The organism is Pseudomonas sp. NFR16 (assembly GCF_900108875.1).
In the GTDB taxonomy this organism is placed as follows: Bacteria; Pseudomonadota; Gammaproteobacteria; order Pseudomonadales; family Pseudomonadaceae; genus Aquipseudomonas.
The window spans coordinates 614,753-727,887 of the sequence record NZ_FNYJ01000002.1 but is presented as its reverse complement, the minus strand read 5'-3'; the positions used below and the strand labels follow the sequence as shown (position 1 = coordinate 727,887).

Below are 113,135 nucleotides of genomic sequence, written 5' to 3'. Positions count from 1 at the left end.
TTTTCGTCGGTGCGGTTGATGCGCACCTGATCGATCAGCTCGACATGGTCGCCACCGGGGGAGACCTCGGCGCGCACGCTCTGTACGTGCCAGGGGAATTCGGTGCCACGGTACATTTGCAGGACCGGCGTAGTCATCAGCGTGACATCGGTGGCCTTCAGGTGCTCGACCTTATCGGAGGTCATGTCGTATTGCATGCTGCCGTCGGGCAGGTACTGAATGCTGTGGGCGTTGATCGCGTAATAGTCGATCGCGCTTTCGTCCACGGCCGCCTTGGGTTGATCCATGAAGCTTTCGGGGCTGACATTCCAGTATCCGACCGCTGCAAGCAGCACTGCCAGAACACCGAAGATCAGAAACGTACGAAACTTTTTGCTGAGCATAAATGCACTTCTATAAGTAGGCGGCGTGGGCCGCTTCGAGGTTGCCCTGAGCGCTCAGGATCAACTCGCAGAATTCTCGGGCGGCGCCTTCGCCGCCGCGTGCCTGGGTAGTTCCGTGGGCATGCTGGCGTACGAAACCGGCAGCGTTGGCCACGGCCATGCCCAGACCGACCCGGCGGATGACCGGCAGATCGGGAAGGTCGTCACCCAGGTACGCGACCTGCTCGTAGCTTAGATTCAGTTGCTGCAAAAGCTCGTCGAGCACGACGAGTTTGTCCTCGCGTCCCTGGTAAAGATGCGCGATGCCGAGGTTTTTGGCACGACGTTCGACGACCGGCGTCTTGCGTCCGCTGATGATCGCCGTGGTCACGCCAGAGTTGATGAGCATTTTGATGCCCTGGCCGTCGAGCGTGTTGAACGTCTTGAATTCGCTGCCGTCCTCAAGAAAGTACAAGCGTCCGTCAGTCAGCACGCCGTCGACGTCGAACACGGCCAGTTTGATGTTTTTGCCACGCTGCATCAGATCGTTCATATCGGCGCTCATTTACATGACTCCCGCACGGAGCAGGTCTTGAAGGTTGAACGCGCCGACAGGGCGATCGTTCTCGTCGACCACGATGAGTGCGCCGATCTTGTTGTCTTCCATGATTTTCAGGGCTTCGGCGGCGAGCATTTCCGGGCGCACGGTCTTGCCGTGCACGGTCATCACTTCGTCGATGATTGCCTGACGGATGTCGATCGGCCGGTCCAGCGTACGGCGCAGATCGCCGTCGGTGAAGATTCCGGCGAGGCGGCCATCGGCTTCCAGAATGGCGGTCATGCCCAGGCCCTTGCGGGTCATTTCCATCAGGGAATCGCGCAGTGGCGTACCACGTGCAACCTGCGGCAGTTCGGCACCGGAATGCATGACGTGCTCGACCTTCAGCAACAGACGGCGTCCCAGTGCGCCGCCCGGGTGCGAGAAGGCGAAGTCCTCGGCGGTGAAGCCGCGCGCGTCCAGCAAGGCGACGGCCAGGGCGTCGCCCATGACCAGAGCGGCGGTGGTCGAGGAGGTCGGTGCCAGATTCAAGGGGCAGGCTTCTTTCTCGACGCGGGCATTGAGGTTGATGTCAGCGGCCTTGGCCAGCGTCGATTCCGGATTGCCCGTCAGGCTGATCATCTTGATGCCCAGGCGTTTGATCAGCGGCAGCAGTGTCACGATCTCGGCGGTGGTGCCCGAGTTGGACAGCGCCAGGATGACATCTGAGCTGGTGATCATGCCCATGTCGCCGTGGCTGGCCTCGGCCGGATGGACGAAAAACGAAGGGGTGCCGGTGCTCGCCAGGGTTGCGGCAATTTTCTTGCCGATATGACCGGACTTGCCCATGCCGACCACGACCACCCGACCCTTGCTGCCGAGAATCATCTCGCAGGCGCTGACGAAACCCGCATCGATGTGCGCAAGCAGCCCTTCCACGGCTTCTATTTCCAGGTGGATGGTGCTTTGTGCCGATTGGATCAGGTCGCGGGCGGTGGCCATGTCTGTAAAGGGTCGCTTGGTGAAAAGGCGGGGATTATAGCGACAATGTTCAAAAGCCTCACGCTTCATCGTCGCTCTTTGTTTATAGAAGCGTTCAGTCCTTCAGTTGATGCCGATTAATCCAAGTGGCGGAAGCGGGAAATTTCCTCTGTGTCTGAAATCTGCTTCTTTGTTTGCGACTCGACACGTTGGTGCTTTGGCGGCTTGGCACAGCGGTGTTATAGTTCGCCGCTTGTTCGGCCCCTCCTGATAGTGTGTCGTTCGTCAAGGACGCGGCATCTCAGAGACAGGTTGCATCGCAAGGAGTTTAGATGAGTGCCGATAACGCCTACGCGGTCGAATTGAAGGGCGTGTCCTTCAAACGCGGTACGCGCAGCATCTTCAACAATGTGGACATTCGCATCCCCCGGGGCAAAGTCACCGGCATCATGGGGCCGTCAGGCAGTGGTAAAACCACATTGCTGCGACTGATGGGAGCACAACTGCGTCCAAACGCGGGCGAGGTCTGGGTCAATGGCCAGAACCTGCCGAAGCTGTCGCGCAGCGACCTGTTCGACGCGCGCAAGCAGATGGGTGTCCTGTTTCAGAGCGGTGCGTTGTTCACCGATCTCGACGTATTCGAAAACGTGGCGTTTCCGCTGCGTGTCCATACCAAATTGCCCGAAGACATGATTTGCGACATCGTCCTGCTGAAGCTGCAGGCGGTGGGGCTGCGTGGTGCGGTCGAGCTCATGCCCGACGAACTTTCCGGCGGCATGAAGCGTCGCGTCGCACTGGCCAGGGCCATCGCGCTGGATCCGCAGATACTCATGTACGACGAGCCTTTCGTGGGTCAGGATCCGATCGCCATGGGCGTGCTGGTCCGGCTGATCCGCCTGCTCAATGATGCGCTCGGCATCACCAGTGTCGTGGTGTCCCACGACCTGGCAGAAACCGCGAGCATTGCCGACTATCTGTACGTCGTGGGCGACGGGCAGGTGTTGGGGCAGGGGACACCGCAGGAATTGATGCAGTCGGATAACCCTCGCATTCGTCAATTCATGACGGGCGATCCCGACGGGCCGGTGCCTTTCCATTATCCGGCGCCGGATTATCGCGAAGATCTTTTGGGGAAGCGCTGATGCGCAGAAAGTCATTGATGGATCGTGTACGCCTGATGGGGCGCTCAGCGATCGATGTTGTTGCAGTGTTGGGTCGTTCGGGGATTTTTCTGGTTCATGCCCTGCTTGGGCGCGGTGGAATCGGCGGTGGTTTCCAGCTCTTGGTGCGTCAGCTTTATTCGGTCGGCGTCATGTCCCTGGCGATCATTGTCGTGTCAGGCGTCTTCATCGGCATGGTTCTGGCGCTTCAGGGTTTCAGTATTCTGGCCAAGTACGGCTCGGAGCAGGCGGTGGGGCAGATGGTTGCCCTCACGCTGCTGCGCGAATTGGGCCCGGTTGTGACGGCGCTGCTGTTCGCCGGTCGCGCCGGCTCGGCGCTGACTGCCGAAATCGGCAACATGAAGTCCACCGAGCAATTGTCCAGCCTTGAGATGATCGGCGTCGACCCGTTGAAGTACATCGTCGCGCCGCGTCTGTGGGCCGGTTTCATCTCTCTGCCGGTGCTCGCGATCATTTTCAGCGTGGTCGGCATCTGGGGCGGATCCTGGGTGGCGGTGGACTGGCTGGGCGTCTACGAAGGCTCCTTCTGGGCGAACATGCAAAACAGCGTTTCCTTTTCCAATGATGTAATCAACGGTGTCATCAAAAGCGTCGTTTTCGCTTTCGTCGTCACCTGGATCGCCGTATTCCAAGGCTATGACTGCGAGCCCACGTCCGAGGGGATCAGTCGCGCCACGACCAAGACCGTGGTGTACGCCTCGCTGGCCGTACTGGGCCTGGACTTTATTCTGACCGCCTTGATGTTTGGAGACTTCTGATGCAAAACCGCACCCTCGAAACCGGTGTAGGCCTGTTTCTGCTCGCCGGGATCCTGGCTTTGCTCCTGCTCGCCCTGCGGGTCAGTGGTCTGAGCGCCAGCGCCACCAACGACAGCTACAAACTTTATGCAAATTTCGACAATATCGCCGGTTTGACTGTCAGAGCGAAGGTGACCATGGCCGGTGTGACCATCGGCAAGGTCACTGCAATCGATCTGGACCACGATACCTTCATGGGCCGTGTGACGATGGAAGTGGATAAGCGGGTGAACAACCTGCCGTCCGATTCCACTGCCTCGATTCTGACCGCTGGCCTTTTGGGCGAGAAATACGTCGGCATCAGCGTTGGCGGAGATGATCAGCTGTTGAAAGACGGCGGCACCATCCACGACACGCAGTCGTCGCTGGTACTCGAGGACCTGATCGGCAAATTCCTGCTGAATTCCGTGGGTAAAGACGCTAAATGAGGAGTTTTTTCATGATCTCGATTCTGCGCCGTGGCCTTCTGGTGCTGCTGGCTGCTCTGCCGCTGTTCGCCAACGCTGCACCTGCGTCCTCCGCTCATGATCTGGTGGACCGTACGACCAAGCAGCTGCTGGCCGACCTGGCTGCCAACAAGGAAAAGTACAAATCCGATCCGCAGGCGTTCTACGAGGCGCTCAACGGCATCGTCGGTCCTGTGATCGATGCTGACGGCATCTCCAAAAGCATCATGACAGTGAAGTACTCGCGCAACGCTACCCCGGCGCAGATGCAACGCTTCCAGGAAAACTTCAAGCGCAGCCTGATCCAGTTCTATGGCAATGCGCTGCTGGAGTACAACAACCAGGGCATCACCGTTTCGCCAGCCAAGGAAGAGGCGGCTGACCGCACGTCCGTCGACATGTCAGTCAAGGGCAACAACGGCGCGGTCTACCCGGTTTCGTACACCCTCGTGACCATCAACAACGAGTGGAAAGTGCGTAACGTGATCATCAACGGCATCAACATCGGCAAGCTGTTCCGCGATCAGTTCGCTGACGCGATGCAGCGCAACGGCAACAACCTGGACAAAACCATCGATGGGTGGGCGGGCGAAGTTGCCAAGGCCAAGGACGCCACCGAAAACTCGCCTGACAAGGTCGTCAAATGAGTGAAGCGGCTATCACGGCGGTGGGTGGCGGCGAGCTGAAGCTGTTCGGCGTGCTCGACTACCGCACCGGCCCTGCGTTACGCGAGCAGGGCGCTCAACTGATCAAGGCCAGCGATGCGCCGGCTTTGGTCCTTGATTGCTCTGGCGTCGAGAAGTCCAGTAGCGTCGGGCTGGCCCTGCTGCTGGCCTTCATGCGCGACGCCAGCGACGCAGGCAAAACGGTCAGCGTTCGCTCGCTCCCTGAAGACATGCAGGAAATCGCACAGGTATCGGGTCTGACCGAGCTGTTCGAACAACATTGATAGCTGATCATCGATCAAGCCCCTCGTCCGTCTCCTGCAAAGTAGGGTTCGCAACGAGAGGGCTTTTTTGTATGATGGCCGACCCGCGCGCGTAGGGCGCCGATTGAGGTTAAGCATGCAGGCCGTAGAAGTTAAAAGCTTCCTTGAAGGTAAGCTGCCAGAGATTCAGGTCGAAGTTGAAGGCGAAGGCTGTAACTTTCAGCTGAACGTGATCAGCGACGAGCTCGCTGCACTAAGTCCGGTCAAGCGCCAGCAGCAGATCTATACGCATTTGAACCCATGGATCGCTGATGGCAGCATCCACGCGGTCACCATGAAATTTTTCAGCCGCGCTGCATGGGCCGAGCGCACCTGAGCCAAAATGGCGTCGAGATTCTAATGGACAAACTGATTATTACTGGCGGCATTCGTCTTGATGGCGAAATCCGCATTTCCGGGGCAAAGAACTCTGCCCTGCCGATTCTCGCAGCCACGTTGCTGGCTGACGGTCCCGTGACCGTCGCCAACCTGCCGCACCTGCATGACATCACCACCATGATCGAGCTGTTCGGTCGCATGGGCATCGAGCCCATCATCGACGAAAAGCTCAGTGTCGAAATCGATCCTCGCACCATCAAGACCCTCGTCGCGCCGTACGAACTGGTGAAAACCATGCGTGCGTCGATTCTGGTGCTGGGCCCGATGGTTGCGCGTTTCGGTGAAGCCGAAGTCGCATTGCCTGGCGGTTGCGCCATCGGTTCGCGTCCGGTCGATCTGCACATCCGCGGCCTTGAAGCCATGGGCGCGATCATCGACGTCGAAGGCGGCTACATCAAGGCCCGGGCCCCTGAAGGCGGGCTGCGTGGCGCGCACTTCTTCTTCGATACCGTGAGCGTGACCGGTACCGAAAACATCATGATGGCCGCAGCGCTGGCCAACGGCCGAAGCGTGCTGCAAAACGCTGCTCGTGAGCCGGAAGTCGTCGATCTGGCGAACTTCCTCAATGCCATGGGCGCGAAGGTTTCCGGCGCTGGCACCGACACCATCACCATCGATGGCGTCAAGCGACTGGGTTCGGCGACCTACCGTGTCATGCCTGACCGCATCGAGACCGGCACCTACCTGGTTGCCGCTGCTGCAACAGGCGGCCGCGTCAAGGTCAAGGACACCGATCCGACCATTCTTGAAGCCGTACTCGAGAAGCTTCGTGAAGCCGGTGCCGAGATCACCACCGGTGAAGACTGGATCGAGCTGAACATGCATGGCAAGCGTCCGAAAGCCGTCAACGTGCGCACTGCGCCGTACCCGGCGTTCCCGACCGACATGCAGGCCCAGTTCATCTCGCTCAACGCCATTGCCGAAGGCACGGGCGCGGTCATCGAGACGATTTTCGAAAACCGTTTCATGCACGTTTACGAAATGCACCGCATGGGCGCTCAGATTCAGGTCGAGGGCAACACTGCCATCGTCACCGGCTGCGCGAAGCTCAAAGGCGCGCCCGTGATGGCGACCGACTTGCGTGCTTCGGCCAGTCTGGTGATTTCCGCGCTGATCGCGGAAGGCGACACGCTGATCGACCGCATCTACCACATCGACCGTGGTTACGAGTGCATCGAAGAGAAACTGCAGATGCTGGGCGCGAAAATCCGTCGCGTGCCGGGCTAGTCGTTGCGACCCGCTGCCTGAGCCGAGTCGATCGGCCAGGCAGCGTTCGTGACCGAGTGCAGCCAGAATTTTCTGATTCGTTTTACTCCGGGTCTGCGTTGTTCGATCCGGAAGTCGTCGGGCGCCGATTGTGACCCGACGCGCGCTTGCTGATAAGGACTGACGTTTCCAATGTTGACCATCGCACTGTCCAAGGGCCGCATCCTTGACGACACCCTGCCGCTTCTCGCTGCAGCGGGTATCGTGCCGACCGAGAATCCGGACAAGAGCCGCAAGCTGATCATTCCGACGACCCAGGACGATGTTCGCCTGCTGATCGTCCGTGCGACCGACGTGCCGACGTATGTCGAGCACGGCGCCGCCGATCTGGGCGTGGCCGGCAAGGACGTGTTGATGGAGTACGGCGGCCAGGGCCTTTACGAGCCACTGGATCTGCAGATCGCCAAGTGCAAGCTGATGACCGCAGGCGCGGTCGGGGCTGCCGAGCCCAAGGGCCGACTGCGTGTGGCCACCAAGTTCGTCAACGTTGCCAAGCGGTATTACGCCGAGCAGGGCCGTCAGGTCGACATCATCAAGCTGTACGGCTCGATGGAGCTGGCTCCGCTGGTAGGGCTGGCGGATAAGATCATCGACGTCGTCGACACCGGCAATACGCTGCGTGCCAATGGCCTGGAGCCCCAGGAAATGATCGCGCACATCAGCTCGCGTCTGGTTGTGAACAAGGCATCGATGAAGATGCAGCACGCGCGTATCCAGTCGCTGATCGATACTCTGCGCACCGCAGTGGAATCGCGACACCGCGGCTGACTGTTTCGCGCGACCTTGATCCAGGTTGCGCCCAGCTATCCGTGTCATAGCCAAATTTCTCAGGTGCCTGCGCGGATGGCTTGGTAGCTTAGGCTCCTGCCTATGCACAAGGCTCCTGAGAACATGCCATTCATTGAGGCTCACGCTATGACCACTTCCAACACCATTCGCCGACTCAACGCTGCCGACCCTGATTTCGCTCGACATCTGGATCATCTGTTGAGCTGGGAAAGCGTGTCCGACGATTCGGTCAATCAGCGTGTGCTGGACATCATCAAGAACGTTCGCGAGCGCGGCGACGCGGCGCTGGTGGAATACACCCAGCGTTTCGACGGCCTCGATGTCGCGTCGATGGCTGACCTTATTCTGCCGCGCGAGCGCCTCGAGCTGGCACTGACCCGCATCACCCCTGCACAGCGTCAGGCGCTTGAAAAGGCCGCTGACCGTGTGCGCAATTACCATGAACGTCAGAAACAGGACTCGTGGAGCTACACCGAAGCGGATGGCACTGTGCTCGGCCAGAAGGTCACGCCGCTGGATCGCGCCGGTCTGTATGTACCGGGCGGCAAGGCTTCCTATCCTTCGTCGGTGCTGATGAACGCCATTCCCGCCAAGGTCGCCGGTGTCGGTGAAGTGGTCATGGTCGTGCCGACGCCGCGCGGCGAAATCAACGAACTGGTGCTGGCGGCCGCGTGCATTGCGGGCGTCGATCGGGTGTTCACCATCGGTGGCGCTCAGGCGGTAGCGGCACTGGCGTACGGTACCGAGAGCGTTCCGCAGGTCGACAAGGTGGTAGGGCCGGGCAACATCTATGTCGCGACGGCCAAGCGTCACGTGTTTGGTCAAGTGGGTATCGACATGATTGCCGGCCCTTCGGAAATTCTTGTGGTGTGCGACGGTCAGACCGATCCGGACTGGATCGCCATGGACCTGTTCTCCCAGGCCGAGCACGACGAAGACGCCCAGGCGATTCTGGTCAGCCCGGACGCCGAATTTCTGGACCAGGTAGCGGCGAGCATTGCCAGGCTGATGCCGACCATGGAACGCGCCGAGATCATCAATACGTCCATCAATGGTCGTGGTGCGCTGATCAAAGTGGCGGACATGACCCAGGCCATTGAGGTCGCCAACCGCATCGCACCCGAGCACCTGGAGCTGTCGGTCGCGAACCCGGAGGCGTGGCTGCCGCAGATTCGTCATGCCGGCGCCATCTTCATGGGGCGTCACACCTCCGAGGCGCTGGGCGATTACTGCGCAGGCCCCAACCACGTGCTGCCGACCTCGGGCACTGCGCGGTTCTCCTCGCCGCTGGGTGTTTACGACTTCCAAAAACGCTCCTCCATCATTTTCTGCTCCGAGCAAGGCGCGTCCGAGCTGGGCAAGACCGCGTCGGTGCTGGCGCGTGGCGAATCCCTGACCGCTCATGCGCGCAGCGCTGAATACCGGATCGTCGACAACAATCAGGAAGGCAACTGACATGAGTAAATTCTGGAGTCCCTTCGTCAACGATCTGGTGCCGTACGTGCCCGGTGAGCAGCCGAAGCTGACCAAACTGGTGAAACTCAACACCAACGAGAACCCGTACGGGCCGTCGCCGAAAGCGATCGAAGCCATGCGCGCCGAGGTCAACGACAACCTGCGTCTTTACCCGGACCCCAACAGCGACCTGCTCAAGCAGGCGGTCGCCCGCTACTACGGTGTTGAAGCCAGCCACGTGTTTCTGGGCAACGGCTCCGACGAGGTGCTGGCACACGCTTACAACGCTTTCTTCAAGCACGACAAGCCGTTGCTGTTCCCGGACATCAGCTACAGCTTTTACCCGGTGTACTGCGGTTTGTATGGCGTCGAATACGAAGCCATCGCGTTGGATGAGCAGTTCCAGATCCGTGTCGAAGATTACGCCCGCCCGAATGGCGGCATCATTTTCCCGAACCCTAACGCACCGACCGGGTGCCTGCTGGCGCTGGATGCGGTGGAGCAAATCGTCAGATCCAGTCCGGATTCGGTGGTGATTGTCGATGAGGCCTACATCGATTTCGGCGGTGAGACGGCGATCAGTCTGATCAGCCGCTACCCCAACCTGCTGGTCACGCAGACGCTCTCGAAGTCACGCTCGCTGGCCGGACTGCGCGTCGGTCTCGCAGTCGGTCATCCCGACCTGATCGAGGCGCTGGAAAGGGTCAAGAACAGCTTCAACTCCTACCCGCTCGACCGCATGGCGATCGTCGGTGCAGCGGCTGCGTTCGACGATCGCGAGTATTTCCAGAGCACTTGCAAGCGGGTGATCGACAGTCGCGAGCGTCTGGTCGAGCAACTGGAAGCCAAGGGCTTCGAAGTCCTGCCGTCAGCGGCGAATTTCATTTTCGCTCGCCACCCGCAGCACGACGCAGCGGGCCTTGCGGCCAAAGTGCGAGAGCAGGGCGTGATCGTTCGACACTTCAAGCAGGCACGCATTGCGCAATTCCTGCGCATCACCATCGGCACGCCCGAGCAGAATCAGGCGCTGGTGGATGCGTTGGGAGCGTTGTAGCGATTTATTGCAGGAGCGCGCTTGCCCGCGGCTGCGGTGGGTCAATAGCTCGTATGTTGCCTGACCGAACGCGATCGCGGACAAGCGCTCCTACCGTTGGCCGCGGCGGTCCGGCAGCAATCGGCTTGCCGGCACACCGCCTGTGAAGCTTAATCCTCAGCGGCAGGCGCAGGGGCCGGCGTCTGTGGCGGACGCAGTCCCACTTCCGCCATCAGCTTCAATTCCTTGCCGTTACGCATGACTTGAATCGCAATTTTGTCAGTCGGTTTGGTCCGAGCAACCTGATTCATCGACTTGCGGCCGTCACCGGCCGGTTCGCCGTTGATGCTCAGAATCACGTCACCCAGTTGCAAACCTGCCTTCTGCGCTGGCCCGTCGCGGAAAATGCCTGCCACCACGATGCCAGGGCGGTCTTTCAAGCCGAAGGACTCAGCCAGTTCCTGGGTTAGCGGTTGAACCTCGATGCCCAGCCATCCGCGAATCACCTGGCCGTGCTCGATGATCGACTTCATGACTTCAAGCGCAAGCTTGGTGGGTATAGCGAAACCGATACCTTGTGAGCCGCCAGACTTGGAAAAAATCGCCGTGTTGATGCCGGTCAGGTTGCCGTTGGCGTCCACCAGCGCGCCGCCCGAGTTACCGGGGTTGATCGCGGCGTCGGTCTGAATGAAGTCTTCGTAGGTATTGAGGCCCAGTTGATTGCGGCCCGTGGCGCTGATGATGCCCATGGTCACCGTCTGGCCGACCCCGAACGGGTTGCCGATCGCCAGCGCAACGTCGCCGATGCGAATGCTGTCGGAGCTGCCGAGGGTGATGGATGGCAGGTTTTTCAGATCGATCTTGAGAACGGCGAGGTCGGTTTCAGGGTCACTGCCGATGACCCGGGCGATGGTTTCGCGACCGTCCTTGAGCGCCACCACGATCTGGTCGGCGCCCGAGGTCACGTGGTTGTTGGTCAGCAGATAGCCTTCAGGGCTCATGATCACTGCCGAACCCAGGCTCGACTCCATGCGTCGCTGCTTGGGCAAATTGTCGCCGAAGAAACGCCGGAATTGCGGGTCCTCGAACAGCGGATGGTTGGGCTTGTTGTTGACCATTTTGGTCGTGTACAGATTGGCCACCGCCGGCGCGGCGCTGCTGACGGCGTCGGCGTAAGACACCGGCCCTTGCTGGATGAAAGCCGTCTGAGGTGCCTGCTGCAGATTGACGTCCTGGCTGGGAAGCCCGACCCACTGCGGGAAGCGCTGGATAATCAGTAAAGCGATAAGCACACCAGCGAGCAATGGCCAGCCGAGAAAACGCAGCGCTTTGAACATTGAGCAGAGTCCTGAGAGTAGATGCGCATCACCTGCGCCATAATGGCGGGCATTATACGAGGACCGGACCGGTCTGAACTGCATATTTAGGAGACTTTTATGGCCGTCGCGCTGAGCACTCTGGTCGAAGAAGCGGACCGCTATCTGAGTAGCGCCCGGGTACAGGATTATTGCCCTAACGGATTGCAGGTCGAAGGTCGCCCGCAGGTCACCCGCATCGTCTCCGGTGTCACTGCCAGCCAGGCGTTGCTGGACGCAGCCGTGGAGGCCAGCGCCGACTTGATTCTGGTCCACCACGGCTATTTCTGGAAAGGCGAAAATCCCTGCATCACCGGCATGAAGCAGCGCCGCCTGAAGACGCTGCTCAAACACGACATCAGCTTGCTGGCGTATCACCTGCCGCTGGATCTGCACCCTGAAGTGGGCAATAACGTGCAGCTTGCCCGGCAACTGGACATTACGGTCGAAGGGCCACTCGATCCGGACAATCCGCGCATCGTCGGTCTGGTCGGGTCGTTGTCCGAGCCGATGACCCCGCGCGACTTCGCCCATCGCGTACAGTCGGCGCTGGGCCGCGAGCCCTTGCTGATCGAGGGCAGTGAGATGATCCGCCGCGTCGGCTGGTGCACCGGAGGCGGGCAGGGCTACATTGATCAGGCCGTGCTGGCCGGGGTGGACCTCTACCTGAGCGGCGAGGCATCGGAGCAGACTTTTCACAGCGCCCGTGAAAACGACATCAGCTTCATTGCGGCCGGCCATCACGCCACCGAGCGCTATGGCGTGCAGGCACTGGGAGACTATCTGGCGCGGCGCTTCGCGCTTGAACATCTGTTCATCGACTGTCCCAATCCGATCTGAACCGGCGAGGCAGGGCAGGCGGTCCAAAGAGTGAGCTATATCGTTAGATCGTTTCGATCTAACCCGCCAACTGAATAGAATCAGGCCCCATGATAAAGTGCCTCGCTCGATAGAGCCCGCAGGCTCTCCATAATGTACGTTATCCCGTGAGTAACCATGGTCGACAAACTGACGCATCTGAAACAGCTGGAGGCGGAAAGCATCCACATCATCCGCGAGGTCGCCGCCGAGTTCGATAACCCGGTGATGCTGTACTCCGTCGGTAAAGATTCCGCCGTGATGCTGCACCTGGCGCGCAAGGCGTTCTTCCCGGGCAAGCTGCCGTTCCCGGTCATGCACGTCGATACCCGCTGGAAATTCCAGGAAATGTATCGTTTCCGCGACCAGATGGTCGAGGACATGGGCCTGGATCTGATCGTCCACATCAACCCGGACGGCGTCGCGCAGGGCATCAACCCGCTGACCCACGGCAGTGCCAAGCACACGGACATCATGAAAACCGAAGGCCTGAAGCAGGCCCTGGACAAGCACGGTTTCGATGCCGCCTTCGGTGGCGCACGTCGTGACGAAGAGAAGTCTCGCGCCAAAGAGCGCGTGTATTCCTTCCGCGACAGTAAGCATCGCTGGGACCCGAAAAACCAGCGCCCAGAGCTGTGGAACGTGTACAACGGCAACGTCAACAAAGGCGAGTCGATCCGCGTGTTCCCGCTTTCCAACTGGACCGAGCTGGACATCTGGCAGTACATCTATCTGGAAGGCATCCCGATCGTGCCGCTCTACTTCGCCGCCGAGCGTGAAGTCATCGAGATGAATGGCACATGGATCATGATCGACGACGATCGCTTGCGTAATCATCTGTCTGACGAAGACAAGAAACGCATCGTCAAGAAGAAAGTCCGTTTCCGCACACTGGGTGACTACCCGTTGACGGGCGCTGTCGAGTCCGAGGCCACCAGCCTTACCGACATCATTCAGGAAATGCTCCTGACGCGAACTTCCGAGCGCCAGGGCCGGGTCATCGATCACGACGGCGCCGGCTCCATGGAAGAAAAGAAACGTCAGGGTTATTTCTGAGGGACAGCGCCAAGTTTCAAGCGGCAAGCTGCAAGCGAATCAACAGCGGGCGATCGAAATGGACTTCGAGAAACTTCTGGTTTGGCAGAGAGCAAAGGCGTTGGCGGTAAGCCTCTACAAGGAGCTCGCCAACTGTGGTGATGTGGCTTTCAAGAGTCAGATCACGCGCTCCGGACTCTCTGTTCCCAGCAATATCGCCGAAGGTATGGAGCGTTTCACCAACACGGAAAAGCGTCGTTTTCTGTCGATTGCCAAAGCTTCCTGTGGGGAGTTGCGAACGCAGATCATGATAGGTGGTGAGATCGGTTACATACCGGCATTGCTGGCTGACCGCTGGATAAATGAAACCCGCGAGATTTCAAAGATGCTCAGTGGGTTGATTAATAGAATTTCTGACTAGCTGTACGCCGACGAGCTTACCGCTTGAAGCTTACAGCTTGGAGCCTGAATGCAATGAGCCATCAATCTGAATTGATCAGCGAGGACATCCTCGCCTATCTGGGCCAGCACGAACGCAAGGAGATGCTGCGTTTTCTGACCTGTGGCAACGTCGACGACGGCAAGAGCACGTTGATCGGTCGTCTGCTGCACGATTCCAAGATGATCTACGAAGACCATCTGGAAGCCATCACCCGAGATTCGAAGAAGTCCGGCACCACCGGCGATGACGTCGACCTGGCGCTGCTGGTCGACGGCCTGCAGGCCGAGCGCGAGCAGGGCATCACCATCGATGTCGCCTATCGCTACTTCTCGACCTCCAAACGCAAATTCATCATCGCCGACACCCCCGGCCATGAGCAGTACACCCGCAACATGGCCACCGGTGCGTCGACCTGCGACCTGGCGATCATCCTGGTCGATGCCCGTTATGGCGTGCAGACGCAGACCCGTCGCCACAGCTACATCGCCTCGTTGCTGGGCATCAAGCACATCGTGGTCGCCATCAACAAGATGGACCTCAATGGTTTCGATGAGAACATCTTCGAGCAGATCAAGGCCGATTACCTGAAGTTCGCCGAGCGTATCTCGCTCAAGCCGACCACCATGGAATTCGTGCCGATGTCGGCGCTCAAGGGCGATAACGTGGTAAACAAGAGCGAGCGTTCGCCTTGGTACACCGGCAAGTCGCTGATGGAGATTCTCGAGACCGTCGAGATCGCCAACGACCGCAATTTCTCCGATCTGCGCTTCCCGGTGCAGTACGTGAACCGCCCCAACCTGAACTTCCGTGGCTTTGCCGGTACGCTGGCCAGTGGCGTGGTTCACAAGGGCGACGAAGTGGTTGTGCTGCCGTCGGGCAAGAGCAGCCGCGTGAAATCCATCGTCACGTTCGAAGGCGAGCTGGAGCACGCAGGTCCGGGCCAGGCGGTCACGCTGACCATGGAAGACGAAATCGATATTTCCCGTGGCGACCTGTTGGTGCATGCCGACAACGTCCCGCAGGTGGCTGACGCCTTCGACGCGATGCTGGTGTGGATGGCCGAGGAGCCGATGCTTCCGGGCAAAAAGTACGACATCAAGCGCGCGACTTCCTACGTGCCAGGTTCGATCGCCAGCATCACCCACCGCGTTGACGTCAACACGTTGGAAGAAGGCCCGGCCAGCTCGTTGCAACTCAATGAAATCGGCCGGGTGAAGATCAGCCTCGACGCTCCGATCGCGCTGGATGGCTATGACAGCAACCGCACCACCGGCGCATTCATCGTCATTGACCGTTTGACCAATGGCACCGTGGCAGCGGGCATGATCATCGCCAAACCGACTGTGACAGGCGCAGGTCAGCACCACGGCGCACTGGCCCATGTCTCGGTCGAGGAGCGTGCGCAGCGTTTCGGTCAGAAACCGGCCACCGTCCTGTTCAGCGGCCTGTCGGGCGCAGGCAAGAGCACACTGGCGTATGCCGTCGAGCGCAAGCTGTTCGACATGGGCCGCGCGGTGTTCGTGCTGGATGGCCAGAATCTGCGCCATGACCTGAACAAGGGCTTGCCGCAGGATCGCGCCGGGCGCACCGAGAACTGGCGTCGTGCCGCTCACGTCGCACGTCAGTTCAACGAAGCGGGTCTGCTGACACTGGCGGCATTCGTCGCTCCGGATGCAGCGGGTCGTGAGAACGCGAAGAGCCTGATCGGCAGCGATCGCCTGATCACCGTTTACGTCCAGGCCTCGCCACAGGTCTGCCGTGAACGCGATCCTCAAGGCCTCTACGCTGCGGACAAGGACAATATTCCGGGCGAGTCCTTCCCGTACGACGTGCCGCTGGATGCTGATCTTGTGATCGACACTCAGTCGCTGAACGTTGAAGAAAGCGTCAAGCAAGTGCTCGATCTACTGCGCACACGCGGCGCGATCTGAGTCACAGGCTGCACATGAAACCCGCCAGCGATGGCGGGTTTTCTGTTTTTACCGGATTTGTCACGGCCTACGAGTATTGCACTGTAGGCGTGAGCTTGCTCGCGAAGACTGAATTCCGGACGCTGCCTCTCCAGCGCATGCACCGGCCTCTTCCTGGCTAAAGCCAGTCCTACAGACGCCGCAAGCTTTTTGTAGGACCGGCTTTAGCCGGGAAGGCGTTGGGTGTTACGCCGCAGATCAAAGGGGCATTGGAGACACTCGGCTCACGCCTACAAGGTTCATCAGCTTCTGTCGTAGTTGGGTGAACCGCTTCCCTCACCTGGCTGGCCATAAAAAAGCCCGCCGCTGAGTGCTTCAGGGGCGGGCTGTTTCGGAAGTCTGCGATTACTTTTTCAAACCGTAATGCTCATCCAGCATGCCTGGCGTGTTTGGCGCCTTGGGCGCGTAATCACGTGGCGGCTCGGCGGCTGTGCGTGGCGGCGTCAGGCGGTCGCGCGGGGCCTGCAGCGCATCCGGGTGCAAAGCAGCCAGCAGGCGTTGGCGAGTCAGGTCGTCGGTCGCCAGACGGTCGGCGCCTTCGGCGAGGTGTTCCTGGACATCCTGGTAGCTCTGGGACAGCTTTTGCACCAGATTAGCCGTGCTGTTGAAGTGAGTGACCACCTCGTTCTGATATCTGTCGAAACGCTCCTGAACGTCATCCAGCTGGCGCTGAGTGCTGTTAGGCGCGGCATGGGGCAGCGCACGCGCCACGAAGAAACCGATGGCGACACCAACGATCAGGGCGATAGTCGGCAGCAACCAAACTAAGAGCGAGTAATCCACGAGTCCTTCCTCTATAAACGGCTTTGCTTTACGTTAACGGCTCGAACCTGCGCTGTATAGCGGCGACGCGTCGCCAACATGCCAGCCACAGACAATCAGCTAGACGAGTCGACCCATTTGAAGGTCACGGAGTTCATTCTTGCTCATGCGTGAAACCCCTGTATTCATCGACGGCCCGGTGGGCCAACTCGAAGCCTTGTACCTTGACCTGGAAGGGGCCAAGGGCCTGGCGCTGATCTGCCATCCTAACCCGGTTCAGGGCGGCACGATGCTCAATAAAGTGATCTCCACGTTGCAGCGTACGGCGCGCGATGCGGGTTTCATTACCCTGCGTTTCAACTACCGTGGCGTCGGCACCAGCGCCGGCAGCTCGGACATGGGCCAGGGCGAGGTCGACGATGCTGAAGCAGCAGCGACCTGGCTGCGAGAAAAACACCCCGATCTTCCGATCACCCTGTTCGGTTTTTCCTTCGGTGGATTCGTCGCCGCGACACTCGGCGGCCGGCTCGAGGCGAAGGGCGAAACACTGAATCATCTGTTCATGGTCGCGCCCGCGGTCATGCGCATCGCTGATCCTGCGGCACTGCCGCAGAAAGGCCCGTTGACCCTGATCCAGCCGGAAACCGACGAAGTCGTCGACCCACAACTGGTGTATGCATGGTCTGACGCGCTTCAGCGCCCCCATGAGCTGCTGAAAGTGGCAGAATGCGGACACTTTTTCCACGGCAAGCTGACCGACCTCAAGGATCTGGTCTTGCCGCGCCTTTCGAATTGATCGCAGCACACAGAATAAGCGACTAGCCATGACCACTCGTATCCTGACCGGTATCACCACCACCGGTACGCCGCACCTGGGCAATTATGCGGGCGCCATTCGCCCGGCCATCGTCGCCAGCCGCCAGAGCAATGCCGATTCGTTTTATTTCCTGGCCGATTACCATGCGTTGATCAAGTGCGATGACCCGCTGCGCATTCAGCGCTCGCGTCTGGAAATCGCCGCAACGTGGCTGGCAGCCGGTCTGGACGTCGAGCGCGTGACCTTTTACCGCCAGTCCGACATCCCTGAAATCCCTGAGCTGACCTGGCTGCTGACTTGCGTTGCCGCCAAGGGGCTGCTCAATCGGGCCCACGCCTACAAGGCGTCTGTGGACAAGAATGTCGAGGCCGGCGAAGACCCGGATGCCGGCGTCAGCATGGGCCTGTTCAGCTATCCGGTGCTGATGGCCGCTGACATTCTGATGTTCAACGCGCATCAGGTCCCAGTGGGTCGAGATCAGATTCAGCACGTGGAAATGGCCCGTGACATCGGCCAGCGCTTCAATCACCTGTTCGGCAATGGCAAAGAATTTTTCGTGATGCCCGAGGCGCTGATCGAAGAGAGCGTGGCGACCTTGCCCGGCCTGGACGGCCGCAAGATGTCGAAGAGTTACGACAACACCATTCCACTGTTCAGCAGCGCGAAGGAGATGAAGGACGCGATCTCGCGCATCGTCACCGATTCCCGCTTGCCGGGCGAAGCCAAGGATCCGGACAACTCGCATTTGTTCACCCTGTATCAGGCGTTCGCCACCGGCGAGCAGAGCGATCAATTCCGTGCCGATCTGCTGCAGGGGCTGGGCTGGGGCGAAGCCAAGCAGCGTCTGTTCCAGTTGCTCGACAGCGAGCTGAGTGAAGCGCGCGAGAACTACCATCGTCTGATTGAACGCCCGGCTGATCTGGAAGATATTCTCCAGGCAGGCGCGGCCAAGGCCCGCCGAATCGCAACGCCATTTCTGGGCGAGCTGCGTGAGGCGGTCGGCCTGCGTTCTTTCCGTGCAGCGCCGCAAGCCGTCGCGACCGGCAAGAAAAAAGCCAGTAAAGGCGCGCGGTTCGTCAGCTTCCGTGAGGACGACGGCAGCTTCCGCTTTCGCTTGCTGGCGGCCGATGGCGAGCAACTGCTGCTCTCGCGCAACTTCGCTGACGGCAAGGCCGCCGGTGCCGTGACCAGACTGCTGCAGCAAGGTGGCGATCTGGACATCCGCAGTGAGGGTGCTGCCTTCAGCGTATGGCTTGGGGGTGACTGCGTCGCCGACAGCCCGAGCTTCGCCGATGCCGCCGCGCGCGACGCCGCAATAGAGAGCCTGAAGCTGGCCTTGGCGCCACAACAGGATTAATTGCCATTCCAACGGGCCATCGCTACAGTGGCGGCCCGTTTTTGCTGCTCAGCTAACGAATATGACCCCCCTAGAAAGCTATCAGAACGACCTTAAACGCCCCGAGTTCTTTCACGACGCCGCGCAGGAAAATGCGGTGCGTCATCTGCAGCGCCTGTACGACGACCTGATCGCTGCCCATGAGAACAAGCCTGGCCTGTTCGGCAAGCTGTTCGGCAAAAAGGAAGCCGTGGCGGTCAAGGGCCTGTATTTCTGGGGCGGAGTGGGGCGCGGCAAGACCTATCTGGTCGACACCTTCTTCGAGGCGCTGCCGTTTCAAGACAAGATGCGCACGCACTTTCACCGCTTCATGAAGCGTGTGCACGAAGAAATGAAAAACCTGAAGGGCGAAAAGAACCCGCTGACCCTGATCGCCAAGCGCTTCTCCGAAGAAGCCCGCGTGATCTGTTTCGATGAGTTCTTCGTGTCTGACATCACCGACGCCATGATCCTCGGCACGCTGATGGAAGAACTGTTCAAAAACGGCGTGACCCTCGTGGCGACCTCCAACATCGTGCCTGACGGGCTCTACAAGGACGGCCTGCAACGTGCTCGGTTCCTGCCGGCCATTGCGCTGATCAAGCAGAACACCGACATCGTCAACGTCGACAGCGGCGTGGATTATCGCCTGCGTCACCTGGAGCAGGCCGAACTGTTTCACTTCCCGCTCAACGAGGCGGCGCAAGAGAGCATGCGCAAGAGCTTCCGTGCGTTGACGCCTGAATGCACGAAGGCGATCGAGAATGACGTATTGATCATCGAGAATCGCCAGATCAAGGCGCTGCGTACGTGTGACGATGTCGCCTGGTTCGATTTCCGCGAGCTGTGCGACGGTCCTCGCAGCCAGAACGACTACATTGAGCTCGGAAAAATCTTCCACGCCGTGCTGCTCAGCGGTGTAGAGCAGATGAGTGTGACCACCGACGACATTGCCCGGCGGTTCATCAACATGGTCGACGAGTTCTACGATCGCAACGTCAAGCTGATCATTTCTGCGGAAGTCGAGTTGAAAGACCTGTACACCGGCGGGCGCCTGAACTTCGAGTTTCAGCGCACGTTGAGTCGTCTGCTGGAAATGCAGTCCCACGAGTTCCTGTCCCGCGCGCACAAACCCTAGAAACAGCTGCAGCTGCAAATTGCAGGAGCGCGCTTGCCCGCGATGGCGATGGGTCGGTCAGAACTCGGTCGTCTGACGCAACGCTATCGCGGGCAAGCGCGTCTACAGTCTGGTTTTTTCAGGCCGCCTGCTGAAACTGCTGGCGGTACTGGTTCGGCGACAGGTCAGTGTGTTGCCGGAACAGTCGTGCGAAGAAGCTCGCATCGTCGTAGCCGACTTCGTAGCTGATAGTCTTGATGCTCTTGCGCGAACCTGACAGCAGACCCTTCGCGGTCTCGATGCGCAGGCGCTGCAAGTAGTGCAATGGCTTGTCGCCGGTTGCGGTCTGGAACCTGCGCATGAAGTTGCGAATGCTCATGCCGTGCTCCCGAGCGACGTCCTCGAAGCGGAATTTGTCGGCGAAATGCTCTTCGAGCCAATGCTGAATCTGCAGGATGATCACGTCCTGATGCAGCTTCTGTCCCCCGAACCCCATGCGACCCGGCGCATAGCTGCGCTGCACTTCATACAAGATGTCGCGTGCTACGGTCTGCGCCACGTTGGGGCCGCAGAAGCGTTCGATCAGATAGATATAAAGGTCGCAGGCTGAGATCGTGCCGCCTGCGCAGTACAGGTTGTCGGCATCGGTCAGGTGTTTTTCCTGATTGAGCAGCACCTTGGGGAATCGCTCGGCGAATTCATTGAAGAAGCGCCAGTATGTGGTGGCTTCCTTGCCGTCGAGCAGCCCCGCTTCGGCCAGCCAGAACACGCCGCTGGCTTCGCCGCAGAGAACGGCTCCCCGACCATGCTGCTCACGCAGCCAAGGCAGGATCTGCGGATAGCGCGCGCGCAATGTGTCGAAATTGTCGACGAATGCGGGAAGGATGATGATGTCGCTGTCATCGAGCACGCCGTCGACCGGCAGCACGACCTCACTGAAACTGCGCACTGCCTTGCCGTCAGGGCTGACCAGACGTGTCTCAAAAGCGGGGTTGAGGCCTTGGCCCAGTTGCTTGCCATAACGCAGGCTGGCCAGATGAAAGAAGTCTTTTGCCTGGGTGAGGGTAGAGGCAAAAATTCCGTCAATCGCGAGGATGCTGACGCGCCGCAACGGCACGGTGGGTTGAATAGACATAATCTGTTGTTCTTATATGGGAAAGTGGTCATGCAACGGCGTGATCGTCTTATTTTTTGTCGGATGTGTCCAGTGTCGTCGTTAATCGGCTCGGCATACGCTCATGCTCCAACTCTGTCCGACAATCCCGTCAGCCCAAGGTGTCCCATGCTTCCAAGAACACTCTTCAGTGCCGAACACGAGCTCTTCCGCGACAGCGTCCGCAAGTTTCTCGAGCAGGAAGCCGCGCCTTGGCACGCGCAGTGGGAAAAACAGGGCCATATCGACCGCACGCTCTGGAACCGAGCGGGTGAGCAAGGCATGTTGTGTTCGCACCTGCCGGAGGAGTACGGCGGCATGGCTGCAGACTTCCTCTACACCACCGTGGTGATCGAGGAAATCTACCGGCTGGGCCTGACCGGCATCGGATTCTCCTTACATTCAGACATCGTTGCGCCCTACATCCTGCATTACGGCAGTGAAGCGCTTAAACAGAAATACCTGCCGAAAATGGTGTCGGGTGAGCTTGTCACCGCCATTGCCATGACCGAACCCGGCGCAGGTTCTGACCTGCAAGGCGTCAAGACCACTGCGGTGCTCGACGGTGACGAGTACGTCATCAACGGCTCCAAGACCTTCATCACCAACGGCTTTCTGGCGGACCTTGTGATCGTGGTGGCGAAAACCGATCCAAAGGCAGGCGCGAAGGGCACCAGCCTGTTCCTTGTGGAGGCGGGCACGCCAGGGTTCGAGAAGGGCAAGCGTCTGGAGAAGGTGGGCATGAAGGCACAGGACACGTCGGAATTGTTCTTCCAGGACGTGCGAATCCCTAAGGACAATCTGCTGGGCCAGGCGGGAATGGGCTTCGCGTATTTGATGCAGGAGCTGCCGCAGGAGCGCCTCACGGTCGCTATCGGCGCCATTGCGTCGGCTGAAGCCGCGCTGCAGTGGACGCTGGAGTACACCCGTGAACGCAAGGCGTTCGGTCAGGCGATCGCGGATTTCCAGAACACGCGCTTCAAGCTGGCCGAGATTGCGACTGAAGTGCAGATCGGCCGCACGTTCATTGACCGGTGTCTGGAGCTGCATCTGGAGGGCAAGCTGGATGTGCCCACTGCCGCGATGGCCAAGTATTGGTCAACCGACCTGCAATGCAAGGTGCTCGACGAGTGCGTGCAGTTGCACGGCGGCTACGGCTTCATGTGGGCGTACCCGATCGCACGTGCCTGGGCAGACGCGCGGGTGCAGAGAATTTATGCGGGAACCAACGAAATCATGAAGGAGATCATTGCGCGCTCGCTGTAGGGAGGGGGCATAAACACTGTGGGAGTGAGCTTGCTCACGAAAGCGGCGGTTCTGTCACAGCAATGGTGACTGACGCAATGCCTTCGTGAGCAAGCTCACTCCCACACGTGCTGGCTAACCCGTTAAATCAGGACAAGCCGATGTATCGATTCACGGCGCAGGGTTGGGCTGATCCTTGTGAATCGCTTCGATCCCCGCCAGCACTTCCTCAGACAACACCAGCTCGGCGCTGGCCAGATTGCTCTCCAGCTGTTCGAGCGTGGTGGCACCGATGATGTTGCTGGTCACGAACGAACGGCCCGTGACGAACGCCAGCGCCATTTGCGCCGGATCAAGGCCGTGCTCGCGTGCCAGTGCCACGTAGCGAGCGCACGCGGCTTCCGACTGTGGGTTGAAATAACGCGTGAAGCGGCTGTACAGGCTCAGACGACCTTTGGCCGGACGCGCGCCGTTTTCGTACTTGCCAGACAGCATGCCGAACGCCATCGGCGAGTAAGCCAGCAGGCCGCATTGTTCGCGAATGGCGACTTCGGCCAGACCGACTTCAAAGCTGCGGTTGAGCAGGTTGTAAGGGTTCTGAATCGACACCGGCCGGGTCAGGTTGTGGGCGCGGGATTCGGCCAGAAAGGTCATGGCGCCCCACGGCGTCTCGTTGGACAGCCCCGCGTGACGGATTTTGCCGGCCTTGACCTGTTCATCCAGCGCTTCGAGCACTTCGAGCAACGGTGTGAAGTGTTCGTCGCTGTGGGTATAGCCCAGCTTGCCGAAGAAGTTGGTGCTGCGTTCCGGCCAGTGCAATTGATAGAGATCGATGTAGTCGGTCTGCAGGCGCTTGAGGCTGGCGTCGACCGCGGCGACGATGTGGTCGCGGTTGAATTTCAGATGACCGTCACGCACGTAATCGATGCCGTTGCCCGGTCCGGCGATCTTGCTGGCGAGGATCCAGTCGGCGCGATCGCCCGATTTCTTGAACCAGTTGCCGATAATGGTCTCAGTGCTGGCGTAGGTTTCTTTTTTCGGCGGGACCGGATACATCTCGGCCGTATCCATGAAATTGATCCCCGCCGCCTTGGCGCGTTCGATCTGGGCGAAGGCCTCGGACTCGCTGTTCTGCTCGCCCCAGGTCATGGTACCCAGGCAGATTGCGCTGACGTTGAGGTCGGTTCTACCCAGTTTGCGATAGTCCATCTGGCTCTCCTTTTGAAAAGAGCCATAAAAGCAGGTTGAAATTTTTTTCGCAATCTGCATAATTCCGCGTCTCTTTGTCGTGGGAGTGATGCCCCGCGCCACAAGACACCGCTGCGATCGAACGCGCTGACCCGAGCCCCCTATAGCGTTCGTGCCCGGCGGCCTTTGACTTGTCAAAGACCGTACTAATGAGTATGCTCCGCCGTCTATTTTTCAGGGCGGCCTTTGAGGCTATAAAGAATGAAAACTTTTACCGCTAAACCGGAAACAGTAAAGCGCGACTGGTTCGTCGTCGACGCTGCTGGCCAGACCCTGGGTCGTTTGGCCACCGAAATCGCGAGCCGTCTGCGTGGCAAGCACAAGCCGGAATACACTCCGCACGTCGACACTGGCGACTACATCGTCGTGATCAACGCTGAGCAAATCCGTGTCACCGGTGCCAAGACCTCCGACAAGATCTACTACTCTCACTCCGGTTTCCCGGGCGGGATCAAGTCGATCAACTTTGAAAAGCTGATCGCCAAAGCTCCTGAGCGCGTGATCGAGACCGCGGTCAAAGGCATGCTGCCTAAGAACCCGCTGGGTCGCGACATGTATCGTAAGCTGAAAGTCTATGCGGGCGCTGCACACCCTCATACTGCTCAGCAGCCCCAAGAACTGAAGTTTTAACGGAATAGTTCATTATGTCGGCGACTCAAAATTACGGCACTGGCCGTCGCAAGACCGCAACCGCACGCGTTTTCCTGCGTCCGGGCACCGGTAACATCTCCATCAACAACCGTTCCCTGGACACGTTCTTCGGCCGTGAAACTGCCCGCATGGTAGTTCGCCAGCCGCTGGAACTGACCGAGACTGTCGAAAAATTCGACATCTACGTCACTGTCATCGGCGGTGGTGTGAGTGGTCAAGCTGGCGCAATCCGCCACGGTATCACCCGCGCTCTGATGCAATACGACGAAACTCTGCGTAGCGCTCTGCGCAAAGCAGGCTACGTCACTCGCGACGCTCGCGAAGTTGAACGTAAGAAAGTCGGTCTGCGTAAAGCGCGTAAGCGTCCGCAGTACTCGAAGCGTTAATTCGCTTTTCGTTCAAAAAGAACGCTCAGTTTCCGCTTGGAACTGGGCGTTTTTTTATGGGCGTCTATTATTGTCTGTGACAACACGACTCATCCGTGGACGCCGCGATCTACAAGGCTCCCTGATTTAGCCAAACGGTAACTCCCTTGCAGCCAGGAGGGCTTTTTACTTACCATTCGGCGGGTTTTTTTGACAGCTAGAACAATAATTCCAAAAGAAACCCGGCCAAGCGGGTTTTCGAAAAGCTGATGGGAGAGGACGCAATGAGCAATGACGGCGTGAATGCAGGCCGGCGTCGCTTCCTTGTCGCAGCCACGTCTGTGGTAGGCGCAGCAGGAGCGGTTGGAGCTGCGGTCCCGTTCGTGGGGTCATGGTTTCCCAGCGCCAAAGCCAAAGCCGCAGGCGCTCCCGTGAAGGTCAACATCAGCAAGATAGAGCCCGGCCAGCAGATGATTGCCGAGTGGCGCGGGCAGCCGGTCTTCATCGTGCACCGCACGCCGGAAATCCTCTCCAATCTGGGCAAGATTGCCGGCCAGCTTTCTGATCCTGAATCCAAAAACTCCACTCAGCCTGCTTACGTCGACCCTGTCGTCCGGTCGATCAAGCCCGAAATGCTGTTATTGATCGGCATCTGCACTCACTTGGGATGCTCGCCCACCTTTCGCCCTGAGGTCGCTCCGGCCGATTTGGGCAAGGACTGGGTTGGTGGTTATTTCTGTCCTTGTCACGGCTCCCATTACGACCTGGCCGGGCGCGTCTACAAGGCGCAACCTGCACCCCTGAATCTGCCAGTGCCGCCGCATTCCTACGAGTCGGACTCAATCATCGTCATTGGTGTCGATCAGGAGAAAGCGTAATGAGCAAGTTCATGGACTGGATCGATGCGCGCTTCCCCGCGACCTCCCTGTGGGAAGACCATCTCAGCAAGTATTACGCCCCGAAGAATTTCAACTTCTTCTACTTTTTCGGCTCGCTGGCGCTGCTGGTGCTGGTGAATCAGATCGTCACCGGGGTCTGGTTGACGATGAGCTACACCCCGTCGGCGGAGGAAGCGTTTGCATCCGTCGAGTACATCATGCGCGACGTCGAATACGGCTCCATTTTGCGCCTGCTGCACTCCACGGGCGCATCGGCGTTCTTTATCGTCGTCTACCTGCACATGTTCCGCGGGTTGCTTTACGGGTCGTATCAGAAGCCGCGGGAGCTGGTCTGGATCTTCGGCATGCTCATCTATCTGGCGCTGATGGCTGAGGCCTTCATGGGCTACCTGTTGCCGTGGGGCCAGATGTCATACTGGGGCGCACAGGTGATCATTTCGCTGTTCGGCGCGATTCCGGTCATTGGCAACGACCTGACCCAATGGATCCGCGGCGATTATCTGATCTCGGGCATCACGCTCAACCGATTCTTTGCGCTTCACGTCGTTGCACTGCCCATTGTCATCCTGGGGCTTGTGGTGCTGCACGTGCTGGCGCTGCACGAGGTCGGCTCCAACAATCCGGACGGCGTGGACATCAAGAAATACAAGGACGAAAACGGCAAGCCCCTGGACGGCATCGCGTTCCATCCGTACTACACCGTGAAGGATATCGTCGGTGTGGTGGTGTTCCTGTTCATTTTTTGCTCAGTCGTATTCTTCTTCCCCGAGATGGGTGGCTACTTCCTCGAGAAGCCTAACTTCGAGCAGGCGAACGCCTTCAAGACACCGGAACACATTGCGCCGGTCTGGTACTTCACGCCGTTCTACGCGATCTTGCGAGCGATTCCCGACAAGCTTCTGGGTGTCATGGCCATGGGCGCCGCCATCGCTGTGCTGTTCGTCTTGCCGTGGCTGGATCGCAGCCCGGTGAAATCCATGCGATACAAGGGATGGCTGAGCCGGATCTGGTTGCTGCTGTTTTGTGTGGCCTTCGTGATTCTCGGGATTCTGGGTGTGCTGCCGCCCAGCCCGGGGCGTGCGTTGCTGTCGCAGGTGTGTACGTTCGTGTACTTCGCCTACTTCATCCTGATGCCGTTCTACACGCGCATGGAGAAGACGAAACCGGTTCCGGAAAGGGTGACTGGGTGATGAAAAAGCTACTGGCTGTTTTGTTGCTGGCTGCGCTCCCTGTCCTGTCTTTCGCTGACGAACACGGCGGCCCGGAGTTGGAAAGCGTCGATATCGATGTCGCCGACAAGGTCGCCATGCAGGACGGAGCCCGGACCTTCGTCAACTATTGCATGGGCTGTCACGGCGCCAAATTCCAGCGTTACGAGCGAGTGGCCGACGACTTGGGCATTCCTCATGAGCTGATGCTGGAAAAACTGGTCTTCACGGGCGCCAAGATCGGCGATCACATGAGTTCCGGCATGCAGCCTGCGGACGCCAAAGTGTGGTTCGGCGCCGCGCCGCCGGATCTGACCCTGGTGGCACGGGTGCGCGGCACCGACTGGCTTTACGGGTATCTGCGCTCGTTCTACGAAGATCCCGCGCGGCCTTGGGGCGTCAATAACAAAGTGTTCCCCAATGTCGGCATGCCTAATGTGCTTGTGGGATTGCAGGGCCGTCAGGTGATTGGCTGCAAGCAGGTGCAACTGGTCGAGGACGGCAAGAAGCAGTACGACCCACTGACTGGGTCGCCGTTGACTCATGAGGCGTGTGATCAGCTGACCGTCTTACCCAAGACGGGCACGCTGACCGAAGAGCAATTCGATCAGAAGATCAAGAATCTGGTGACGTTCCTCGCCTACTCGGCGAATCCGGTGAAACTGCAACATCAAAGAATCGGCACTTACGTGCTGCTCTATCTGGCGGTCCTGTTCATATTTGCGTACTTGCTCAAGCGCGAATACTGGAAGGATGTGCACTGATCGAAGATGGGTGTCGCTGACGCAGAACGCGCTCCGTTGAGCCTCGTTCGGGTAATGCACGCAGAGCAGGTATAGTGGCGGGCGAAAGATTGCAGAATTTACTTTGAGTAAATGAGCTATCTTGTCGCCCGCGACGGACACCTGCCACTGTGGATGTTGCCGGAGGCGCCTTCGGGGCGCGTTCGTTTTTTCTGTTTTTGAATATTAAACAAGCGAGGAGGATCGCCATGGGCGTGACCAACCGGTTGGCCTGTTACTCCGACCCCGCCGACCACTATTCCCATCGCGTGCGCATCGTGCTCGCCGAGAAAGGTGTCAGCGCCGAGATCATTGATGTTGTAGAAGGTCGTCATCCGGCCAAACTGATCGAGGTGAATCCGTACGGCAGCGTGCCGACCCTGGTTGATCGCGACCTGGCGTTGTACGAGTCGACGGTGGTGATGGAATACCTGGATGAGCGTTATCCGCATCCGCCTCTGCTCCCGGTTTATCCGGTCGCACGCGCCAACAGCCGTTTGCTGATCCACAGGATTCAGCGTGACTGGTGCGCGCTGGTGGATGTGATTCTGGATCCGCGCAGCAAAGAAGCTGTCCGGGCCCAGTCGCGCAAGGAGCTGCGTGAAAGTCTGACCGGCGTTTCGCCGCTGTTCGCTGAGAAGCCTTTTTTCCTCAGCGACGAGCAAAGTCTGGTCGACTGCTGTCTATTGCCCATACTCTGGCGCCTGCCGATTCTGGGTATCGAATTGCCGCGGCCCGCCAAGCCGCTGCTTGATTATATGGAGCGCCAGTTTGCGCGTGAGGCCTTCCAGGCAAGTCTGTCTGCCGCCGAACGTGACATGCGCTAAGGCCTAAGGAGCCGTTTGATGAACTCCAGTCGCCCCTATCTGATCCGCGCTCTTTATGAGTGGATCGTAGATAACGATTGCACGCCGCACATTCTGGTCAACGCCGAATACCCGGCGGTACAAGTCCCTCAAGGCTTCGCCAATGATGGCCAGATCGTTCTGAACATTTCGCCAAGCGCCGTACGCCATTTGCACATGGACAACGACGCAGTGAGTTTCGAAGGCCGTTTCGGCGGTGTTCCCCACAGCCTGTACGTCCCTGTCTCGGCCGTCATGGGGATTTACGCCCGCGAGAATGGCCAGGGCATGGTGTTCGATCTCGAGCCTGCCGTGGATGACGACGAAGACCTGGATGTCGATGACGACATGCCGCCACCGGATGACGAACCACCACGTCCGACCGGTCGGCCGAGTTTGAAAGTGGTCAAATAACGACTGCGCTGCAACGAAAAAAGGCGATCCCGAGGGATCGCCTTTTTTATTGCGTATCGATTGAAGCGGCAGGAGCGCGCTTGCTCACGAGGGTATTGGGGCAGTGACCGATCCGTTACTTCAGACAGCAAGCGCGGGCAAGCGCGCTCCTACAGAGGTATGAATCAGTCGATGTACTCGAACAGCTTCACGATCTTCTGCACGCCGGCCACGCCTTGCACCAGATTGGTCGCGCGATTGGCTTCAGCCTGAGTGAGCAGGCCCAGCAGGTAGACAATGCCGTTCTCGGTCACCACTTTGATTCGCGAACCCGGGATCGCGCTGTCAGTCAGCATTTCGGCCTTGATCTTGCTGGTCAGCCAGGCGTCGTTGCTGCGGGCCAGCAGCGAGGAGGGCGCGATGACCTGCAGCTCGTTGTCGACTTTCTTGACCTTCTGCACCTGGCTGGCGGTCTGTTCGGCCAGTTGCTTGAGGTCGGCCCGAGGCGTCTGGCCGGCCAACAGGACCACGCCGTTGAAGCTGGTAACGACGATGTGCGAGTTGTTGTCCAGATCAGGGCTGGCCTTGGCGATGTTCACCGAGACTTTGGTCTCGATCAGCGAATCGTCGATCTTGCTGCCGAGGGTGCGGGTGCCACGATCATCATCGATGGGCGCTTCACGGCTGGCGTTGACCACAGAGCTGCATCCGCTGACGCCCAGGCAGAGCGTCAGACCCAGCAGGCAGAGGCGTTTGGATATCATTCTTCACTCCCGAACAATTGGCTGTCGATCAAATCGCAGAGGCAATGGATCGCCAGCAGGTGGACTTCCTGAATACGTGCGGTGACCTTGGCCGGGACGCGGATTTCGACGTCTTCGGGCAGCAGCAGCGAGGCGACATCGCCGCCGTCGCGACCGGTCAGGGCTACGACAATCATTTCACGATCATGTGCGGCCTGGATGGCCTGAATGATGTTCGCCGAATTGCCGCTGGTTGAGATTGCCAGCAGCACGTCACCAGGTTGACCCAGCGCGCGGATCTGTTTGGAAAAGACTTCGTTGTAACTGTAATCGTTGGCGATCGAGGTGATCGTCGACGTGTCGGTGGTCAGCGCGATGGCCGGCAGGCTCGGACGTTCGCGCTCGAACCGGTTGAGCAACTCCGACGAAAAGTGCTGCGCGTCGCCAGCGGATCCGCCATTGCCGCAAGCGAGCATTTTGCCTTCGTTGAGCAGCGCATTGACCATTACCTGGCTGGCTTGCTCGATGTAAGGTGCAAGAACGTCCATCGCCTGCTGCTTGGTGTCGATGCTGGCCTGAAAAAGCTGGCGAATTCGGGATTGCATGTCCATCTATGTAAACCTTAATAGGGGCAGCGGGTCGGGTGACGTTTGAAGTGTGTCATCGGCTTCCCGGCACAAAACTGTGCAGCCCGCAAAGCAAAGAGCAAAAAAAACGGTATGGAATCATCGGCACGCTTGGCTATGAACGGATGCATTGACGCTCTGGCGTGGGCCGTTCAGCTATCGAAGGCATTCTTCAGCCAGTTCAGTGCGGGTGCTGTTCCCGGATCGCCATTGATCGCCACGACGTCGAAACGGCAGGGTGAATCGGCCCACTTCGACTCGCTTTGCAGAAACGACTGGGCGGCCAGGGTGAGCTTTTCCTGCTTGCGAAAGTCCACGCTTTCCAGCGCACCACCCCAACCTGCATGGCGACGATAACGAACTTCGACGAATACTACTGTATCGCCGTCGAGCATGACCAGATCAAGCTCGCCGCGCCTGCACAACCAGTTCTGCGTGATCAGTTGCAAACCGTGCTGCTTAAGATGTCGCAGGGCGTAGGCTTCGGCCTCGCGCCCTGCGGTCCGTCGGGTGTTGCCAAGGGTCAAGGAGCGGTGTCCGGCAGACGCTGAACCTTGCCATCGACAAATTCGGCCCATGGCAGTTGACGCTCGATGCGCTGGCCCTGGCCGATCGCCAGGCTGCCGGAGAGGCCGTCGATGCGGGTGTCGGGCAGTGTTTTCAGTTGGGTCAGGCGTGGCGCCAGACGATAGGCGTCGATGCCCATGGCGTACAGGCGACCCAGGCTGCCGCCAGCCTGAGGCCACTGCGTGGTGACTTGCTGGCGCAGCGGGTCGGCAGCATTGAGCAGCCAAGGCGTTTCGCAGAAGCGCACGCCAGCCAGGTCGTTGTACATCGCCTGGTCGCCGCTGTTGGTGAACAAGTGCGAAGTCGCGTAGACCGGCACGTCACCTGCGTACTGGAAGACCATGGTCGGCTTGATCTGCTGAGCCTGCTGCGGCGTTGCGGCGAGGAACATGAAGTCCACGTCCTGGCGGCGGCTCGGCTGAGCGGCCATCTGCGCGCCCGTTGTGCTCTGCAGTCGCTGAGCGCGGCCTTCGCTGTTGCGCAACTGGAACAGATCGGCGACTTGCTGGGCCAGCGCCACCGGCTGATCGATGCGCTCCACACCCAGCAGCGTGCCGCCTTTGGCCTGCCAGCTTTGGCGGAACGCTTCGAGCACGCGATCGCCCCATTCGCCTTTCGGCACCATGGCGACAGCGCTGCGTTTACCATCGGCCCAGGCGCGGCGTGCGACTTCCCGCGCTTCGTCTTCGGCCGCCAGACCGAACTGGAACAGCTCGGCAGGCCCCTGTGCGGTGGTGTCGCTGTAGTTCAGCGCGAGGGTCGTGATCGGCAGTTGCTGATGAGTGCTCAGCTGTTTGACCAGTGGTTTCTCCAGCGGGCCCACCACCAACTGAACGCCTGCGGCCTTGGCCTGTGCATAAAAAGCGTCCATGGACGTTATGCGGGAGCTGTCGAACACCTCGATGGCGGGCGGCGTCTGGCCAGCTTGCTGCGCCTGATAATGAGCCGCCATGAAGCCATCACGCAGTGCGCGAGCGACCGAAGCGAGCGGACCGTCCTGTGGAAGCAGCAGGGCAATTTTGGTCAGTGGCTGGCTTTTCAGTTCGCGCAATTGAGCCAGGGCTGAAGGCAACTGCCGCGCGGCCGGATGCTGCGGGTTCTGTGCTTTCCAGTTATCGATGGCGGCCTGTTGCTGTTCCAGCGTGCCTGCGCCTTTGACCGCGCGGGCCAAGCTCAGCCAGCCGCCCATGTCGTCGTTGGCGGTGCTCTGCAATTGCTCGGGCGGCAAGGCCGCGACCAGCGTCCAGATCGCGTCGTTGTTAGCGCTCAGCGCGTCGCCTTGGAGCAACGGGCCCATGAAGACGCGCTCGCTCGCGGCGGCCAGCGTCTGGCCGTCGGCTTCCAGAGCGCGGGCGCGGACGGTATGGGTGCGGGTCTGCAGATCGACCGGCATTTCACCCAGGTGCTGCAGGCTCGGATGATTCAGCGCAGTCAGCGCGGCTTTTGGCTGACTGCGTCCCAGCGCGAGTTCGGCCGAGAGAGTGCTGGCGTAGATCTGCTTGTCGGTCTTGAGCTGATCCATCTGCACTTGCTCAAGAATGCTGGCAGCGCGACTTGGGTTGTTCTGGCGAGCAGCCAGATCCGCGGCGGTCAGTTTCAGCAGGGCAGCCTGATCAGGCGTTTTCGCCGTCGAAGCTTGTTCGAGCAACTGCTCGATGCTGGCGTCAGTGGTGCGTGGCAGTTCGCCAAGACTGGAGGAGGGCGAACCGGCGCAAGCCGCCAACAAGGCAGCCAGGCAGAGGGCAGAGAACAGCCGCAGGCAAGCGATCATGTATATGTTCCTGATACTCGAGCAAATAAGCGTGGAATTGTACCCAAGCACTGGCCGGGGCGCGACGTTGAAGGCGTCAAAGCTGCGATATGGGTCGCCCTGGGACGCAAGGGCGTGCCTCGGTCGGCAGGGTTCCCATCCGCGGCATCGTGCCGGTGTGTGAGCGAATCTTTGCGTCCATTTTTCATTATCCCTGTTCGCTGCGCCCGATTGTCCTGGCCAGAGGCTGTACAATGCAGGCTTTCTACACAACATGAGGTGTGCGCTTTGACTGCTCCGGGTGCTTCGAATTCCACTACGGGCTCGCTTTATGTGGTGGCCACGCCGATCGGCAACCTGGACGACATGAGCGTGCGCGCGCTGAAAGTGCTTCGTGACGTTGCACTGATCGCTGCCGAGGATACTCGTCATTCATTAAGGTTGATGCAGCATTTCGGCATCGCCACTCCGCTGGCTGCATGCCATGAGCACAATGAGCGTGATGAAGGCAGTCGTTTTATCACGCGTCTGCTGGCCGGGGACGATGTCGCGCTGATCTCCGACGCAGGCACACCGCTGATTTCCGATCCGGGTTATCACCTGGTGCGTCAGGCCAGGGCAGCGGGTATCCAAGTCGTGCCGGTGCCAGGCGCCTGTGCCTTGATCGCAGCCTTGTCGGCGGCAGGGCTGCCGTCCGATCGTTTCATTTTCGAAGGTTTTCTGCCCGCCAAATCAGTGGGGCGCAAATCGCGTCTCGAGCTTTTAAAGGAGGAGCCTCGTACGCTGATCTTCTATGAGGCGCCCCACCGGATTCTTGAGTGCCTGCAGGACATGGAAGTCATTTTCGGCGCCGAGCGGCCTGCCGTGCTGGGTCGAGAGCTGACCAAGACGTTCGAAACCCTCAAAGGGCTGCCGCTGGGTGAATTGCGGGCCTTCGTTGAAGGTGACAGCAATCAGCAGCGCGGTGAATGCGTTGTGCTCGTGTCGGGGTGGAGTGAGCCGCAGGGCGAGGACGTCATTGGTGCCGAGGCGCGGCGTGTGCTTGATCTGCTGTTGCAGGAGATGCCGCTCAAGCGTGCGGCTGCAGTGGCGGCGGAGATTACCGGCGTGCGCAAGAACCTGCTGTATCAGGTAGCGCTGGAGAAGCAGAAAAGCGAGTAAACCACGCTCGTCGACTTGTCTGACAAACGGCTGAGCGGCTTATTAAAGCTTGTTCTCGAAGCGTCCTGCCATTACCCTTGGCGGCGGAGAGTCGATTGGACAGTCGCTGCCTTTCATTGTTCCGCAATGAAGGGGGGAGGAAAGTCCGGGCTCCATAGGGCGGAGTGCCAGGTAACGCCTGGGGGGCGCGAGCCTACGGAAAGTGCCACAGAAAATAACCGCCTAAGCACTTCGGTGCCGGTAAGGGTGAAAAGGTGCGGTAAGAGCGCACCGCACGTCTGGCAACAGTTCGTGGCTAGGTAAACCCCACTCGGAGCAAGACCAAATAGGGTTCCAAGGCGTGGCCCGCGCTGGAACCGGGTAGGTTGCTAAAGATGTCCAGTGATGGCCATCGTAGAGGAATGACTGTCCTCGACAGAACCCGGCTTACAGATCGACTCTCCACCTTTTTTCTCCCCTCGTTTGTACCGTTTCTCCCTCCGCTTAATGCCAAAAAAATCTTAAACCTCATAAATCACTTTAAGTTCTGCGCTGAACGTTCTGTTCATCCTCGGAATTATCCGTAGGAACTGTCCGATTTTTTTTAAAACTCCTGCATAACCTCTCCTAAATCTCCGTCCTGTAAGGGTTTTCCTTAAGAAGTCGCCTTGACGGTGTGGTGGGCGCATTCCTATAGTGTGCGCGAGTGGCGGAAAGTGGCGTGAAGTGGGTTTTTTGAGCGCAAAAAGATAATATTCGGAGATCGCGCCTGTGTTCCGTGGTGCAAACGCAATCAATCTCGACGCAAAGGGCCGTCTCGCTATGCCGAGCCGGTACCGTGACGAGCTCGATTCGCGTAGCGCCGGCCAGTTGATCGTAACCATTGATACTGTCGACCCATGCTTGTGCATCTATCCGCTTCCGGAATGGGAATTGATCGAAGCCAAGTTGCGTGAGCTCGCCACATTCCGTGAAGAGAACCGTCGTCTGCAGCGGCTGTTGATCGGGAATGCGGTTGACCTGGAACTGGACGGCAGCGGCCGTTTTCTTGTGCCACCCCGTTTGCGTGAGTACGCCAAGCTCGATAAGCGAGTGATGCTGGTAGGCCAGCTGAACAAGTTTCAATTGTGGGATGAGGACGCCTGGAACGCACTTGCTGATGCGGACCTCGCGGCCATTCAAAAACCGGGCGCGATGCCTGATGAACTGCGTGATTTGATCCTGTGACTACGAATAGCGGCTTTACCCACATCACCGTACTGCTCGAAGAAGCCGTCGAGGCTCTCGCGGTGCGCGCGGATGGCTGCTATATGGATGGCACTTTCGGGCGCGGTGGACACAGCCGTCTTATATTGCAGCACCTGGGGCCGGATGGCCGACTTCTCGGATTCGATAAAGATCCTCAAGCGATTGCCACAGGGCAAACGCTGGCGGCCGAAGACGGCCGCTTTGTCATTGTGCAGCGCAGTTTTGCCGAATTGGGCGCCGAGGCTCTGGAACGCGGCGTTGCGGGGAACGTCAGCGGCATTCTGCTGGACCTGGGCGTTTCCTCGCCTCAACTCGACGACGCCGAGCGCGGTTTCAGTTTCATGAATGACGGCCCGCTGGACATGCGCATGGATCCGACCCGTGGCATCAGTGCTGCGGAGTTCGTCAACAGCGCGCCCGCCGATGAGATCGCCCGCGTTTTCAAGGAATACGGCGAAGAGCGTTTTGCCAAGCGCATGGCAGGCGCTGTCGTGGCTCGTCGCGAAACCCAGCCCTTCGAGCGCACCGCCGATCTGGCCGAAGTGCTGAAAGTGGCCAATCCAGCCTGGGAAAAGGGCAAGAACCCTGCAACGCGCGCGTTTCAGGGGCTGCGGATTCACGTCAATAACGAACTCGGCGACCTTGAAGCCGGCCTCGACGCGGCACTCGACGCGCTCGAGGTGGGCGGACGCCTGGTCGTGATCAGTTTCCATTCGCTGGAAGACCGCATCGTCAAGCTGTTCATGCGCAAACTGGTGAAAGGTGAGGCGGACAACATGCCGCGCAACCTGCCGATTCGTCATCAGGCTTTCGAGCCGCGCATCAAGTTGATCGGCAAGGCGCAGTTCGCTTCCGAGGAAGAAACACGTGCCAACCCGCGCTCGCGCAGCGCAGTGATGCGTGTTGCGGAGAAACTACGGTGAGCCGCGTATTCTTCAAGCCGTTGCCGGGCGGCAGCTTCTTCATGCTGCTGCTGTTCGTCGCCGTTCTGGTTTCCGCGATCGCTGTTTCCTACAGCGCGCACTGGAACCGTCAGTTACTCAACTCGCTGTACGCTGAACTGAGCGTGCGCGACAAGGCGCAGGCCGAGTGGGGCCGGTTGATTCTGGAGCAAAGCACCTGGACCGCGCACAGCCGTATCGAAGCGCTGGCCACGGATCAGCTCAAGATGCGCATCCCTAACGCTGCCGACATCCGGATGGTGTCGCCATGATGAAACTCGAAGGGGCTCTCTACCCGTGGCGGTTCCGCGTCGTGGTCGGCCTGCTGTCGGTCATGGTGCTGGCGATTTCCTACCGCATCGTCGACCTGCAAGTCATCGATCATCGCTTCCTCATAGAGCAGGGCGATGCGCGCAGCCTGCGTACTGTTTCGATTCCGGCACACCGTGGCCTGATCACCGACCGCAACGGCGAGCCGCTCGCCGTGAGTACGCCGGTGACCACCATCTGGGCCAACCCTTCGGAAATGCAGGCCGACAAGAGCAAGTGGGGCTTGCTGGCCCAGGCGCTTGGACAGGACCCCAAGTCGCTGACCGACCGCCTGAACGAACAGGCCACCAAAGAATTCATTTATCTGGTCCGGGGTCTCACACCGGAGCAGGGCCAGTCGGTGCTCGACCTGAAAGTCCCGGGCGTTTACGGCAAGGAAGAATTCCGTCGCTTCTATCCTGCAGGCGATGTTACTGCTCACATGGTCGGCTTCACCGATCTGGACGATCATGGCCGGGAAGGTGTCGAACTCGCCTACGACGACTGGCTCGCCGGGGTGCCGGGCAAACGGCAAGTCATCAAGGATCGGCGCGGCAGGTTGATCAAGGACCTGCAAGTGAAGAAAAACGCCAAGGCCGGGAAGACCTTGGCTTTGTCTATTGATCTGCGCCTGCAATACCTGGCGACCCGCGAGTTGCGCAACGCCATTCAGGAAAACGACGCCAAGGCCGGTAGCCTGGTGATCATGGATGTGAAGACCGGCGAGGTGTTGGCGATGGTCAACCAGCCGACCTACAACCCGAACAACCGCCGCACCATGGTGCCCGCGGCAATGCGTAACCGCGCGATCATTGACGTGTTCGAGCCGGGCTCGACCATGAAACCGATTTCGATGACAGCGGCACTGGACAGCGGTCGCTGGAAGCCCAGCGACAAGGTCGAGGTGTATCCGGGCACGCTGCAGATCGGCAAATACACCATTCGTGACGTAACCAAGACCGAAGGCCCGATCCTCGACCTGACCGGCATCCTGATCAACTCCAGTAACGTGGGGATGAGCAAGGTGGCGTTCGATGTGGGCGGCGAAGCCATCTTCCGTGCCATGCAGCGTGTCGGACTCGGACAGTACACCGGTCTGGGCTTCCCGGGCGAGCGCGTCGGTAACCTGCCGAACTACCGCGAGTGGCGCAAGGCGGAAACCGCGACCCTGTCCTACGGCTACGGGTTGTCGGTGACCGCATTGCAACTGGTACACGCTTACTCGGCGCTGGCGAACAACGGCAAGATTGTTCCGCTGACTATTCTGAAGACCGACAAGCCGTCGGATTCGGTTCAGGCGATTCCGGAAACCACGGCCAAAACCCTGCAGGGCATGCTGCAGCAGGTGATCGAGGATCCACGCGGCGTCTATCGTGCGCGGGTGCCGTCGTATCACGTTGCCGGCAAGTCGGGTACCGCGCGCAAGACTTCCGTGGGCACCAAGGGCTACGCCGAAAACTCCTACCGTTCGCTGTTCGCAGGCTTCGGTCCGATGAGCAATCCGCGGTACGCGATCGTCGTGGTCATCGACGAGCCAAGCAAAGGCGGCTACTTCGGTGGTCTGGTGTCGGCGCCAGTGTTCAGCAAAGTGATGTCCGGTACGTTGCGTCTGATGAACGTGCGCCCGGACAACCTTGGCCCGATTCCGCCGGAACAACAGGCCAACGCGGCCCCGCTCGTCGTTCCAGTCAAGGGAGGACGTGGCTGATGTCTTTCAACCTGAGCAAGATTTTCGCGCAGAGCGATCGTGATCTGCTGATCCGTGAACTGACCCTGGACAGCCGCAAGGTTCGCCCGGGCGATCTGTTCCTCGCGATTCCGGGCTTCAAGGTCGACGGTCGCGATCACATCACCGACGCCATTGCCCATGGCGCTGCCGCCATCGCCTACGAAGTCGAAGGCGCCAAAGTGCTGCCGATCACGGACATTCCGATGATTCCGGTCAAGAATCTGGCGGCGCAGCTGTCCGATATCGCCGGCCGCTTCTATGGTGACCCGAGTCGTAGCCTGGACATGGTCGGCGTGACCGGCACTAACGGAAAAACCAGTGTGACGCAATTGGTGGCGCAGGCTCTGGACCAGCTTGGACAGCATTGCGGCATCATCGGAACGCTGGGCACCGGTTTTTACAGTGAACTGCACAGTGGCATCCACACCACGCCTGATCCGATTTCCGTGCAATCGACCATTTACGACCTCAAGAAGGCCGGTGCCAAGGCCATCGCCATGGAAGTGTCGTCCCACGGCCTGGATCAGGGGCGCGTGACTGCGCTGGCGTTCGACGTCGCGGTGATGACGAACCTGTCCCGCGATCATCTGGACTACCACGGCACGATGGAAGCCTACGCGGCGGCCAAGGCCAAGCTGTTCGCGTGGAATGACCTGCGTTGCCGCGTGATCAACCTGGATGACGAATTCGGCCGGCAACTGGCCGCCGAACAACACGCCTCGCGGCTGATCACCTACAGCCAGGAAGACAGCAGCGCTTACCTGTTCTGCCGCGATGCGCATTTCGATGACGATGGTGTACGCGCGACGCTCGTCACGCCGCAGGGTGACCATGCGCTGCGCAGCAGTCTGCTGGGTCGCTTCAACCTGAGCAACGTGCTCGCCGCGGTCGGCGCGTTGATGGGGCTGGACTACCCGCTGGACGACATCCTCAAAGTGCTGCCGGGTCTTGAAGGACCGGTTGGCCGGATGCAGCGTCTGGGTGGCGGATCTCGGCCCCTGGTGGTCGTTGACTACGCGCACACGCCCGACGCGCTGGAAAAAGTCCTCGCGGCCCTGCGGCCTCACGCCAAAGGCAAACTGACCTGCCTGTTCGGTTGCGGCGGCGATCGCGATCGCGGCAAGCGTCCATTGATGGCCGAAGTGGTCGAGCGTCTTGCCGACAAGGTTCTGGTCACCGACGACAACCCGCGCACTGAAGATGCGATGCGCATTTTCGACGACATCCGCGCAGGATTCAGCGCGGCTGACAACGTCGATTTCGTTGCAGGCCGCGCCACTGCCATCGCCCGGATCATCGAGCAGGCCCAGGCCGCCGATGTGATCGTGCTGGCAGGCAAGGGGCATGAGGATTACCAGGAAATCGATGGCCAGCGTCATCCGTTTTCCGATCTTGAAGAAGCCGCCAAGGCACTGGACGCATGGGAGGCTGCACATGCTTAAGCCACTTATGTTCAGCGAATTGCTGGTCCCGCTCGATGCCCGTTGCATCGGCGAAGATGTCAGCTTCAGCGGCGTCAGCATCGACAGCCGCGCGATCAATCCGGGGCAGCTGTTCGTTGCCCTCACCGGTCCGCGTTTCGACGGTCATGATTACCTCGATCAGGTGGCAGCCAAAGGCGCCGTCGGGGCGCTGGTCGAGCGCGAAGTGCCAGGCTGCTCACTGCCGCAGCTGATCGTCGGCGATACGCGCAAGGCGCTGGCGCAGATGGGTGCGCTGAACCGCAATGCCTTCATCGACAAGCCGGTGGCGGCGATCACGGGATCCAGCGGCAAGACCACCGTCAAGGAAATGCTTGCGAGCATTCTGCGCACCCGTGGCCCGGTTCTGGCGACGCGTGGCAACCTGAATAACGAACTGGGCGTGCCGCTGACATTGCTGGAACTGGCGCCGGAATTCGACGCTGCGGTGATCGAACTGGGTGCCTCGCGAATCGGCGAGATCGCGTTCACCGTCAGCCTGACCAAGCCTCACGTCTGCGTGCTGACCAACGCCGGCACCGCCCATGTGGGCGAGTTCGGCGGGCCAGAGAAGATCGTTCAGGCCAAAGGTGAAATCATCGAAGGGCTCGACGCTCGCGGCGTCGCGGTGTTGAACCGTGACGACAAAGCGTTCGACATCTGGGTCGCCCGCGCCAAAGGCCGCAAGGTCCTGAGCTTCTCGACCCGGGACAACAGCGCTGACTTTTACGCCAGCGATCTGGGCATCGACGCTCGCGGTTGCCCGACGTTCACGCTGCACAGCCCGGTCGGTTCAGCGCAAGTACAGTTGAACCTGCTGGGCGCACATAACGTTGCCAATGCGCTGGCCGCTGCCGCTGCCGCGCACGCGCTGGATGTACCGCTGGCCGGGATCGTCGACGGCCTGAATAACGTGCAGCCGGTCAAAGGCCGCACCGTCGCGCAACTGGCGACCAACGGCATTCGCGTGATCGACGACACCTATAACGCCAACCCGACGTCCGTCGCTGCCGCCACTGACATCTTGACCGCATTCCCGGGCCGCAAGGTGCTGGTCCTCGGTGATATCGGCGAACTGGGCGACTGGGCCGAGCAAGGCCACCGCGACGTTGGCCAATACGCTGCGGGCAAAGTCGACGCACTGTATGCCGTCGGTCCGCTGATGGCCCATGCCGTCGAGGCTTTCGGGCAGGATGCCCGCCATTTTGCGAGTCAGGCCGAGCTGATCGAGGCGCTGCGCGCCGAACACGATAAAAACACAACCATTCTGATCAAAGGTTCCCGCAGTGCCGCGATGGAAAACGTCGTGGCAGCTCTCTGCGCAACCGAGACTTACCCCTTGAAGGCGGAGAAACATTAATGCTGCTGCTGCTGGCCGAGTATCTGCAACAGTTCTACAAAGGCTTCGCGGTCTTCCAGTACCTGACCCTGCGCGGGATCCTCGGCGTGCTCACTGCATTGTCGCTGTCCCTGTGCCTGGGCCCATGGATGATCCGTGCCCTGCAGCACAAACAGATCGGCCAATCCGTGCGTAACGACGGACCTCAATCGCACCTGTCCAAATCCGGCACGCCCACCATGGGCGGGGCGCTGATCCTGTCCGCCATCGGCATTTCCACGTTGCTCTGGGCTGACCTGACCAACCGCTATGTGTGGGTCGTGCTGATCGTGACGTTGCTCTTTGGCGGCATCGGCTGGGTCGATGATTACCGCAAAGTCATCGAGAAGAACTCCAGAGGCCTGCCAAGTCGCTGGAAATACTTCTGGCAGTCAGTGTTTGGCCTGGGCGCTGCGCTCTTCCTTTATATGACTGCGCAAACGCCAGTCGAGACCACGCTGCTGATCCCGATGTTCAAGGATTTCAGCATCGCGCTGGGCGTCGGCTTCGTGATCCTGACCTATTTCGTGATCGTCGGGTCCAGCAACGCGGTGAACCTCACCGACGGCCTGGATGGTCTGGCCATTATGCCGACGGTCATGGTTGGCGGCGCACTGGGAATCTTCTGCTACCTGTCCGGTAACGTGAAGTTTGCCGAGTACCTGCTGATCCCTTATGTGCCGGGCGCAGGTGAGTTGATTGTGTTCTGTGGCGCGCTGATCGGTGCCGGTCTGGGTTTCCTGTGGTTCAACACCTATCCGGCTCAAGTGTTCATGGGCGACGTCGGCGCGCTGGCACTGGGCGCCGCCTTGGGCACCATCGCCGTGATCGTCCGTCAGGAAATCGTCCTGTTCATCATGGGCGGCGTCTTCGTCATGGAGACCCTGTCAGTCGTCATTCAGGTTGCATCCTTTAAATTGACCGGCCGCCGCGTTTTCCGCATGGCGCCGATTCATCACCACTTTGAACTCAAAGGCTGGCCCGAGCCGCGCGTGATCGTCCGTTTCTGGATCATCACCGTGATTCTCGTGTTGATCGGCCTTGCCACGTTGAAACTGAGGTAGAACGAGTGTCACTGATCGCTTCTGACCACTTCCGCATCGTTGTCGGCCTCGGCAAGAGCGGCATGTCCCTGGTTCGCTTTCTGGCGAGCCGGGGCGTGGCGTTTGCTGTGGCCGACACGCGGGAGAATCCGCCAGAGCTTGCGACCCTGCGCCGTGACTACCCGCAACTGGAAGTGCGTTGTGGTGAGCTGGACGTCGAATTCCTCTGCCGTGCCGACGAGCTGTACGTCAGCCCCGGCCTGGCATTGGCGACGCCTGCGCTGCAGCAGGCTGCGATGCGCGGCGTGAAGTTGTCCGGCGACATCGAACTCTTCGCGCGTAACGCGAAGGCGCCGATCATCGCGATCACTGGTTCCAACGCCAAGAGCACCGTGACCACCCTGGTCGGCGAAATGGCAGCGGCGGCAGGCAAGCGAGTGGCTGTCGGCGGCAATCTGGGCGTACCTGCGCTGGATCTGCTCAGCGATGACGTCGACCTGTACGTGATGGAGCTGTCGAGTTTTCAGCTGGAAACCACCGACCATCTGGGTGCTGAAGTAGCGACCGTCCTGAACGTCAGCGAAGACCACATGGACCGCTACAGCGGCCTGCCCGCCTACCACCTGGCCAAGCACCGGATTTTCCGTGGGGCGCGGCAAGTGGTGGTCAATCGTCAGGACGCGCTGTCCCGACCATTGATCGGCGAAGGCGTGCTTTGCTGGACCTTTGGTCTGAACAAACCTGACATCAACGGCTTTGGTCTGCGAGAAGAGAACGGCGAAAAATACCTCGCCTTCCAGTTCGACAACCTGATGCCGGTCCGTGAGCTGAAAATCCGCGGCAGTCACAATCAGGCCAATGCGCTCGCAGCGCTGGCGCTGGGACACGCGGCGGGCCTGCCGTTCGACGCGATGCTGTCGAGCCTGCGCACATTTGCCGGCCTCGTGCATCGCTGCCAGTGGGTGCGTGACCGCAACGGCGTCGGTTACTACGACGACTCCAAGGCCACTAACGTCGGTGCCGCGCTGGCAGCCATCGAAGGCCTGGGCGCGGACATCAGCGGCAAGCTGGTGCTGATCGCCGGTGGTGACGGCAAGGGCGCTGATTTCTCTGCGCTGAAAGCCCCGGTCGCCACTCATTGTCGGGCTGTTGTATTGCTGGGGCGCGACGCTGAACTGCTCGCCGCGACCTTCGGCGATTCGGTGCCCCTGGTACGCGTCACCACATTGGAAGAAGCCGTGCAACGTGCTGCCGAACTGGCGCAGGAGGGTGACGCGGTATTGCTGTCCCCGGCCTGTGCAAGCCTGGATATGTTCAAGAATTTTGAAGAGCGCGGACGCCTGTTCGCTCGGGCCGCGAGGGACTTGTCATGATCTTTGGCGTGATCAAGCCTTACCCGTCGCCGATCATCAGCGGTCGTGGCGTCGATGTGGACTTCCCGATGCTCGCCGGCTGCCTGGCGCTGCTGGGGCTGGGCCTTGTGATGATCACCTCCGCGTCGTCGGAAGTGGCGGCCGTGCAATCGGGCAACGCGCTGTACATGATGACTCGCCATCTGATCTATCTGGTGTTGGGGCTCGGCGCGTGCGTCGCCACGATGATGGTGCCGGTCGCGACCTGGCAGCGCCTTGGCTGGCTGATGCTGATCGGCGCCTTCGGCCTGTTGGTCATGGTGATCGTGCCCGGCATCGGCCGCGAGGTGAACGGTTCGATGCGCTGGATCGGCTTCGGCATGTTCAACGTACAGCCCTCGGAAATTGCCAAGGTCTTCGTGGTGATTTTCCTTGCCGGCTATCTGATTCGCCGCCAGCAGGAAGTTCGCGAGAGCTGGATGGGCTTCTTCAAGCCGTTCATCGTCCTGCTGCCGATGGCCGGTCTGTTGCTGATGGAGCCTGACTTCGGGGCCACGGTCGTGATGATGGGATCGGCCGCTGCGATGCTGTTCCTGGGCGGCGTCGGTCTGTTCCGCTTCGCCCTGATGGTGGCATTGGCGGTGGGCGCGGTGTTCGTTCTGGTTCAGGCGCAGCCTTATCGTATGGCCCGTCTGATCACCTTCACCGACCCGTGGTCCGATCAGTTCGGCTCGGGCTACCAGTTGACCCAGGCACTGATTGCATTCGGGCGTGGCGAGTGGTTCGGCGTCGGTCTGGGCAACAGCGTACAGAAGCAGTTCTATCTGCCTGAAGCGCATACTGACTTCGTGTTCTCGGTACTGGCCGAAGAACTGGGTGTCGTAGGTTCGCTGGCGACGGTCGCGCTGTTCGTGTTTGTCAGTATTCGCGCCATGTACATCGGCATGTGGGCAGAGCGCGCCAAGCAGTTTTTCGCCGCATACACCGCGTACGGTCTGGCGTTCCTGTGGATTGGTCAGTTTCTGATCAATATCGGTGTGAACGTCGGCCTGCTGCCGACCAAGGGCCTGACCCTGCCATTCCTCAGCTACGGCGGCAGCTCGCTGATCATCTGCTGCGCAAGCCTCGGGCTGCTGCTGCGCATCGAATGGGAATCGCGCAACAACATGGGCAGCGAAGAAGCCGAATTCAAGGAAAGCGACTTTGCCGAGGAGCCTGCCCATGGCCGTCGGTAATGTGTTGATCATGGCGGGCGGCACGGGCGGACACGTGTTCCCGGCACTGGCCTGCGCGCGTGAATTCCAGGCACGTGGTTACACCGTGCACTGGCTGGGCACGCCACGCGGCATCGAAAACGAACTGGTGCCTGCGGCCGGCTTGCAGCTGCATCTGATCAACGTCACGGGGCTGCGCGGCAAGGGGCGCTTGTCGCTGCTCAAAGCACCTTTCATGTTGCTCAAGGCGCTGGGGCAGGCGCGCAAGATCGTGCGCGAGCTCAAGCCTGTTTGTGTGGTCGGCTTCGGTGGTTACGTGACGGGACCCGGCGGGCTGGCAGCCAGGCTTTCAGGTGTGCCGTTGATCATCCACGAGCAGAACGCCGTTGCCGGGACCGCCAACCGCAGCCTGGCGTCTTTTGCGGCCCGAGTTTGCGAGGCATTTCCGCAGACGTTCGCCGCATCGGCAAAGCGTCGCACCACCGGCAATCCGGTGCGTGCCGAACTGTTCTTTGAAACGCCGCGTCAGGCGTTGATGGGTCGCAAGCCGCGCTTGCTGGTACTGGGCGGAAGCCTTGGCGCCGAACCGCTGAACAAGTTGCTGCCCGAGGCGCTGGCGCAGGTGCCCGTTGAAATACGGCCTGAAGTGTTTCATCAGGCCGGCAGGAATCACGATGAAGTCACTTCCGAGCGTTATCGCGCGGTGGGCGTGGAGGCGCAGGTCGCCCCCTTCATCAAGGACATGGCCCAGGCCTATGGCTGGGCGGATCTGGTGGTGTGCCGCGCAGGTGCGTTGACCATCAGTGAATTGGCTGCCGCCGGGTTGCCGTCGTTGCTGGTGCCGCTGCCCCACGCGATCGACGATCACCAGTCGCGCAATGCCGAATATCTGGCTCGTGAAGGCGCTGCCTTCGTGATGCCGCAAGCGACAACTGGCGCGGCCGAGATGGCCGCTCGCCTGAAAGAGGTTTTGATGCAACCCGAACAATTGAAGCGCATGGCCACCACGGCACGCCAGCTGGCCAAGCCGGACGCCACCAATACCGTCGTCGATGTCTGTCTGGAGGTGGCCCATGGTTGAGAATCAACGTGCGATGCCGCAGCCGGAAATGCGCCGTATTCGTCGCATTCACTTCGTCGGCATCGGCGGCGTGGGCATGTGCGGGATTGCCGAAGTGTTGTTGAACCTGGGCTATGACGTTTCAGGTTCCGACCTCAAGGCGTCGCCGGTCACCGAGCGTCTCGAGTCGTTCGGTGCGCAGATCTTCATCGGCCATCGCGCAGAAAATGCATCGACCGCCGACGTGCTGGTGGTTTCCAGTGCCGTCAACACGTCCAACCCGGAAGTGGCAACCGCGCTCGAGCGTCGCATCCCCGTGGTGCCACGGGCCGAGATGCTCGCCGAGCTGATGCGCTATCGCCACGGCATCGCCGTCGCCGGTACCCACGGCAAGACCACCACCACCAGCCTCATCGCTTCGGTGTTCGCGGCGGGAGGTCTTGATCCGACGTTCGTGATCGGTGGCCGGTTGAACGCTGCCGGGACCAACGCTCAGCTTGGCACCAGCCGTTATCTGATCGCCGAAGCCGACGAAAGCGACGCCAGTTTCCTGCACCTGCAACCGCTGGTCGCGGTGGTCACCAACATCGACGCCGATCACATGGCGACTTACGAAGGTGACTTCAACAAACTGAAGAAAACCTTCGTCGAATTCCTGCACAACCTGCCGTTTTACGGACTGGCCGTGGTGTGCACCGACGACCCGGTCGTGCGCGATATCCTGCCGGCGGTCAAGCGTCCGGTCATGACATACGGCTTCAACGAAGACGCCGACGTGCGCGCCATCAATGTGCGTCAGGAAGGCATGCGCACTCACTTCACCGTGCTGCGTCGCGACCGCGAGCCCTTGGACGTGTCGGTGAACATGCCGGGCAACCATAACGTGCTCAACTCGCTGGCGACCATCGCCATCGCCACTGACGAAGGCATTACCGACGAGGCCATCGTTCAGGGCCTGTCAGGCTTCCAGGGTGTGGGGCGTCGGTTCCAGGTCTACGGCGAGTTGCCGGTCGAAGGCGGCAACGTGATGCTGGTCGACGACTACGGCCACCACCCGCGTGAAGTGGCGGCGGTCATCAATGCCGTGCGCGGTGGCTGGCCGGATCGCCGGTTGGTCATGGTGTACCAGCCGCATCGCTACAGCCGTACCCGCGACCTGTACGACGATTTCGTGCAGGTGCTGAACGACGCCAATGTGCTGCTGCTGATGGAAGTCTATCCCGCGGGCGAAGAGCCGATTCCCGGTGCCGACAGCCGTCAACTGGCGCACAGCATCCGTCAGCGCGGGCAGCTGGACCCGATCTACATCGAGCGCGGCGTCGAGCTGGCGCCCTTGGTCAAGCCGCTGCTGCGCGCAGGCGACATCCTGCTGTGCCAGGGCGCCGGCGACATCGGCGGCCTAGCTCCGCAACTGCTGAAAAGCCCGCTGTTCACGGGTGCAATCGTGGCCTCAACCGAAGGTAAGCTGAAATGACAGCCGCCCTGCAATCCTCCCTGTTCTCGACCCTGGAGCCGAAAAGCTTTGGTCGCGTAGCCGTGCTCTTCGGTGGCAAGAGCGCGGAACGGGAGGTTTCGCTCAAATCCGGCCATGCAGTGCTTCAGGCACTGACGAGCGCGGGCGTCGATGCGTTCGGTATCGATGTGGGCGACGATTTCCTGCAACGGCTGGTCAGTCAAAAGATCGACCGGGCGTTCATCGTATTGCACGGTCGTGGCGGTGAAGACGGTACGATGCAGGGCCTGCTCGAATGCCTGGGCATCCCGTACACCGGCAGCGGCGTGCTGGCCTCAGCACTGGCGATGGACAAACTGCGCACCAAGCAGGTGTGGCAGAGCCTCGGTCTGCCGACGCCTCGGCATGCGGTATTGAGCAGTGAAGCGGATTGTATTTCTGCCGCGACGGAACTGGGCTTTCCTTTGATCGTCAAACCCGCCCATGAAGGTTCCAGTATCGGTATGGCCAAGGTGAACCGCGTCGACGAATTGATCGCCGCATGGAACGCCGCCACTGCCTACGATTCACACGTGTTGGTCGAACAATGGATTCAAGGTCCGGAGTTCACCGTCGCCACGCTGCGCGGGCAGGTTTTGCCGCCCATCGGCCTGGGCACTCCCCACAGTTTCTACGATTACGACGCCAAGTACCTGGCTTCCGATACTCAGTACCGGATTCCATGCGGCCTCGATGCAGGCAAAGAACAGGAGCTCAAAGCCTTGACGGCGCGTGCGTGCGAAGCGGTCGGCATTGCCGGCTGGGCACGCACCGATGTCATGCAGGATTCCGAGGGCAAGTTCTGGCTTCTGGAAGTCAACACCGTGCCCGGCATGACCGATCACAGTCTGGTGCCGATGGCCGCGACAGCTGCCGGTCTCGATTTCAAACAGTTGGTGTTGGCGATTCTGGCCGACAGTGTCCAGGTGCGAGGGTAAATCATGCACGGCGCGACGCTTCGTCATCAGCAATCAGCTCCCGGTCGCAAGCCGGTGCCGCGCGGCGCAAGCCGGATGGTGGCCAAAGAGCCTCTGTCCGCGCGCATGCCCAGGCCGAGCTTCGGTTTCCTGCGCAGCCTGATGTGGCCAGTGCTGCTGGTGGTGTTTGGCTTCGGAACCTACGAAGCCGCCCAACGTCTGTTGCCCTACGCCGACCGGCCGATCTCGCGGATCAACGTTCAGGGCGACCTGAGCTACATCAGCCAGCAGGCCGTGCAGCAGCGCATTGCGCCGTATGTGGCGACCAGTTTCTTCAACATCGATCTGGCCGGCATGCGCACCGAGCTTGAGCAGATGCCATGGATCGCCCACGCCGAAGTCCGCCGCGTCTGGCCGGATCAGGTGGTCATCCGTCTGGAAGAACAACTGCCGGTTGCGCGCTGGGGCGACGAGGCCCTACTGAACAACCAGGGCCAGGCTTTTACGCCGCGCGAGCTGGCGAACTACGAACACCTTCCGCAGTTGTTCGGCCCACAACGGGCTCAACAGCAGGTGATGCAGCAGTACCAGGTCTTGAGTCAGATGTTGCGCCCGCTGGGCTTCTCCATCGCTCGTCTGGAACTGCGCGAGCGAGGCAGCTGGTTCCTGACCACCGGCGCAGGCAATGCAGGCCCAGGCCTGGAGCTGCTGCTGGGACGTGACCACCTGGTTGAGAAGATGCGCCGCTTTATCGCCATCTACGAAAAAACGCTTAAAGAACAGATCACGAACATTGCGCGAGTCGACCTGCGTTACAACAACGGCCTTGCCGTCGGTTGGCGCGAGCAGGCGCCAGCGCCAACGACGGACAAACCCGCCGTCGCGAAGAATTGATAAGAGGCAGGACCCATGGCAAACGTGCAAAGCGGCAAAATGATCGTCGGATTGGATATCGGCACCTCCAAGGTGGTGGCGCTGGTAGGCGAAGTCGCGGCTGATGGCACGCTGGAAATCGTCGGTATCGGCACCCACCCGTCGCGCGGCCTCAAGAAGGGCGTGGTGGTGAACATCGAGTCGACCGTGCAATCGATTCAGCGCGCAGTGGAAGAAGCGCAGTTGATGGCTGGTTGCCGCATTCACTCGGCGTTCGTCGGCGTCGCCGGTAACCACATTCGCAGCCTGAACTCCCACGGCATCGTGGCGATTCGTGACCGTGAAGTCAGCTCCGCCGACCTGGAGCGCGTTCTTGACGCTGCCCAGGCCGTGGCGATTCCGGCTGACCAGCGCGTGCTGCACACCCTGCCGCAGGATTACGTGATCGATAACCAGGAAGGCGTTCGCGAACCTCTGGGCATGTCCGGCGTACGTCTGGAAGCCAAGGTTCACGTGGTCACCTGCGCCGTCAACGCCGCTCAGAACATCGAGAAGTGCGTGCGCCGCTGCGGCCTGGAAGTCGACGACATCATCCTGGAGCAACTGGCCTCGGCGTATTCGGTCCTGACCGATGACGAGAAAGAGCTGGGCGTCTGTCTGGTCGACATCGGTGGCGGCACCACTGACATCGCAATCTTCACCGAAGGCGCGATCCGTCATACCGCCGTGATCCCGATTGCGGGCGATCAGGTCACCAACGACATCGCCATGGCGCTGCGCACGCCGACCCAGTACGCCGAAGAAATCAAGATCCGTTACGCCTGCGCGCTGGCCAAGCTGGCCGGTGCCGGCGAAACCATCAAGGTGCCAAGCGTGGGCGACCGTCCACCTCGTGAACTGTCCCGTCAGGCGCTGGCCGAAGTGGTCGAGCCGCGTTACGACGAACTGTTCACCCTGATCCAGGCCGAGCTGCGTCGCAGTGGCTACGAAGACCTGATCCCGGCCGGCATCGTGCTGACCGGTGGTACCTCGAAAATGGAAGGCGCGGTCGAACTGGCCGAGGAAATCTTCCACATGCCGGTACGCCTGGGCGTGCCGCACAGCATCAAGGGGCTCGCGGACGTGGTTCGCAACCCGATTTACTCCACCGGCGTCGGCCTGTTGCTGTACGGACTGCAAAAGCAGTCTGACGGCATCTCGCTGTCCGGCCTTTCCGGCTCCGGTAGCAGTTATAGCGATGAACCGAAAGCGCCAGTGTTCGAGCGTCTCAAACGCTGGGTTCAGGGGAATTTCTAAGATTCAAAAAGTGGTAGGCAGGCAACAGGCGACATAAAACTAGAGAACTGAAGGAGAGGGAACATGTTCGAGCTCGTAGACAACATCCCACAAAGCCCGGTAATTAAAGTTATCGGCGTTGGTGGTGGCGGCGGCAACGCAGTCAATCACATGGTCAAGAGCAACATCGAAGGCGTCGAGTTCATCTGCGCCAACACCGATGCTCAAGCTCTGAAAAACATCGGCGCGCGGACCATCCTGCAGTTGGGTACCGGCGTGACCAAAGGCCTGGGCGCAGGTGCGAACCCTGAAGTCGGTCGTCAGGCGGCACTGGAAGATCGTGAGCGCATTGCAGAAGTTCTGCAGGGCACCAACATGGTCTTCATCACCACCGGCATGGGCGGCGGTACCGGTACCGGTGCGGCACCGATCATCGCTGAAGTGGCCAAGGAAATGGGCATTCTGACCGTTGCAGTGGTCACCCGTCCGTTCCCGTTCGAAGGCCGCAAGCGCATGCAGATCGCCGATGAAGGCATCCGCGCGCTGTCCGAAAGCGTCGACTCGTTGATCACCATTCCCAACGAGAAGCTGCTGACCATCCTGGGCAAGGACGCAAGCCTGCTGTCGGCATTCGCCAAGGCTGACGATGTACTGGCCGGTGCCGTTCGCGGTATCTCCGACATCATCAAGCGTCCCGGCATGATCAACGTCGACTTCGCCGACGTACGCACCGTGATGTCCGAAATGGGCATGGCGATGATGGGCACCGGCGCTGCAAGCGGTCCTAACCGTGCACGTGAAGCGACCGAAGCGGCCATCCGCAACCCGCTGCTCGAAGACGTCAACCTGCAGGGCGCGCGCGGCATTCTGGTCAACATCACTGCCGGTCCTGACCTGTCTCTGGGTGAGTACTCCGACGTGGGTAGCATCATCGAAGCGTTCGCCTCCGAGCACGCCATGGTCAAGGTCGGTACCGTTATCGATCCGGACATGCGCGACGAGCTGCACGTGACTGTGGTCGCAACCGGTCTGGGCGCGAAAATCGAGAAGCCTGTAAAGGTCATCGACAACACCATGCAGACCGCTCAAGCCGCACCCGTGCAGCAGCAGGCAGTCCGTCAGGAGCAGCCATCGGTGAATTACCGTGACCTGGACCGTCCAACCGTGATGCGCAATCAAGCTCACGCAGGCGCGACAGCCGCGGCGAAAATGAACCCGCAAGACGATCTGGATTATCTGGATATTCCAGCCTTCCTGCGTCGTCAGGCTGATTGATGAGTTCTATCAGGGGTATAAGGGTGATTGGTGTTCAGCAAAGGCGAGGTCTGCTATTATCGCCAGCCTTTGTTGATACTAATTCGCGATATGCGCTGAAGCGGCCAATGCCATGATTAAACAACGCACCCTGAAGAATATTATCCGTGCCACAGGTATCGGCCTGCACTCGGGGGAAAAGGTTTACCTGACCCTCAAACCTGCACCTGTGAACGCTGGCATTGTGTTTTTCCGTACCGACCTCGAGCCGGTTGTCCAGATCAACGCGCACGCGTTGAACGTCGGCGACACCACGCTCTCCACGACGCTGTTCAACGGCGACGTGAAGGTCGATACGGTCGAGCACTTGCTATCGGCCATGGCCGGCCTTGGCATTGATAACGCCTACGTTGAACTTTCTGCCTCCGAAGTTCCGATCATGGATGGCAGCGCAGGTCCCTTCGTATTCCTGATTCAGTCGGCTGGCCTGGAAGAGCAGGACGCACCGAAGAAATTCATCCGCATCCTTAAAGAAGTCTGCGTTGAGGAAGACGGAAAATACGCGAAGTTCATGCCGTTCGAAGGTTTCAAGGTGAGTTTCGAAATAGATTTCGACCACCCGTTCCTGAAAAACCGCACGCAAACTGCAAGCGTCGACTTCTCCAGCACTTCGTTCGTGAAGGAAGTGAGCCGCGCCCGGACATTCGGTTTCATGAAAGACATCGAATACCTGCGCAAACACAACCTTGCACTGGGCGGCAGCGTCGAGAACGCAATCGTCGTGGACAAGGACGGCGTGTTGAACGAAGACGGCCTGCGGTATGAGGACGAATTCGTCAAACACAAGATCCTGGATGCCATCGGTGACCTGTATCTGTTGGGCAACAGCCTGATCGGCGAGTACCACGGCTTCAAGTCGGGGCATGGCCTGAACAACCGTCTGCTGCGTGCATTGATTGCACAGGAAGACGCTTGGGAAGTCGTGACCTTCGAAGATGCCAGTACCGCACCGATCTCTTACATGCGCCCTGTTGCGGCAGTGTAAACAGTCTCTTCTTCTAGTTTGATTATTTAAGGCCACCTTCGGGTGGCCTTTTTTATGGAAGGTCGAAGGGCAGTGCGGCTTCCCCGCTGAAGCCCGTCCTACAGTGTGCGAGGCAGGGCCGGCTCTGTATCGGCAGGACCGGCTTCAGCCGGGAAAGAGCCGGTGCGGACGCTGGCTTTTCGCCGCTTATGATTTTCCAGGCGCTTTCGGCAGCGCATGCGCCGCCAATCGCTCCAGCGCGGCGCGCAGCTTGGGATCGCTGATGCCCTCAGCCGTTTCGCTGATCGTTTCGGCGGCGTTTGACGAAATGCCCCTTGATTGGCCAACGGCAGCCCGATGGATTGTCGCGGGTTGCACCTTGAGCTGCAGGCGCGTGAGGTTTGAGAATTCCTTGAACGCTACCAATTGCCGCTGAAGACGTTTTTGCTGATAGCGCAGCCGCGTAGCCCAATGCCCGTCGGTGACCACCAGCAGCAGCGTGCCTTCGCGCCACGAAGCCACATGACAGTGAGGGCGAGCGGCCGGTTGCAGCTGACTTTCGAGCAGGCGCTGCAAATGCGCCAGCCGTTGGGCGTGGTTGAAAATGGCTTTGAGTGGCCTGGCTTCGCGCAGCAGAACGGCCGGTGCGCGAGCCGGTAAAGGACGAAATGCCATGGAAGTTGCCTGACGGAACACGGCATCATGTTACCAGAACGCCGGACGTGACCCCTGTACTCATTGGGTCCGAGGGAGGCTCACTGTTGCGCCTCATGAAAAAACATTAATCAAACTTCTGCCCTCGATGGGTTGAAGTCCGAAGAAATGCCCCTATTGTACTTCTGCCCCGTAACATTGCTGTGCCAGCATCGTGGAATAACGCCACTTTCCTCACCACCATTTCCGGGTAGAATGCTCGTTCGCATGCGGCCATGAGGGCTGCACGGGCGACTCACGGGGCCGCCCTCCATCCCTATGTGTGGAAGATCCTGTCGATATGTTTGCACCTTTGTTAAAAAAACTTTTCGGAAGCAAGAACGAGCGCGAAGTGAAGCGCATGCTCAAGACGGTCCAGGTCGTCAACAGCTTCGAAGAGCAAATGGTGGCCCTTTCGGACGAGCAACTGCGCGCCAAGACCGAAGAGTTCAAGGCCCGCATAGCCAAAGGTGAGACCCTCGATAAGCTCCTGCCTGAAGCTTTCGCGGTCTGCCGCGAGGCGGGTAAACGCGTCATGGGGATGCGTCACTTCGACGTTCAGCTGATCGGCGGCATGACGCTGCACGAAGGCATGATCGCCGAGATGCGTACCGGTGAAGGTAAAACCCTGGTAGCGACCCTGGCGGTGTACCTCAATGCGCTGTCCGGCAAGGGCGTGCACGTGGTAACCGTGAACGATTACCTGGCCCGTCGTGACGCCAACTGGATGCGTCCGTTGTACGAATTCCTCGGCCTGACCGTAGGCGTCGTCACGCCATTTCAGCCGCCAGAAGAAAAGCGCGCTGCTTACAATTCGGACATCACGTACGGCACCAACAACGAATTCGGTTTCGATTACCTGCGCGACAACATGGCCTTCAGCCTGGAAGACAAATTCCAGCGCGAGCTGAACTTTGCCGTGATCGACGAGGTGGACTCGATCCTCATCGACGAAGCCCGTACGCCGCTGATCATTTCCGGTCAGGCCGAAGACAGCTCCAAGCTGTACACCGAAATCAACAAGCTGATCCCGAAGCTCGAACAGCACATCGAGGAAGTGGAGGGCCAGGTCACCAAGCAGGGTCACTTCACCATCGACGAGAAGTCCCGTCAGGTGGAGCTGAACGAGTCCGGCCACCAGTTCATCGAAGAAATGCTGACCGAAGTGGGTCTGCTGGCTGAAGGCGAAAGCCTGTACTCGGCGCACAACCTGGGTCTGCTGACCCACGTTTACGCCGGTCTGCGTGCGCACAAGCTGTTCCATCGCAACGTTGAATACATCGTTCAGGACGGCGGCATTCTGCTGGTCGACGAGCACACGGGCCGTACGATGCCGGGTCGTCGCCTGTCCGAGGGCCTGCACCAGGCCATCGAGGCCAAAGAGCACCTGAACATTCAGGCCGAAAGCCAGACCCTGGCATCGACCACGTTCCAAAACTACTTCCGTCTGTACAACAAGCTGTCCGGCATGACCGGTACTGCAGACACCGAAGCGTTCGAATTCCACCAGATCTACTCGCTGGCCGTGATGGTCATTCCGCCGAACAAGCCGTTGGCGCGCAAGGATTTCAACGATCTGGTGTACCTGACCGCCGAAGAGAAATACGCGGCGATCATCACCGACATCAAGGCTTGTCTGGCCGAACAACGCCCTGTTCTGGTCGGCACCGCGACCATCGAAACTTCCGAGCACATGTCCAATCTGCTGCGCAAGGAAGGCATCGATCACAAAGTTCTGAACGCCAAGTTCCACGAAAAAGAAGCTGAAATCATCGCTCAGGCCGGTCGTCCGGGCGCGCTGACCATCGCCACCAACATGGCCGGTCGTGGTACCGACATCCTGTTGGGCGGCAACTGGGAAGTGGAAGTCGCCAGTCTGGAAAATCCGACGCCGGAGCAGATCGCACAGATCAAAGCCGACTGGCAGAAGCGTCATCAGCAGGTGATCGAAGCGGGCGGCCTGCACGTCATCGCCTCCGAGCGCCACGAGTCTCGTCGTATCGACAACCAGTTGCGCGGTCGTGCGGGCCGTCAGGGTGACACCGGTTCGAGCCGTTTCTACCTGTCGCTGGAAGACAGCCTGATGCGCATTTTCGCCTCTGACCGGGTGAAGAACTTCATGAAGGCGCTGGGCATGCAGTCTGGCGAAGCGATTGAACACCGCATGGTGACCAATGCGATCGAGAAGGCGCAGCGCAAGGTCGAAGGCCGCAACTTCGACATTCGCAAGCAATTGCTCGAGTTCGACGACGTTTCCAACGAACAGCGTAAAGTGATCTACCACATGCGTAACAGCCTGCTGGCTGCGACCAATATTGGTGACACCATCGCCGAGTTCCGCGAGGAAGTCCTGGACGCGACCATCAGTGCGCACATCCCTCCACAATCGCTGCCGGAGCAGTGGGATGTGGCCGGTCTGGAAGCCGCGCTGAACAGCGATTTCGGGGTCAAGCTGCCGATTCAGCAGTGGCTGGACGAAGACGATCACCTGCACGAAGAAACCCTGCGTCCGAAACTCCTGGAAGCCATCATGCAGGCTTACAATGAGAAGGAAGATCAGGCCAGCGCGGAAGCGTTGCGCACCTTCGAGAAGCAGATTCTGCTGCGCGTTCTTGACGATCTGTGGAAAGACCACCTGTCGACCATGGACCATCTGCGTCACGGTATCCACCTGCGCGGCTACGCTCAGAAGAACCCTAAGCAGGAATACAAGCGCGAGTCGTTCACGCTGTTCCAGGAATTGCTGGATTCGATCAAGCGCGACACCATCCGTGTGCTGTCTCACGTCCAGGTTCGCCGCGAAGATCCGGCCGAAGAAGAAGCCCGTCTGCGCCGCGAAGCCGAAGAACTGGCTCAGCGCATGCAGTTCCAGCATGCCGAAGCGCCGGGGCTGGATCAGCCTGAGGCGCTGGCCGAGGACGGTGAAGACGTCGCTGTTGCCGCCGCCGCGGCCATGTCGCCGGTGCGCAACGACCAGAAGCTGGGTCGTAACGAACTGTGCTGGTGTGGTTCGGGCAAGAAATTCAAACACTGTCACGGTCAGATCAACTAAGTAACGGCTCGACAGTGGCTGCACCGTAATACCGCGCCGCGACCGGCTTTGCCGTCGCGGCGTTTTTCAATTGATCGAGCCGTACCGGCGATAGCGGGCGGCCGGCTATTTCAAGGAGCGCATTTCATGGCTGTTGGTCTTGGTCCTCTGCCGACGCTGCACCCGGTTCCCGGTTTCGAACTCGGCATCGCCTCTGCCGGCATCAAGCGCCCAGGGCGCAAGGACGTCGTGGTCATGCGCTGCGCCGAAGGCTCCAGCGTCGCGGGCGTGTTCACCCTCAATGCCTTTTGCGCAGCGCCAGTGATCCTCTCCAAGCAGCGCGTGGGCGGCACCGTGCGTTATCTGCTGACCAACACCGGCAACGCCAACGCGGGCACCGGTGAGCCGGGGCTGCAAGCCGCTGAGCGCACCACTGCCCGTCTGGCCGAACTGACCGGCGTTGACGCCAGCGCCGTGCTGCCGTTTTCCACGGGCGTCATCGGTGAGCCATTGCCTGTGGAAAAGATCGAAGGCGCGCTGCAAGCGGCGCTGGATGATCTGTCCGTGGATAACTGGGCTGCCGCAGCCACAGGCATCATGACCACTGACACGCTGCCCAAAGGTGCAAGCCGTCAGTTCCAGATCGACGGCGTGACCGTCACCGTCACCGGCATCAGCAAGGGCGCGGGCATGATTCGCCCGAACATGGCCACCATGCTCGGCTACATCGCCACCGACGCCAAGGTTTCCCAGAGCGTGTTGCAGGACCTTATCCGCGACGGTGCGAACAAATCGTTCAACCGCATCACCATCGATGGCGACACCTCGACCAACGACTGCTGCATGCTGATCGCCACCGGTCAGGCCGACCTGCCGGAGGTCACCGAAGCCCGCGGTCCGCTGTTCGACGCGCTGAAAAAGGCTGTCTTCGAAGTCTGCATGGACGTGGCTCAAGCCATCGTGCGTGACGGCGAGGGCGCGACCAAGTTCGTGACCGTCGAAGTCAATGGCGGCGCCAATCATCAGGAATGCCTGGACGTCGGCTACACCGTCGCTCATTCGCCGCTGATCAAGACTGCGCTGTTCGCCTCCGATCCCAACTGGGGCCGCATTCTGGCAGCCGTGGGGCGGGCCGGCGTGCCGGACCTGGACGTGAGCAAAATCGACGTGTTCCTCAGCGGCGTGTGCATCGCCAGCAAGGGCGCACGGGCCTCTACTTACACCGAAGCGCAAGGTTCGGCGGTCATGGCTGAAGAAGAAATCACCATCCGCATCGAGTTGGGTCGTGGCGATTGCAGCGAGACCATCTGGACCACCGACCTGTCCCATGAGTACGTGAAGATCAACGCGGAATACCGCACCTGATCGGACCCGCGTGGCAGGCGTGCGCACGTCGGTGCTGAATCTGTAAGGGCGAATGCTTGCGACAGGGCGGTATGAGCGTCAGGCTTCATGCCGGACTGCCGCATTGCCAATGAATTCGCCCTCGACAGGGTTCATTTCATACAGATATCAATGGAGCTGAAACATGAGCCTGCACCTGATCATCGGCGACAAACGCTATTCCTCCTGGTCATTGCGACCCTGGCTGGTGCTTGAAATGATCGGCCAGCCTTTCACTGATCAGGTCATCCGTCTGAATCAGGCGGACACTTCTCGCCTGATTCGTGAGCATTCACCCACCGGCAAGGTGCCTGCGCTGAAATGCGAGCACGGCACCATCGTCGATTCGCTGGCGATCTGCGAGTACCTTGCCGAACGGTTCCCCGACGCCGCGCTGTGGCCGGTAGATGTGGCGGCCCGTGCTCAGGCGCGTTCGGCGTGCGCTCAGATGCATAGCGGCTTCGTTGCCCTGCGCTCCAGCCTGCCGATGGACCTGCGCCGCGATGAGGCGCTGGAAGTCATTCCGGTGGAGGCACAGGCCGACATCGATCGTATGGTCGAGCTGTGGTCCGAGTGCCGTGCGGCGTCCAGAGACGGTGGCCCGTTTCTGTTCGGCAAGCCAGGCATTGTCGACGCGTTTTTCGCGCCGGTAGCCGTGCGGCTGCGCACGTACCACGTCGACTTGCCGGATGCGGCGAGTGCCTATGTCGAGACGATTTACCAATGGCCCGCATTCAAGCGTTGGCAGCAGGCCGGTCTGGAGGAAGGTTAACGTGAAACGCATCCATGTGGCCGCCGCCGTCATTCGTGGCATCGACGGCAGGATTCTCATCGCCCGACGTGCCGACAAGCAGCACCAGGGCGGCTTGTGGGAGTTTCCCGGTGGCAAGGTCGAACCTCAGGAGTCCGTCGAAACAGCGCTGGCCCGAGAGCTGAGCGAGGAGCTGGGCATCGTCGTCAAAGCGGCGCGCCCGCTGATCAAGATCAAGCACGATTATCCCGACAAGCAAGTCCTGCTGGACGTCTGGGAAGTCTCTTCCTTCACTGGCGAACCTCACGGGGCGGAAGGTCAGCCGCTGGCCTGGGTGTCGAATCGCGAGCTGGCCGGTTACGACTTTCCGGCCGCCAATCGGCCCATCGTCGCGGCCGCCCGTTTGCCTGCCGAATACCTGATCACCCCGGATGCCCTCGACACCCCGCAATTGTTGCAGGGCATGCAGAAAGCGATCGCCGGCGGGATCAAGCTGATCCAGCTGCGTGCTCCAAATGGCTATGACCCGAAATACCGCGATGTGGCGGTCGATGCGGTCGGCCTGTGTGCGGGCAAGGCGCAGTTGATGCTCAAGGGCCCACTGGAATGGCTGGGCGATTTTCCCGCCGCTGGCTGGCACCTGACCAGCGAGCAATTGCGAAAGTACGCCAGCAAGGGCCGGCCGTTTCCCGAAGATCGCTGGTTGGCGGCGTCCTGCCACAGCGCTGAAGAACTGAGCCTTGCAGAGCAGATGGGCGTGGACTTCGTCACCCTCTCGCCAGTCCAGCCGACGCAGACTCACCCGGACGCGCAGCCGCTGGGCTGGGAGCTGGCCCGCGAGTTGATCGATGGCTTCAGCAAGCCGGTTTACCTGCTTGGCGGAGTGGGTCCCGCCGAGCGCGAGCTTGCGTGGGAAAACGGCGCACAAGGTGTAGCCGGCATCCGAGCGTTCTGGCCAACCGTTTGAACGCGATTCCTGCAGGCGCGGGACCCGCGCGCGCTTGCAGGCTTGTGATTACTCAGGCTTCTTCGCTGGCTCCCACAGGATTTCTGCCACACCTTCGCGTCGGGCGATGATCCTCGCAGCGACAAACAGCAAATCCGACAGCCGATTGATATAAGCCAGCCCGACGCCGGCCAGCGGCTCGAGGCTGTTCAAGTGCTGGCAACGGCGTTCGGCGCTGCGTGCCAGGCTTCGACAGACGTGTGCCTGAGCGATCAGCGACGAGCCGCCCGGGAGAATGAAGTTCTCCAGCGGGCCGAGTTCTTCATTCCAGCGATCGATCGCCGCTTCCAGACGCTCGACTTCGGCGGCATTCAGCGCCTGATATTCGGGCATCGCCAGCTCACCGCCCAGATCGAACAGCCGGTGCTGGCACGGCCCAAGCACTTCGATGATTTCCTGCATCGCCGGCATTGCTCCCGCCAGCCCTTCAAGGCCGGCCAGCAGCAACCCTAACTGGCTGTTCAGCGTGTCGACCTCGCCAATCGCCTCGATGCGAGGGTGATCCTTCGGCACGCGGCGGCCATCGCCCAGCCCGGTTTCACCTTTGTCACCCGTGCGCGTGTAGATTTTCGACAAGCGGAATCCCATCGTTTTCTCCTGGCCCTGCGGACCTATTCATTACCGGCAATGATCTGCTCGGGCACGTTCATCTCGCGGCCCGCCAGCGGCAGGCGCAAGGTGAAGCAGGTGCCTTGGCCCAGCGTGGAATGCACTTCCATCTGGCCCTTGTGGTTATTAGTGATGATGAAATAGGAAACCGAAAGCCCGAGCCCGGTGCCCTGGCCGATTTCCTTGGTGGTGAAGAACGGCTCGAACGTGCGCTTGCGCACGCTTTCCGACATGCCAATGCCGTTATCCTCGACCTGAATTTCGGCCCATGGCGGATTCAGGCGTGTGCGCAGAATGATGCGTCCGGGCTCGGTGTCGTTCTCGCGCTGGTGAATGGCCTGCGCCGCGTTTTTCAGCAGATTGAGCAACACCTGCTCCAGCTCGTTGGCGGTGCCGGGCACCGGTCCCAGGTTGGGATCGAACTGACGAATAATGTTCTGGCCTTTGAAATCGAAGCCGATGGTCAGGTCAAAGTCGTTGCTGGCGATTTCCACAGCCTGATCGATCAGCGCCGGGAGATCGCAGGGTGCCATTTGCCGATTGCTGCGGCGACTGAAGCTGAGCATGTGACTAACGATCTTCGCCGCCCGCGCACCGGCCTGCTGAATGCCGTCGAGCAATTGCGGCACTTCGCGGGCGCTGAGGTACTGGTTCACCGCGCTCAGCTCGATGCCTTCCTGTTCGGCCTGCTCCAGGTTCTTCGGCAATTCCGGCGACAGGCGACGGCGAATGTTCTGCACGTTGTGCATGATCGCCCCAAGTGGGTTGTTGATCTCGTGCGCCATGCCGGCTGCCAGGCCGCCCACCGACAGCATTTTCTCCGATTGCACCATCATTTCTTCCAGCGACAGACGCTGGGTGATGTCGTCGATCCGGATCACCGCGCCGCGACCTGCGCCGCCGGTCAGGGGGTAGAAGGTGAGGGCGTAATGGTGCGAGACGTCGCCCTTGACCCAGGTCACCCGCTCGATCTTGGTGACGGTGTGGCGTTCGACCGTCTGTTTGATCTGTGGCAGGAAGGCCTTCATCGGCGCAAAGGCCAGATAGATGGGCTGATTCAGGGCTTCATCCAGAGGCGTGCCCGACAGCGCGCCCGCTTCCTGATTCCACTGCGTCACATAAAGCTGTTCGTCCAGCGCGATCAACGCCGAAGGCATCGAGTCGATGATGCTGTTGAGGTAGTTCTGAAAGCCGGTCAGCTTCTTCTCGATCTTGCTGCGCACCTGAACTTCCAGTTCCAGTTTGCGGTTGGTGTGGCGGGTTTCTTCGGCCAGACCTTGTGCCTGATCGTACGCTTCCTGCGATTCGTCACGCGCGCGCTTGAGCTGCTGCTCTCGGGCCTCCATGCGCGACAGCATGGTATTGAATGCCTCGGCCAGCGAGCCGATTTCGTCATGGTTGCCGGGGCCGGCGCGCAGCGCGTAGTTCTCCTCGCGGGTGACCCGCCGGGACAAGTCTTCCAGCTGATAGATCGGCTCGGTGATGAAGCGGCGAATCTGCCGGGCGACCCCGGCCCAAAGCAGCACGCTGAAGATCAGAATGCCAAGGCTGGCCGTCAGCGTGCCGGTGTAGAACGCCGTCGGCAGTTCGCTGCTGGCCACCAGCAGCAGGTGGCCGGGCGCCTGACCGGACTTGGGCACTGGAATCACCTGAGTATTGCGAAACTCGGTGATGCGCCAGCTTTCCAGATTGCGATAGTGATCGGGCAGGCGCAGCTTGTCGCCCTGTTGCATCTGGGCCAGTCGGTTGCCGTTGCTGTCATAGACCGCCGCTGCTCTTAAAGGGCTGTAGTTTTTCAGCTCCTTGAGCAGCGCTTGCGCGTTGTAGGGCGAAGAAAGCGCCTGTTCGGAGAGGCCGGGATTGCTGATCAGCCGGCCGATCGTCTGCAGGGCCTGCGGCGCCATCGCTTCCTGAGAGATGTAGTAGGCGGCGCTGATGAAGGTCAGGTTGGCGACCAGCAGAACAGTCGTGAGCAAGACCAGCAGGGCGGCCAGAAGCTTTTGACCGACCGGCAGATTTTCAAGGCGCTGGCGCAATGGCATGGGGCAGTATCACCGAAATGAGGAGCAGGCAGGTTAGCGCTGTTCGCGGCTTGCGCAAACCCGAACAGGCGAAATGATCAGACACCCGGCACCGCGCGACATTATCCTTACTTAGTCGCTGGGCAGGCCCCTGGCGATCAGGTGGGCGGTCAGCTGCTCGCGCAAACGGTCCAGCTCCGGCGCGGGACACCCGTGTTCAAACGCCTTGGCGCAGAGGTAACCGAGCAAGTAGCTGATTTCGGTGCGTCGTCCGTGCGCCACGTCCTGATACATCGACGAGTAATTGGCTGCAGTGGCCTGAATCACACGATTCACCTCGTCGTGCAGACCCGTGGCGGCGCCGGGTCTGCCGCATGCGTTCAGCACTTGAACCAGTTCGTCGCACAGCGCACGGACTTCTTCGCCCTGTTGCAGCAACGCGCCATTGGTGCACGCGTGCAGCACCGTCAGCGGATTGATCGCGCAGTTGAGCGCCAGCTTGCGCCAGAGGCGGTCGAGAATGTCGGCGGTCCATTGGTGAGCAATTCCCGCTGCCGAGAGCTCGTCCAGCCATGGCGGCGGTGTCTGCGTGGTATCGCCGAGCCAGTTGAAGCCTTGTCCGGCAAAGACGACGTTCCATGGCGTGTCGCAGAACGCGCCTTCGGTGCTGGAGACGAAAATGCAGCGAGCCTTGGGGATCATCGCTGCGACGGCATCCTGGCTGCCCAGACCATTCTGCAACAGCAGAACCTCGGCGCCGTCGACCAGACGCGAAGCGATCGAGGCGACGGCGCGCTCCGCGTCGTACGCCTTGCAGGCGACCAGCAGTCGCTCGACAGGCTCCGCAGACGCGGCCGATTGGGCAGGGATGGCAAATGTCTGATGCTGGCCTCGTTCATTCAAAACGAGCCCGCCGTGCGCGTGATACGCCGCCAGTCGCGCTTCGTTGCGCAAGATCAGCTGCACTGGCAGGCCGGCGCGAGCCAGTCGCGTAGCCCACAGACTGCCCAGGCTGCCCGCGCCGAGTATGTGCCAGCACAGCGGTTTCAAGAGTGGGCGCGCCGCAGGTCAGTGAGTGCGGTGGGCAGTGAAAACAAAATCGACATCGCAGGCTCACATGAACGTGGGAAAAGTCTCGTTATAATGAGCGGGCTTTCATACCGTCAAGTCAGGCGTGCTCCATCCACATGTCGAGCCGCGCCGTATCAATTGGAGAATCTACATGCCCTCGTTCGACGTAGTGTCCGAACTGGATAAACACGAAGTCACGAATGCCGTCGACAACGCGATCAAGGAGCTGGACCGCCGCTACGACCTTAAAGGCAAAGGCAGCTTCGAGTTCAAGGAAAAGGAACTCACCGTCAATCTCACCGCCGAGGCCGAGTTTCAGCTCGAGGCCATGATCGAGATCCTTAAACTGGCCCTGATCAAGCGCAAGATCGACGTGCAATGTCTGGAAGTGAAAGACGCCTATCCGTCCGGCAAAGTGATGAAGCAGGAAGCGACGCTCAAGGAAGGGATCGACAAGGAGCTGGCCAAGAAAATCGTCGCGCATATCAAGGATGCCAAGCTCAAGGTTCAGGCCGCCATTCAGGGCGAGCAAGTGCGTGTGACCGGCAAGAAGCGGGACGATCTGCAGGAAGCCATCGCTGCTCTGCGTGCGAAAGAATTCGGCATGCCGCTGCAATTCAATAACTTCCGCGACTGATCCCGCCGATTTGCCTCAACGCGGGAACCTGAGGGTTTTACGCGCGTCGGAGTGCAGGTCCCCTTGAAACGATGGCGTCCGTAAGCGTCATCGTTTCTGCTTTCGTTTCACGACCACAAGGAGCACTCAATGGATCTGGATTTGAACGGCCAGGTGGATCACCTGGTCAAGGCTTCCCAAGCCTGGATTCCCATGGTCATGCAATACGGCAGCCGCGTGCTGCTGGCGGTCGTCGTGCTGCTGGTCGGCTGGTGGCTGATCAATAAACTGACTTCAAAAGTGGGGGCGCTGTTGGCCCTGCGTCACGTTGATCTGGCGTTGCAAGGGTTCATCAGCAGCCTGGGCAACATCATTCTCAAGATCCTGCTGATCGTCAGCGTCGCTTCGATGATCGGCGTCGAGACCACCTCGTTCGTTGCTGCGATCGGTGCTGCCGGTCTGGCCATCGGCCTGGCGCTGCAAGGCAGCCTCGCCAACTTTGCCGGTGGGGTGCTGATTCTGCTGTTTCGTCCATTTCGCATCGGCGACTGGATCGAAGCGCAGGGCGTGTCGGGCACCGTCGACAGCATCCAGATCTTCCATACGATCATCCGCACCGGCGACAACAAGACCGTAATCCTGCCCAACGGCAATCTGTCCAACGGCATCATCACCAACACCAACCGTCAGCCGACCCGCAAGATCACGTTCGATGTGGGCATCGATTACGACGCCGACCTCAAGCAGGCGCTCGGCGTGCTGATGGAAATGGCCGACGATCCGCGCGTGCTGCAGGATCCTGCCCCGCAGGCCGTGGTGGCGGCGCTTGGCGACAGCTCGATCACCGTGTCGCTGCGGGTCTGGACCAAGACCGGCGATTTCGGTGAAGTGTCCAACCGCTTCAACGCCGAGATTCGTGATCGCCTGCGCGCGGCGAACATCGACATCCCGTTCCCTCAGCGCGTGGTTCGTGTGGTGCAGGAGCAGCAGGAAGCAATGCCTCAGCGTTAAGCCCTGAGCAGAAACGACAAAGCCCCGGCTCGAAAGAGACCGGGGCTTTTTGTTGGGTGTCGGGAGTGCGTCAGAGGGTACGCGCGTTTTGCCGGGTGGAGATCAGGGCTGTTCGCTTACCTGCGTTTCGGCCGGTTTCTCGTCCTCTTCGCGCTTCTCCTTGCGCGCTTCCTGCACCCAGTGCAGCGCGATCATGAACAGCGTCGGTACGCCCATCAAGGCTGTCACCATGAAGAAGTTGTGATAGCCCAGCTTCTCGACCATGACCCCTGAATAGCCGCCGATCAGACGCGGCAGCAGCAGCATGATCGAGCTGAGCAGGGCGTATTGCGTGGCCGAGAACTTCAGGTTGGTCAGGCTCGACAGGTACGCCACGAACGCCGATGTCGCAAGGCCTGAACTGAAGTTGTCCAGCGAGATGGTGACGATCAGCATTTTCAGATTCGGGCCCATGTCGGCCAGCATCAGGAACAGCAGGTTGGTGGCGGCAGAGGTTGCTCCGCCGATGAACAGGATCGGCAGAATGCCGAACCGCACGATCGCCAGACCGCCGAACGCCGCGCCCACCAAGGTCATGACCAGCCCGAAAATCTTGCTGACGCTGGCAATCTGATCCTTGGTGAAGCCCTGATCGATGTAGAACACGTTCGCCATCACGCCCATCACCGTATCGGACATGCGATAGGTCGCAATCAGGCCGAGCAGCAGCAGCGCCTGCCAGCGGTAGCGCAGGATGAAGTCGTTGATCGGCGTCAGCACCGGCGCCAACCCGCGACGTCCTACAGAGGAAAGGCACGCGCCTGTCAGGAGGGTGTAGAGAATCGCACGCAGAAAGGCGCGGTCTTCCATGAGCAGGTCTTTCCAGGTCGTGCCTTGAAACAGCACGCTGGCGAAGTCGGTGTTGTACAACTGCGTGAACATGGCAGGCACCGACACCAGCAGGACGATCAGCACGAACACCGATGCCAGTTGATGAACGAAGCCGTAACGGGCCGCCGACAGCTGCGTGCGCAATGGCACGGATGGCTCGCGCATGATCAGGCTGGTGATCAGCGCGGGCACCATGAGCAAGCCGAACAGCACGTAGGTGCCGGTCCAGGCGGAGTGTTTGTAAGCGAAACCGGTGGAGCCGAAACCTTCGGCAAAATACAGCGCACCCGCGGTGGCAAGCAGCGCCGCGACCCGGTAACCGGCCATGTAACTGGCGGCGAGGGTGGCTTGCTGACTGTCGCTGGCGATCTCCAGACGGTAGGCATCGATGGCGATGTCTTGCGTGGCTGACGAGAAGGCGACCAGAACGGCAATCGCGATCAGCCAGGACAGGTGCTGCTGCGGGTCGCAGAAGCCCATGCCGATCAGACCCAGTGTCACCAGTGATTGCGACAGCACCAGCCACGAACGCCGGCGGCCCAGCCGCCCCAACAGCGGCAGACTCCATTGGTCGAGCAGGGGCGACCACACCCATTTGAACGCGTAGGCCAGGCCGATCAGGCTGGCGTAACCGATGGTTTCACGGGCCACGCCTGCTTCGCGCAGCCAGACAGAAAGCGTAGAGAACACCAGCATGTAAGGCATGCCTGCGGCAAACCCGAGCAGCAAGAGCACAAAGGTAGAGGGGCTGGCATATGCGGCGAGCGCGGCGCGCCAGGTTTTGCGGGGCATGGGCTGGAATCTGCCTCAGATTACGTAAACAAAGCGCGCACTCTAACCGTTGTGCTCTGTCGGACGCCAGCCATGACGCTGCATATCCACACGATTGTTACGGATGGTCACGCCTTCGGCACGCAATCGCGCCCGTTGCTCTTCTCCCGACACGGTGCCGGCCGCCAGGCTGAGCCGACCTCCGGCACCCAATACGCGGTGCCACGGCAGGGTGCTGCCGTCAGGCAACTGGCTCAAGGTGCGGCCCACGAAGCGTGCCGCTCGTCCTAAACCAGCCAGTTCGGCCAGTTGCCCGTAACTCACGACTTTTCCCTCCGGCACCTGATGCAGCGTGAGGTAAAGCGCCGTGCGCCGGGCCTCTGCGGGAGACAGGCCGGTGGGGTCATTTTCGATCGAGGATTGTTCGATCACGCATTCGTTCCTGATTGTAGGACCAACGGGAATTTTCGATAAGGAACTTGGGAAATTTCCCACGGTCAGTGATACCTGTGCCGGCGGTCCTTCGATTGCCTTGACGTTGTCCGCAAGGATAATGCCCGATTTTCCGCGAACCAGAGCCTTGTAGTTGCTTATGTTGTCCAGAACCCTGTTGTGCCTAGCCATTACCAGTGCCTCCACTCCCTTGCTCGCCGACACCGTCTGGTTGAAGAACGGTGACAAACTGACCGGGACCATCAAGGTCTTCGACGGCGGGAAGCTGCTGCTCAACACCAAGTATGCAGGCGATATCCCGCTGGACTGGAAAGAAATCAAGACGCTGGAGAGTGATCAGCACTTGCTGGTCAAGCAGGATGCCTACAACGGTGAGATTTCCAAGTCGCTGCACGCTGCCGATGACGGCAAGGTCACTCTTGCCAACGGCGACGCGCCCAAGACCGTGGATCTGGCCAGCATCCAGCAGATCATGAAGCCCAAGCCTGTGGTAACCGACCTGGTCTGGAAAGGCAATGTCGACGCTGCCCTGGACTTCCAGCGTGCAGACAAGGACACCGACGACTACAACATCGCGTTCAAGACTTCGGCTACTCATGGCAGATGGCGTCATAACGCCGAGGGTGAGTACAACCGCGAGACGCAGGACAAAGAGACCACCACCGACAACTGGAACGCTGAGTACTCCATCGACCGCTTCATCACCGACAAGTGGTTCTGGGATGGCCGGATCACCTACAAGCACGACAACATCGAAGACCTGCGTCGCCAGAGAACGGTCGGTACCGGTCCGGGCTACCAGTTCTGGGACGACGAATTGGGTGCATTCAAGGTCGGGACGCTGCTTAACCGTACGGACTACGAATACTCCAACGGTGAGAAAGACAACTTCTATTCGGTATCCGGCACCTGGGATTACAACCGCTACCTGATTGGCAAGAAGGTTGAGTTCTTCACCAACGGCGAACTCGGCAAGCCCATCAGCGGCGTTGCGGATTACAGCCTGGATACCGAAATCGGCCTGCGTTACAAAGTCACTGAGTGGGCCTCTCTCAACCTCAAGGCCGAGAAGAACATCATCAGCGGTTCTGACGACGGTGATCTGGACAAGACCCGTTACACCGCCGGCTTCGGTGTGGCCTGGTAAGGCGGTTTCTTGATACTGGTCCCGCAAGTTGAGTTTCAGTCGGCTTGCGGCGTCAGGCACTGTGGGAGCGAGCGTGCTCGCGAAGACTGACTTCCAGCCGCTGCATCTCCACCGGACACACCGGCCAATTCGCGGGCAAGCGCGCTCCTACAAAGTTACGCGGGGCTGACGGGTCACAAAACCTGTGGGCAAGCTTGCTCATGAACGCTGACCTCCAAACGCTACATTTCCACAGCATCCACTGGCGTCTTCCCGGCTGAAGCCGGTCCTACAGACGCTGCGAGCTTTTCGTAGGACCGGCTTTAGCCGGGAAAGCGTCGGGCGTCACGCCGTTGATCGAGGGGCTGTTAAAGGCGGTTGGCTCACTCCCACAGCGTTCGCGACTGCCCGCAACGTTTTTACGCGATTTCTTCGCAAAATCGTCACAGCTTCTCAATCTGGCACCCACCTGCGATAACGATTATCTTGTTTCCGATACCCGCCGATGTGGGTCTTTTCGTCTGTGCAGATCACGTTTTCTTTGAGGAGCCCCACCATGAGCGCCAACGCCAACCGGCAAGCCCGAGCATTGCTGCTCAAGGAATATCGTGGCGTGCTGTCGACTCATTCCAAGTCGATGCCCGGTTTCCCCTTCGGCTCCGTGGTGCCGTATTGCCTGGACGACCAGGGCCGTCCGCTGATCCTGATCAGCCGCATCGCCCAGCACACCCATAACCTGCAGCTCGACGCCAAGTGCTCACTGCTGGTGGGCGAGCGGGGCGCCGAAGATGTTCAGGCCGTCGGACGCGTCACTGTCATGGCCGAGGCGCAGAAGCTCGGCGATGACGCCGCCATTGAGGCCGCCGCTCAGCGCTATTACCGCTATTTCCCTGAATCTGAGAGCTACCACAGCGCGCACGATTTTGACTTCTGGGTGCTGGCGCCGGTGCGTTATCGCTACATCGGTGGCTTCGGCGCGATCCACTGGCTGGACGATGTCGCACTGGCCAACCCGTTTGCCGGTGCCGCCGAGACCCGCATGGTCGAGCACATGAACCAGGACCATGCCAAAGCCATCGCGCACTATGTCGAACTGGCCGGTCTGCCGGCGACCGAGCCCGCCACGCTGGTCGGCATCGACAGCGAAGGCATGCATCTGCGCATCGGTCAGGGACTGTTCTGGCTGGCCTTTCCGGAACCTTGTAATACGCCGACACAAGTGCGCCAGGCCTTGGTTCAGCTGGCTCACGCTGAGAAATGGCCGCTCGCTGAAGCCGTCGAGGCTTGAATTAACGAATTTGCGACTTCATCTAGGCTCTACTGGAAGACGTCTTCCGTTGAGGAACTGATTTGATGCGCGCTTTTCTTTTGCTTTTATTGCTTTTTCCGGTGCTGGAGCTGTTCGTACTGGTGAAAGTCGGGATGTCTATCGGCTTCCTGGCGACGTTCCTGTTGGTCGTTGCAGGCTCGATGCTTGGGGTTTTCGTGATTCGCGTCGCCGGTCTGGCCACTGCCATGAGCGCACGCGAAAGTCTGGCTCGGGGCGAATTGCCCGCGCAGCAGATGATGGATGGCTTGATGATGACGGTAGGCGGCGGGCTTCTGGTGCTGCCGGGTTTCATCAGTGATGTACTCGGCGTCATTTGCCTGATGCCGTTCACGCGTCGTCTGCTGGCGAACAAAGTGCGTCAGCGTGCGCAGGATCAGGCCGCGCGTCAGCGGGCCTTTGCTGAAAACATGCACGCGGCGAACTCCGCAGGCCCAAGCGAGAGTCGCCCGGGCGCGCGGCGGCCGGAGGTCATCGAAGGTGAGGTGATCGAAGGCGAATACGAGCCGCTCGACAAAAAGTGATTCCGCTCCACGACTTGCACGGCACCTTCGGGTGCCGTGCTGCTTTTGGGGACCGCCATTTCGGTAAAAAATTTCTACGTCGAGCCTTGTAATCAGCTTGCACGCCCTTATGTATGGGTCACCGCAAGGTTTCTGGCGCATTTCGCCAGACCGTATTCTGCGGTTCGCTCGCGAACCGTAACCGGCAAGCCCGGATGTTTAACCCGCCGGTGCCAACACCGGGCGTTCAAAAACCATAATTAGGAGATCGACAATGAAGCTTCGTCCTCTGCATGACCGCGTCGTAATCCGTCGCAGCGAAGAAGAAACCAAGACTGCCGGCGGTATCGTGCTGCCTGGTTCGGCTGCTGAGAAACCAAACCGTGGCGAAATCATCGCCGTCGGTGCCGGTCGCATCTTGGACAACGGTGAAGTACGTGCGCTGGCCGTGAAAGTGGGTGACAAAGTGGTGTTCGGCCCTTACTCCGGCAGCAACACTGTGAAAGTAGACGGCGAAGACCTGCTGGTGATGAGCGAGAACGAAATTCTCGCGGTCGTCGAAGGCTGAGTTGATACCCCGCATTTCCCGTTACTACAAAGTATTTAAGGAATAACGATCATGGCTGCTAAAGAAGTTAAATTCGGCGACGCTGGCCGTAAAAAAATGCTGGCTGGTGTAAACGTCCTGGCCGACGCTGTCAAAGCAACTCTGGGCCCGAAAGGCCGTAACGTCATCATCGAGAAAAGCTTCGGCGCGCCGCTGATCACCAAAGACGGTGTATCGGTCGCCAAAGAAATCGAACTGAAAGACCGTTTCGAGAACATGGGCGCGCAGCTGGTCAAAGACGTTGCCTCCCGTGCCAACGACGACGCCGGTGACGGTACCACCACCGCTACCGTTCTGGCTCAAGCCATCGTCAACGAAGGCCTGAAAGCCGTCGCTGCCGGCATGAACCCGATGGACCTCAAGCGCGGCATCGACAAGGCAACCATCGCCATCGTTGCTCAGCTGAAGTCGCTGTCCAAGCCTTGCACCGACACCAAAGCAATTGCTCAGGTCGGCACCATCTCGGCCAACTCCGATAACTCCATCGGCGACATCATTGCCGAAGCCATGGAAAAAGTGACCAAAGACGGTGTCATCACCGTTGAAGAAGGTTCGGGTCTGGAAAACGAGCTGTCGGTCGTTGAAGGCATGCAGTTCGACCGTGGCTACCTGTCCCCATACTTCATCAACAAGCCGGACACCATGGTTGCCGAGCTGGACAGCCCTCTGCTGCTCTTGGTTGACAAGAAGATCTCCAACATTCGCGAAATGCTGCCAGTCCTGGAAGCCGTCGCCAAAGCCGGCCGTCCTCTGCTGATCGTTGCCGAAGACGTTGAAGGCGAAGCCCTGGCGACTCTGGTTGTGAACAACATGCGCGGCATCGTCAAAGTCGCGGCCGTCAAGGCGCCAGGCTTCGGTGACCGTCGCAAGGCCATGCTGCAGGACATCGCCGTCCTGACCGGCGGTACCGTCATCTCCGAAGAGATCGGTCTGAGCCTGGAAAGCACCACCCTGGAGCACCTGGGTAACGCCAAGCGCGTCGTGCTGAACAAAGAAAACACCACCATCATCGATGGTGCCGGCGTGAAAACCGACATCGACGCACGTATCGCTCAGATCCGTCAGCAAATCGGTGACACTTCGTCCGACTACGACAAAGAGAAGCTGCAAGAGCGTCTGGCCAAGCTGTCCGGCGGCGTTGCAGTGATCAAGGTCGGTGCGGGTTCCGAAGTTGAAATGAAAGAGAAGAAAGCCCGCGTTGAAGACGCCCTGCACGCAACCCGCGCAGCCGTCGAAGAAGGCGTGGTACCTGGCGGTGGCGTGGCTCTGGTCCGCTCCCTGCAGGCCATCTCCGAGCTGAAAGGCGACAACGCCGATCAGAACGTCGGTATCGCACTGCTGCGTCGCGCTGTTGAAGCACCGCTGCGTCAGATCGTTGCCAACTCCGGCGACGAGCCGAGCGTTGTAGTCGACAAGGTCAAGCAGGGTTCGGGTAACTTCGGTTACAACGCTGCCACCGGCGAATACGGCGACATGATCGAGATGGGTATTCTGGACCCGGCTAAAGTGACCCGTTCTGCGCTGCAGGCCGCGTCCTCCATCGCCAGTCTGATGATCACCACCGAGGCGATGATCGCTGACGTGGCGGAAGACAAGCCTGCAGCTGGCGGCATGCCAGACATGGGCGGCATGGGTGGCATGGGCGGCATGATGTAAGTCGGCCTTCACCCGTTAGCTGTAATAAAGAAACCCCGCTTCGGCGGGGTTTTTTTATGGGGGACTGGCTTTGGATTGTTACTCTGATGCCCTTCGGGCCTATCGCGAGCAAGCTCACTCCTACATCTGTTGCATTGTGCCGCGGTCTGATGGATCTCCTTCCGCCGTTCGGTGTTCTATCTCAATTCCAGGCGAACTCAGAAGGCTTTCAACTCGTTCCATCAGACCATGGCGCGTTTAAACAAATGTGGGAGTGAGCCAACTGTCTTTAACGGCCCCTCGATCAACGGCGTGACGCCCGACGTTTTCCCGGCTAAAGCCGGTCCTACAAACATTTGCAGCGCCTGTAGGACCGGCTTCAGCCGGAAGAGGCCAGTGGATGCTGTGAAAATGTAGCGTCTGGACGTCACCGTTCATGAGCAAGCTTGCCCCACAGGATTTGTTACCCGTCAGCGCCGCGTACCCTTGTAGGAGCGCGCTTGCCCGCGAATTGGCCGGTGTGTCCGGTGGAGATGCTTCGGCTGTTACTCAGTCTTCGCGGGCAAGCGCGCTCCTACGGAAGTTGGGTGTGGCCGGAGAGTTCGGGAATACCCGCGGATCCCTGTGGGAGTGAGCTTGCCCGCGATAGGCCCGAAGGACGTCAATCCAGCGCCCTTAAGCCAGCACCTATCCAGAAACCGCCGCCCCTTCGGCCACTTTTTCCCTCCCGCCCTCTGGCCGGTAAAGCACGGCGTAGTAAGCGCCCAGACAAATCAACCAACAGAACACCGCTGTCCAGATGTTGTGTGAGAAGAAGTGCGCGCCCTGGAGCATTCGTCCAATGGAGAAGATCGTCCCCAGGCTGAAAGCGAAGATCAGGCCCGCCTTGGCCAGCCGGGGTTTACGGTCGCGGAACACGAAGAACAGTGCGAACAGCGTGAAGCCCGTTGCCGCATGACCGCCGGGCCAGCATCGGCCGGGGCTGTCGGTTTGCGGGCGTGGACTCAGGAGCTCGCTGTAGGTTTCTTTGCCGCCGAACTCGGTCAGGCTCCAAGGGCATTGCACCGCCGTCACCGCTTTCACAGGCGTAACAAAGCTCGTGGAAAGCGCCATGGACAGCACCATGCAGCCCAGTTCACGCCGCCACGGTTTGAGTTTTTCAACGAAGAAAGCGGCAGCGAATCCTGCGACCGAGAATAAACCCAACGCGATGACCACCTGTTTGGCGCGGTCATGCAAGACGTTTTCAAGGAAGTAACTGTGACGACCGATGAAATCGCCGGTCGCCGGGTCATAAGCCAGCTTGGCGATGTCCATGTCCAACGACGTCAACTCCAACAGCAGCAACGTCAGGGCGGTCACTGCCGGAATGCCCAGGAAGACCCATAGGTTGATCGGGCGAGAGGCCGGCCGTTCGAAGACGTGTGACATGGCAGATTCCGTGTGATGACGAGAAATTTCGCAGGTGAGTCAAAGCGTCGGCAGTCTGTGTGCGGCGCTGTCGGCGGGGTGTGAATCGCGGGTGAAAAAAACGTTATGCACACCGACGCTGGCCCTTGGGCGTTCTTGGCCGTAAGCTGCCGCCAACTTCGAGCATCTTGAACGCGCTATCCGTAGTACCTTCATGGCATGCCGACAACCGCTATGGGAGACCTGCACTCATGAGAATTCTGCTGGTTGAAGACAATCGCGACATTCTTGCGAACCTCGCCGATTATCTTGGCCTCAAGGGCTATACCGTCGATTGCGCGCAGGATGGCTTGTCCGGCCTGCACCTGGCGGCCACTGAACACTATGACCTGATCGTGCTCGACATCATGTTGCCCGGCATCGATGGCTATACCTTGTGCAAACGCCTGCGCGAAGACGCGCGCCGGGACACCCCTGTCATCATGCTCACCGCCAGGGACCAACTGGATGACCGCCTGCAGGGCTTCCGCTCCGGGGCTGACGATTACTTGCTCAAGCCGTTCGCATTGTCTGAGCTGGCTGCGCGGATCGAAGCGGTGTTGCGTCGGGCGCAAGGCGGCGGACGTCGTACGCTGCAGGTTGCCGATATGGAGTACGACCTCGACACCCTGGAAGTCACGCGCGCGGGCAAGATGCTCAAGCTCAACCCGGTCGGTCTCAAACTGCTGGCGGTGTTGATGCAGAAAAGCCCGCATGTGCTGCGCCGCGAGGTGCTTGAAGAGGCACTGTGGGGCGACGATTGCCCGGACAGCGACAGCTTGCGCAGCCACGTTCACCAATTGCGTCAGGTGATCGACAAGCCGTTCGACAAACCTCTGCTGCAAACCGTGCACGGTGTTGGCTATCGCCTGGCCGAGGGCCGCGATGGAGTTTAAACAAAGCCTTGCCCAGCGGATCATCATCGCGTTTGCGCTGATGAGTGCGCTGGTCGCCGGGTCGTTCGCGATGGGCATCGTTGCCACTGTCCATCTGGTCGAAGAAAAGCTGATCTCGGCGGGGCTGGGCGGCGACCTCACTCGCTTGCTGTTGATGGACAGCGTCAGCGACTGGAGTCACCGTCCCGAGCCCGACCAGCTGTTCTACTTCAGTGGCGGGCCGGGCGATTTCGAACTGCCCAAGGATCTGCGTCATCTGGAACCGGGATTTCATGAAGTGTTCCGCGGGCCGTTGTCGTACCACGCGATGGTCGAGATCGTCGACGGTCGACACTACGTGCTCCTTCAGGATCAAAGCGACTTCGAAGAGCGCGAGCGTGTGCTGTTCGCCGTCGTGCTGGTGGGTTTCGTGCTGGCACTGGCGCTGGCGGTCTTCCTTGGCTGGGTGCTGGCGCGTCGGGTGATGGCGCCGGTCGTGCGGCTGGCACGGCAGGTTCGCCATCGCGATCAACTACTGGGTCTGGCGCCGCCCTTGGCGCCGGACTACGCCGCCGACGAAGTGGGTGAACTGGCGGTGGCCTTCGATGCGACGCTGGGGCGTCTGCGCGATGCATTGACCCGCGAACGGATGTTCACCAGCGACGTCAGCCATGAGCTGCGTACGCCGCTGATGGTGCTGGCCAGTTCTTGCGAGCTGCTGCTGGGCAACCCGGCGCTGGACCAGCGTGCCAGGGCTCAAGTCGAGCGGGTGGCGCGGGCGTGCGAAGAGATGCGCGATCTGGTGCAGACGTTCCTCATGCTGGCACGCACCCAGCGCGATGATGCCGGCATGCACCCTCAGCTGACGTTGCAGGGGGCTGCTCAACAGCTGATCAACCTGTGGCGGGAGCCGATCGAGGCCAAGGGGTTAAAGCTGGAGTACTGTCCTGCGGATCCATCAGACAAACCCTACAACGCTACCTTCCTGTATGCGGTCATGGGCAACCTGCTGCGTAACGCCTTGCACTACACCGATCAGGGCTTCATTCGCCTGACGCTGCGAGACGAAGGTTTCATGGTGGAAGATTCTGGCGTGGGCATTCCCGAGGAGAAGCGCGAAGCGATGTTCCAGCCGTTCGTGCGCGGCAACGAGAAACGTGGGGAAGGGCTCGGGCTGGGACTGTCGCTGGTCCAGCGGATCTGCGAGAACCAGGGATGGACCGTCACGCTCGATACCATGGAGCCCAACGGTTGCCGCTTCAGCGTGGACATGCGATCGGATCGCCAGTGACGGCCGATCGGGTTGAATGCAAATGCCAAAATGAAATGTTGCCGGGATTTGAAGCGATATAGCCATATGCTAGCCCCATCGTCTTGAAAAACCCCGTAACATTTGGCTCGTGTTTTCGACGTTTTTTTCACGTCAGCGTTACCTGCCGATGACGCCACTCTACCTAGTTTGAGGGCGTCAACTTCAGGAGATGCACACATGAGCAATCGGATCGAGCTGGATTTTTCGCGCAAGTACGATGACGAACACGCGAAAAAATATTTGCACAAACACAAGGACGGACTGGCTCGACGGTTGTCTGATCGCCGGGACAAGCAGCTGGCGCGTCGTGCGCTGGCGCTGGCAGGTGAACCGGGTCTGGTTCTGGACTTGCCGTGTGGTGCGGGTCGTTTCTGGCCCGTACTGGCAGAAAAAGAGAATCGCGTGATCATCGGCGCAGACAACTCGGCCTCCATGGTCAAGATTGCCTGCGAGTCTCAGCCGGCCGACGTGGTGAAACGGGTACAACCCTTGCAGACCTCTGCATTCGCCATCGACATGCCGGATAACGCAGTCGACAGCATTTTTTCCATGCGCCTGCTGCACCATATCGGTAAAGCCGAGGACAGGGCAGTGTTGCTTAAGGAGTTTCATCGGGTCACCCGAGACAGCGTGATCGTCTCGCTGTGGGTTGATGGCAATTTCAAAGCCTGGAAACGCAAACGCGCTGAGAAGACCCGAAACCCGCACGATTTCCAGAATCGTTTTGTGTTACCGGTCGATACGGTTGAAGCTGAATTTCAACAGGCAGGATTCCGCATCCAGGAACGACTGGACTTCCTGCCGATGTACGCCATGTGGCGTGTGTATTTATTACGTAAGAGGTAACAGGATGGCCGTGGATTTCGCTGCAGAGTTAACCGTTCCTGCCAAGGACCGTTTCGCCTACTTCTGGAACACCCGAGGCGAGTGGGTGGAAGAGCCCAACGTTCGTCGGGGTGGTGAGAGTGGTGTGCAGCGCGTCGTTTCAGAGAATGGTCGCCTGTTGTACGTGAAGCGTCAGACCGGCCATATCTATCGCAGCTGGCTGCACCCGTTCGGTCGTCCAACGGTGCTGCGCGAGCGTGACGCTCTCGAAGGTCTGCACCAGCTGAACGTCAACGTCCCGCGCATGGTGTTCTGCGGGGCCGAGCGCGATGAGAACAACGAGTGGCGTGCGCTGCTGGTTACCGCTTCTCTGGACGGCTACGTCGAATTCGAGAAATGGCTGGAAGCGGGCGGTCGCGAGCAGTATGGCGAGGCCGTTTATGAGCAGATGCTCAAGGAACTGGCCGGGAATCTGGCACGCATGCACAAGGGGCGCTGGCAGCACAGCTGCATCTATATCAAGCATGTGTTCGTGCGCGTCGTCGGCGAGGGCGCCGATGCCAAGCCTGAAGTCGCGCTGCTGGATCTGGAGAAATGCCGCCAGCGTATGACCGCCTATGCCGCCGCTCAACACGATATGAAACAACTGCGCCGCCACTCGTCGTTCAAACCTGCAGATTGGAGCAAGCTGGTCTACTTTTACGAAACCGCGTTTGGCAGCTCCATCAAAGGTTTAGATCGATGAAGTTAGAAATGGCACGAGGTTTGTTTTTGATCGGAGCGCTGGGAGTCACTTCCATTGCCCTGGCTGCCTGGGATCAGCCCGGGCCGAAGATTCTGAGTGCTGTGCATGGCGAAGGGTTTTGCCCTTTGCCTCGGACCAAGGTCGTTGCTTCGGCCCAACCCGATCATGATCTGCTGTTGTTGATGTTTGGCCTGGCACAGGGAACGGGGCCGCAGCATTGATACCACCACCTGACTGAGAGGCCCCGAACATCGGGGCCTTTTCAGTTTGAATGGTTCAGGGCTTGGTTGATGTCCATCGGCCCTTGCGGTTGGCTTGAAATGCTTACTCTGCCGACTCCAAGTCCAGAAGGCGTCAATGTGACGCCCGAGAAGCCAACAACGCATACACACACGGCAACACAAACAGAGTAAACAACGTGCCGACCGACATCCCAGTGGCGATCACCAGGCCGATGTCGAAACGGCTGACCGCGCCGGCGCCGGTCGCGAGGATCAACGGCACCATCCCGAACACCATCGCTGCGGTGGTCATCAGCACAGGGCGCAGTCGGATCGCGGCGGCTTCTTCCACGGCTTCACGCGCCGTCAGGCCTTTGTCGCGGCGCAATTGATTAGCGAACTCGACGATCAGAATGCCGTGCTTGCTGATCAATCCAATCAGCGTAACCAGCCCGACCTGGGTGTAGATGTTCAGCGTCGAAATCCCCAGAAACAGCGGAATCAGCGCGCCGCAAATCGACAGCGGCACCGTGACCAGAATGACCAGCGGATCGCGGAAACTCTCGAACTGCGCCGCCAGCACCAAAAAGATGATCGCCAGCGCCAGCCCGAACGTCACCCACAGCGCATTGCCCTCCTGAACGTATTGTCGGGAGGCGCCGGCGTAATCGTAGGAAAAGCCGGGAGGTGCTTCCTCACTGGCGATCTGCCTGACCAGCTCGATCGCCTCGCCCTGACTCACCAGTGGAAAACCGGAAATGATCGCGGCGTTCAGTTGCTGAAACTGATTGAGCTGGCGCGGCCTTGCTCTGTCGCTGACTGATATGAGTGTCGACAGCGGAAGCATTTTGCCTTCCGCGTTCTTCACGTAGTAGTGGGTGAGCCACTGGGGATTGTCCCGAAACGCCCGCTCAACCTGAGCGATGACCTTGTAGCTTCGGCCATCGATGGTGAAGCGGTTGATCTCCGCTTCGCCCAGCAACGTCGCCAGACTCGCGCCCAGGTCCTGCATCGATACGCCCATCTGTGCGGCCTTGGCGCGGTCGATATCGACCACCACTTCCGGCTTGTCGAACGCCAGATCGATGTCCAGAAACGCGAACTTGCCCGAATCCGCCGCGCGCTTCTTGATCCGGTCGACCACTTCCAGCAGCGCCGCGTAATCATTGGGCGTATTGACCACGAACTGAAACGGCAGGCCTTCGCCGGTGCCGGGCAGGGAAGGCAGGTTGAAGCCGAAAATCTGCAGGCCGGTGATGCTGTTCAACTTGGCCTGGACCTCGGGCAGCAATTCCATCTGCGTGCGGCTGCGTTCATCCCACGGCTTGAGCAGGAAGCCGCCCACTCCCGTCTGCACGCCGTTGAAGCCGTTGATCTGGAACGACGAGTAGTACTCGGGAAACGCCTTGAAGATCTCGATGAACTGATCCGTGTAGCGGTTCATGTAATCGAGGTTGGTCGGCTGCGGCGACGTCGCCATCATGAAAATGATGCCCTGATCTTCGTCAGGGGCCAGTTGCGACTGGCTGAACTTGAGGAACACGGGGATCAGGCACAGCACCAGTATGGCAAAGACGATCACCACCGCTCGGGTGTTCAACGTCCCGTGCAGCAGGCGCTGGTAGCGCACTTTCAAGCCCTCGAAGACCTGATCGAGCTTACGCGCCAGGCCGCTCGGGTTCTCGTCGTGTCGCAGGAGCAGGGCGCACATCATTGGCGACAGCGTCAGCGCCACGATGCCGGAAATCACCACGGCCCCGGCCAGCGTCAGGGCGAACTCCTTGAACAGCGCACCGGTGAGCCCTTCGAGGAAGCCGATAGGGGCGTACACCGCCGCCAGGGTGATCGTCATCGACACCACCGGCATGGCGATCTCGCGCGCGCCTTCAAGGGCGGCATTCAGCGGCGTCTTGCCTTCTTCGATGTGCCGATGGATGTTCTCGACCACGACAATGGCGTCGTCCACCACCAGACCGATGGCGAGCACCATCGCCAGCAGCGTCAGCAGGTTGATGGAATAGCCCATCATCTGCATGAAGAACAGCACGCCGATCATCGAGAGCGGGATGGTAATGACCGGGATCAGCACCGAGCGCAGCGCGCCGAGGAACAGGAAGACCACGACGATGACGATCAGCACCGCTTCGATCAGCGTCTTCACGACCTCGTGAATCGAGGCCTGAATGAACAGCGTGGCGTCGTAGGCGATGGAGGCTTTCAGGCTCGGCGGCAACTGGGCTTCGAGCTCGGGCATGATCCGCCGCACCTCCTTGATCACATCCAGCGGGTTGGAGCTGGGCGTGCCCTTGATGCCGATGTACACCGAGGGCGTGCCGTCGAACGAGCTGACGGTGTCGTAGTTTTCCGCGCCCATCTCCACCCGGGCCACATCGCCCAGTAACACGCGGCTGTCGCCCACGGTTTTCAGCGGTATCGCGGCGAAGGTTTCCGGGGATTTCAAATCCGTCGTGGCGTTGACGCTGGTGACGACGTATTCGCCCTTCACTTCGCCAGCAGCCGAGAGGAAGTTGTACTTGCGCACCGCGTCGGTGACGTCAGTGGCGCTCAGGCCGAAACCCGCCAGCTTAATCGGGTCGAGCCAAAGGCGCATGGCGAAGACCTGATTGCCGAGGATCTCGGCTTCGGCCATTCCCGGCAGGGTTGCCAGCTTCGGTTGAATGACCCGCGACAGGTAATCGGTGATCTGCGGGTTATTCAGTTCGGCGCTGTAGAAACTGATGTACATCAGCGCCGAGGCGTCGGCCGCTTCTTTGGTCAGGACCGGATCTTCGGCGTCCTGCGGCAGCTTGTTCTTTACCTCGTTGGCCTTGGCCAGCAGTTCGGTGTAAAGCCGGTCGCTGTTGGAGCCGATGCGCGCGTAGATGGAGATGACCGAAAAATTCTGTCGACTCACCGACGTCATGTAGTCGATGCCTTCAGCGCTTGCCAGACTTTGCTGCAACGGTTGCGTGATATAGCCCTGAATGGTTTCGGCGTTGGCGCCGGGATACGCCGTGGTCACGGTGATCAGCGCGTTTTCCATCTGCGGGTACTGGCGGATGGTCAGCTTGTTGAAGGCCTGGAAACCCAGCAACACGATCAGCAGGCTGATCACGCTGGCGAGCACCGGACGGCGGATGAACGGGTCTGTGAATGCCATGAATGCTCCTTGGACAGTCAGCCGATCAATCAGCCTTGGGCTGAGAGTTCTGCTCGGCGGGTGCTGCCTGATCGGCACTGATGGCGACGGCGGCGCCGTTGTCGAGTTTGAGCTGGCCACCGGTCACCACTTGCTCGCCGGGTTGCAGGCCCTTGCTGATGATGACCTGACCGCCGCGACGCTCGCCGGTGGTGACGAAACGCCGTTCGACGATGAGCTGCGGTTCGCCCTTGGCATCTTTTTCCGGCTGGCCGTCGCTGCCTTTTTTAGGAACGACGACGTACACCGAGTTGCCGTAGAGCGTGTAGGTGATCGTGCTTTCGGGCAGCACCAGTTGCCGACTGTCCTCACCCAGCAGCACTTGCAGGTTAGTGAACATCCCCGGCAGCAGCTTTCCGTCGGGGTTGGGCAGCGTGGCGCGGACCAGAACATTGCGCGTTGTGTCCTCGACCCTGGGGTTGATCGCGCTGATGCTGGCAGTGAACACGCTATCCGGATACGCCGAAACGCTGACTTGCACCTGCTGGCCGATGGCGAGTCTGGGCACCATTTGTTCCGGTACATAGAAGTCGGCGTAAAGGCTGGTGAGGTCCTGAAGCGTGGCAATCACCGTGCCGCTGGCGAGATAGTCGCCCACGTCCACCTGGCGGATGCCGATGGTGCCGCTGAAGGGCGCCAGAATTCGTTTCTTGGCGAGCGAGGCGTTCAGTTGCGCCACGGTAGCCGCCGCTTTCTTCTGGGTCGCGGCGAGCTTGTCGAATTCGCCCCGGGAGATAGCCGAGTCGCCTACCAGCTTGCTGCCGCGGGCGTAATCGACCTGAGCCAACCCCAAGTCCGCTTCGGCAGTACCCAACAGACCTTTTTCAACGTCGCTGTCGAGTTGCACCAACGGTTGGCCGACTTTGACCTTCTGCCCGGATTCGAACTGCACAGCCCTGACCGTGCCAGCGATCTCCAGTGCCAGATCGACACCTTGCAACGCCTTGAGCGTGCCGATGGCCGGCAGGCGGTTCTGCCACGCGCGTTCTTCGGCCACAGCGACCGCCACATTGATCGGCGGCTTCGGTGCGCTGAATTGCTGGATCTGCTGGTAGATCGAAAACGCCTTGTAGCCACCCAGGGCGAGAACCACGATCAACACGACTCCCAACATGATCACCATGCGGCGACGCAACATAGTTCATTCCTTGGAAAATTGATGCCCTTCGGGCACAGGTGTTGATTTGAACTGCTTACCTTGATGCCTGCAGGCATCAAAGCAGCAATTCCAAGCCAACCCCAGGCCTACTCACACCAGATGCAAATGGTTGTCCCACAATCCCGAAGGCAATGCCAGTGGCTGGGCGATCAATGTGTTCTGGCGGCAGTCGTAAAACCGGCAGCGACCCTGGCCCGAAGTCACGACGAAGCCGTCTGCGACCGCCCCGACGCCTGCGCAATCGGGCAGCGGCGCGTCCAGGCGAAGTACACCGCTGTCCAGGTCCCAGATAAAGAAACGGTTGCCCCTCGGTGCAGTCAGCGCGACGAGCCGCAATTCGTCGTGTATCGCCACGCTGGCGGTGTAATGCGCCATCGACTGCAACTGCTGCGCGGCAACCGGGAATGCCTGAAATGGCTGGCCCGGACGCTTGATCGCCAGCAATTCGGCTGACTCGTGAGAAGGCCCCATGAATTGCTGACCGGTGACAACCGTGCCGTCGCTGGCGATCGCCATGTGCCGCACGCTGTTCATCTGTTGCGAGAGCGTTTCCTTGCTCAGTAACGTGCCGTCTCGCTGCATCAGCACAAGGCTGGGCTCCATCGCATCGAGGTTCATTTCGACGCGGCTTTCCGCCTCGGTCCTGATGCCACCGTTGGCGACCACGAGCGTCTCGCCATCCGGCATCCAGGACACCTGATGCGGGCCGATGCCGTGGGTCGGCATCTCACCGGCATGCTCCAGCCGGTCACCGACGAAACGGTAGATGCCCAGCAGGCCACGGCCGGGATCACGCGTGTCGTTTTCAGTGGCGTAGAGCCATTCGCCGCTCTTGTGGATGACCGCATGGCCGTAGAAATGCCGGTCCGGTCGCGATGTGATGGTTTGCAGCAGACGCCCGTCGCGCAGGTCGATCAGGTAGCTTTGCGTGCCCGGCCTGCGCGCAACGAACAGCGCCAGCGGCCGGTGCGGATGGTTGACGATGTCATGGCAACGCTGCGCGACCGCGGTGGCGAACACCTGCATGCCGTCCACGCGATAGCCCACGGCGTAATGCTGCCCGTCGCTGCCGTCCCGGGCGGACAACAACAGCGGGCTTTCGCCCTTTTTCCTGAACAGCGTCCAGCCGCCCAGGGTGCAGGCGCTGAGCACAAGACTGCCGAGGGCCAGAGCCTGACGTCGCAACATATCAGTCACCATCGTTGGCGTTGAAACCCAACTGAATGCCCAGCGCCTTGGCCAGTTCGCCTTCATGCAGGCGATGGACGACGTTCAGGCTGTCGTAAAAAGCGTTCAATTGCTGACGGCCTTCTTCAGTGGCCAGCAAATCCGCCAAGGGCGGTTTCAACGCGGCGAGCTGTTTGCGACTCTCTGCGTAGGCCGCGTCGATCTTGTCGGCCAACGGCTTCTGCCCAGCGGGCAACAGGCCACGCAAACCTTTGTTGTCGACACCCGACCAGACGGTTTCGGCGCTGGCAAGGCTCGCCTGCAGGCTGCTCAGCGACGCCTTGCTGCGCCACGCTTCGGCCTGGAAAGGTTGCGGCATGCCTTTGGTCTGGCGACCCAGTGGCGTACCGAGTTTCTTCTTCAGCGTGTCCAGCGCAGTCACTTGCACGCGCAGCAATTCGGCAATCGCTTCGTGAGCGTCAGCGTAGCGCTGGTTGGGGAATTTGCTCAGCTGCGCGAGCATGCCGTCGCTGTTGTTCCAGCCGTTGAGGATGTCTTCGGCCAAGGCTTTCTGACGCTCGCCGATCGCAATCAGCAGCGGGCAATAGCGGCTTTTCTGTTCGGCGTTGGCCATGTCGATGTTGGCGTCGAAGAGAATGTATTCGTAGGCCGACAGGCCCTGGACCACCACGCTGGATTTCGCCAGCGCGTCGGCAGTGATCTGCGGCTGAGCGGTGACCAGTTGCTCGACCTGACGCCCGACGAGGTTTTTCTTGTCTGGCCAGAACTGAATCTGCCACGCACGATTGTCCTCGGCCAATGGACCGATCAACAGCGGTTGCAGCTCGGCCCAGGCTTTTTGCGCATGCAGAAAGTCAGCGCGCGCGGTGTCCAGATCGGACTCGCCCTCACAGTAGGCCAACGCGCTGACCGCCAGCTGCCTGTCTGCATCGACCCAGCGGCTGTAGGTCGGCAGGATCACCTGTTTGGCGATGGCTGCCGACGTCACCGCCTGCGGGTCGGAAGGCGCGCAGGCGCCAAGCGCGAGGGCGGCCAGACTGGTGAACAACAGCTTGGGACGGAACATGCCCGACTCCTTATCTTTAGAAAACGTTATAGAGAATTCAGGAACGCCAGCAGCGCCGCACGTTGCTGCGCATCGAAGGCCAACACCTGACGCTGTGCAGGCAACGCCTCGCCGCCATGCCAGAGCACCGCTTCCATCAGGTTGCGGGCGCGCCCGTCATGAAGAAACCGGGTATGGCCGCTGACCATCTGCGTCAGGCCGATGCCCCACAGCGGCGGTGTGCGCCATTGCTGGCCGCTGGCCTGAAACTCGCTGAGGTTGTCGGCCAGGCCCTCGCCCATGTCGTGGAGCAACAGATCGGTGTAGGGCCGGATCACCTGATTGGCCAGCTCCGGCTCGGCGGCATCGGCGGAGGTGGTGAACTGTGGCGTATGGCATTGCTGACAGCCGGCCTTGAAGAACAGGTTCTTGCCCGCCAGCACTTGCGGGTCCGCGACGTCACGGCGCGCGGGAACACCCAGATTGCGCGTATAGAAGGTCATCAGTCGCAGGATGTTGTCGCTGACTTCAGGTTCGCCATCTGGCCCCTCGCCAGTGGGCGCAGCCAGGCAGGCCGTTTGCGTCGGGGTGCAATCGTCGGCTGGCTTCAGACGGGATGTCAGCCCCATGTCGCCCGCCAGGGCGTGGGCATTCTGCTGATTGACGCTGGGCTGCGAGGCCTTCCAGCCGAAGCGCCCAAGCACAATTTTTTGCTGCGCATCGTCCCAGACCCGGTTGGGCGTGCCGGTGATGCCGGTGCCTTTTTTGTCCTCGGGATCAGCGTTGGCGAGAATCGCCGCCTCAGGAATTGCCTCCAGCAGACCCAGGCCGATCATGGGTGGGGCAATGCGCGCCGATGCGCGGGTCTGCGGGTGCATCGGGCCGTACCCGAGCTGGGTGATCTGCAGGGTAGGGCGGCGCAGTTGCACCGGCGTGCCGTCGCGGAAGTGCAGCGTCATCGAGTCGTACTCGACCCGCACCTTGCCTTCCGGCGGGACACCGGGAATGGCCATGTCCTGCAACTGAGTGCCGTAAACGGGTTCGGGTGTCAGCCCCAGTTGTTCGATTTGCCGGGCGTATGCGGGATCATTGGGGATCGACAGTCGCACCAGCATCGACACCGCGTTGTCGGCGCCTGCCTCGGGAGGATGACCACGGCCATCCTTGATGTGGCAGTTCTGACAAGCATTGGTATTGAACAGCGGGCCGAGGCCGTCGCGGGCGGTCGTTGTGGCCGGTGCGATGACCCAGGGGCTGCGAAAAAAACTGTTGCCCACGCTGAAGTCCAGGCGCCGGGATGGCGACAGGTTGGCAGAAGGCAGGGAAAAGGCATTGCGGTCGCTTTTGTTGACGGTGCCCGCGCCGGCGGACTGGGCCTCGCCGGGTTCGGCGGTGCTGAAACGCGGGGCGTCATCGCACCCGCCAATGGCCATGGCCACGAGCAGGAATAACGAATAACGGGACCGCGCAGTCATACAGATCCTGCAAAGGGCTTGAAATCGGGGCGAGCAAGCTTACCAGCCCCGACTTTGATGAATAAGAGGGATTTGCGTTTGTAAGTGCCTCTCGCAATGTGTTGTTACCAATTCGCCGATCGAGCGCGATCAATCGGCGATTTCAGGTACCGGCGATCTCCAGCGTCGGGTTTTCCACCAGCAGTTGCATGAGCCGCCGTTCGCCTTCGACGACCTTGAATGAGCGGTAGTCGCCAATGCCGTCGAGCTGTCGTTCTCGCTCCCGGATGGCCAGCTCCTTGGCCCGCTCGTAGCCGTAATACTCGACCCGGAACGACTTGGTGACGCTGCTGCCGTTGCGCAGCGTTGTCCGCGCGACCCAGTAGGCGACGCCGGTGTAGCAGCGGTAATGCACCCCGGGATGTCCGCTGGTGTTGGTGGCGATGATGCGCTGACGAATATCGCGGCTGAGTCTGGGCAGATGGCTCAGGAGCAGTTGATCGCGGCAGGCGTCGGCTGCTTTGCGCGCCGCTTCGCGACCGCCGTAGCGGGAGAACGAGAACAGTCGGTTGAAGGTTTTGCCATCGCGATAGAGCGTCACTTTCCAGGCTCGAGGCCCCTTGATGCCGACCAACAGGTGGATGCCGTAATCGTTGGCTTTCTGCTTGCTGACGCGGCGCCTTTTCTTGTCTCTCTTGGGCACTGTCTGTCTCCTCCTGGATGGGATGGGGTCAAGGAAGTGCGCATGATCGACGCCGTGGGAAGGGCGTTCAATCCGACGGAGAGCGAACAGGAAATGCCTTACAAACCTTACAGATCGGTCCTCAAATTCGGTGGCTTGTGAGGTATTTCCAGCCTTCGGATGACAAAAAAAATGCCGGCCCGTGACCGGGTCGGCATCGGTTGTCGTTCGCTTGAACGGGCGGTAAACAGGCGCCGCCCGATCCGTCAGAACTCGTGGTCGGCGTTGTCGGAGTTCAGGTCGGTGATGCCCAGCTTGCCTGCGGCCTGCTCGATCGCGCCGGTCTGTTTGACCAGTGCGCCGATGGCGTCACGCACCACTTGATTACCGGCAGTGTTGCCAGCGGCGATCAATTGATCGAAGTGCTCGCCCTTGTTGGCGTGGTCGACGATGACTTGCAGCTTGGCCTGGGTGTCGTCCAGGTCGGCACGCAGTGTGGCATCGGTGGCGGCGTCCGCTTTGGCGACGAGGGAAGAGAGGCTCGCTCCGCTGACCTTGCTGCCATCCACGCGGGTGTACTCGCCCAGATAGACGTTGCGGATACCCAGGCCGTTATAGAAGTGGGAATTGTGGGTGTTGTCGCTGAAGCAGTCGTGTTCGTCTTCGCTTGAGTTGGCCTCCAGTGCGACTTTCATACGCTCTCCCGCCAGTTCGCCCAACGACAGGCTGCCCATGCCGAACAGCATTTTGCGCAGGCCGCTTTCGGCAGGCTCGGCTTCCAGCGTTGCCCGGTAGTTGTCGGCCACGCCGGGTTTCCAGTTGTTGACCATCTCTTCGAGGTCGCTGATCAGCAGCTGCGTCACGGCTTTCAGGTACGCGCGACGACGGTCGTTGTGACCTCCCGTGCCGCCTTGACCTTCGATGTAATCGCTGGCCGGGCGCTCACCCGCACCTGGGCCCGTGCCATGCAGATCCTGACCCCAGAGCAGGAATTCGATGGCGTGATAGCCAGTGGCAACGTTGGCTTCGGAGCCACCCAGTTCATTGAGGCTGGCGAGTTTTTCCGGGGTGATCTCGGTGACATCGACCTTGTCTTCGCCGACCTGTACCGAGGTGTTGGCGATGATGTTGGCGGTCGCGCCAGGGTTGCCCAGGGCGTGCTGATAATCCTTGGCCACATAGTCGATCAGGCCTTCGTCCAGAGGCCAGGCGTTGACCTGACCTTCCCAGTCGTCAATCAGGGTATTGCCGAAACGGAAGACTTCACTTTGCATGTAAGGCACGCGGGCTGCGGTCCAGGCATCGCGGGCCGCTTTGAGCGTTTGATCATTGGGTGATGCGAGGAACGCGTCGACGGCCGTGCCCAGTTTCTTCGCGGTTGACTCGGCGTCGCTGAACACGGCAAACACGATGCTGACGTAATTCGCGACCACTGCCTTGGTGGTGGACTCGTCTGTCTGGGCGGGGGCGGGGGCGGCAGCGGGAGCGGCGGGGGCGGAGGCTGTCGGCGCGGGCGTCGGTGCGGCGGCGGCGGGCTTGTCCTTGCCTTGGTCACAGCCGGCCAGAGAAATAGCGAGGGCCAGCAGACTAGCGGTTGCCAGAGGCGTACGAATCATGACGGAATCCTGCGTCGAAAGAGTATGTGAGCGTTGGCGAGCGCCAAAAAAGCTGCGACATAATGCGAAGGATTTGCATTCCGTGTAAAGGCAAAACGCCCATACTGGCGAGGGGAGATATTTCAAGCTGTTACAAGAATCCGGACCCCGTCATTGTGCAGGAGCAGGCTCCGGCAGGCCGGTGACTTTAGGTTACAACACGCCGACGTGAGTACGCTGCGCCTGCTTCAAATACGACAGCAATTCTCGGGCGGGCAAAGGTTTGCTGTAGAAATATCCCTGACCTTCATGGCAGCCCTCGGCAATGATATACGCCTCTTGCTCGGTCGTTTCGACCCCTTCGGCAATCACCTGCATGCCCAGGCTCTTACCCAGCTGGATGATCGCGCGCACGATGGTGGCGTCGTCATCATCGTCGATCAGGTCCTGAACGAAGCTCTTGTCGATCTTGATTTTGTCCAGCGGCAGGCTTTTCAGGTAACTCAATGACGAATACCCGGTACCGAAGTCGTCGATAGCGATCAGCGCACCGGAGCGGCGCAGACTGAGCAGATGCTGAGCGGCGGTGCTGATGTCTTCCATCAGGCCGGTTTCAGTGACTTCCAGCTCCAGACTGCGGGGCGGCAATCGATAGATCTGGAGCAGGTTGTTGACCACTCGCGGCAGCTCGGAGTGGTGCAACTGCACGGTGGACAGGTTCACCGCCATGCGCAGATCGGTAAACCCCTGGTCATGCCACTCGCGCAGCTGTTTGCAGGCCTGGTCGAGCACCCATTCGCCGATGGCGATGATGGTGCCATTCTGCTCAGCCAGCGGGATGAACTGATCCGGCGGCACAAAGCCATGTTCCGGATGAATCCAGCGAATCAACGCCTCGACGCCCACCACGCGTTGATCGCGATAGCTGATCTGCGGCTGATACACCAGATGAAACTGATTGCGCACCAGCGCTTCGCGCAGGTCTTTTTCCAGTTCGCGCCGGCGGCGCATCTCACTGTCGACGCTGGCGATATAGAACTGATACCGGTTGCGAGAACGGGTTTTGGCCAGCGTCATGGTCTGTTCGGCTTTTTGCAGCAACTTCTCGGTGCTGTCGCCATCTTCCGGGAATAACGTGATGCCGATGGTCGCGCGCAGGCGGATTTCTTCATGCTCCACGGCGAAAGGCGCTTCGAGGTCGTCGAGGATGTTTTGCGCAAGCTCGGCGGCCTCATACGGTTGCTCGATGTCGGCCTGAACCAGCGCGAATTGATCGCCGCCCAGACGGGCCAGCGCACCGAGTCTTCCGCTGTGACTGCGCAGGCGATCGGCCAGCGCAAGCAGCAGTTGGTCGCCCGCCTGATAACTGAACTGCTCATTGATGCCTTTGAAATCGTCCAGACCTACGCACAGCACCGCCACGCGATGTTGCACCTTGCCGGCGTCGATGAGGATTTTGTCCAGTTGCTGCTGCAATTGCTGGCGATTGGGCAGCCCGGTGAGGAAGTCGTACTGCGCCATGCGCAGCAGGCTCGACTCGGCCTCGTGGCGCAAGTGCGTGTTGCGTTCGATGGACGCCAGCAGTTGGTTTGCCGTATTGACCCAGATGCCCAGTTCGTTTTTCTCGTGGCCCTTGAGCAACGGAAGCTGGTGCTCACTTGGGCGATCGGGATTGATGCTGGTCAGGTGTTCGATGATTCGCGACAGCGGTTTGGTCAGCAGCCAGTGATAGACCAGATAAAGTACAAGGCCCATCGCCAGCGCGCGCAGCACGCCTGAGATGAAAATGATCATCGAGTTGATCAGAAAGCCTTCGCCGTAAGTGGCGGTGTCGAGGGTGATCCGCAAGTCGCCGTAATATTCGCTGTACGGGCTGCGGCCCACCAGTTGAGTGGTGAAACTGCGCTCCTGGCCGAGAATCAGGTCGGTCAGCCAGCGGGTGGGGGATGCCTTGAGGTCGCGGGTTTTCTCTGCCAGCAGGGTTTCGTTCGGATGACCGATGGACGCCATGCGCACGGCCTTGTCCTGGAACAGCCCTTCGATGACCTGCATCCCCATCTCTCGGTCCAGGCTGTAGACAGCCTGCGTAGACGGGTCGCGGAACATGTCGAGGATCCGCGCGGCATCGGTGGCGACGGCTTGCCGGGTCTTGTACGCGTCGTAGACGATCTGTGCGCAACTGAGCACAACGCCAACGATCAGCGCCGAAAGCAGCACGACGCGCAGCAGCTTTACCGACAAGCTGTTTTTGAGTTCCAGCTTCAAATGGGCATTCCTTCATCCATGCTGATAGCGGGGCGACTGCTTGCAAGCATTGACATTGCAGGCCTTCGGGTCAAGCGTCCTGGTAAACGCATGGCTCGTATGATTCGGATAACGTTTCACATGCAGGCACGTAAGGCTATCACCACTGTGTCGGTAAACAGTGGGCGGAACTTGAGCCTCGTTTCGTCGAACGGGCATCTGCTGATATTAGTCCGCTATCGCTTCCTGACAATACATAAAGGATGAACAGAAGCTGAAAAAAAACCCGGCCAGGCCGGGTTTTTGTGTGAATCGGCAATCAGGCCGTGAAGCCTTTGCCTTCGAACTGTTCAGCGACGAACTTCCAGTTCACCAGGTTCCAGAATGCTTCGACGTATTTTGGACGCAGGTTACGGTAGTCGATGTAGTAAGCGTGTTCCCAGACATCGCAGGTCAGCAGCGGGGTGTCGCCGCTGGTCAGCGGGTTGCCGGCGCCGATGGTGCTGGCCAGTGCCAGGGAGCCGTCAGCCTTCTTCACCAGCCAGCCCCAGCCGGAGCCGAAGGTGCCGATGGAGGTCTTGCTGAATTCTTCCTTGAACTTGTCGAAGGAGCCGAACGCAGCATTGATGGCATCTGCCAGCGCACCGGTTGGCTGGCCGCCGGCGTTAGGGGCCAGGCAGTTCCAGTAGAAGGTGTGGTTCCAGACCTGGGCTGCGTTGTTGAAGATACCGCCCGAGGAGGTCTTGACGATTTCTTCCAGGGTTTTGCCTTCGAACTCAGTGCCTGGCACCAGGTTGTTCAGGTTCACGACGTAGGTGTTGTGGTGCTTGTCGTGGTGGTATTCCAGAGTTTCCTTGGAGATGTGCGGTGCCAGAGCGTCATGAGCATACGGCAGCGGCGGCAATTCGAAAGCCATGGTAATTCTCCTAATCAGGTCAGTTGCGGTTTGCGCAAGGCCGATCACGGGCGGCCAGACAGAACATACGCCGGCGAGTTTGTACTCTTTGCGACGCAGGGGCTGGATCATAGCACCGGCCCCGGCCCTTAACCACGCAACAACTGTGTGGGATAGAGGTTCCAGAGCATTGCAATCAATTCCAGGTTTACGCCGTACGGATCAGCTGCAACGCCACGCTGAACATCATCACAGCCACCATCAGATCCAGCAGTCGCCACGTCGCCGGGCGTGCCAGCCACGGCGCAAGCCACGCCGCGCCCAGCGCCAGAGTCGAAAACCATAACAATGAAGCGCTCGCAGCGCCCGCCACATAGGCCTCGGGCACGGCTTGCTGGGCCCCGAGCGAACCGATCAGCAGAACGGTGTCGAGGTAGACGTGCGGATTGAGCAGCGTCACCGCCAGCGCGGTCAGCAAGACGGCGCGACGCGAGCGCTGACCATCGGCATCACCCTGCGCCAGGCTTTGCGGCGAAAGGGCGCGTCGCAGCGCCTTCGCCCCGTACCACAGCAGGAATATCACGCCGCCCCAGCGCGCCACCGCTAACAACGCGGGATTGTGCGCGAGCACGTTGGCCAGTCCGAACACTCCGGCGGCCACAAGAACAGCGTCGCAGACGATGCACAGCACTGCGACGGAGACGTGATGCTCGCGGCGCAGGCTTTGCGCGAGGACGTAGGCGTTCTGTGTGCCGATGGCCATGATCAGACCGCCGGCCACCAACAGCCCGTTGAGATAGCTTTGCCACATATCATCGGTTCCAGAGTCAGATCAGTGGGCGTTCTCGGCCAACTCACGCAGAACGGACAGCGCTCTGTGCGCATCGTCCTTACCGACGAAAAGATGATCGTGATAGAAGCCCGCGATGACGTTGCAACTGACCCCTGCATTGCCCAGCGCCGTGGCGAAGGCGGCGGTCAGTCCGACGGCTTCCAGTGACGAGTGCACAGTCAGGGTGATCCACGCCATCACATAACCCGAATCAAGCCCCAGCGCCCGGGCTTGCTGGCGTTCAAGAATGACCGTCACGCCTTCGCGCTCGCGGAAGCTGCCCAATGGCTGCGTTCCGTGCAGATGACTGACGTCGGGCACGCTGCAGAACACATACTCGCCGTCGTTCAATTCAGGACTCATGCTGCGCAGCAGCACACCGAGGGAGGTTTCACCGGACATGACATATCTCGCTAAACAGATGTGGCCATTGTCAGGTTTGACGGGGTATAAGAAAAACCAATAAACATGATCGCTCATTAGGAAAACTGATGTTCGACTACAAGCTGTTGGCAGCGCTCGCTGCGGTCATAGAACAGGCGGGTTTCGAGCGCGCGGCGCAGGTCTTGGGGCTCTCCCAGTCAGCGGTGTCTCAGCGCATCAAGTTGCTAGAGGCACGGGTCGGCCAGCCGGTGCTGATACGCGCGACGCCGCCCAGTCCGACCGACATTGGTCGCAGGTTGCTGAACCATGTGCAGCAGGTGCGTCTGCTCGAACGGGACCTGCAAAGCGTCGTGCCGGCGCTGGATGAAGGCGGCACGCCCGAGCGACTGCGTATCGCTCTGAATGCCGACAGTCTGGCCACCTGGTGGGCGCAGGCGGTAGGCGATTTCTGTGCTGAACATCAATTGCTGACCGATCTGGTGGTCGAAGATCAGGACGTCGGCCTCAAGCGCATGCGCGCCGGAGAAGTGGCGGCGTGCCTGTGCGGCAGCGAGCGGCCAGTGGCCGGTGCCCGCAGTCTTTTGCTTGGCGCGATGCGTTACCGTGCGTTGGCGAGTCCGGCGTTCATTGCCCGGCACTTTCCCGAAGGGGTCACCGCCAAGTCGCTTGCGCGCTCGCCGGCCTTGGTATTCGGCCCGGACGATTTTCTCCAGCATCGTTATCTCGCGTCGCTGGGCGTCGAGGGCGGGTTCGAACATCATTTGTGCCCTTCGTCCGAAGGCTTCATGCGCATGACCGAGGCCGGGATGGGCTGGGGACTGGTGCCTGAATTGCAGGTCGGCGAGCAACTGGCGAGCGGCCGTCTGGTGGAATTGGTGCCCGATCACTGCATCGATGTCCCGCTCTACTGGCATCATTGGCGAAATGGCGGGCGGTTGCTGACGCAACTGACCGGACATCTGGCGAAAAAAGCAGGGCGTTGGCTGGTGCCCCTTCAGACACATTAGGCGTCTCTGATTCCCGCGCCATCAGGCGTGGCAGCGGCTCAGATCCGATGAGCGCGGGATGGCGCCGCATTCATGCATGAACACGGTAAGCAAACGGAGCGGTAAATGAAGATTCTGGTCACCGGCGCAAGCGGCTTCATCGGCGGGCGCTTCGCGCGTTTTGCCCTGGAGCAGGGGTTGAGTGTTCGGGTCAACGGCCGCCGCGCAGAGGGCGTCGAGCATCTGGTCCGGCGCGGAGCCGAATTCATTCAGGGCGATCTCAACGATCCCGACGTGGTTCACGCACTGTGCGACGACGTCGAGGCCGTGGTGCATTGCGCCGGGGCGGTCGGCACGTGGGGGCGTCGGCAGGACTTTCATCAGGGCAATGTTCAGGTCACCGAAAATGTGGTCGAGGCCTGCCTCAAACAGCGCGTGCGGCGGCTGGTGCATCTGTCCTCGCCGTCGATTTATTTCGATGGCCGTTCGCACCTGAATATCCGCGAAGAACAAGTGCCCAAGCGCTTCAACAATCATTACGCCGCGACCAAGTATCTGGCTGAGCAGAAAGTGTTCGGCGCTGAAGAGTTCGGTCTTGAGGTCATTGCGCTGCGCCCGCGTTTCGTGACCGGCGCCGGGGACACGAGCATTTTTCCGCGGCTGATGCAGATGCAGCGCAAGAAACGCCTGTCGATCATTGGCAATGGGTTGAACAAGGTCGACTTCACCAGCATTCAGAACCTCAACGAAGCTTTGATCAGCAGCCTGCTCGCCAGCGGTTCGGCGCTGGGCAAGGCTTACAACATCAGCAACGGCGCGCCGGTACCGATCTGGGATGTGGTCAATTACGTGATGCGCCAGATGCAATTGCCGCCGGTCACGCGTTACCGTTCTTATGGCCTGGCCTATGGCGTTGCGGCGCTGAACGAGGCCGCGTGCATGATATGGCCGGGCCGACCTGAACCGACGCTGTCCAGACTGGGGATGCAGGTGATGACGCGTGATTTCACGCTTGATATCAGCCGCGCCCAGTATTATCTGGACTACCAGCCTGACGTTAGCGTCTGGACCGCGCTCGATGAGTTCTGCGGCTGGTGGAAAGCGCAGCACGGCGGGGCGCTGTAAACGGCTGTCAGCATCCGTGGTTATACTGCCTGCCATTCAGATTCAGCGGTTTTTTCAAAGGGAAACGCATGCGCAAAGATCCGTATGACGACGTCGATGACGTCCCAAGCCTCAGTGCCAAAGATGACGACGATGATTTCCTTCCCGACGCCGGTGCCCGCGAACGCACCACGGTGTACTCGCGCACCACGCCGGTCGTCCAGGTGAAAGCGCCTGGCACCGGCGCGCTGTGGGCCTTGATCGGGGCGCTGTTCATTGCGTTCTGCGGCCTGGGCTGGTGGAGTTTTCAACAGGTGACGTTGATGGAGCAGCAATTGGTCGCCACGCAGGAAAGCTTCGCGCGCATCAGTGAGGAAGCCGCTGGCAGGCTGCAGGATATTTCCGGAAAGGTGGTCGCGACCGAGTCGGTTGCCAACAGCGGCGGCGAAGCCCTCAAGGCTCAGATCAAGCAGCTGCAGGATCAACTGGCTGACCAGAACAAGCAGCAACAAGGCGTGGCCGGTTTGCAGGGCGGGCTGGATAAACGGCTGGAGCAGATCAGCACGCAGAGTGCGCAGCAGCAAGCGGTCAATCAGCAGTTGCAGGATCAGCTCAAAGCCGTCACGACAGAACTGGCCGCCTTGAAAGCGGCGGTGGCAGACAGCAAATCGGCGCAGTCGGGTCAGGATCGACTGGACAACGAGATCAAGAGCCTGAGCGCGGACGTGGCCAATCTCAAGAAGAGCAACAACAGCCAGGCGATCGAGCGTCTTGAGCAGGACATGATTGTGCTCAAGAGCGAGCAGGACAATCGTCCGGCGGCAGGCGCTTCCACGGGTGCGAGCACGGCGGAGTTCGACGCATTCCGCGGGCAGATGACCCGCAACCTGAATACTTTGCAGAGCCAGATTCAGACGTTGTCGCAGCAGATCAACGCCCGGCCGCAGTAGGTTCAATCGGGCTTTGGATTGCTGCATCGAAGCCCTTCGGGCATGACTGCGAGCAAGCTCGCGCCCACATCTTTTGCAGCGAACCCCATTCTGTTGGACCGAGTGGTCAGCCTCTAAAGCTACCCACTCGGTTCCTCAGGCCATGGCACGTTCAATCATGTGGGCGCCAGCTTGCTCGCGAACGACCCGAAGGACATCAGAGTAACAACCTGAAACCTTACAGCGTCGGGTAATCCAGATAGCCTTCGGCGCCCTTGGCGTAGAACGTCTCGGGATGCGGCTCGTTCAGCGGCGCATCTTTGGCCAGACGCGCTGGCAGGTCAGGGTTGGCAATGAACGGCACGCCGAACGCCACAGCGTCTGCCTTGCCGCTGGCAAGCCACTCGTTGGCGGTTGCCTTTGTGAACTTTTCGTTGGCAATGAAGGCGCCGCCGAATGCTTGTTTCAGACGCGGTGCCAGGCTGTCGTCGAGCTCACGCTCGCGTGCGCAGATGAAGGCAATGCCGCGTTTGCCCAGCTCGCTCGCGACGTAGGTGAAGGTCTCGGCCAGGTTGTCGTCGCCCATGTCATGTGCGTCGGCGCGAGGGGCCAGATGCACGCCCACGCGACCCGCGCCCCAGACTTCAACGACAGCATCAGTCACTTCAAGCAACAGACGTGCGCGGTTTTCCAGCGAGCCGCCGTAGGCGTCAGTGCGCTTGTTGGTGCTGCTCTGCAGGAACTGGTCGAGCAGATAACCGTTAGCGCCATGGATTTCAACGCCGTCGAAGCCTGCCGCCTTGGCGTTCTCGGCACCGACGCGGTAGGCGTCGACGACGTCTTCGATTTCGGCCAGCTCCAGCGCACGTGGCGTCGGGTAATCAGCCAGCGGACGAACCAGGCTGACGTGGCCTTTGGCTGCGATGGCGCTTGGCGCCACCGGAGCTTCGCCGTTCAGGTAGCTTGGGTGCGAAATCCGACCGACGTGCCATAGTTGCAGGACGATCTTGCCGCCAGCGGCGTGCACGGCCTTGGTGACGTTGGCCCATCCGCGCACCTGATCGTTGGACCAGATGCCCGGCGTATCCGGATAACCCACGCCCATCGGCGTGACGGAGGTCGCTTCGCTGATGATCAGGCCGGCCGATGCGCGCTGCACGTAGTACTCGGCCATCATCGCGTTGGGGACTCGGCCTTCATCGGCACGGCAGCGAGTCAACGGCGCCATGATGATGCGGTTGGCCAGTTCCAGGTCGCCCAGTTTGATCGGGTCAAAAATTGTTGCCATCGTGGAAATCCTCAAAGCAGTCAGTAGTGGATGGATCCGCAGTCGTTCGAAATCATTGGGTAACAGCAGCCAGCTCGGCGTCGCCGCGCTGACGGAAATTGATCAGGGTGACCAGCAGCGCCAGTACCGCCAGTGCGCCGGCTGCCAACGGCACGCTGGTGAGGCCGAAACCGTGGGCGATGACGCTGCCACCGACCCACGCGCCAAGCGCGTTGCCGACGTTGAACGCGCCGATGTTCAGGGTGGATACCAGGTTGGGCGCCTCCTTGCCGAAGGTCACGACGTTGATCTGCAGGGCCGGCACCGCTGCAAAGCACGCCACCGCCCAGAGGAACAGCGTGACCTCGGCAGGGATCAGCGTGACGCTGGTCCAGCTCAGGAGGGTGGAGACCACGGCCATGGTGATGAACACGCCGATCAGCGTCGCAGCCAGGCGGCGATCCGCCAGTTTGCCGCCGATGATGTTGCCGACGGTCAGCCCCAGGCCAATCAGCATGAGGGTCCAGGTGACGCCACGTGGCGATACGCCGGTGACTTCGCCCAGCAGCGGCGCAACGTAGGTGAACAGTGCGAACACCGACGCGGCGAACAGTGCCGTCATGCTCAACGACAGCCAGATACCGGCGCCTTTGAGTGCGCCCAGCTCGGCGCGCATGTCGAGTTTCTCTTCATCGTGTCGCGTCGGCAGAAATCGGATCAGGCCGATGAAGGCGATCACACCGATTACCGTCACAGCGAAGAAGGTCGAGCGCCAGCCAGCTTGTTGGCCCAGCGCGGTGCCCAGCGGAACGCCCAGTACGTTGGCCAGGGTCAGACCGGTGAACATCAATGCCACGGCTGAGGCGCGACGATTGGCCGGAACCAGACCCGCCGCCACCACCGAGCCGATGCCGAAAAACGCGCCATGGCACAGCGCTGTGACTACGCGGGCGAACATCAGCACGTTGTAGTCCGACGCGACGGCGCAGAGCAGATTGCCAATGATGAAAATGCCCATCAGCGTGACCAGAGCGGCCTTGCGCGGCAGCCTGGAGGTGGCCATCGCCATGAACGGTGCGCCGATGGCCACGCCCAGCGCATAGCCGGTTACCAGCCAGCCGGCGCCCGGAATGCTGACCCCCAGGTCCGAGGCGACGTCGGGCAGCAGGCCCATGATGACGAACTCGGTCGTCCCGATGGCGAAGGCGCTCAGGGCCAGAATAAGTAGTGAAAGGGGCACGTGCGTCTCCTGAAGTCTGTGTTTGAGCTGGCCACTCAGAGTTGTTCGGCCAGCGCCTGCAAAAACGCCTGAATGACGTCTTCGTTGCGTTTGAAAAAGTGCCACTGCCCGAACTTCTTGCTGGTGATCAGGCCGGCACGCTGAAGCGTTGCCAGATGCGAGGAGACGGTCGACTGGGACAGACCGGCGCGTTGGTCGATCTGACCGGCGCACACGCCGTTTTCCAGCGAGTGATCCTGATCAGGAAAGCAGGCATAAGGGTCTTTGAGCCAGACGAGGATCTGGCGGCGGACAGGGTGCGCCAGGGCTTTTATTATTTCGTCGAGGTCGATAGGCATGTCGTTCTCAAGGCATGTATAGCGATATATCGCGATGGAGCGAACTTTATATCTGTCTATCGCGATATACAAATATGTTGAGCGCATAAGCACCGGGTAAAACGGTATATCGGGTTATATCGATATGAGCGAATCTCGGAAATGGTTTAGGCTCCGTGCATCCCTTCCGATCACAGCGGTGCCGCTGTGAGAAGGCGCGATGTTGTCTCAATCGTAAAGGTGTCTGTCTTCATGAATTACCTCGCACACCTCCATCTGGGCGGTCAGGCGCCTTCCCAATTACTTGGCAGCTTGTACGGCGACTTCGTCAAAGGGCTGTTGCCTGGGCGTTTCCCGGCCGAGATCGAAACGGCGATCCGCCTGCATCGCAGCATCGACGCATTCACCGATTCGCATCCGCTGATCAAACAGGCGATGGGACGGTTTCCTGCCGAGCGCAGGCGTTACGCCGGTATCGTGCTGGATGTGTTTTTCGACCATTGTCTGGCCCGCGACTGGCCCCGGTATTCCGATGTGCCGCTGGATGCATTCACCGGCAAGATCTATCGCGTGCTGGCGAACGAGCCCGAGTTGCCTGAGCGCCTGGCGAGGATTGCGCCGCGCATGGCCGCTCAGGACTGGCTGGGTTCGTACCGGGATTTTGCGGTGGTGGGTGATGCGCTCGCCGGCATTTCTCGCCGCTTGTCGCGCCCTGAAGGACTGGCCGGCGCCATGCAGGAACTGCAGGCGCTTTATCGGCCATTGAGCGAAGACTTCAGTGCGTTTTATCCGCAGGTGCAGCGCTTCGCTCAAGCGGCTCTGGCGGCCGGGCGAACATCGGCGGGCTGATCCACTTCGCCGAACAGCGCGACCTGCACCGCCTGCTGCGCTTCGAACGCAAGCGCCGCGCGTTCCTTGCCTTGCGAGGCAATGGTCGGCAGCAACTGGATATGCACCTCACTCACCTCATTGGCGAACAGCCGACGCAGATGCGAGAGCAGGTCATCGTCGCCAATGAACGGCGCGATCGGGTCTGGCTTGCCGGCGCGCACGTATTTGATCGCCACCGGTTGCAACGCGACGCCTGTCTCGATGGCACTGGACAGCAGGCGACCATGGAAGGTGCGCAGGCTGCGGCCATCGGTGGTAGTGCCTTCCGGGAAAATCACCAGCGAGTGATTGCCCAGGAGATGCTGTCCGATCTGCTTCTGGATCAACTTGCTGTCGCCCGAACCCCGGCGGATGAACAACGTGCCGGCTTTGAGCGCCAGCCATCCCGCGACTGGCCAGGTGCGCACTTCGGCCTTGGACAAAAAGGACAGGGGCGCGAGCATGCCCAGCAGCGGGATGTCAGTCCACGACACGTGGTTGCTGACCCACAGCGTCGGCTGGCTCGGTAACTTGCCACTCACCGTCACGCGAAATGGCAACGCTGCGCTCAGACGCGCCATGAACCAACTCGTCCAGCGCTGGCGGCGGGCCATGGAATTGCCGATGCGCAGGCGCTCCATCAGGGTGAATGCGCCGGCGATGGTCAAGCCCAGAGCGATGACCCACAGCACACGGATGACGCGCGCACGGCTGCGCAGGGTGCTCATCACACTGCAGCCTTGAAGTGGCGGGCGTAGCGCGGGCACAGCTCGTCACGCTTGAGCAGGATGAAGACGTCAGCGACCTGGAAGTCCTCGTCCCAGCAAGGCTCGCCGCAGATCTTGGCGCCCAGGCGCATGTAGGCTTTGAGCAACGGCGGCATTTCGCAGATCACGTTGCCTGGCAGGTCGAGCGTGGGCAGAGGCTTCTTGGGTTCGGCGCGCAGGTGCTCGGTGCTCAGATAACGCTCGCGCAGGCGCTGCATGATCGCGTGAGCCTGAATGCCGCCGTCTTGCATCGGAATGCTCGCGCAGCCCATCAGGTAGCTGTAGCCGCCTTCGTTGAGGATTTCTGCAAGCTCGCTCCACAGCACGGCGATGGTCCCGCCGTTGCGGTAGGCGGCGTCGACGCAGGTGCGGCCCAGTTCCAGAATCGGCCCTTGCAGATGACCGAGGCCGTGCAGGCTGAATTCTTCTTCGCTGTAAAAGCGGCCCAGCGTGCTCGCAGCCTTGTGGTCCAGCAATCGGGTCGTCGCCACCAGTTGACCGGTGCTCAGGTCGCGCACGCCGATGTGCATGCAGTGCACATCGTAATCATCGATATCCAGGCCCAGCTCGGCGCCTTTGAGTCGGGCGTTGAATTCGCCACTGAAAACGCTGAAGCGCAAGGCCTGTGCTTCCTGCAGGGCTTTGATGCCGACCAGGCGTTCAGCCTGCAGGCGGCGTTCGGAGCGGGTGTCTCGAATACTGGCGATCTGAGTCATGTGGCGTCTCCGTGGGCCAGCCCTGGTCCAGGCCGGTCGACTGATTATTCGAAAGCATTGCTGTACGAATGCAGGCTAGGGAGGGCCGATGTCATCACCGTTAAGCTTTGGTGATGGTTGCGTGACAGGGAAACGCAGTGGATACGCGACTTGTCAGGGAGGGGATTCGAGCGCGGGCTCGTCCAGAGGCTGTCATGAATCGCTGCTAGGGTTGCCTGCAGCTTTCGTCCGAGGTCCTTTCATGAGCCGTGGCTTGTTTATCTGTTCTGCGCTGGTCGTGGTGCTGTCGTTGATCGACGCCCCGGCCCGCGCTGAAACCTGGCCCGATGCGCAATGGCAGGCGCGCCCCTTGCAGCCTTCGTCTGCGCTGAACGACCTTGAAACTTACGCTTTCCCGCCTCGGGACGAGGAAGAACGCAAAGGTGTTCGCACCGATGCGCTGCTGATCATTCGCAACGGTGAGTTGGTATACGAACGCTATGCCGGGGTCACTCGGGCGCAGACGCCGCATCTGATCTGGTCGATCAGCAAAAGCGTGCTGGCAACCGTATTGGGCGTGGCGTTTGGCGAAGGGCGGTTCACGCTCGATGATCCGGTGATGCGCTTCTATGCGCCTTTCAGCGCGCATCCCGAGGTCCGGATTCAAGACTTGCTGCACTGGGCCTCCGGCCTGGACTGGCAGGAAGATTACGAATACGCACCGCTCAATTCCTCCGTGGTGGCGATGCTCTACACGCGGGGTCGCGACGACATGGCGCGCTTCACCGCCGGGCACAGCGTTGCCAGCGCGCCTGGCACCGCCTATCGCTATTCCAGTGGCGACAGCACGGTGCTCGCCGCCGCGCTCAGAGGCATGGTCGGCGAAACGCAATACGCCAGTTATCCGTGGACGGCGCTATTCGATCCGCTGGGTATCATGAGCGCGACATGGGAAACCGATGCCACGGGCACGTTTGTCGGTTCGTCTTATGCCTACATGACCGCTCGCGATCTGGCGCGGATCGGCTTGCTGATGCAACGCGACGGACGCTGGCACGAGCGGCAGTTGCTGCCTGTGGCCTGGGTTAATTTCAATCTCACCCCGTTCAAATTCGGGACGCCGGTGGATGAGGTGCCGGGTGGTCACTGGTGGCTCAACAAGACCGCCGACGGCAAGCGCGGACCCTGGCCGGATGCACCGACCGACACCTTTGCCGGACTCGGCCACTGGGGTCAGGCGCTGTATGTCATCCCGAGCGCAGGGCTGGTGATCGTGCGTTACGGCGACGATCGCGACGGGACTTATGCGCACAATCAGTTGCTCAAACGGGCCTTGAAGGCAGTGGCCGAGGAGGGCACGCAATGACTTCGCGCCGTTTTGTCCGGCGGCGTCCGTTCAGCACCTCCTGCATCCTGATGCTGCTGTTTCTGTGCGCGTTGATGTGGGTCTGGCGCGTTGAGCTACAGGCCTTTCCCGGCATCATCAGTGCCTACACCGCCAAGGAGTATTGCTCGTGCCGTTATGTCATGGACAACCCGGCAGACTACTGTCAGCGCTACGTGAAGCAATGGCTGCCGAGTTCGTTGATCGAGGACGCCGCCAGCAGGCGTATCATCGCCACCGGGATGGGGCGTGAGAGCAGTGCGCAGTGGCTCGGCGCGCGTAAAGGCTGTCGACTGGAGCCTGCAACGCTGTAAGCGTTCTCCATATGTCTGAGATCTGAGCTCTGCCAGTTCTGTAGTACTAGTCCGTTACCCGACGAACACGGGCAGCGCCTGCAAACGGCGCAATGACATTGGAGGATGGATGATGGCGGCGAAGAAAATTCTCATGCTGGTGGGCGATTACGTCGAAGATTACGAAGTGATGGTGCCGTTTCAGGCGCTGCAAATGGTCGGTCACACGGTGCATGCAGTGTGCCCGGGCAAGAAGAAGGGCGATGTGATTCGCACGGCCATTCACGATTTCGAGGGGGATCAGACGTACAGCGAAAAACGCGGGCATAACTTTGGCCTGAACTTCGATTTCGACAGCGTGAAGTCGTCCGACTACGACGCACTGTTGGTGCCGGGCGGACGTGCTCCGGAATACCTGCGCCTGAATCAACGGGTGCTGGAACTGGTGCGCGAATTCGGTCGGGACGACAAACCGATTGCAGCGGTGTGTCATGGGCCGCAGTTACTGGCTGAAACCGGGCTGCTCAAAGGCAAGTCGTTGAGCGCGTACCCGGCGTGCGCGCCGGAAGTCCGGCTGGCCGGTGGCGAATATGTCGAGATCGCGATGGACGAGGCGCACACCGACGGCAATCTGGTGACCGGCCCGGCATGGCCTGCGCATCCGGCGTGGCTGGCGGCGTTTCTCAAGGTGCTCGGCACGCAGATCATTCTTTAAGGGCTGACGTCTGACCGGCCAACAGAGCCGTCGACAGCACGATGCGGCAGGGCCGGTTGATTTCGACCGCCGCGTGCCGCATCGCCCACAGAACGTTGCGGTTTGCCAGCGGTCAGACAGGCGGATAAGGTTGCCTCAATCATCCGCCCGGAGTCTGCATGCTCACTCGCTGTCCTTCCTTGTTCGCCCTGTCGACACGCTCTGCAGGTGGCGATGCTTCGCCCATGAAGGCGCGTGGCGTATGAGGGGCGCTATTTTTCCGTGGCGCGATGACAACCGTTTCAAGCTGTTGATAGACGGGCCGGCGTTCTTCCCGCGCATGATCGCCGCCATCGATAATGCGCAGCAGCAGGTTGAACTGGAGCTGTATCTGGTGGAGGCGGGGACGTGCGCCGAGGCCGTGGTTCGGGCGCTGGTCGATGCGGCGAAGCGCGGCGTGATCGTGCGCTGCCTGTTCGATGATTTCGGCTCGCTCGCGTTCACGCTCAGCCTGCGCAATCGCCTGACCGAAGCGGGGGTGATTCTGCGTTTCTATAACCGCGTGCATTGGCGCCGCGGCATCCGCAACTTCTATCGTGACCACCGCAAGCTGTTGCTGGTGGACAAAGAACTCGCAGTGGTCGGCGGGACCGGGGTCACGGACGAATTCTGGCGGCCCGATCAGGACACCAGCGAATGGCATGAGGTCATGGTGGAGATCCGCGGGCCGCTGGTGGTCGACTGGCAGGCGCTGTTCGACCGTCAGTTTCATGCCAACAATCGTCGCCGAGCGTGGCGTCCGGCGGAGAATTTCGGATTGCCCCGGCTGCCAAAGGCCCCGGTGGCGGGCGATGGTTTCGGGCGAGTGGCGTATGCCGACTCCCGCCAGCATCGCGACATTCTGCAATCGCTGGTTCGCGCGCTGAATACCGGCAAAAAACGCATCTGGCTGGCAACGCCGTACTTTCTGCCGACCTGGAAAGTTCGGCGTGCGCTGCGCCGTGCCGCTTCGCGCGGTGTCGATGTGCGACTGTTGTTGACCGGCCCGCGCACGGATCACCCTTCGGTGCGTTACGCAGGCCATCGCTATTACCCGCGTCTGCTCAAAGCCGGCGTGAAGATTTTCGAGTATCAGCCATGTTTCCTGCACCTGAAAATGGTGCTGGTGGATGACTGGGTCAGCATCGGCTCCTGCAACTTCGATCACTGGAATCTGCGCTTCAACCTGGAAGCGAATCTTGAGGCGCTCGACGCGCAACTGACGCAGGACGTGGTTGCCAGTTTCACCCGGGATTTCGCCGTCAGCAGCCAGATCAGCCTGGAAGACTGGCAATCCCGTCCGCTCTGGCGCCGCATCAAGCAGCGCGTGTGGGGGTGGGTGGACCGGCTGGTGGTCAATGCGTTGGATCGGCGGGGTTAGCAACAGCGCTTGCTCGGGTACAAACGTCCAGCGCCTGATACGTTTGTAGTACGACGGAAGAGCTGCCCAGAGTTTCTCCGAAGCACGGCGAGGTAGGTAGCGATGCGCCTATGTAGGCGTGTATATCTCCATTTCCGCGGCCTCGTAAAAGAAGTGATTTGAGTACGGCGGTGGCTGGGTGAGGATTTTTTTAAAGGATCGCAGCGCCAATGGGTGATTAGTCGTCCTTGGGGTATGCCTGAACAACTGGGAGGAGTCTCCCGTATCTACGAGTATCGTTTTTTTGAAACTGATTACCGCGCGCTTTGTTACCTTGGCGATCTTGGCGGCAGCGCCGGAGCTACCCCCGTTACATGCTAACAATATGAATGGTTCGCCAGGCGGATAATCGATGGTCCTGAGCCAGCTTTCTGCTTCAAGGGCGACCTCTTCGGCCGGTCGAAAAACGCCTTTCGAATTCCACAGGTTGCTGTTTATATCGAGTGGCATTCCGTGGGTTTCGAACGCTGGATACCCCGTGTTGAGATAGTTGGGGTGCAGGCGTACGTCAGCGTGACCGGGCTTGGCCTCATACAACTGTGTAACGATAGAGCTTTTCTTATAGTGGCTTGGTCCGATGGGGGCGGGTCTCGAAAACATCGGACCTTTTGCAGTTTTCTGGGCGGCGCGGCCAATAGATCTACCCAATCTAAGGCCTAGTTTTGATGCGGCCTTAGGTGCCATCGTCAGCCCGAATTCTGCCAGCCCGGTGCCAAAAGACACCCAGCCCAACACGCTGGCCGCCTTGCTGTCTTTGTCTGTGGCCTCCAGCACGGTTGAAGCGATCCCGGTACCGAGGGATACCGCGCTCATCGTGGCTACGCCAATGGCCATCGCGCCGCTGGCGGTCAGCGCACCGATGCCCCCCGTTGCCAGTGCGGCAAAGGCAGGAGCAGCGGCACCGAACGTGGCAATGGTGCCGATCACCGCCAACCCGATGCCGATACCGGCCACCAGCCAGGTGAGCCAGCCGTGACCACTGGGGTCGATGCGGTTGACGGGATCCCCTGCGCAATACGTATAGGCGTTGAGACCGCCTTGACCGAACGGGCTGTCGCTGTCGGGCGACAGGAAACCCATGATGATCGGGTCGTAAGGGCGATAGCCATTCGGAATGTACCAGCCAGTGAAGGTGTCGCGGCGCTCGCCGGCATAACCGAACGGGCTGTTGTCGTCATTGGCGGCTTCCGCGCCGTGAGCCGAATAGCGTCGGGTACGCACTGCGTTGTCTGCTTCCAGGCGCACGCTGCCCTGAGCATCGCAGCCCAGCAAGGTGGTCGCTTGACGCACGCCAGCCGCTATCTTCGTTTGCGCGAACAGCGCGTTGCCGTCCCCGATCAGGCGCAGCGTCTGATCGCCGGTCCGTTCATGGGTGAGCTGACCGCCGCTGAAGAAACTGCGGGTAAGCCTGCCATCCACCACCCGATCAGTGAGTTGACCGCTGGGGTTGTAGCGGTAGTCGCACGTCGTGCTCTGGTCGTCGACCTTGACCAACCGATCCTGTGCATCCCATGTCAGCGTCCGATCAAGGGCAGGGCGTGTGGCTGTGGCGGGGAAGCGGTAATTGCTCGCTCTTCCGCCGTCGTCGTAGGCGATATCTATCCGGGTCGGCCATGAAGGGTGGCTGTGGCTGATGCTCGAGACTTGAGTGGGGTCGACAATCGAGGCGTACTCGAATGTCGCGACATCAACTTCGCCGCCAATGAAGGTGCTGCTGATTTCCACGTAGCCATCAAGGGCATTGAGTGTGAAGACCTGATCGATGACCCGGTTGCCAAACGGGTCGGTCGGGGCGGCAGTGGGGTTGGCGGTGTAATGAATGAGACGGCCTCGGCTGTCGTAGGCAAATGTCTCCTCGCCGGTTTCAGTGCCGTCGTCCCACTTACGGGAGGTAAGCTGATCGAGCGCGGAGTAGCCTAAGGTCTGAACGATGCGGCGCTCAGGGCTACCTTCCACGGTAATGTCGAAGGTACGCGTGCGTTCGCGGCCCAGGGCGTCGTAGGTCAGCGTCTGCACCAGACGATTGCCTGAAGTCGTGTCGACATCGGTGAAAGAACCAAGCCGGTCGAATTCGTCGTAGGTGATGTCGCGAATGAGGCCATCGGTGGTCAATTTCGATAAGCGACCGTAAATGTCGTAGTCTCGCTCATGTTGCACCTCGTCAGCATCTTCGAATCCCTTCAACAGACCGCCCAGCGTGTGACGCCACGTGGTGACATTGTCCTTGCCGTCGACCGTCCAGGTGTTGCTTTCGGGCAACCCCGAGGGCGTGTACTTCATGGTTTGAGTGCCCAACGACCCAGCCACGGAAACGGGCAGACCCAGTCGCGGATCGTAGGCAATGCTGTTGGCGGCTTCGTTGGCTGGCCGAATCGTGCGAAGCTGGTTTTCCAACTTCGATTCATAGTCGAATTCCACCCGCTTGCCATCGGGCAACACATTGGCGCTGGGTGGCAGTTGTTCAGCCAGATATTCGTAATGAGTGGTGCGGCCGCCGACAACTACAGTCAGTTGTCGGCCCAGGCCGTCGAAGGTTTGTTTGCCCAGCGCAAATGTTGCTTGTCGAGTACGGAAATTCGATGGCGCCACGATAACGTCCTGGTATTATTCGTCCTGTGTGCTCCCAGAGCGGCAGTAGCACTTGGAGCGCCTTTCAATCAGTGCCGCGCGCTATCATCAGTTATCGTCAATCTGAAATGTGGTCCCGTTGTTGTTGGGCCTGAGTACAACTGAGTGCGAACAGCCGTTATTGTCGATATAAGCGATGCGCTTGTGGTTGTAGGAGTGAATCTGGAATGAATGGGCTTTTTCGATGACGGCGTAGGCGTCCCCAGTTCCTGCGTAAGGCTGAACCGCACAGTCAAGCGTAGTACTTCCGCCGACTCTGTTCCATCCCAAATAAACCGTGCTCCAGGCAGGCAATACAGGAAGAGCCCAATGGCCAGTGTCAAGGTCGTTGCCAGACCGGACATATTGTGAAAACCAGGGAATAGGACGCTCGTTCGGAATATCCGACTCAAGGATCCTATAACCGTGCTTGAGGCTGATTATCCATAGGTCGAGTACTCGCTCACCGCCGGTATAACCCGGATATTTCCAATAGCCAATTCCAGGGTTACTAACGATTACAAAGTCCTCAGCTTTCAATATATATGGAACCATTGGCTTTATGAGAATCGAGCTATTGAATCCACCGTTGCTGACGTGTCCCCCCGCGACGGCATCTCGATCATTCGTTGTATAGGTGGCTCCGTCTAACGTAATTTCGGCCGCTATCTGCAAGGTGCTGAAACTCACGGTTGGTGGCAGCGACAGATAGAGGGTGATCAGGCTCATATTCTGTTTTTGGAGTGTGGTATCAAAAAGACCCGATTCGGAAAAAATATCATAGATGTTTTTGATGTAGCTTCGGCTGAAAAGACCATCCACGGCAGCACCACTGTCATAGTTAATAAGCTTTACGCTCTGCAGCTGAGTTTCGGTCAGCGGAACGATAACTTGATCTTCTGCGTAAGCCTCGATAACGATGTCAACTTGAAACTGCTGCCGGCCATTTTTGTAAACCTGACATAGATGCTGATCCGCCGGCGATCCGTTGCCTTTAATCTGAAAATGATTCAAGCCTATAATCCTGGCCATGATGACTCCCTCTGTTTCGTGTGCGTTTTGTTTTTCGGGGCGGAAAACTAACGATCAGGACTGCCCTCGATAACCTTGACCGATTCCGGGTGTTCGCCGTCGCTATGCGCAGCATAGGTCCAGGCAACCCGCGTGTTGTCCGGCAGCACCTGCTCGACGACTCTGCCGTAACTGTCGTAGTGATATCGGGTGACGATATCCTGTTGCCTCGGCACCTTGATCCGTTTCTCCACTATCCGGTCCAGGCCGTCACGCTTGAACACGGTCGCGCGAACCACTCGATTCTGATCGTCCAGCATGTCTTCCCGGATTGTGCTGCCGGCCACATTGCTGCGGGTCACTCGTTTGGCGGTGCGTTTGCCGGAGGCGGTCTGCCCCCACTGCACGGTGCGCCTTATGATCGGGTCATGCATGACATGGCGGGTAACACCCGTGGGAGAGGTGAGGCAGCAGGCGTTTCCCCAGTCGTCGTAAGCTGTCCGGGTGCAAAGCTCGAACGCTTTGGTGCCGTCGGCGAGCCACTCAAGGGTCGTTTGTGTGCTCACGCGGCCCAAAGGGTCGTATGAGGTACGCGAGATTTCGCGGAACGTGCCTTCGGCGTGGTCTAGGTCTTCCAGCTCGACACTGACGACACGGCCTTTACCGTCCAGCCACGTTCGCCGATGTTGACCCGAAGCGTCGGCTTCTTCGATCACGACACTCGTCGCCAGGTTTTCGGGGCGGTTGGCGTCTACGACGCCATTGGCCACGTGGTAGTCGCAAGTGCGTTTGGCCTCGTATTCGGAGCCTTCGGCGATGACGGTCTGAATGATTCTACCCAGCAGGTCATATCGAAAGCTGGTGACAACGCCTGCGGGGCTTGTCTCATCCAGGGTCTGGCCAGTGAGCAATGAGCGGCTGTCAGACGTTATCGACCGACTGACCGGACGGTTGGGGTCGAAGTCGTGCCCCTCGATAATTATCTGGGTACGAAGCCGATCTGCTTCCGTGGTGTACACATATCGAGTGGTCGTGGCCAGGCCGTTGAGGTAGGTCACCGAGGTATCGAGTCGTCCGTAGTCCGGCCCAGTCTCGCGTATGTACGTTTGCAGCGTGCGCTCCAGCAGCTCGCCCTCGGTTTTGTTCCAGTTTTGCTCTTCAACCACCACGGCGCGGGGATATTCCCCGGGCAGCAGCGACGCAAGATTTTCATAGCGATAAGTGATGTACAGCGTGGGCGCCGAGTGGTCGGCGGGGATCGTGGTTTTCTTGCTAAGCAATCGCACCATGCCCAACGGATCCTGCGGAGCGTCATCACCGCCTTCTGCCGGATGATAGAGGCTTTCTTCGACCACGCCCGTTGGAAAGCGGGTGTAGATCACATTGCCGTAATCGTCATAGCGGTACTCGAACGCCTCGCTGCGCTGGTTCTGCGCATCCTGGTAAGTCGTGGTGACTATATGAGGCAATTGGCAGTACGCCGGTTGTGCTTCCCAACTCAAATCCGGATCGTCATGGTACACAGTGCTGACCTGAACCTGAGACTGCCCACGGAAGGTGTTTTCAAGAGTCTGCAGATGAAATCGGTTCCACTGCCGGGTAATGGTGGCAAACGTCGTTCCCGCCTCGTCGGTCAACGTTTCCACAACCGAGTACTGATAGTTCTGCTGAACTTTGTAGAGATTGTCACGGCCGTCATCCCATACAAAGCCAGCCTGACTGCCATATCCGTAGTGATTGGTATTGCCGATCCATCGGTAGCTGTGATGCAGCGTCGTTTCAGTAGCCCCTGTGCTTTGTTTCCATGCCACAACCCTTGGTACGTATTCGATGGGCGCGCCACTGGGAAGTTGATGCGCGTTGTTTCGCGAACTCCATATGATCGTGTCTGTGGCCCCCAGGGGGCTGGTGGTTTCCTTGGGAAAGAGAAAGTCCCGCTCGGCGCCCAGGTCGATCAGTTCATACGTGATACGAAATGATGACTCGAATCCTGGCAGCATGATGTTCGAGAGCTGACGGTTGAGGAGCCATAGCTCAATGGTGTGAGGGGCCTCGGTACCGGGGTCGAACACAAAATGAACACGGCCGGTCTCACGTTTGATCTCCAGCAAGGTTCGGCTCGCGTCGGAGATACTGGACAGCATGTGTCCGCCATTACCGTCCGGTCGCCAGGCGAAAAACATGCTGCGGCCCTCCGGTGATCGCATTTCCTGCAAAAGAAAAGTGCCTTTCCCATCAATCCGCTCGAGGATCTCGGTTTCGCCCGATTTGCTGTCCACTCGATAGCTGTCGTCGCTGAGTTTGGTCACCTTCAGTGATTTGAGTTTGTGATCGGCAAATACCAACTCGCTGCCGATGGCGCCGCCGCTGGCGTCTCGATCCACGGAGAAGTGCTCGCCGGACGACAGCGTCAGAAACGCCATATCCATCTTCACCGTGAGTGCCGATACCAGTGCAGACCAACCCAAGCCAAAGCCATAATCCTGCAACGATGACAAGGGGCTGAACGACAGGGTCAAGGGGAATGAAGGGCCGCCCAGCTCATTGGCATGTACGGCGGGTAACGTAATGGCAAGATTGAACTGACCCGTACGAGGATCAACGGCAGACTGCACGACCCCCAGAAAATTATTGCTCTGGGAATAGAGGCCTCCGGGGTTTTCGAGGCGCGCGCTGGCAAGCGCCCGTGACCCGTCGCTTATCATTTTTTCACCGCTCCATCAGAAGTCTTTACAGACCGATGGCCGGTGTGAGCAGGGGAGTAGACGTTCACCTGTAACGTGGTCCGCTGTTCATACGCGGAACCCGTGCCAAACGAAAACTCCAGCTCATGGCTATTGCCGTTTTTGTCAAACGCCAGTACGCGACAAGGGCCTTGATGCATAAGTCCTTCAGCGTTGTAAGGGATTGCGTTGTCGGCCTGTAGCACGACGACAACTTGATGACTCTTAGTTGATTTGACCTCTTCATGTCGGCGTTGAGAAAAATCGGCTCCGACTTCGATGGCCGGATTGAATCGGAAGTTTTTATCACCCGGATAAGCGACGCCGACGTTCGACGCTGCGGATTCACCTACAGCATTGCGGTGCCATTTGATCATTCCATCCGGGTTGCCATCGCGTGCCTCAGCATAAACGAGAACAGCGTGCTTGGCAGTCAACGACCATTCCTGTACGAAAGCGTTAGCAGGAGGGCCTCCGTCTTGCCAGGTAATCGCCCAGTTGTAGTCGTCAGGAAAGGAATAGGTCGGGACGGATACGGAAGATAAATCGACACTTGAATCGAAAGTGTCTTCAGTGACGTACTGTTCACCTTCTGTTTTGGTAATCCTGGCGCGCAGCGTTATCTCACTTCCTCCCAAGGCTACTGTGCTCACGTAAAATTTCTTGGTGAGCTCGGCTCTGCTGGCGGAAGAAGGCAGGGAGGAAGTAACCTCAGTTCTGCCCGAACCTTCGTAGTAGCCAAAACGTTCGTCGTGCGTCAGGCTGGCAAACCATTCAAAGCTTTCAGTCATCTGATCTGGAAGCGGAATGTAGCTGCCGTCGGTATCGAGGTAAACGAGCGTGAGCGACTTCAACTGCTCCTCTGTAATGATCTCTTCTCCCACCGCTTCGACGGTCAGCGTAACTTCAACTTGTTGTAAGCTGTTGCCGTATAGCAAAGGATTTGATGAGCTGACCTCAATTTTGAAAGTGCTGAGCCAGTCGGTAATATCGCCATGTTTATTGGCGGCTTTAGTGCGTCTGTCCATGACTGCATCATCCTGTTGGGGACTGCTGTTAAACCTACTTTAGCATCTGTTTTGGCGCGGAGTTTTCAATCGATTTCGCAGAAATATTTAGAGCGCTTTGAATCTGGAAAGTTAATAGATCTTCTACTTCGGCCACGGGCTGCGTTATAGCGAATAGTGCTGACGGGATGAAAAAGTAGTTAAGCAGCCGGTCTTATTATCGCGGAGCGTTATGAGCTTCTCCATTTTCGAGATAACGCTCATTTCGAATCGGCCTAATCAGTAAACTAGGCAGGCCGTTCGCGAGGATGAAAAAAGCCCGGCGCTGAGGCCGGGCTTTTTGACTGACGGTTTGCGCTTATTGCACTTCGACCGCCAGGCTTTCACTGATCTTCTTCTGCCAGATCGCAGGACCTGTGATGTGCACCGACTCGCCTTTGCTGTCGACGGCGACCGTGACCGGCATGTCCTTGACCTCGAACTCGTAGATCGCTTCCATGCCCAGTTCCGGGAATGCCAGCACTTGCGACTTCTTGATCGCCTGAGCGACGAGGTAGGCAGCGCCACCCACGGCCATCAGGTAAACGGCTTTGCTGTCCTTGATCGCGTCGATAGCGGTCGGGCCGCGCTCGGATTTGCCGATCATGCCCAGCAGACCGGTCTGCTCCAGGATCTGACGGGTGAACTTGTCCATCCGCGTGGCAGTGGTAGGACCTGCAGGGCCGACCACTTCGTCACCGACCGGATCGACCGGGCCGACGTAGTAGATGAAGCGGCCTTTCAGATCGACCGGCAGGGTTTCGCCCTTGTTCAGCATCTCGACCATGCGCTTGTGCGCCGCGTCGCGACCGGTGAGCATTTTGCCGTTGAGCAGAACGGTTTCGCCCGGCTTCCAGCTCTGCACTTCTTCCGGCGTCAGGGTGTCGAGGTTGACGCGGCGAGCCGACGGGCCGGCTTCCCAGACGATTTCCGGATAAGCGTCCAGCGGCGGCGCTTCCAGCGAAGCCGGACCGGACCCGTCGAGCACGAAGTGTGCGTGGCGGGTGGCGGCGCAGTTCGGGATCATGCAGACCGGCAGCGACGCTGCGTGGGTCGGGTAGTCCATGATCTTGACGTCGAGCACGGTGGTCAGACCGCCCAGTCCCTGAGCGCCGATGCCCAGTTGGTTGACCTTCTCGAACAGCTCCAGACGCATTTCTTCCAGACGGTTCGACGGGCCGCGGGCCTTGAGCTCGTGGATGTCGATGGATTCCATCAGGACTTCCTTGGCCATGACCGCGGCTTTTTCGGCGGTGCCGCCGATGCCGATGCCGAGCATGCCAGGCGGGCACCAGCCGGCGCCCATGGTCGGAACGGTTTTCAATACCCAGTCCACGATCGAGTCGGACGGGTTGAGCATTGCCATCTTCGATTTGTTTTCGGAGCCGCCGCCCTTGGCCGCCACGTCCACTTCAACGGTGTTACCCGGGACGATGGAGTAGTGGATGACTGCCGGGGTGTTGTCCTTGGTGTTTTTACGAGCGCCTGCCGGGTCGGCAAGGATCGAGGCACGCAGGACGTTTTCCGGCAGGTTGTAGGCGCGACGCACGCCCTCGTTGATCATGTCGTCCAGACTCATGGTGGCGCCATCCCAGCGCACGTCCATGCCCACGCGTACGAAAACGGTGACAATGCCGGTGTCCTGGCAGATCGGACGATGGCCGGTGGCGCACATGCGCGAGTTGATCAGAATCTGGGCCATGGAGTCGCGAGCAGCGGGCGATTCCTCACGCAGATAGGCTTCGTGCATGGCCTGGATGAAATCGACGGGGTGGTAATAGGAGATGAACTGCAGGGCGTCGGCGACGCTCTGGATCAGGTCATCCTGCTTGATCACGGTCATGGGCGTTCTCCTCTATCAGGCGGGAACATTATGTAGGGCGGTTCGCGCAGGATGCGATCGGCAATCGCGCAAACGGCCTTGGCTCGGCTACCGCTCGGGCGCTGCGGCAGGAAAAGGCGCGGCAGTATACCGCTTGACCGCCGACGCGACACCCTGCCGCAGGGTAAACATTGGTCTTAATGG

General features: G+C 60.0%; 105 protein-coding genes and 1 other RNA gene (1 of these 106 cut by a window edge). 67 read left to right on the top strand and 39 right to left on the bottom strand.

Annotated features, from left to right (window positions below):
• The 3 genes in view from lptC to BMZ10_RS11995 are tightly spaced (at most 10 nt apart) and all read right to left on the bottom strand, a layout consistent with a single transcriptional unit that may run on beyond the window.
• Window positions 1-383: the 5' portion of an LPS export ABC transporter periplasmic protein LptC gene (gene lptC / locus BMZ10_RS12005; protein ID WP_093461916.1), read on the bottom strand. The gene continues 190 nt to the left of window position 1, outside the view; the window shows 383 of its 573 coding nt (coding positions 1-383); the start codon lies at window positions 381-383; its stop codon lies off the left edge, out of view.
• 10 nt (window positions 384-393) lie between these two features.
• On the bottom strand, window positions 394-927 hold the full coding sequence (kdsC, locus tag BMZ10_RS12000; RefSeq protein ID WP_093461913.1) for a 3-deoxy-manno-octulosonate-8-phosphatase KdsC: 534 nt from the start codon (window positions 925-927) through the stop codon (window positions 394-396).
• Complete coding sequence (locus BMZ10_RS11995; protein WP_093462574.1) at window positions 928-1,902, bottom strand: KpsF/GutQ family sugar-phosphate isomerase; 975 nt, start codon at window positions 1,900-1,902, stop codon at window positions 928-930.
• A 311-nt stretch (window positions 1,903-2,213) separates the two neighbouring features.
• On the opposite strand from BMZ10_RS11995, the gene BMZ10_RS11990 reads away from it, so the two are divergent.
• The 10 genes from BMZ10_RS11990 to hisC all read left to right on the top strand — a co-directional run bounded on the left by BMZ10_RS11990 (window position 2,214) and on the right by hisC (window position 10,235).
• On the top strand, window positions 2,214-3,023 hold the full coding sequence (locus tag BMZ10_RS11990; protein ID WP_093461906.1) for an ATP-binding cassette domain-containing protein: 810 nt from the start codon (window positions 2,214-2,216) through the stop codon (window positions 3,021-3,023).
• Window positions 3,023-3,820, top strand: a complete 798-nt coding sequence (gene mlaE / locus BMZ10_RS11985; RefSeq protein ID WP_093461903.1) for a lipid asymmetry maintenance ABC transporter permease subunit MlaE — start codon at window positions 3,023-3,025, stop codon at window positions 3,818-3,820. Before BMZ10_RS11990 ends, mlaE begins: the two co-directional genes overlap by 1 nt.
• Window positions 3,820-4,287 (top strand): outer membrane lipid asymmetry maintenance protein MlaD, encoded by a 468-nt coding sequence (gene mlaD / locus BMZ10_RS11980; protein WP_093461900.1) that lies wholly within the window; start codon window positions 3,820-3,822, stop codon window positions 4,285-4,287. The genes mlaE and mlaD overlap by 1 nt, the downstream gene beginning before the upstream one ends.
• An 11-nt stretch (window positions 4,288-4,298) precedes the next feature.
• Window positions 4,299-4,952 carry an MlaC/ttg2D family ABC transporter substrate-binding protein gene (locus tag BMZ10_RS11975; protein WP_093461897.1) on the top strand — a complete coding sequence of 218 codons (654 nt, stop codon included), beginning with the start codon at window positions 4,299-4,301 and terminating at the stop codon, window positions 4,950-4,952.
• A complete protein-coding gene (locus BMZ10_RS11970; RefSeq protein ID WP_093461894.1) occupies window positions 4,949-5,254 on the top strand; it encodes an STAS domain-containing protein in 306 nt (101 codons plus the stop codon). The genes BMZ10_RS11975 and BMZ10_RS11970 overlap by 4 nt, the downstream gene beginning before the upstream one ends.
• Before the next feature lie 115 nt (window positions 5,255-5,369).
• Window positions 5,370-5,609: a BolA family protein gene (locus tag BMZ10_RS11965; RefSeq protein ID WP_093461891.1), complete on the top strand. Its 240-nt coding sequence runs from the start codon at window positions 5,370-5,372 to the stop codon at window positions 5,607-5,609.
• 23 nt (window positions 5,610-5,632) lie between these two features.
• Window positions 5,633-6,898 carry a UDP-N-acetylglucosamine 1-carboxyvinyltransferase gene (gene murA / locus BMZ10_RS11960; RefSeq protein WP_093462571.1) on the top strand — a complete coding sequence of 422 codons (1,266 nt, stop codon included), beginning with the start codon at window positions 5,633-5,635 and terminating at the stop codon, window positions 6,896-6,898.
• 171 nt (window positions 6,899-7,069) lie between these two features.
• Complete coding sequence (gene hisG, locus BMZ10_RS11950; protein WP_074753869.1) at window positions 7,070-7,705, top strand: ATP phosphoribosyltransferase; 636 nt, start codon at window positions 7,070-7,072, stop codon at window positions 7,703-7,705.
• Between the two features lie 147 nt (window positions 7,706-7,852).
• The gene (gene hisD, locus BMZ10_RS11945) at window positions 7,853-9,181 is read left to right on the top strand and encodes a histidinol dehydrogenase (protein ID WP_093461885.1); all 1,329 of its coding nucleotides are present in this window, start codon (window positions 7,853-7,855) and stop codon (window positions 9,179-9,181) included.
• Between the two features lies 1 nt (window position 9,182).
• Complete coding sequence (hisC, locus tag BMZ10_RS11940; RefSeq protein ID WP_093461882.1) at window positions 9,183-10,235, top strand: histidinol-phosphate transaminase; 1,053 nt, start codon at window positions 9,183-9,185, stop codon at window positions 10,233-10,235.
• 149 nt (window positions 10,236-10,384) lie between these two features.
• On the opposite strand, the gene algW is transcribed toward hisC, so the two are convergent.
• Window positions 10,385-11,551 carry a Do family serine endopeptidase AlgW gene (gene algW, locus BMZ10_RS11935; protein WP_093461880.1) on the bottom strand — a complete coding sequence of 389 codons (1,167 nt, stop codon included), beginning with the start codon at window positions 11,549-11,551 and terminating at the stop codon, window positions 10,385-10,387.
• 99 nt (window positions 11,552-11,650) lie between these two features.
• Here algW and BMZ10_RS11930 point away from each other — a divergent pair, with 99 nt between their 5' ends.
• From BMZ10_RS11930 to cysN, 4 genes are all read left to right on the top strand, one after another.
• Complete coding sequence (locus tag BMZ10_RS11930) at window positions 11,651-12,409, top strand: Nif3-like dinuclear metal center hexameric protein (protein WP_093461878.1); 759 nt, start codon at window positions 11,651-11,653, stop codon at window positions 12,407-12,409.
• Window positions 12,410-12,565: 156 nt separating this feature from the next.
• Window positions 12,566-13,483, top strand: coding sequence for a sulfate adenylyltransferase subunit CysD (gene cysD, locus BMZ10_RS11925; protein WP_093461876.1), 918 nt, complete (start codon window positions 12,566-12,568; stop codon window positions 13,481-13,483).
• Between the two features lie 58 nt (window positions 13,484-13,541).
• Window positions 13,542-13,883, top strand: a complete 342-nt coding sequence (locus BMZ10_RS11920) for a four helix bundle protein (protein ID WP_093461874.1) — start codon at window positions 13,542-13,544, stop codon at window positions 13,881-13,883.
• 53 nt (window positions 13,884-13,936) lie between these two features.
• Window positions 13,937-15,835, top strand: a complete 1,899-nt coding sequence (gene cysN / locus BMZ10_RS11915; protein ID WP_093461872.1) for a sulfate adenylyltransferase subunit CysN — start codon at window positions 13,937-13,939, stop codon at window positions 15,833-15,835.
• Window positions 15,836-16,219: 384 nt separating this feature from the next.
• Here cysN and BMZ10_RS11910 read toward each other — a convergent pair whose 3' ends face one another.
• The gene (locus tag BMZ10_RS11910; protein WP_093461870.1) at window positions 16,220-16,657 is read right to left on the bottom strand and encodes a Z-ring associated ZapG family protein; all 438 of its coding nucleotides are present in this window, start codon (window positions 16,655-16,657) and stop codon (window positions 16,220-16,222) included.
• Window positions 16,658-16,802: 145 nt separating this feature from the next.
• Here BMZ10_RS11910 and BMZ10_RS11905 point away from each other — a divergent pair, with 145 nt between their 5' ends.
• The 3 genes from BMZ10_RS11905 to zapE all read left to right on the top strand — a co-directional run bounded on the left by BMZ10_RS11905 (window position 16,803) and on the right by zapE (window position 19,966).
• On the top strand, window positions 16,803-17,432 hold the full coding sequence (locus BMZ10_RS11905; protein ID WP_093461868.1) for an alpha/beta hydrolase: 630 nt from the start codon (window positions 16,803-16,805) through the stop codon (window positions 17,430-17,432).
• A gap of 28 nt (window positions 17,433-17,460) precedes the next feature.
• The gene (locus tag BMZ10_RS11900) at window positions 17,461-18,810 is read left to right on the top strand and encodes a tryptophan--tRNA ligase (RefSeq protein WP_093461866.1); all 1,350 of its coding nucleotides are present in this window, start codon (window positions 17,461-17,463) and stop codon (window positions 18,808-18,810) included.
• Between the two features lie 61 nt (window positions 18,811-18,871).
• Window positions 18,872-19,966 carry a cell division protein ZapE gene (gene zapE, locus BMZ10_RS11895; protein WP_093461864.1) on the top strand — a complete coding sequence of 365 codons (1,095 nt, stop codon included), beginning with the start codon at window positions 18,872-18,874 and terminating at the stop codon, window positions 19,964-19,966.
• A 118-nt stretch (window positions 19,967-20,084) separates the two neighbouring features.
• On the opposite strand, the gene BMZ10_RS11890 is transcribed toward zapE, so the two are convergent.
• A complete protein-coding gene (locus tag BMZ10_RS11890; protein ID WP_177182122.1) occupies window positions 20,085-20,981 on the bottom strand; it encodes a GlxA family transcriptional regulator in 897 nt (298 codons plus the stop codon).
• A 246-nt stretch (window positions 20,982-21,227) separates the two neighbouring features.
• Here BMZ10_RS11890 and BMZ10_RS11885 point away from each other — a divergent pair, with 246 nt between their 5' ends.
• On the top strand, window positions 21,228-22,364 hold the full coding sequence (locus BMZ10_RS11885) for an acyl-CoA dehydrogenase family protein (RefSeq protein WP_093461860.1): 1,137 nt from the start codon (window positions 21,228-21,230) through the stop codon (window positions 22,362-22,364).
• A 150-nt stretch (window positions 22,365-22,514) separates the two neighbouring features.
• Here BMZ10_RS11885 and BMZ10_RS11880 read toward each other — a convergent pair whose 3' ends face one another.
• Window positions 22,515-23,552, bottom strand: coding sequence for an NADP(H)-dependent aldo-keto reductase (locus BMZ10_RS11880; protein ID WP_093461858.1), 1,038 nt, complete (start codon window positions 23,550-23,552; stop codon window positions 22,515-22,517).
• 240 nt (window positions 23,553-23,792) lie between these two features.
• Between BMZ10_RS11880 and rplM the strand changes: the two genes are divergently transcribed.
• The 7 genes from rplM to BMZ10_RS11845 all read left to right on the top strand — a co-directional run bounded on the left by rplM (window position 23,793) and on the right by BMZ10_RS11845 (window position 28,755).
• Window positions 23,793-24,221: a 50S ribosomal protein L13 gene (gene rplM / locus BMZ10_RS11875; protein WP_062384256.1), complete on the top strand. Its 429-nt coding sequence runs from the start codon at window positions 23,793-23,795 to the stop codon at window positions 24,219-24,221.
• A 14-nt stretch (window positions 24,222-24,235) separates the two neighbouring features.
• On the top strand, window positions 24,236-24,628 hold the full coding sequence (gene rpsI, locus BMZ10_RS11870) for a 30S ribosomal protein S9 (RefSeq protein WP_062384252.1): 393 nt from the start codon (window positions 24,236-24,238) through the stop codon (window positions 24,626-24,628).
• 263 nt (window positions 24,629-24,891) lie between these two features.
• The gene (gene petA / locus BMZ10_RS11865; RefSeq protein ID WP_093461856.1) at window positions 24,892-25,485 is read left to right on the top strand and encodes a ubiquinol-cytochrome c reductase iron-sulfur subunit; all 594 of its coding nucleotides are present in this window, start codon (window positions 24,892-24,894) and stop codon (window positions 25,483-25,485) included.
• The gene (locus BMZ10_RS11860) at window positions 25,485-26,696 is read left to right on the top strand and encodes a cytochrome b (protein WP_093461854.1); all 1,212 of its coding nucleotides are present in this window, start codon (window positions 25,485-25,487) and stop codon (window positions 26,694-26,696) included. The genes petA and BMZ10_RS11860 overlap by 1 nt, the downstream gene beginning before the upstream one ends.
• Complete coding sequence (locus BMZ10_RS11855) at window positions 26,696-27,478, top strand: cytochrome c1 (RefSeq protein ID WP_093461851.1); 783 nt, start codon at window positions 26,696-26,698, stop codon at window positions 27,476-27,478. Before BMZ10_RS11860 ends, BMZ10_RS11855 begins: the two co-directional genes overlap by 1 nt.
• 227 nt (window positions 27,479-27,705) lie before the next feature.
• Complete coding sequence (locus BMZ10_RS11850) at window positions 27,706-28,323, top strand: glutathione S-transferase N-terminal domain-containing protein (RefSeq protein ID WP_093461848.1); 618 nt, start codon at window positions 27,706-27,708, stop codon at window positions 28,321-28,323.
• Window positions 28,324-28,341: 18 nt separating this feature from the next.
• A complete protein-coding gene (locus BMZ10_RS11845; protein ID WP_093461845.1) occupies window positions 28,342-28,755 on the top strand; it encodes a ClpXP protease specificity-enhancing factor in 414 nt (137 codons plus the stop codon).
• A 164-nt stretch (window positions 28,756-28,919) separates the two neighbouring features.
• On the opposite strand, the gene BMZ10_RS11840 is transcribed toward BMZ10_RS11845, so the two are convergent.
• The 4 genes from BMZ10_RS11840 to BMZ10_RS11825 form a co-directional block, all read right to left on the bottom strand.
• Window positions 28,920-29,498: a BON domain-containing protein gene (locus BMZ10_RS11840; RefSeq protein ID WP_093461842.1), complete on the bottom strand. Its 579-nt coding sequence runs from the start codon at window positions 29,496-29,498 to the stop codon at window positions 28,920-28,922.
• Window positions 29,495-30,088 (bottom strand): phosphoheptose isomerase, encoded by a 594-nt coding sequence (locus BMZ10_RS11835; protein WP_093461840.1) that lies wholly within the window; start codon window positions 30,086-30,088, stop codon window positions 29,495-29,497. The genes BMZ10_RS11840 and BMZ10_RS11835 overlap by 4 nt, the downstream gene beginning before the upstream one ends.
• Before the next feature lie 167 nt (window positions 30,089-30,255).
• Window positions 30,256-30,630, bottom strand: coding sequence for a YraN family protein (locus BMZ10_RS11830; protein ID WP_093461837.1), 375 nt, complete (start codon window positions 30,628-30,630; stop codon window positions 30,256-30,258).
• On the bottom strand, window positions 30,627-32,441 hold the full coding sequence (locus BMZ10_RS11825) for a penicillin-binding protein activator (protein ID WP_093461835.1): 1,815 nt from the start codon (window positions 32,439-32,441) through the stop codon (window positions 30,627-30,629). Before BMZ10_RS11825 ends, BMZ10_RS11830 begins: the two co-directional genes overlap by 4 nt.
• A 267-nt stretch (window positions 32,442-32,708) precedes the next feature.
• On the opposite strand from BMZ10_RS11825, the gene rsmI reads away from it, so the two are divergent.
• The 18 genes from rsmI to lpxC all read left to right on the top strand — a co-directional run bounded on the left by rsmI (window position 32,709) and on the right by lpxC (window position 52,150).
• A complete protein-coding gene (rsmI, locus tag BMZ10_RS11820; RefSeq protein WP_093461832.1) occupies window positions 32,709-33,581 on the top strand; it encodes a 16S rRNA (cytidine(1402)-2'-O)-methyltransferase in 873 nt (290 codons plus the stop codon).
• An 87-nt stretch (window positions 33,582-33,668) separates the two neighbouring features.
• Window positions 33,669-34,026, top strand: an RNA gene (gene rnpB / locus BMZ10_RS11815) — RNase P RNA component class A.
• A 305-nt stretch (window positions 34,027-34,331) separates the two neighbouring features.
• On the top strand, window positions 34,332-34,787 hold the full coding sequence (gene mraZ / locus BMZ10_RS11810; protein ID WP_037017349.1) for a division/cell wall cluster transcriptional repressor MraZ: 456 nt from the start codon (window positions 34,332-34,334) through the stop codon (window positions 34,785-34,787).
• Window positions 34,784-35,731: a 16S rRNA (cytosine(1402)-N(4))-methyltransferase RsmH gene (gene rsmH, locus BMZ10_RS11805; protein ID WP_093461829.1), complete on the top strand. Its 948-nt coding sequence runs from the start codon at window positions 34,784-34,786 to the stop codon at window positions 35,729-35,731. Before mraZ ends, rsmH begins: the two co-directional genes overlap by 4 nt.
• Window positions 35,728-36,021, top strand: coding sequence for a cell division protein FtsL (gene ftsL / locus BMZ10_RS11800; protein WP_093461826.1), 294 nt, complete (start codon window positions 35,728-35,730; stop codon window positions 36,019-36,021). Before rsmH ends, ftsL begins: the two co-directional genes overlap by 4 nt.
• The gene (locus BMZ10_RS11795; RefSeq protein ID WP_093461824.1) at window positions 36,018-37,766 is read left to right on the top strand and encodes a peptidoglycan D,D-transpeptidase FtsI family protein; all 1,749 of its coding nucleotides are present in this window, start codon (window positions 36,018-36,020) and stop codon (window positions 37,764-37,766) included. Before ftsL ends, BMZ10_RS11795 begins: the two co-directional genes overlap by 4 nt.
• Window positions 37,766-39,229, top strand: a complete 1,464-nt coding sequence (locus tag BMZ10_RS11790; RefSeq protein WP_093461820.1) for a UDP-N-acetylmuramoyl-L-alanyl-D-glutamate--2,6-diaminopimelate ligase — start codon at window positions 37,766-37,768, stop codon at window positions 39,227-39,229. Before BMZ10_RS11795 ends, BMZ10_RS11790 begins: the two co-directional genes overlap by 1 nt.
• Complete coding sequence (gene murF / locus BMZ10_RS11785) at window positions 39,222-40,607, top strand: UDP-N-acetylmuramoyl-tripeptide--D-alanyl-D-alanine ligase (RefSeq protein WP_093461818.1); 1,386 nt, start codon at window positions 39,222-39,224, stop codon at window positions 40,605-40,607. The genes BMZ10_RS11790 and murF overlap by 8 nt, the downstream gene beginning before the upstream one ends.
• Window positions 40,607-41,689, top strand: a complete 1,083-nt coding sequence (gene mraY, locus BMZ10_RS11780) for a phospho-N-acetylmuramoyl-pentapeptide-transferase (RefSeq protein ID WP_093461815.1) — start codon at window positions 40,607-40,609, stop codon at window positions 41,687-41,689. The genes murF and mraY overlap by 1 nt, the downstream gene beginning before the upstream one ends.
• A 5-nt stretch (window positions 41,690-41,694) precedes the next feature.
• Complete coding sequence (murD, locus tag BMZ10_RS11775; protein WP_093461812.1) at window positions 41,695-43,041, top strand: UDP-N-acetylmuramoyl-L-alanine--D-glutamate ligase; 1,347 nt, start codon at window positions 41,695-41,697, stop codon at window positions 43,039-43,041.
• Window positions 43,038-44,255: a putative lipid II flippase FtsW gene (gene ftsW / locus BMZ10_RS11770; protein WP_093461809.1), complete on the top strand. Its 1,218-nt coding sequence runs from the start codon at window positions 43,038-43,040 to the stop codon at window positions 44,253-44,255. Before murD ends, ftsW begins: the two co-directional genes overlap by 4 nt.
• Window positions 44,242-45,315 (top strand): undecaprenyldiphospho-muramoylpentapeptide beta-N-acetylglucosaminyltransferase, encoded by a 1,074-nt coding sequence (gene murG / locus BMZ10_RS11765; protein WP_093461806.1) that lies wholly within the window; start codon window positions 44,242-44,244, stop codon window positions 45,313-45,315. Before ftsW ends, murG begins: the two co-directional genes overlap by 14 nt.
• The gene (gene murC, locus BMZ10_RS11760; RefSeq protein WP_093461803.1) at window positions 45,308-46,768 is read left to right on the top strand and encodes a UDP-N-acetylmuramate--L-alanine ligase; all 1,461 of its coding nucleotides are present in this window, start codon (window positions 45,308-45,310) and stop codon (window positions 46,766-46,768) included. Before murG ends, murC begins: the two co-directional genes overlap by 8 nt.
• Window positions 46,765-47,724, top strand: coding sequence for a D-alanine--D-alanine ligase (locus BMZ10_RS11755; RefSeq protein ID WP_093461800.1), 960 nt, complete (start codon window positions 46,765-46,767; stop codon window positions 47,722-47,724). Before murC ends, BMZ10_RS11755 begins: the two co-directional genes overlap by 4 nt.
• A 3-nt stretch (window positions 47,725-47,727) precedes the next feature.
• Window positions 47,728-48,597 carry a cell division protein FtsQ/DivIB gene (locus BMZ10_RS11750; protein ID WP_093461798.1) on the top strand — a complete coding sequence of 290 codons (870 nt, stop codon included), beginning with the start codon at window positions 47,728-47,730 and terminating at the stop codon, window positions 48,595-48,597.
• A 15-nt stretch (window positions 48,598-48,612) separates the two neighbouring features.
• Window positions 48,613-49,872, top strand: a complete 1,260-nt coding sequence (gene ftsA / locus BMZ10_RS11745) for a cell division protein FtsA (RefSeq protein WP_093461795.1) — start codon at window positions 48,613-48,615, stop codon at window positions 49,870-49,872.
• Window positions 49,873-49,935: 63 nt separating this feature from the next.
• Window positions 49,936-51,126 carry a cell division protein FtsZ gene (gene ftsZ, locus BMZ10_RS11740; protein WP_062384185.1) on the top strand — a complete coding sequence of 397 codons (1,191 nt, stop codon included), beginning with the start codon at window positions 49,936-49,938 and terminating at the stop codon, window positions 51,124-51,126.
• 112 nt (window positions 51,127-51,238) lie between these two features.
• Window positions 51,239-52,150 carry a UDP-3-O-acyl-N-acetylglucosamine deacetylase gene (gene lpxC / locus BMZ10_RS11735; protein WP_093461792.1) on the top strand — a complete coding sequence of 304 codons (912 nt, stop codon included), beginning with the start codon at window positions 51,239-51,241 and terminating at the stop codon, window positions 52,148-52,150.
• A gap of 186 nt (window positions 52,151-52,336) precedes the next feature.
• On the opposite strand, the gene BMZ10_RS11730 is transcribed toward lpxC, so the two are convergent.
• Window positions 52,337-52,804 (bottom strand): DUF721 domain-containing protein, encoded by a 468-nt coding sequence (locus BMZ10_RS11730; protein ID WP_093461789.1) that lies wholly within the window; start codon window positions 52,802-52,804, stop codon window positions 52,337-52,339.
• 319 nt (window positions 52,805-53,123) lie between these two features.
• On the opposite strand from BMZ10_RS11730, the gene secA reads away from it, so the two are divergent.
• The 4 genes from secA (at window position 53,124) to BMZ10_RS11710 (ending at window position 58,954) form a co-directional block, all read left to right on the top strand.
• Complete coding sequence (gene secA, locus BMZ10_RS11725; RefSeq protein WP_093461786.1) at window positions 53,124-55,874, top strand: preprotein translocase subunit SecA; 2,751 nt, start codon at window positions 53,124-53,126, stop codon at window positions 55,872-55,874.
• A 126-nt stretch (window positions 55,875-56,000) separates the two neighbouring features.
• Window positions 56,001-57,218, top strand: a complete 1,218-nt coding sequence (gene argJ / locus BMZ10_RS11720; protein WP_093461783.1) for a bifunctional glutamate N-acetyltransferase/amino-acid acetyltransferase ArgJ — start codon at window positions 56,001-56,003, stop codon at window positions 57,216-57,218.
• A gap of 163 nt (window positions 57,219-57,381) precedes the next feature.
• Window positions 57,382-58,008 (top strand): glutathione S-transferase family protein, encoded by a 627-nt coding sequence (locus BMZ10_RS11715; RefSeq protein WP_093461780.1) that lies wholly within the window; start codon window positions 57,382-57,384, stop codon window positions 58,006-58,008.
• A gap of 1 nt (window position 58,009) precedes the next feature.
• Window positions 58,010-58,954, top strand: a complete 945-nt coding sequence (locus tag BMZ10_RS11710) for a Nudix family hydrolase (protein WP_093461777.1) — start codon at window positions 58,010-58,012, stop codon at window positions 58,952-58,954.
• A 48-nt stretch (window positions 58,955-59,002) separates the two neighbouring features.
• Here the strand turns inward: BMZ10_RS11710 and BMZ10_RS11705 are convergent, their stop codons facing one another.
• The 3 genes from BMZ10_RS11705 to BMZ10_RS11695 all read right to left on the bottom strand — a co-directional run bounded on the left by BMZ10_RS11705 (window position 59,003) and on the right by BMZ10_RS11695 (window position 62,664).
• The gene (locus BMZ10_RS11705) at window positions 59,003-59,581 is read right to left on the bottom strand and encodes a cob(I)yrinic acid a,c-diamide adenosyltransferase (protein WP_093461774.1); all 579 of its coding nucleotides are present in this window, start codon (window positions 59,579-59,581) and stop codon (window positions 59,003-59,005) included.
• 23 nt (window positions 59,582-59,604) lie between these two features.
• Window positions 59,605-61,644, bottom strand: coding sequence for a sensor histidine kinase (locus BMZ10_RS11700; RefSeq protein ID WP_093461771.1), 2,040 nt, complete (start codon window positions 61,642-61,644; stop codon window positions 59,605-59,607).
• A 111-nt stretch (window positions 61,645-61,755) separates the two neighbouring features.
• Entirely contained in the window at window positions 61,756-62,664 is a 909-nt protein-coding gene (locus tag BMZ10_RS11695) for a putative 2-dehydropantoate 2-reductase (protein WP_093462569.1), read from the bottom strand.
• Window positions 62,665-62,845: 181 nt separating this feature from the next.
• Between BMZ10_RS11695 and BMZ10_RS11690 the strand changes: the two genes are divergently transcribed.
• Together BMZ10_RS11690 and BMZ10_RS11685 are read left to right on the top strand one after the other, a co-directional pair.
• A complete protein-coding gene (locus tag BMZ10_RS11690) occupies window positions 62,846-63,331 on the top strand; it encodes a YajQ family cyclic di-GMP-binding protein (protein ID WP_093461769.1) in 486 nt (161 codons plus the stop codon).
• A gap of 135 nt (window positions 63,332-63,466) precedes the next feature.
• Window positions 63,467-64,321: a mechanosensitive ion channel family protein gene (locus tag BMZ10_RS11685; RefSeq protein ID WP_093462567.1), complete on the top strand. Its 855-nt coding sequence runs from the start codon at window positions 63,467-63,469 to the stop codon at window positions 64,319-64,321.
• A gap of 102 nt (window positions 64,322-64,423) precedes the next feature.
• Here BMZ10_RS11685 and BMZ10_RS11680 read toward each other — a convergent pair whose 3' ends face one another.
• Both BMZ10_RS11680 and BMZ10_RS11675 read right to left on the bottom strand, forming a co-directional pair.
• Entirely contained in the window at window positions 64,424-65,983 is a 1,560-nt protein-coding gene (locus BMZ10_RS11680; RefSeq protein WP_093461766.1) for an AmpG family muropeptide MFS transporter, read from the bottom strand.
• A gap of 42 nt (window positions 65,984-66,025) precedes the next feature.
• Window positions 66,026-66,394 (bottom strand): MGMT family protein, encoded by a 369-nt coding sequence (locus tag BMZ10_RS11675; RefSeq protein ID WP_093461763.1) that lies wholly within the window; start codon window positions 66,392-66,394, stop codon window positions 66,026-66,028.
• 160 nt (window positions 66,395-66,554) lie between these two features.
• Between BMZ10_RS11675 and BMZ10_RS11670 the strand changes: the two genes are divergently transcribed.
• The 5 genes from BMZ10_RS11670 (at window position 66,555) to groL (ending at window position 71,634) form a co-directional block, all read left to right on the top strand.
• Entirely contained in the window at window positions 66,555-67,562 is a 1,008-nt protein-coding gene (locus BMZ10_RS11670; RefSeq protein ID WP_093461760.1) for a DUF481 domain-containing protein, read from the top strand.
• Between the two features lie 535 nt (window positions 67,563-68,097).
• Complete coding sequence (locus tag BMZ10_RS11665) at window positions 68,098-68,829, top strand: HugZ family pyridoxamine 5'-phosphate oxidase (protein ID WP_093461757.1); 732 nt, start codon at window positions 68,098-68,100, stop codon at window positions 68,827-68,829.
• Between the two features lie 65 nt (window positions 68,830-68,894).
• Window positions 68,895-69,392: an FxsA family protein gene (locus BMZ10_RS11660; RefSeq protein WP_093461754.1), complete on the top strand. Its 498-nt coding sequence runs from the start codon at window positions 68,895-68,897 to the stop codon at window positions 69,390-69,392.
• Window positions 69,393-69,645: 253 nt separating this feature from the next.
• Window positions 69,646-69,939 (top strand): co-chaperone GroES, encoded by a 294-nt coding sequence (locus tag BMZ10_RS11655; protein ID WP_062384143.1) that lies wholly within the window; start codon window positions 69,646-69,648, stop codon window positions 69,937-69,939.
• Between the two features lie 51 nt (window positions 69,940-69,990).
• On the top strand, window positions 69,991-71,634 hold the full coding sequence (gene groL / locus BMZ10_RS11650) for a chaperonin GroEL (RefSeq protein ID WP_093461751.1): 1,644 nt from the start codon (window positions 69,991-69,993) through the stop codon (window positions 71,632-71,634).
• Window positions 71,635-72,300: 666 nt separating this feature from the next.
• On the opposite strand, the gene BMZ10_RS11645 is transcribed toward groL, so the two are convergent.
• Window positions 72,301-73,044 (bottom strand): phosphatase PAP2 family protein, encoded by a 744-nt coding sequence (locus BMZ10_RS11645; protein WP_093461748.1) that lies wholly within the window; start codon window positions 73,042-73,044, stop codon window positions 72,301-72,303.
• Window positions 73,045-73,274: 230 nt separating this feature from the next.
• Between BMZ10_RS11645 and colR the strand changes: the two genes are divergently transcribed.
• The 5 genes from colR to BMZ10_RS27995 all read left to right on the top strand — a co-directional run bounded on the left by colR (window position 73,275) and on the right by BMZ10_RS27995 (window position 77,040).
• Window positions 73,275-73,958 (top strand): two-component system response regulator ColR, encoded by a 684-nt coding sequence (gene colR / locus BMZ10_RS11640; RefSeq protein ID WP_093461745.1) that lies wholly within the window; start codon window positions 73,275-73,277, stop codon window positions 73,956-73,958.
• Entirely contained in the window at window positions 73,948-75,228 is a 1,281-nt protein-coding gene (locus tag BMZ10_RS11635; RefSeq protein ID WP_093461742.1) for a sensor histidine kinase, read from the top strand. The genes colR and BMZ10_RS11635 overlap by 11 nt, the downstream gene beginning before the upstream one ends.
• A 198-nt stretch (window positions 75,229-75,426) precedes the next feature.
• A complete protein-coding gene (locus BMZ10_RS11630) occupies window positions 75,427-76,095 on the top strand; it encodes a class I SAM-dependent methyltransferase (RefSeq protein WP_093461739.1) in 669 nt (222 codons plus the stop codon).
• A 4-nt stretch (window positions 76,096-76,099) separates the two neighbouring features.
• A complete protein-coding gene (locus BMZ10_RS11625; protein WP_093461736.1) occupies window positions 76,100-76,819 on the top strand; it encodes a lipopolysaccharide kinase InaA family protein in 720 nt (239 codons plus the stop codon).
• Complete coding sequence (locus BMZ10_RS27995; protein ID WP_093461733.1) at window positions 76,816-77,040, top strand: hypothetical protein; 225 nt, start codon at window positions 76,816-76,818, stop codon at window positions 77,038-77,040. The genes BMZ10_RS11625 and BMZ10_RS27995 overlap by 4 nt, the downstream gene beginning before the upstream one ends.
• A gap of 133 nt (window positions 77,041-77,173) precedes the next feature.
• Here the strand turns inward: BMZ10_RS27995 and BMZ10_RS11615 are convergent, their stop codons facing one another.
• The 11 genes from BMZ10_RS11615 to BMZ10_RS11565 all read right to left on the bottom strand — a co-directional run bounded on the left by BMZ10_RS11615 (window position 77,174) and on the right by BMZ10_RS11565 (window position 91,735).
• A complete protein-coding gene (locus BMZ10_RS11615) occupies window positions 77,174-80,200 on the bottom strand; it encodes a multidrug efflux RND transporter permease subunit (RefSeq protein WP_093461730.1) in 3,027 nt (1,008 codons plus the stop codon).
• A gap of 25 nt (window positions 80,201-80,225) precedes the next feature.
• On the bottom strand, window positions 80,226-81,377 hold the full coding sequence (locus tag BMZ10_RS11610) for an efflux RND transporter periplasmic adaptor subunit (protein ID WP_093461727.1): 1,152 nt from the start codon (window positions 81,375-81,377) through the stop codon (window positions 80,226-80,228).
• 111 nt (window positions 81,378-81,488) lie between these two features.
• Window positions 81,489-82,586 carry a DUF1513 domain-containing protein gene (locus tag BMZ10_RS11605; RefSeq protein WP_093461724.1) on the bottom strand — a complete coding sequence of 366 codons (1,098 nt, stop codon included), beginning with the start codon at window positions 82,584-82,586 and terminating at the stop codon, window positions 81,489-81,491.
• Between the two features lies 1 nt (window position 82,587).
• On the bottom strand, window positions 82,588-83,652 hold the full coding sequence (locus BMZ10_RS11600; protein WP_093461721.1) for an imelysin family protein: 1,065 nt from the start codon (window positions 83,650-83,652) through the stop codon (window positions 82,588-82,590).
• Window positions 83,653-83,678: 26 nt separating this feature from the next.
• Window positions 83,679-85,106, bottom strand: a complete 1,428-nt coding sequence (locus BMZ10_RS11595) for a di-heme oxidoreductase family protein (protein WP_093461718.1) — start codon at window positions 85,104-85,106, stop codon at window positions 83,679-83,681.
• A gap of 142 nt (window positions 85,107-85,248) precedes the next feature.
• Window positions 85,249-85,788, bottom strand: coding sequence for an AP2 domain-containing protein (locus BMZ10_RS11590; RefSeq protein WP_143070286.1), 540 nt, complete (start codon window positions 85,786-85,788; stop codon window positions 85,249-85,251).
• Window positions 85,789-86,033: 245 nt separating this feature from the next.
• Window positions 86,034-87,383 carry an imelysin family protein gene (locus BMZ10_RS11585; protein ID WP_093461713.1) on the bottom strand — a complete coding sequence of 450 codons (1,350 nt, stop codon included), beginning with the start codon at window positions 87,381-87,383 and terminating at the stop codon, window positions 86,034-86,036.
• A 192-nt stretch (window positions 87,384-87,575) separates the two neighbouring features.
• Window positions 87,576-89,627, bottom strand: a complete 2,052-nt coding sequence (locus BMZ10_RS11580; RefSeq protein ID WP_093461710.1) for a putative bifunctional diguanylate cyclase/phosphodiesterase — start codon at window positions 89,625-89,627, stop codon at window positions 87,576-87,578.
• Between the two features lie 298 nt (window positions 89,628-89,925).
• The gene (locus BMZ10_RS11575) at window positions 89,926-90,522 is read right to left on the bottom strand and encodes a superoxide dismutase (RefSeq protein WP_093461707.1); all 597 of its coding nucleotides are present in this window, start codon (window positions 90,520-90,522) and stop codon (window positions 89,926-89,928) included.
• Between the two features lie 187 nt (window positions 90,523-90,709).
• Window positions 90,710-91,312, bottom strand: a complete 603-nt coding sequence (locus BMZ10_RS11570; RefSeq protein ID WP_093461704.1) for a LysE/ArgO family amino acid transporter — start codon at window positions 91,310-91,312, stop codon at window positions 90,710-90,712.
• 21 nt (window positions 91,313-91,333) lie between these two features.
• The gene (locus tag BMZ10_RS11565) at window positions 91,334-91,735 is read right to left on the bottom strand and encodes an ACT domain-containing protein (RefSeq protein WP_093461701.1); all 402 of its coding nucleotides are present in this window, start codon (window positions 91,733-91,735) and stop codon (window positions 91,334-91,336) included.
• An 89-nt stretch (window positions 91,736-91,824) separates the two neighbouring features.
• Here BMZ10_RS11565 and BMZ10_RS11560 point away from each other — a divergent pair, with 89 nt between their 5' ends.
• From BMZ10_RS11560 to BMZ10_RS11550, 3 genes are all read left to right on the top strand, one after another.
• Window positions 91,825-92,724 (top strand): LysR family transcriptional regulator ArgP, encoded by a 900-nt coding sequence (locus BMZ10_RS11560; RefSeq protein WP_093461699.1) that lies wholly within the window; start codon window positions 91,825-91,827, stop codon window positions 92,722-92,724.
• Between the two features lie 105 nt (window positions 92,725-92,829).
• Window positions 92,830-93,828 (top strand): NAD-dependent epimerase/dehydratase family protein, encoded by a 999-nt coding sequence (locus BMZ10_RS11555; protein WP_093461696.1) that lies wholly within the window; start codon window positions 92,830-92,832, stop codon window positions 93,826-93,828.
• 68 nt (window positions 93,829-93,896) lie between these two features.
• The gene (locus tag BMZ10_RS11550; RefSeq protein ID WP_093461693.1) at window positions 93,897-94,757 is read left to right on the top strand and encodes an ATPase; all 861 of its coding nucleotides are present in this window, start codon (window positions 93,897-93,899) and stop codon (window positions 94,755-94,757) included.
• Between the two features lie 217 nt (window positions 94,758-94,974).
• Here the strand turns inward: BMZ10_RS11550 and BMZ10_RS11545 are convergent, their stop codons facing one another.
• The 3 genes from BMZ10_RS11545 to BMZ10_RS11535 are packed head-to-tail and all read right to left on the bottom strand — an operon-like array spanning window position 94,975 to window position 97,581.
• Complete coding sequence (locus BMZ10_RS11545) at window positions 94,975-96,024, bottom strand: alkene reductase (protein ID WP_093461691.1); 1,050 nt, start codon at window positions 96,022-96,024, stop codon at window positions 94,975-94,977.
• A gap of 52 nt (window positions 96,025-96,076) precedes the next feature.
• Window positions 96,077-97,243, bottom strand: a complete 1,167-nt coding sequence (locus tag BMZ10_RS11540) for an MFS transporter (protein WP_093461689.1) — start codon at window positions 97,241-97,243, stop codon at window positions 96,077-96,079.
• A 35-nt stretch (window positions 97,244-97,278) separates the two neighbouring features.
• Window positions 97,279-97,581, bottom strand: a complete 303-nt coding sequence (locus tag BMZ10_RS11535) for an ArsR/SmtB family transcription factor (RefSeq protein WP_093461686.1) — start codon at window positions 97,579-97,581, stop codon at window positions 97,279-97,281.
• 231 nt (window positions 97,582-97,812) lie between these two features.
• Between BMZ10_RS11535 and BMZ10_RS11530 the strand changes: the two genes are divergently transcribed.
• Window positions 97,813-98,409: an acyl carrier protein phosphodiesterase gene (locus BMZ10_RS11530; protein WP_093461683.1), complete on the top strand. Its 597-nt coding sequence runs from the start codon at window positions 97,813-97,815 to the stop codon at window positions 98,407-98,409.
• Here BMZ10_RS11530 and BMZ10_RS11525 read toward each other — a convergent pair.
• Together BMZ10_RS11525 and olsB are read right to left on the bottom strand one after the other, a co-directional pair.
• Window positions 98,370-99,158, bottom strand: coding sequence for a lysophospholipid acyltransferase family protein (locus BMZ10_RS11525; RefSeq protein ID WP_093461680.1), 789 nt, complete (start codon window positions 99,156-99,158; stop codon window positions 98,370-98,372). The genes BMZ10_RS11530 and BMZ10_RS11525 overlap by 40 nt on opposite strands.
• Window positions 99,158-99,913 (bottom strand): L-ornithine N(alpha)-acyltransferase, encoded by a 756-nt coding sequence (olsB, locus tag BMZ10_RS11520; protein WP_093461677.1) that lies wholly within the window; start codon window positions 99,911-99,913, stop codon window positions 99,158-99,160. Before olsB ends, BMZ10_RS11525 begins: the two co-directional genes overlap by 1 nt.
• Window positions 99,914-100,154: 241 nt before the next feature.
• On the opposite strand from olsB, the gene BMZ10_RS11515 reads away from it, so the two are divergent.
• From BMZ10_RS11515 to BMZ10_RS11500, 4 genes are all read left to right on the top strand, one after another.
• Entirely contained in the window at window positions 100,155-101,258 is a 1,104-nt protein-coding gene (locus tag BMZ10_RS11515) for a serine hydrolase domain-containing protein (RefSeq protein ID WP_093461674.1), read from the top strand.
• Window positions 101,255-101,590 carry an amidase gene (locus BMZ10_RS11510; protein ID WP_093461671.1) on the top strand — a complete coding sequence of 112 codons (336 nt, stop codon included), beginning with the start codon at window positions 101,255-101,257 and terminating at the stop codon, window positions 101,588-101,590. Before BMZ10_RS11515 ends, BMZ10_RS11510 begins: the two co-directional genes overlap by 4 nt.
• A 109-nt stretch (window positions 101,591-101,699) precedes the next feature.
• Complete coding sequence (locus BMZ10_RS11505) at window positions 101,700-102,284, top strand: DJ-1/PfpI family protein (RefSeq protein ID WP_177182102.1); 585 nt, start codon at window positions 101,700-101,702, stop codon at window positions 102,282-102,284.
• A gap of 241 nt (window positions 102,285-102,525) precedes the next feature.
• Complete coding sequence (locus tag BMZ10_RS11500; RefSeq protein WP_093461668.1) at window positions 102,526-103,683, top strand: phospholipase D-like domain-containing protein; 1,158 nt, start codon at window positions 102,526-102,528, stop codon at window positions 103,681-103,683.
• Between the two features lie 108 nt (window positions 103,684-103,791).
• Here the strand turns inward: BMZ10_RS11500 and BMZ10_RS11495 are convergent, their stop codons facing one another.
• From BMZ10_RS11495 to BMZ10_RS11475, 5 genes are all read right to left on the bottom strand, one after another.
• Complete coding sequence (locus BMZ10_RS11495; protein WP_093461665.1) at window positions 103,792-106,311, bottom strand: RHS repeat-associated core domain-containing protein; 2,520 nt, start codon at window positions 106,309-106,311, stop codon at window positions 103,792-103,794.
• Between the two features lie 87 nt (window positions 106,312-106,398).
• Window positions 106,399-107,361, bottom strand: a complete 963-nt coding sequence (locus BMZ10_RS11490; protein ID WP_093461662.1) for a hypothetical protein — start codon at window positions 107,359-107,361, stop codon at window positions 106,399-106,401.
• 47 nt (window positions 107,362-107,408) lie between these two features.
• Complete coding sequence (locus BMZ10_RS11485) at window positions 107,409-110,045, bottom strand: RHS repeat domain-containing protein (protein ID WP_093461659.1); 2,637 nt, start codon at window positions 110,043-110,045, stop codon at window positions 107,409-107,411.
• Window positions 110,042-111,091 carry a hypothetical protein gene (locus BMZ10_RS11480; protein ID WP_093461656.1) on the bottom strand — a complete coding sequence of 350 codons (1,050 nt, stop codon included), beginning with the start codon at window positions 111,089-111,091 and terminating at the stop codon, window positions 110,042-110,044. Before BMZ10_RS11480 ends, BMZ10_RS11485 begins: the two co-directional genes overlap by 4 nt.
• 337 nt (window positions 111,092-111,428) lie before the next feature.
• Window positions 111,429-112,952 (bottom strand): fumarate hydratase, encoded by a 1,524-nt coding sequence (locus BMZ10_RS11475; RefSeq protein WP_093461653.1) that lies wholly within the window; start codon window positions 112,950-112,952, stop codon window positions 111,429-111,431.
• Between the last annotated feature and the right edge of the window lie 183 nt (window positions 112,953-113,135).

What these genes read in the sequence shown, in the direction of transcription:
- BMZ10_RS11500 (WP_093461668.1), top strand. Translation starts at nt 102,526, where the DNA reads ATGAGGGGCGCTATTTTTCCGTGGCGCGATGACAACCGTTTCAAGCTG.
- BMZ10_RS11595 (WP_093461718.1), bottom strand. Translation starts at nt 85,106, where the DNA reads ATGACTGCGCGGTCCCGTTATTCGTTATTCCTGCTCGTGGCCATGGCC.
- BMZ10_RS11715 (WP_093461780.1), top strand. Translation starts at nt 57,382, where the DNA reads ATGAGCCTGCACCTGATCATCGGCGACAAACGCTATTCCTCCTGGTCA.
- cysN (WP_093461872.1), top strand. Translation starts at nt 13,937, where the DNA reads ATGAGCCATCAATCTGAATTGATCAGCGAGGACATCCTCGCCTATCTG.
- BMZ10_RS11550 (WP_093461693.1), top strand. Translation starts at nt 93,897, where the DNA reads ATGCGCAAAGATCCGTATGACGACGTCGATGACGTCCCAAGCCTCAGT.
- colR (WP_093461745.1), top strand. Translation starts at nt 73,275, where the DNA reads ATGAGAATTCTGCTGGTTGAAGACAATCGCGACATTCTTGCGAACCTC.
- petA (WP_093461856.1), top strand. Translation starts at nt 24,892, where the DNA reads ATGAGCAATGACGGCGTGAATGCAGGCCGGCGTCGCTTCCTTGTCGCA.
- BMZ10_RS11480 (WP_093461656.1), bottom strand. Translation starts at nt 111,091, where the DNA reads ATGGACAGACGCACTAAAGCCGCCAATAAACATGGCGATATTACCGAC.
- BMZ10_RS11575 (WP_093461707.1), bottom strand. Translation starts at nt 90,522, where the DNA reads ATGGCTTTCGAATTGCCGCCGCTGCCGTATGCTCATGACGCTCTGGCA.
- BMZ10_RS11630 (WP_093461739.1), top strand. Translation starts at nt 75,427, where the DNA reads ATGAGCAATCGGATCGAGCTGGATTTTTCGCGCAAGTACGATGACGAA.
- BMZ10_RS11900 (WP_093461866.1), top strand. Translation starts at nt 17,461, where the DNA reads ATGACCACTCGTATCCTGACCGGTATCACCACCACCGGTACGCCGCAC.
- BMZ10_RS11555 (WP_093461696.1), top strand. Translation starts at nt 92,830, where the DNA reads ATGAAGATTCTGGTCACCGGCGCAAGCGGCTTCATCGGCGGGCGCTTC.
- rpsI (WP_062384252.1), top strand. Translation starts at nt 24,236, where the DNA reads ATGTCGGCGACTCAAAATTACGGCACTGGCCGTCGCAAGACCGCAACC.
- kdsC (WP_093461913.1), bottom strand. Translation starts at nt 927, where the DNA reads ATGAGCGCCGATATGAACGATCTGATGCAGCGTGGCAAAAACATCAAA.
- BMZ10_RS11565 (WP_093461701.1), bottom strand. Translation starts at nt 91,735, where the DNA reads ATGTCCGGTGAAACCTCCCTCGGTGTGCTGCTGCGCAGCATGAGTCCT.
- BMZ10_RS11920 (WP_093461874.1), top strand. Translation starts at nt 13,542, where the DNA reads ATGGACTTCGAGAAACTTCTGGTTTGGCAGAGAGCAAAGGCGTTGGCG.
- murF (WP_093461818.1), top strand. Translation starts at nt 39,222, where the DNA reads ATGCTTAAGCCACTTATGTTCAGCGAATTGCTGGTCCCGCTCGATGCC.
- BMZ10_RS11645 (WP_093461748.1), bottom strand. Translation starts at nt 73,044, where the DNA reads ATGTCACACGTCTTCGAACGGCCGGCCTCTCGCCCGATCAACCTATGG.
- BMZ10_RS11485 (WP_093461659.1), bottom strand. Translation starts at nt 110,045, where the DNA reads ATGATAAGCGACGGGTCACGGGCGCTTGCCAGCGCGCGCCTCGAAAAC.
- argJ (WP_093461783.1), top strand. Translation starts at nt 56,001, where the DNA reads ATGGCTGTTGGTCTTGGTCCTCTGCCGACGCTGCACCCGGTTCCCGGT.
- BMZ10_RS11755 (WP_093461800.1), top strand. Translation starts at nt 46,765, where the DNA reads ATGACAGCCGCCCTGCAATCCTCCCTGTTCTCGACCCTGGAGCCGAAA.
- BMZ10_RS11585 (WP_093461713.1), bottom strand. Translation starts at nt 87,383, where the DNA reads ATGATTCGTACGCCTCTGGCAACCGCTAGTCTGCTGGCCCTCGCTATT.
- BMZ10_RS11615 (WP_093461730.1), bottom strand. Translation starts at nt 80,200, where the DNA reads ATGGCATTCACAGACCCGTTCATCCGCCGTCCGGTGCTCGCCAGCGTG.
- BMZ10_RS11600 (WP_093461721.1), bottom strand. Translation starts at nt 83,652, where the DNA reads ATGTTCCGTCCCAAGCTGTTGTTCACCAGTCTGGCCGCCCTCGCGCTT.
- BMZ10_RS11795 (WP_093461824.1), top strand. Translation starts at nt 36,018, where the DNA reads ATGATGAAACTCGAAGGGGCTCTCTACCCGTGGCGGTTCCGCGTCGTG.
- BMZ10_RS11510 (WP_093461671.1), top strand. Translation starts at nt 101,255, where the DNA reads ATGACTTCGCGCCGTTTTGTCCGGCGGCGTCCGTTCAGCACCTCCTGC.
- ftsA (WP_093461795.1), top strand. Translation starts at nt 48,613, where the DNA reads ATGGCAAACGTGCAAAGCGGCAAAATGATCGTCGGATTGGATATCGGC.
- BMZ10_RS11530 (WP_093461683.1), top strand. Translation starts at nt 97,813, where the DNA reads ATGAATTACCTCGCACACCTCCATCTGGGCGGTCAGGCGCCTTCCCAA.
- hisG (WP_074753869.1), top strand. Translation starts at nt 7,070, where the DNA reads ATGTTGACCATCGCACTGTCCAAGGGCCGCATCCTTGACGACACCCTG.
- BMZ10_RS11525 (WP_093461680.1), bottom strand. Translation starts at nt 99,158, where the DNA reads ATGAGCACCCTGCGCAGCCGTGCGCGCGTCATCCGTGTGCTGTGGGTC.
- ftsW (WP_093461809.1), top strand. Translation starts at nt 43,038, where the DNA reads ATGATCTTTGGCGTGATCAAGCCTTACCCGTCGCCGATCATCAGCGGT.
- BMZ10_RS11855 (WP_093461851.1), top strand. Translation starts at nt 26,696, where the DNA reads ATGAAAAAGCTACTGGCTGTTTTGTTGCTGGCTGCGCTCCCTGTCCTG.
- BMZ10_RS11880 (WP_093461858.1), bottom strand. Translation starts at nt 23,552, where the DNA reads ATGGACTATCGCAAACTGGGTAGAACCGACCTCAACGTCAGCGCAATC.
- BMZ10_RS11670 (WP_093461760.1), top strand. Translation starts at nt 66,555, where the DNA reads ATGTTGTCCAGAACCCTGTTGTGCCTAGCCATTACCAGTGCCTCCACT.
- BMZ10_RS27995 (WP_093461733.1), top strand. Translation starts at nt 76,816, where the DNA reads ATGAAGTTAGAAATGGCACGAGGTTTGTTTTTGATCGGAGCGCTGGGA.
- groL (WP_093461751.1), top strand. Translation starts at nt 69,991, where the DNA reads ATGGCTGCTAAAGAAGTTAAATTCGGCGACGCTGGCCGTAAAAAAATG.
- zapE (WP_093461864.1), top strand. Translation starts at nt 18,872, where the DNA reads ATGACCCCCCTAGAAAGCTATCAGAACGACCTTAAACGCCCCGAGTTC.
- BMZ10_RS11990 (WP_093461906.1), top strand. Translation starts at nt 2,214, where the DNA reads ATGAGTGCCGATAACGCCTACGCGGTCGAATTGAAGGGCGTGTCCTTC.
- BMZ10_RS11570 (WP_093461704.1), bottom strand. Translation starts at nt 91,312, where the DNA reads ATGTGGCAAAGCTATCTCAACGGGCTGTTGGTGGCCGGCGGTCTGATC.
- BMZ10_RS11660 (WP_093461754.1), top strand. Translation starts at nt 68,895, where the DNA reads ATGCGCGCTTTTCTTTTGCTTTTATTGCTTTTTCCGGTGCTGGAGCTG.
- BMZ10_RS11515 (WP_093461674.1), top strand. Translation starts at nt 100,155, where the DNA reads ATGAGCCGTGGCTTGTTTATCTGTTCTGCGCTGGTCGTGGTGCTGTCG.
- BMZ10_RS11995 (WP_093462574.1), bottom strand. Translation starts at nt 1,902, where the DNA reads ATGGCCACCGCCCGCGACCTGATCCAATCGGCACAAAGCACCATCCAC.
- BMZ10_RS11790 (WP_093461820.1), top strand. Translation starts at nt 37,766, where the DNA reads ATGTCTTTCAACCTGAGCAAGATTTTCGCGCAGAGCGATCGTGATCTG.
- secA (WP_093461786.1), top strand. Translation starts at nt 53,124, where the DNA reads ATGTTTGCACCTTTGTTAAAAAAACTTTTCGGAAGCAAGAACGAGCGC.
- BMZ10_RS11635 (WP_093461742.1), top strand. Translation starts at nt 73,948, where the DNA reads ATGGAGTTTAAACAAAGCCTTGCCCAGCGGATCATCATCGCGTTTGCG.
- olsB (WP_093461677.1), bottom strand. Translation starts at nt 99,913, where the DNA reads ATGACTCAGATCGCCAGTATTCGAGACACCCGCTCCGAACGCCGCCTG.
- BMZ10_RS11475 (WP_093461653.1), bottom strand. Translation starts at nt 112,952, where the DNA reads ATGACCGTGATCAAGCAGGATGACCTGATCCAGAGCGTCGCCGACGCC.
- BMZ10_RS11605 (WP_093461724.1), bottom strand. Translation starts at nt 82,586, where the DNA reads ATGTTGCGACGTCAGGCTCTGGCCCTCGGCAGTCTTGTGCTCAGCGCC.
- BMZ10_RS11905 (WP_093461868.1), top strand. Translation starts at nt 16,803, where the DNA reads ATGCGTGAAACCCCTGTATTCATCGACGGCCCGGTGGGCCAACTCGAA.
- ftsZ (WP_062384185.1), top strand. Translation starts at nt 49,936, where the DNA reads ATGTTCGAGCTCGTAGACAACATCCCACAAAGCCCGGTAATTAAAGTT.
- BMZ10_RS11965 (WP_093461891.1), top strand. Translation starts at nt 5,370, where the DNA reads ATGCAGGCCGTAGAAGTTAAAAGCTTCCTTGAAGGTAAGCTGCCAGAG.
- BMZ10_RS11655 (WP_062384143.1), top strand. Translation starts at nt 69,646, where the DNA reads ATGAAGCTTCGTCCTCTGCATGACCGCGTCGTAATCCGTCGCAGCGAA.
- BMZ10_RS11545 (WP_093461691.1), bottom strand. Translation starts at nt 96,024, where the DNA reads ATGGCAACAATTTTTGACCCGATCAAACTGGGCGACCTGGAACTGGCC.
- BMZ10_RS11490 (WP_093461662.1), bottom strand. Translation starts at nt 107,361, where the DNA reads ATGGCCAGGATTATAGGCTTGAATCATTTTCAGATTAAAGGCAACGGA.
- murG (WP_093461806.1), top strand. Translation starts at nt 44,242, where the DNA reads ATGGCCGTCGGTAATGTGTTGATCATGGCGGGCGGCACGGGCGGACAC.
- algW (WP_093461880.1), bottom strand. Translation starts at nt 11,551, where the DNA reads ATGTTCAAAGCGCTGCGTTTTCTCGGCTGGCCATTGCTCGCTGGTGTG.
- mraY (WP_093461815.1), top strand. Translation starts at nt 40,607, where the DNA reads ATGCTGCTGCTGCTGGCCGAGTATCTGCAACAGTTCTACAAAGGCTTC.
- murC (WP_093461803.1), top strand. Translation starts at nt 45,308, where the DNA reads ATGGTTGAGAATCAACGTGCGATGCCGCAGCCGGAAATGCGCCGTATT.
- BMZ10_RS11730 (WP_093461789.1), bottom strand. Translation starts at nt 52,804, where the DNA reads ATGGCATTTCGTCCTTTACCGGCTCGCGCACCGGCCGTTCTGCTGCGC.
- BMZ10_RS11885 (WP_093461860.1), top strand. Translation starts at nt 21,228, where the DNA reads ATGCTTCCAAGAACACTCTTCAGTGCCGAACACGAGCTCTTCCGCGAC.
- BMZ10_RS11930 (WP_093461878.1), top strand. Translation starts at nt 11,651, where the DNA reads ATGGCCGTCGCGCTGAGCACTCTGGTCGAAGAAGCGGACCGCTATCTG.
- BMZ10_RS11750 (WP_093461798.1), top strand. Translation starts at nt 47,728, where the DNA reads ATGCACGGCGCGACGCTTCGTCATCAGCAATCAGCTCCCGGTCGCAAG.
- BMZ10_RS11850 (WP_093461848.1), top strand. Translation starts at nt 27,706, where the DNA reads ATGGGCGTGACCAACCGGTTGGCCTGTTACTCCGACCCCGCCGACCAC.
- BMZ10_RS11845 (WP_093461845.1), top strand. Translation starts at nt 28,342, where the DNA reads ATGAACTCCAGTCGCCCCTATCTGATCCGCGCTCTTTATGAGTGGATC.
- BMZ10_RS11700 (WP_093461771.1), bottom strand. Translation starts at nt 61,644, where the DNA reads ATGCCATTGCGCCAGCGCCTTGAAAATCTGCCGGTCGGTCAAAAGCTT.
- BMZ10_RS11975 (WP_093461897.1), top strand. Translation starts at nt 4,299, where the DNA reads ATGATCTCGATTCTGCGCCGTGGCCTTCTGGTGCTGCTGGCTGCTCTG.
- BMZ10_RS11625 (WP_093461736.1), top strand. Translation starts at nt 76,100, where the DNA reads ATGGCCGTGGATTTCGCTGCAGAGTTAACCGTTCCTGCCAAGGACCGT.
- hisC (WP_093461882.1), top strand. Translation starts at nt 9,183, where the DNA reads ATGAGTAAATTCTGGAGTCCCTTCGTCAACGATCTGGTGCCGTACGTG.
- lpxC (WP_093461792.1), top strand. Translation starts at nt 51,239, where the DNA reads ATGATTAAACAACGCACCCTGAAGAATATTATCCGTGCCACAGGTATC.
- mlaE (WP_093461903.1), top strand. Translation starts at nt 3,023, where the DNA reads ATGCGCAGAAAGTCATTGATGGATCGTGTACGCCTGATGGGGCGCTCA.
- hisD (WP_093461885.1), top strand. Translation starts at nt 7,853, where the DNA reads ATGACCACTTCCAACACCATTCGCCGACTCAACGCTGCCGACCCTGAT.
- BMZ10_RS11610 (WP_093461727.1), bottom strand. Translation starts at nt 81,377, where the DNA reads ATGTTGCGTCGCCGCATGGTGATCATGTTGGGAGTCGTGTTGATCGTG.
- BMZ10_RS11705 (WP_093461774.1), bottom strand. Translation starts at nt 59,581, where the DNA reads ATGGGATTCCGCTTGTCGAAAATCTACACGCGCACGGGTGACAAAGGT.
- BMZ10_RS11560 (WP_093461699.1), top strand. Translation starts at nt 91,825, where the DNA reads ATGTTCGACTACAAGCTGTTGGCAGCGCTCGCTGCGGTCATAGAACAG.
- BMZ10_RS11690 (WP_093461769.1), top strand. Translation starts at nt 62,846, where the DNA reads ATGCCCTCGTTCGACGTAGTGTCCGAACTGGATAAACACGAAGTCACG.
- BMZ10_RS11840 (WP_093461842.1), bottom strand. Translation starts at nt 29,498, where the DNA reads ATGATATCCAAACGCCTCTGCCTGCTGGGTCTGACGCTCTGCCTGGGC.
- rplM (WP_062384256.1), top strand. Translation starts at nt 23,793, where the DNA reads ATGAAAACTTTTACCGCTAAACCGGAAACAGTAAAGCGCGACTGGTTC.
- BMZ10_RS11505 (WP_177182102.1), top strand. Translation starts at nt 101,700, where the DNA reads ATGATGGCGGCGAAGAAAATTCTCATGCTGGTGGGCGATTACGTCGAA.
- murA (WP_093462571.1), top strand. Translation starts at nt 5,633, where the DNA reads ATGGACAAACTGATTATTACTGGCGGCATTCGTCTTGATGGCGAAATC.
- BMZ10_RS11835 (WP_093461840.1), bottom strand. Translation starts at nt 30,088, where the DNA reads ATGGACATGCAATCCCGAATTCGCCAGCTTTTTCAGGCCAGCATCGAC.
- BMZ10_RS11860 (WP_093461854.1), top strand. Translation starts at nt 25,485, where the DNA reads ATGAGCAAGTTCATGGACTGGATCGATGCGCGCTTCCCCGCGACCTCC.
- BMZ10_RS11535 (WP_093461686.1), bottom strand. Translation starts at nt 97,581, where the DNA reads ATGCCTATCGACCTCGACGAAATAATAAAAGCCCTGGCGCACCCTGTC.
- BMZ10_RS11825 (WP_093461835.1), bottom strand. Translation starts at nt 32,441, where the DNA reads ATGATCGCTTGCCTGCGGCTGTTCTCTGCCCTCTGCCTGGCTGCCTTG.
- BMZ10_RS11665 (WP_093461757.1), top strand. Translation starts at nt 68,098, where the DNA reads ATGAGCGCCAACGCCAACCGGCAAGCCCGAGCATTGCTGCTCAAGGAA.
- mlaD (WP_093461900.1), top strand. Translation starts at nt 3,820, where the DNA reads ATGCAAAACCGCACCCTCGAAACCGGTGTAGGCCTGTTTCTGCTCGCC.
- BMZ10_RS11970 (WP_093461894.1), top strand. Translation starts at nt 4,949, where the DNA reads ATGAGTGAAGCGGCTATCACGGCGGTGGGTGGCGGCGAGCTGAAGCTG.
- BMZ10_RS11680 (WP_093461766.1), bottom strand. Translation starts at nt 65,983, where the DNA reads ATGCCCCGCAAAACCTGGCGCGCCGCGCTCGCCGCATATGCCAGCCCC.
- cysD (WP_093461876.1), top strand. Translation starts at nt 12,566, where the DNA reads ATGGTCGACAAACTGACGCATCTGAAACAGCTGGAGGCGGAAAGCATC.